The organism is Vagococcus entomophilus, assembly GCF_003987595.1.
In the GTDB taxonomy this organism is placed as follows: Bacteria; Bacillota; Bacilli; order Lactobacillales; family Vagococcaceae; genus Vagococcus_E; species Vagococcus_E entomophilus.
This window is the reverse complement of record NZ_NGJZ01000003.1, coordinates 115,343-230,685: the sequence shown is the minus strand read 5'-3', so window position 1 is coordinate 230,685 and position 115,343 is coordinate 115,343. Positions and strand designations below refer to the sequence as shown.

Sequence of the window (115,343 nt, the reverse complement as noted above, 5' to 3'; positions counted from 1 at the left end):
TATTTTTAAACCACTGCTTAAGTAGTGTAGATACAAAAGAGGCGGGGCTTAAGTCGTTAAGTGACCTGACCTCTTTTCTTTTTCTATCAATTAGAGAGGAGGGAAACGCGTGAAAAACTTCCAGGATTCTGTTGCGGTTTTAAAAGGTGTGGGGGCAAAAAGGGTTGAGAGTCTTCAAGAGTTGGGCATCGTGACGATAGAAGATCTGGTTACCTACTATCCTTTTCGCTACGAGGACATTCAAGAAAAACAATTAAATGAAATTCAGGATCAAGAAAAAGTGGTTTTAAAAGGACTAGTTATTAATGAACCAGTGGTTTCATACTATGGATTTAAGAAAAATCGCTTGAATTTTCGACTTTTAAAAGAACATGCAGTCATCAATGTGACTTTTTTTAATCAAGCATTTTTAAAGAATAAAATTCAAGCATCGGAAGAAGTTGCTGTATTTGGTAAATGGGATGCCAAAAGAAAAGCACTAACGGGCATGAAAATCTTAGGAACTAAAAACAATGAGGATTTTGAACCTATTTATCATGTGAATAAGAAAATCAAGCAAGCGACGTTAGTGGAGTTAATCAAGGTTGCTTTTTCGGAATATTACGAAGAAATCTATGAAGACTTGCCAGCAGAGCTTTTGTCCAAGTATCAATTAATGCATCGACCAGAAGCTGTTTACGCCATGCATTTTCCCAAAGATAACGAGCAAAGTGCTCTAGCACGCAGACGATTAATCTTTGAAGAATTTTTTTTGTTTCAGATGAATATGCAACGGTTGAAGAAGCAGGAACAACGTATAGGGAAAGGAACGCAAATACTGTACGATGTGGAAAGGCTAAAGGGGTTTACTCGTTCGTTGCCTTTTGAGCTGACACAAGCTCAAAAGCGTGTCACAAATGAAATCTGCCGAGATATGCGCAGTAAACAAATGATGCATCGTTTGCTTCAAGGAGATGTTGGAAGTGGAAAAACGGTCGTAGCAGCTATTGCGCTTTATGCGGCGATGTCGGCAGGTTATCAAGGAGCATTAATGGTTCCAACTGAAATTTTGGCGGAACAGCATCTAGAGAGCCTCAATCAGCTATTTAATCCACTTGAAGTTCGCGTAGCGCTCCTAACGGGGTCAACAAAAGCCAAGGAAAGGCGGAGAATTTTAGAAGAGCTAGAATCAGGAATGCTTGATGTTGTGGTAGGAACGCATGCTTTGATTCAAAAGGATGTCAATTTTCACCGCTTAGGTCTTGTGATTACGGATGAGCAGCATCGCTTTGGGGTAAACCAACGGAAAATATTGCGGGAGAAGGGGGCTAACCCAGATGTCCTTTTCATGACAGCAACCCCGATTCCAAGGACGTTGGCCATCACAGCATACGGCGAAATGGATGTTTCAGTAATTGATGAACTTCCAGCAGGTAGGATACCCATTGAAACGAGATGGATTAAAACGCAACAAGTCGATACGGCTCTTTCCTGGATGAAAAAAGAAGTGCAAAATGGCAGTCAGGCCTATGTCATTTGTCCACTAATTGAAGAATCGGAATCAATGGATGTAAAAAATGCAACAGAGATTTATGAACATTTGCACCAATTCTTTGAACCTGAACATCGGGTTGGGCTGTTGCATGGGAAGATGCCTGCCCAAGAAAAAGAAGCAATCATGCAAAAATTTAAAGAAAATTATCTACAAATCTTGGTATCTACTACAGTGATTGAAGTTGGGGTGAACGTACCCAATGCAACGATGATGATGATCATGGATGCGGACCGTTTTGGGCTTGCTCAACTCCACCAACTTAGGGGGCGAGTGGGCAGAGGGAAGAAAGCTTCGTACTGTTTGCTTGTTTCAAACCCTAAAAACGAGCTAGGGAAAGAGCGTATGAAAATCATGACGGAGACTACAGATGGGTTTAAACTAAGCGAAAAAGATTTAGAAATGCGGGGCCCAGGAGAATTTTTTGGAGCGAGGCAGTCTGGTGTGCCACAATTTCAGTTGGGAAATATAGTGGAGGATTATCAGGTACTTGAAGTAGCCAGAGAATGTGCGGAGAAAATTTGGCAGCAACCTACTTGGTGGCAAGAGCCCCAGTATGCTGGATTAAAGCAAAAATTAGCTGTTGGAGAAGCCGCTGAAATCTATTTTGATTAAGAAAATATGCTATAATAGTAAGGCAAAATAAATGAGTAAAAACGAAGGTAGGCGTTAATAAATGAAAATCGCAGTAGATGCAATGGGTGGAGATCATGCGCCACAAGCAATTGTCGAAGGTGTGATGTTAGCCAAAAAGGAACATCCAGAAATTGAATTTCTATTATATGGAAAAGAAGATGAGATTAAAAAATATGTGACAGATGCCACAAATGTTAAAATTATTCATACGGATGAAAAAATTAATGGAGAGGATGAACCAGTCAAAGCAATCCGTCGGAAAAAAACAGCTTCCATGGTTTTGGCAGCTCAAGCAGTAAAAAACGGAGAGGCAGATGCTATTTTTTCAGCAGGAAATACAGGAGCCTTGCTAGCAGCAGGGCTGTTTATCATAGGAAGAATCAAAAACATTGAACGCCCTGGTTTGATGACAACGATGCCTTTTGTTGGATCTAATGAAGGGGGCTTTGACTTTATTGACATGGGGGCCAATGCGGAGAACAAACCAGAACATTTATTACAATACGGAGTTTTGGGTTCTTATTATGCAAGAAATGTACGCAAAGTTGCAAAGCCAAGAGTTGGGCTGCTTAATAACGGAACGGAAGATGGCAAGGGAAATGAACTAACCAAAGCAGCTTACAAATTGTTAGCTGAAGAGCCAAGTATCCATTTTGTGGGAAACGTTGAGGCTAGAGATTTGTTGAGTGGGGTTGCTGACGTTGTCGTGACAGACGGTTTTACTGGAAATGCAGTACTGAAATCTATAGAAGGAACTGCGATGGAATTGATGAAGTTATTAAAATCTTCTATATTAGATGCAGGCATTAAGGGGAAATTTGGAGCCCTTATGCTGAAAGATGCTCTTAAATCAATGAAAACAGAATTGGATTATTCGACTCATGGTGGTGCGGTGCTATTTGGGGTTAAGGCACCTGTGATTAAAACACATGGTTCAACCGGTCCAGAAGCAGTAAACTATACAATTCAACAAATTTACACGATGTTGGAAAGCCATGTTATCGAAGAGCTGGTTGAACACTTTGAAACACAAGCATAAAATGAGAATTGTGTGAAAAATTAGTTTGTCTGAAAATATAGACAAGGTCTTTAGAAATAAGTAAAATATAGAAGGTAGCAATTATAAGAGAATACCGATAGGGGGAAAAAGCTTTGAGTAGAGAGGAAGTATTTACCAAAGTAAAAGCAATTATCGTGAAGCATTTTGATATTGCAGAGGATAAAGTTACGGAAGATGTGAGTATTCAAGAAGACTTAGGTGCAGATTCAATTAGTATCATGGAATTTGTCTTAGAGTTAGAAGAAGAATTTGGAACTGAAATTTCTGACGAAGATGCAGAAAAGATTCAGACTGTTGGTGCAGCAGTCAATTACATTGCTGATCATAAGTAAAAATCTGACAATAGCTTAAGGGACAAGAGTTTGTGTCCTTTTTTAAACAGTTGTTAAAGAGTTTATTAGAAAATAGTGATAAAAGCATTGCAAAAAGTTAAAGTATTGACTATAATTAGTGAATATTAATTGACAAATATCAATTATGTTCAGGTAATCCACGGGGGTAATACTTGAAGAACTTGATAGAAATAGAGAGGGGAATCCTGTTGACGAAGGATAAGTCATTGCTAGAAATAAATAATCTACATACAGGTTTTAAAATCAAAGACCAGTACTTTGATGCTGTTGACGATGTAACATTAACATTGAAAAAAAATGAAATCTTAGCAATTGTTGGGGAGTCAGGTTGTGGAAAAAGTACATTGGCCACAACGATTATGGGGCTTCATGATCCAAATAAGACGAAAATCGAAGGGGAAGTCCTTTACAACGATTTAAATCTACTTGATCTAAACGAGGCGCTGTACAACAAAATTCGTGGAAATGATATTGGAATGATTTTCCAAGATCCTTTATCTGCACTTAACCCACTTATGCGTATTGGTGACCAAATTGCAGAGTCTCTTTCGTACCACACTACATTTACAAAAGAGCAAAAAGCAAAACGCGTTTTAGAGCTATTAGACCAAGTTGGGATACCAAACCCAGTTCGTGTATCGAAACAATATCCTCACGAGCTTTCTGGTGGGATGCGTCAACGTGTCATTATTGCGATTGCGATTGCATGTAAACCGCCAATTATTATTGCAGATGAACCAACCACTGCGTTAGACGTTACCATCCAGGCACAAATTCTTGATTTACTTAAAATGTTGCAAGAAGAAACAGAAACTGGAATTATTCTGATTACCCATGACTTGGGTGTGGTTGCAGAAATGGCTGATCAAGTTGCGGTTATGTATGCGGGACAAATTGTCGAACAAGCGCCAGTAGAAGAATTGTTTGAAAATCCTCAACATCCATATACACGTTCACTACTTAACTCCATTCCTCGCGAAGATGAATTAGATGAAGAGTTACATGTAATTGAAGGAACCGTTCCTTCACTTAAAAACCTACCAAGAACTGGTTGTCGGTTTGCTGCACGTATTCCGTGGATTAAAGCGGAAGAACATGAAGAAAACCCAACATTGCATGAAGTTTCACCTAATCACTTGGTGCGTTGTACGTGTTACAAACATTTTCACTTTAGAGACGAAAAGGGAGAGGTATAATGGAATTAATTCAAATCAAGGATCTTAAAGTCCACTATCCTATCCGCAGCGGTTTTTTGAATCGAGTAACTGATCATGTTTTAGCGGTAGATGGTGTCGATTTTACGATTGAAAAGGGAAAAACTTACGGATTAGTTGGAGAGTCTGGTTCGGGGAAATCTACTATTGGGAAAACCATTTTAGGTCTCGAAAAGGCTACAAGCGGTCAAATTATTTATAATGGAAATGACGTGACAAAACGAGGTGTTCGTAAGCAAACAAAATATAATCGTGATGTACAGATGATTTTCCAAGATGCCATGTCTAGTTTGAATCCTAAAAAACGAGTAATCGATATTATCGCAGAACCAATTCGTAATTTTGAACGTTTATCGGATCAAGAAGAAAAGAAAAAAGTAAAATCCTTACTAGATATTGTTGGTATGCCTGAGGATGCTCTTTACAAGTATCCACATGAGTTTTCTGGTGGACAAAGACAACGTTTAGGTGTTGCACGTGCGGTTGCAAGTAGTCCAAAATTGATTGTAGCAGACGAACCCGTTTCAGCATTAGATTTGTCAGTTCAAGCACAGGTATTAAACTTTATGAAACGAATCCAAGAAGAATTTGGTTTGAGCTATTTATTCATTTCACATGACTTGGGTGTTGTAAAATATATGTGTGATAATATTGCTATTATGACAAAAGGCCGATTCGTCGAAATTGGGACTCGTGAAGAGATTTATACGAATCCACAACATATCTACACAAAACGATTGTTATCAGCGATTCCACGTATTGACGTACCAAACAGAGAAAAACACATGCAACAACGTCGTGAAGTTGAAAAAGAATATAGTTCTTTACAAAAAGAATACTATGACGAAAATGGACGCGTGTATGATTTGAAAACCATTAGTCCCACTCATCAAGTTGCATTAAAACATGTAGAAAGTGAGGGAGTCTAATATGTGGAAAACAATATTACGCAGAATTATTTTAATGATTCCACAAGTGATTATCTTGAGTGTTTTGATTTTTATTTTAGCGAAAATGATGCCAGGAGATCCCTTTACAGGGTTAATCAATCCTAACCAAGATCCAGCTGTTATCGCAAAAATGAAAGAAGCAGCAGGATTAAATGATCCGTGGAATGTTCAGTATGTTCGTTGGATTGGAAATGCATTGAAAGGTGATCTTGGGAATAGCTTTATTTACAAATTGCCCGTTGCAACCATTATTGGGAACCGAGCATTGAATACGATTTGGTTGTCATTACTTACAGTAATTATTACCTATCTAATTGCCTTACCTTTAGGATTGTTAGCAGGTAGATACAAAGATTCTATTTTAGATAAAGTAGTAGTTATCTATAACTTTGTAAGTTTTGCTTTCCCACCATTTATCTTTGCTTTATTGGCATTGTTTATCTTTGGATATCGCTTAGATTGGTTCCCGACAACGGGTTCTGTCTCAAGCAGCGTATCTCCAGGGACCTTTGCTTATTTCTTGGATAAGCTGTATCACTTAATCTTACCAGCACTTGCACAAGCATTACTTGCAACGGCGGTAACCATCCAGTACTTGCGCAGTGAAGTGATTGATTCACAGTCATTAGATTATGTTCGTACTGCGCGCTCAAAAGGTGTGCCAACAAACAAAATTTATACAAGACATATCTTTAGAAATGCTTCACTGCCAGTAGCGTCACAGTTAGGCTATGAAATCACTGGCTTGATAAGTGGTTCGGTTGTTATTGAACAAATCTTTGGCTACCCTGGTGTTGGGAAACTGTTTATTGATTCGATTTTACAACGCGATTATACAATTATCACTTCCTTGGTACTAATATTAGGAATTGCAACTCTTGTGGGAACGTTATTGTCAGATATTATCATGAGTATTGTAGATCCTAGAATTCGTATTCAGTAAAAATTGTAAAAGAAAGGAAGATGCTAAGTGAAAAAAGAGAAAGATAACGCGGTTGTAGCGGAGCAAAGTGTGCCCCCAATGGGGATTCGTATGATTATTAGAGAGTTTAAAAAAGATCGTTTGGCGATGTTTTCTCTCGTTTTACTTGTTGCACTATTACTTATAATTTTTATCGGTGCTGCGGTCACAGACCAATCAAAAGTCATGACAGTAAGTATTTTTGATAAATATGCCCCACCAGGTGGGAATTTCTTACTTGGATCGGATGAAGGTGGACGCGATGTTTTTGGTCAGCTGATTATTGGTGCCAAAAACTCGGTGGCAATTGGCTTTTTGATTACCATTATTACCACAATCATTGGGGTTGGTCTGGGAATTATTTCGGGCTATTACGGTGGAGTGATTGATAATATCCTAATGCGTTTTGTGGATTTTATCATGATTTTACCAATGATTATGATGATTATTGTGTTAGTATCCATTGTGCCTAAATACAATGTTACATCTTTTGTCATCATCATGAGTGCTTTTTATTGGGTAGGAAAAGCACGGTTGTTTAGAAGTAAAACGTTATCTGAAGCACGTAAAGATTATGTGAGTGCTTCCAAAACTTTAGGTACTGGCGATTTTAAAATTATGTTTAGTGAAATCATGCCAAATCTAAGTTCGTTGATTATTACAAATTTGACGATGAACTTTGCTGCAAATATCGGGATTGAAACCACCCTAAGTTTCTTAGGATTTGGCTTACCCTCTTCAACACCAAGTTTAGGAACGTTGATTGGATATGCAAGTAGCGGGGATGTATTGTCAAATAAAACATGGGTATGGGTACCAGCATCAATACTAATCTTAGTTTTGATGTTAAGTATAAATTATGTTGGTCAAGCGTTTAAGCGTTCAGCTGATGCAAGACAACGATTAGGATAAATTAGGAGGAAGACGCAATGAAGAAGAAAAAGCTTTTAGGTTTCGTAACGTTAGCTGCGGTAGCTGTTCTTGGTTTGACAGCATGTGGCGGTAGCAAATCTTCATCTTCAAATAGTAGCACTCAAACAGAAGATGCAAGCAAATTTGTCACAAAAGTAAAAAATAGCAACAAAGCTATCAAAGGTGGTACCTTGGATGTAGCAGTTGTTACAGATACACAGTTTAAAGGGATGTTCTCAGAAGCATACTTTGAGGATGCATATGATGATTATTTCATGAAACCAGCATTTGAGTCATTGTTCAGTATGGATGACAACTTCACTATTACAGATGAGGGTGTGGCGAAGTTAAAACTGGATAAAGAGGCAAAAACTGCAACAGTTACACTTCAAAAAGGTGTAAAATGGTCTGATGGACAAGAGTTAACAGCGGATGATGTTATCTATCCATATGAATTAATTGGGAACAAAGACTACACAGGTGTTCGTTACGATGATAACTTCCAAAATGTTGTTGGAATGGCTGAGTATCATGATGGTAAAGCGTCAACAATTTCAGGTATTGAAAAAGTAGATAACTATACTGTTAAAATTACTTACAAAGAAATGACACCAGATATGCTTCAAGCTGGTGGTGCAGTTAATGCATATGCAATTCCAAAACATGTTTTCCAAAATATTGCCATTAAAGATCAAGACAAGAGCGATGCAGTACGTAAGAACCCAGTTACATTTGGTCCTTATGTAATCAGCAAAGTAACAACTGGTGAATCTGTAGAGTATACACCTAACAAATACTACTACAAAGGTACGCCAAAACTTGATAAAATCGTCTTTACAAGTGTGCCTTCTGCTTCAATTACAGAAGCTTTGAAAGCAAAAAAATATGACATGGTTTACTCAATGCCAACAGATACGTATACAACATACAAAGATACTGATGGCTACCAAATGTTAGGTCGTCAACAATTAGCTTATACTTACCTTGGATTCAAACAAGGGAAATGGGATAGCGTTAAAGGTGAAGTTGTAACAGATAAAAATGCAAAAATGAGCAACAAAAACCTACGTCAAGCAATGGCTTACGCAATTGACAACAATGCAATCGGTGAAAAATTCTATAATGGTTTACGTTCAAACGGAACAACTTTGATTCCAACAATCTTTAAAGAACTACATGATTCTGAAATTAAAGGTTATACATTAGATATCAAAAAAGCGAAAAAATTATTAGATGAAGCTGGCTATAAAGATACAGATAAAGATGGTTACCGTGAAGATGCAAACGGTAAGAAACTAACAATTAACTTTGCTTCAATGTCAGGTGGAGAAACAGCACAACCAATTGCTGATTACTACATCCAACAATGGAAAAAAATTGGCTTAAGAGTAGAACTTACAACTGGACGTTTACTTGATTTCCAATCATTCTATGACAAATTGAAAAACGATGATCCTGGTATTGATGTATACCAAGCTGCATGGGGCTTAAGCTCTGCACCATCACCTGCTGGTTTATACAGTAAGTCTGCATCTTACAACTATGCTCGTTATTCAACAGATGAAAGTGAAAAATTACTAAAAGCAATTGATTCTAAAGAATCATTTAATTCTAAAACAAGAAAAGAAAATTACGATGCATGGCAAAAATATATGTATGAACAAGCAGTAGTTGTTCCTACACTATATCGTAATGAAGTAATGCCTGTAAATAACCGTGTTAAAGGGTTTGACTGGTCTTACGGAGATGTTAAAGGATTCTACGGAATTGAATTAACTTCTAAAACTAGATAATCAATGAAGTAAAAAGATGAGAAGAATTTTTCTTCTCATCTTTTTTTGCAATAATTAATAGCGTTTTCTTATCTGTTTTTTTTATAAAGAATTATTTTTTAAAGTGAAAGATTTAAGCGCTTCTAATTTGGAAATAAGTTCAAAAAAATAAAAAATTTAATAAATTTACAGTAAAAAGATTGAACTATCAAGGTTTATTAGTGGTTTTTACCTTCAATTATCCAGTTAATTTTCTTAACTTGAAATAAAAGTGTTGATTTTTAATGAAAATAGAGTAATATTAACATAAGATTTTAATCTTTTTAATCTTTTTTTAATTTATTCTGATTTTCAGGGGGGAAATAAAATGAAAAAGTACAGAGTCCTTTATGCTAGCATACTCGTATTAGCGAGTTTAAGTTTGGTAGCTTGTGGAAATTCAAAAAATTCGACTTCTAGCAATGGAAGTGGTCAATCAAAATCAACTAATAAGTTGGCAAGTAAGCAAGAAATCACTGTAGTAGCACAGCAAGAAATTACAAGCGCAGATCCGTCTCTTTCAACAGATGTCGTGAGTGGTGAAGCCATCACCAATACGTATGAAGGGATTTATCGCTTGAATGCAAAAAATGAACTTGAACTAGCAGGTGCTACTGATGTTGAGGTGAGTAAGGATGGATTAACTTATACCATTCAACTTAGAAAAGATGCAAAATGGTCTAATGGTGATAGTGTTACGGCTAACGATTATGTTTTTGCATGGCAACGAGCCGTAGATCCCGCAACAGCGTCTGAGTATTCTTATATTTTTGCACCCGTTACCAATGCAAGTGAAATTGTAGAGGGTAAAAAAGCCAAATCTGAGCTAGGAATTCAAGCGATAAATGACTGGGAGTTGAAAGTAACGCTAACCCAACCTACCAGCTATTTCAAATATTTGCTTTCTTTTACCACATTTTATCCACTAAATCAAAAGGTGGTAGAGAAATACGGAAAAGAGTATGCCTCAACGAGTGACAAAGCGGTTTATAATGGTCCATTTACGCTAAAAGATTTTGATGGAGCAGGGACTGATACTAAGTGGACCTATGCAAAAAATACTCAGTATTGGGACAAAAAACAAGTGAAGCTTAACAAAGTAAATGTATCCGTAGTAAAAGAAGCTTCGACTTCGCTGAGTCTTTTTCAGGAGGGGAAAATGGATGACATCATTCTAACAGGGGAACTGGCGCAACAAATGGCGAATGAAAAAGAGTTCAGTTCGGAAAAACAAGCGGGAACTTACTATTTGGAATTAAATCAGAGTAAGGCAGATTCACCATTTAAAAACGAAAACGTAAGAAAAGCCATTGCGTATGCTATTGATCGCAACGCATTAGCCAAAAATATTCTGGGTGATGGTTCAATTGCAGCGAAAAGTCTGGTACCAGAAGACATGTCAAAAAATCCCAAAACAGGTACTGATTTTGTAAAAGAAGCGGATGTTTCGGCAACTTATAGTAAGAAAAAAGCAAAAGATTACTGGGCTAAGGCCAAAAAAGAACTGGGAATTTCTAATTTAACGATTGATTTGCTTTCTTCTGATAATGATTCGAGTAAGAAGAATACAGAGTATATTCAAAGCGTCCTTCAAGAAAATTTGGATGGTGTGAAAGTGACTACCAGTCCAGTGCCACTATCTGTCAGAATAGAACGTAGTAATGCAGGAAATTTTGACATGGTTTTAGGTGGATGGAGTGCTGATTATCCAGATCCAAGTAGTTTCTTAGATTTATTTGTGACAGGAAATTCCTACAATCGTGGACGATACAGTAGTAAGGGATATGACCAGGCAGTAAAAGCTGCAACGACTACAAATGCAAACGATGAAAACAAGCGTTGGTCCGATTATATTACCGCAGCCCAAGTAATTGATCACGATATGGGCGTAGTGCCACTATATCAAAAAGCAGAAGCTCACATGAGAAATAGCAAGCTCAAAGGGGTAGCAGTTCACCCGACAGGAGCACATCATGAATACAAATGGGCGTATTTAACAAAATAAAAGTGCAAGCGTATAAGGTTAAGAGCCTAGGGGAAAGCAAAGAAATCTGTGGCAGGAACGCGATTGGCGAACACGAAAAAATGAAGTTGCACGGGTTCATTCCTCTTAGTTCTTTTAATGAAGGATACGAAAAAAGAGTTTGGGATAAAAGATCCTCAAACTCTTACTTGCTTTTTAATCTAAATAATTGGAAAAATACTCATTCTTTTGTATAATTAACTCTTAAGTGAACAATAATGACAACAATGAAATAAGTAAAAAGAAGGTGGCTACTTCAAACCAGTAAGTTGGGCGGCGAGGGGCTACTTGAGAAAGTGGAATAAAATTTGCCTTTTTCATATTCTTTTTATGGAACAACTGGCGTTTCATATTTTTTTGAAAAAAATCAAAAAAGCCTGATCCTAGTATGGAAAATAATGCCCCAATCATCAGAAAAAACAGAGCAATCATAAAGCAAGTATCACCATACGCTGTAACAGAAATATTTTGGTTAAAAATTATTTTGATGAGAAGTAAGAATAAATGGATTCCTACGATGGTCAAGGCTGCTTTTTTTTCAGTTTGCATATTGTATTCACTCATTTCGATAAACTACTGTTTACTTTAACGGATTTTTTTAAAGAAGTCAAAAACATTAACGCGGGGGTATCTTCATGAAAAGTTTTTCTAAGTATTTTTTGAAACGTGTTTTTTTCATGATTGTGACGTTATGGTTGATTGCAACGGCAACCTTTTTCCTAATGAATCTCTTGCCTGGATCACCCTATGTCAATCAAGAAAAGCTAACACCAGAGCAGATTGAAATATTAAATAAACAAGCAGGTCTGGATAAGCCTAAAGTCGAACAGTATGTCATTTATTTATCCAACTTAGTGAAGGGAGATTTTGGTACTTCTTTTCAATTTAAAAATCAACCAGTCTCCAAATTATTATCAAGCAGAGTAGGGCCGTCCATGCAATTGGGGGCACAAGCTATCATACTAGGAACCTTTTTAGGAATCATTTTAGGTGTGATAGCTGCGATGAAACAAAATACTTGGATTGACACATTGGCAACACTGGCTGCTATTTTGGGACGTTCAATTCCAAATTTTGTTTTTGCTGTGTTATTGCAATACTTTTTTGCCTTTAAAATCCGTTTATTTCCTATTGCTATGTGGGATCAAGGGTTTATTTCAACGGTACTACCTACAATTGCGCTGGCGATGTCGCCACTGGCCGACTCGGCGAGGTTTATTCGAACAGAAATGGTAGAAGTATTGAGTAGTGATTACATCGAACTGGCTCGGGCGAAAGGTCTTAGCAAGTGGCAAGTTGCTTTTCGACATGGGCTAAGAAATAGTTTGATTCCTTTGATTACGTTGATTGGACCACTCACTGTCGGTCTGATGACGGGCTCACTTGTGGTTGAAAATATCTTTGCAATTCCTGGGATTGGTGAACAGTTTGTAAAATCTATTTTGACCAATGACTATCCAACCATTATGGCAGTTACTATTCTTTACTCCACAATGCTTGTTGTAGTGATATTAATTGTGGATCTGCTATACGGAATTGTGGATCCAAGAATTCGAGTTTCTGGAGGTGAACGTAACTGATGGTAGAAAAAGTAGAAATGGAAAACTTGCCAAAAGACAGCTTTGAGCCACTAAAAATTGAAAATCATCAACATGAACGTGAAAAGATTGCCGCTCCCTCACTTAATTTTTTGCAAGATTCTTGGCGTAGGTTGAAAAAAAATAAAAGTGCAGTTGTTTCTTTGTTAGTATTGATCCTAATAGCTCTGATATCAATAGGATCCATCTGGTTTTCCCCACACGATCCTACGAAACAAAATGTAGCTTATACAAACTTGCCTCCAAGAATTCCCGGTGTGACGATTAATGGGTTTAATGGCACCGCAATTGTGGGAAATGAACGAGTAGATAAATACAAACAATTAAACGTACCCAAAAATGTAAACTACTACTTAGGAACGGATGGATTAGGACGTGATGAGCTTTCCAGACTCCTGATGGGGACTAGAATGTCATTAATCATCGCGTTTATCGCGGCAATCCTTGATTTGAGCATTGGAGTTGTCTATGGTTTGATTTCAGGGCTCAAAGGAGGGCGCATAGATAACATTATGCAGCGGATTTTGGAAATTCTCTCAGGAATTCCTAACTTAGTAGTGATGATTTTGATGCTAACCATCTTTAAACCGGGAATGTTGTCGATTATTTTGGCGATGATTGTTACAGGATGGATTACGATGGCAAGAATTGTCCGTGCACAAACCATGAAAATAAAAGATCAAGAGTTTGTCCTTGCTGCAACAACACTGGGTGAATCCAAGACAAAAATTGCACTAAAACATATTTTACCTAATATTTCGAGTGTAATTATTGTTCAGTTGATGTTTAGTATTCCTTCGGCGATTTTCTTTGAGGCCTTCTTAAGTTTTATCGGCTTAGGGTTAAGGGCACCAGCTGCTTCATTGGGAACTTTACTTAGTGATGGTTATAAGACTTTTCGTTATTTGCCACATTTGATGTGGGCACCAGCGATTGTTCTTTCTGTTATTATGATTTGTTTTAACTTACTTGCCGATGGATTACGGGATGCTTTCGATCCAAGAATGAAAGATTAGTGTGGTGAAAAATATGGAAAAAATACTAGAAGTGAAAGATTTAAACATATCCTTTGCAACTTATGCAGGGAAAGTACAGGCAATTCGTGGGGTCAATTTTGACTTATACAAAGGAGAAACGCTTGCGATTGTTGGGGAATCAGGTTCTGGAAAATCGGTGACAACTAGAAGTATCATGCGCCTTCTCTCCAGTAATGCCTCGATTGATGAAGGGGCCATTCGCTTCAAAGGAGCAGACCTTGTTGAAAAAACAGAAAAACAAATGCAAGCCATTCGTGGGAAAGAAATTGCCATGATTTTTCAAGATCCGATGACGTCTCTGGACCCGACAATGAATATCGGAAATCAAGTCGCCGAATCACTACGTAAGCACAAAAAGGTATCGAAAAAAGAAGCACTTGCAAGCGCGTTAGAACTATTAAAGCTTGTAGGAATTCCAAATGCGAAAGAGCGTTTGAAAAATTATCCGCATCAATTTTCAGGTGGGCAAAGACAACGGATTGTGATTGCGATTGCGTTGATTTGCTACCCGGAAGTACTAATTGCCGATGAACCAACGACGGCCCTTGATGTGACGATTCAAGCCCAAATATTAGATTTAATGAAAGAAATTCAGAAAAAAATAGAGACCTCTATTATTTTTATTACACATGATTTGGGGGTTGTGGCAAACGTCGCAGACCGAGTAGCAGTTATGTATGGCGGACGAATTGTGGAGATTGGCACAGCCGAAGAAATCTTTTACAATGCGCAGCATCCTTATACTTGGGGCTTACTCAGCTCCATGCCAACGCTTGATATGAAAGATGAGAAGTTGTATGCCATCCCTGGATCACCCCCTGATTTGTTAGATCCGCCGACAGGAGATGCTTTTTACCCAAGAAATGCCTATGCGATGAAGATTGATGCACGCGTAGCACCACCAATGTTTGAGATATCGCCAACACACCAAGCAGCGACCTGGCTGCTTGCAAAAGGAGCACCAAAGGTAACTCCACCAGAAGAAGTAGTTCGCAGACACCAAATTTTTGCTAAAAAATATGGAATGAAAACTCATTCTTAGAAGGGAGGCAGCTGATTTGAGTGAGAGAAAAAAAGTGTTAGAAGTTCAAAACTTAAAACAATATTTTAATGTTGGGCGTAAAGATGAAGTGAAAGCTGTAGATGATGTGAGCTTTTCAATCTATGAAGGTGAAACATTCGGATTAGTAGGAGAATCTGGTTGTGGAAAATCGACCACTGGAAGAAGTATCAGTCGCTTGTATCAACCAACAGATGGAAAAATTCTTTTTGAGGGAGAAGACATTAGCCAGATAAAAGGGCGAATCAATTTACATAAGTTTCGCCAAGATATCCAAATGATTTATCAAGATCCCTATGCCTCTTTAAATCCTCGAATGAAAGTCAAAGATATTATTGCTGAGGGCATTGATATTCATGGCTTAGCTAAGTCGAAAGAAGAACGCAATCAGCGTGTAAACGAACTTTTGGAAACGGTGGGACTAGAAGCTTCACATGGAACGAGATATCCACATGAATTTTCAGGAGGCCAAAGACAACGGATTGGGATTGCGCGTGCGCTTGCGGTTAAGCCGAAATTTATCATTTGTGATGAACCTATTTCCGCACTGGATGTTTCCATTCAAGCGCAAGTTGTGAATCTACTTCAAGAGTTACAAAAAGAGCAAAATCTGACCTACTTGTTTATTGCACATGACTTGTCTATGGTAAAATATATCAGTGATCGGATTGGTGTGATGTATTACGGAAAACTGGTTGAAGTTGGGTCAAGCGAAGAAGTGTATCGGTACGGGTTACACCCCTATACAGAAAGCTTACTTTCAGCTATTCCGTTACCTGATCCAGATTATGAAAAAACAAGGCGAAGAGTCGTGTACCAACCAGCTCCAGATGATGGGAAAGAACGCACGTTGCGAGAAGTTGCCCCTGAGCATTTTGTTTATTGTACTCAAGATGAAGTAGCAGACTATCAAGAAAAATTAGCCTCAAAAAAATACAATCAAACTGTAAACAGCTAAATTGAGAAAAAAGCAGGATAATAGAAGGGACTAAAAGTCAGAATTTTTCGATTGTCAGTCGAAAATTCTGACTTTTTTATTTTTTTCACCCAGTTAGTTCCTAAAAGGAAAAATCGATCATTAGAGATTTATGGTAAACCATTTCAAAAATGAAAAAAACCAAGTATAATAGAATAGGATAAAAAGAAACTAATAAAGGACTGTAGCAGATGGATAATCAACTAAACAACTTGCTAAAAACAAATTATGATATTGTGTTTAACCAAGTCGAATTATTAGAACAAGCATTTACCCATTCATCTTATGTGAATGAACATCGCAATTTACACTTAGAAGACAACGAACGATTGGAATTTTTAGGAGATGCAGTCTTAGAGCTGATCATCTCACGTTATTTATATACGCGTTTTGAAAAAGAGCCAGAAGGAAAATTAACCAAAATGAGAGCAGCTATTGTGTGTGAGGATAGCTTGTCTAAATTTGCCAAAGAATGCTCTTTTGACCAATTCGTTATGTTAGGTAAGGGAGAAGAGAACTCTAATGGGCGTACCCGGCCAGCATTACTATGTGATTTGTTCGAGGCCTTTCTAGGTGCGTTGTATTTAGACCAAGGACTAGAAAAAGTTGTATGTTTTTTACGTCAAGTTGTCTTTCCTAAAATCAAAGCGGGTGTTTTTTCACATGAGATGGATCACAAAACGGCTTTACAAGAAGTTTTGCAGAAAAATGGGGATGTTCAAATCGAATACCACCTTCTAAAAGAAGATGGACCAGCCCATGATCGCAGATTTTGGATTGAGGTATATGCTGAGGGTAAGCTGATTGGAACAGGAACAGGAAAATCAAAAAAAACAGCAGAACAACAAGCAGCAGCTGTAGCACTTGAAACCTATATGAGAGAAAAAAGATAAGCTCTTTGTGAAAAGACTTTAAAAAGAGAGGAGCACGTAGTTCGTGTATTTGAAAAAAATCGAGATTGCAGGTTTTAAGTCCTTTGCAGATCGCACCGTAATTGAATTTGACCAAGGGCTCACGGCGGTTGTAGGACCAAATGGTAGTGGAAAAAGTAATATTACAGAAGCGATTCGTTGGGTACTAGGTGAACAATCTGCCAAAAATTTGCGTGGGGGGAAAATGCCAGATATTATCTTCTCTGGAACGGATATTCGTAACCCATTAAATGTTGCGGAGGTCACGGTTGTTTTAGATAATCAAGAGCATTTTTTACCACTTGATTTTAGTGAAATCAGTGTGACAAGAAGACTGTATCGCTCTGGAGAAAGTGAGTTTTATCTGAATAAACAAAGCTGTCGTTTAAAAGATATTGTAGATCTTTTTATGGACTCTGGTCTTGGAAAAGAGTCATTCTCCATTATTTCCCAAGGGAAAGTAGAAGCGATATTTAATAGCAAACCTGGGGATCGACGTGGTATTTTTGAAGAAGCTGCAGGAGTTTTAAAGTACAAGCAACGTAAGAAAAAAGCAGAGCATAAACTGTTTGAAACAGAAGACAATTTGGACCGGGTACAAGATATAGTCCATGAATTAGAAGGTCAATTGTTGCCATTAAAAGAGCAAAGTGCCACAGCAGAACACTTTTTGACATTGAAAGAGCAGTTTACCCAATTAGATATAGCAATCACTGTTCAAGAAATTCAAAATTTGCAACAAAATCAAAAACAAGAAGAACAAGCCATTGCTGGGTATAATCAAAAATTAAATAAGCTGAATGTGGAAATGGACTCTTTAGAAAAAACTTTAGTGGATTTGCGTCAGAGCAGAACGTTACTAGATGCTCAAATGGATCAAGAGCAAGCAACGTTGCTGCAACTAACCGAACAATATGAGCAGGCAGAAGGGCAAAAAAACGTTTTGTCTGAACGCTCTAAAAATACGCTGAAGTCAGCAGATGACTATCAAGAACAGTTGGAAAGTACACGGGAAAAATTAGAACTGAGTGAAAGAGAATCCGCTGATTTAGAGAAAAAAGTAGCTGAAAAAACAGCTCAGTTAGCACAATTTAAAGGAGAATGTGCAAATCTAGAAAAAGAAGTATTGCGTTACAGTAAGTCAACAAAAGAGCAATTGGAAGAAATGCGTAGCGAATATGTTGAAATTATGCAAGCTCAAGCAACTACTGGCAACGAGTTAAAATATTTAGAAAAGCAATACCAACAAGAGACCAGTAAAAGTCAAAAAAATCTAGATGGCTATGAAGCGCTACGGAGTCAAAAAGAAGAGTTAACGACTAGAGTAGCGGAGCTTGAACAACGACTAAAAGAAAAGACTACTGAGCTAGAACAACTAAGAGGCGACTATCAACACTATCAAAGTACTATTGCCAAAAGTAAACAATTGATTGAACTAAAAGAAAAACAAATGTATGATGCGATGCGTATTTTGCAACAGGGAAAAGCACGTCAAAAGAGTTTGCAAGATTTACAAGAAAATTATGCTGGTTTTTACCAAGGGGTGAAGGCAGTTCTTAAATCTAAGCATCGTTTGAGTGGGATTGTCGGAGCAGTAGCGGAATTAATCAAAGTACCAAAAGAAATTGCACTAGCAGTTGAAACAGCCTTAGGTGGAAGTGCACAACATGTTGTGGTTGAGGATGAAAAAAGTGCGCGTCAAGCGATTACTTTTTTAAAACAGCAGCGGTTAGGAAGAGCGACATTTCTACCGATTACTACCATCAAACCGCGTAGAATGCCAAGAGAAACTTATGCAAGTTTAGAGAAAACGAGTGGCTTTTTAGGACTTGCTAGTGAAAAAGTTACTTATAACAAAACGGTACAAGGTGTTATTCAAAATTTATTAGGTCATACGATTCTTGCTGAAAATTTAGAGGCTGCCAACTTAATTGCCAAACAGGTTCGTTATCAATATCGTGTCGTTTCTCTTGATGGAGATATTATGAACCCAGGAGGCTCAATGACAGGTGGGGCAAACAAGCGTGGCAATCAAGGAAATTTATTTTCTCAAGCGAGCGAGCTAGAATCATTAAGCGAGCAAGTTGAAAAAATGGAAGTTGATTTAACGGCTCGTGAAAAGCAAGTAGCGACTTTGAAGTCTCAGCTACTTCAAGATGAAACTCGTTTGGAAGAATTACGTTTATCTGGTGAAAATGCCCGTATGGAAGTGAGTGAATTGACAGGTTTATTTGAACGGACAAAGATGGATTTGACCCAATGTATACGAGAAGTCCAAGCTGTAGAATTTGGTTCAAAAGAGTTAGCCTTTTTCTTAAAAGAGTACGAAATCCAAAAGAAAGAGCTAGAGAAGAAACAAAAAGAACTCCAAGAAAAAAGAGAGTTTCTCGATCAGCGTATGAATCAAACAGATGAAGAAGCAAGTCAAAATGCAACTTTGAAAGAGCAAGCCCAAGAAAAAGTAACCAATTGTCAGGCGAAAGTTGCGGTAGCAAAAGAACAGTTGCTTCATTTAGAGTCCTTGCAGAAAAAACAAGAAATTGACATTTCAGAATGGCAAGCGCAAGTGAAAAAAATTGACCAGCAGTTGCAACTTTTGACTAGTAATTCTTCTGCACATAGTGAAACCCATGAGTCACTGCAAAAGAAAATGCAGACTTTGTACGAACAAAAAGCGGACATTCAAACGATACTTCAAACACATAAGCAGGAGCGAGAACAATTACATCAGGAAATAGCTGAACAAGATCAACAACTCGTTGAGAAAAATAAAGCCCAGCAGTTGTTGCTTGAAGAAAAAGCGCAAGCCCAAGTACTCAAGGACCGTGCTGAGGTTGGCTTGGATACGTTGTTGATACATCTACAAGAGGAGTACCAATTCACCTATGAGGCGGCTAAAAACAGTGTGGAGATGCAGGCTGAAACTTTAGTAATTACGAAAGAAAATCGGAAACGTCTCAAACAAGAAATGGATGAGTTGGGGCCAATTAATTTAGCGGCAATTGAACAATTTGAAGAAGTTTCGAAGCGCTATCTCTTTTTGACCACACAAAGAGATGATCTTTTAGAGGCCAAAGATAGTTTGTTTAGTACGATGACTGAAATGGATGAAATTGTCAAAGAAAAATTCAGCCAAGTTTTTGATGCGATTAGTCTAGAATTTCAGAAGGTTTTTCCAAGCATGTTTGGTGGAGGTCATGCTGAATTAAGACTAACTGATCCCTATGATTTATTAAATACAGGCGTGGAAATTGTGGCCCAGCCACCAGGGAAAAAATTGCAAAGCTTGAGTCTGTTATCAGGTGGAGAACGTGCCTTGACGGCTATTGCGTTGTTATTTTCTATTATTCAAGTTCGCCCTGTTCCATTTTGTATTTTAGATGAAGTCGAGGCAGCTTTGGATGAAGCGAATGTCAATCGTTTTGGAAAATATCTTAGTCGTTTTGAAGATGATACGCAGTTTATAGTTATTACGCACCGCAGAGGAACCATGGAAGCGGCGGATGTTTTATATGGTGTGACAATGCAAGAGTCGGGCGTTTCAACAATTGTATCTGTTCGGCTAGAAGATGTCGATAAAATGGAAGAGAAAAAGGAGTCGTAGCTAACAATGATCAAGCTAATCGCCATCGACTTAGATGGAACGTTACTTAATAGCCAAAAAAAAATTACGGACAATAGTTTAGAGGTATTACAAAAAGCCAAAGAAAAAGGTGTGAAAGTCGTCATTTGTACGGGACGTCCGCTTGCCTCAATTTCAAGTTTTATTGAACGCTTAGGTCTAAACGAAGTAGGAGACTACAGTATTACGTTTAATGGAGGACTGATTCAAAAAAATGATACAGGAGAAGTTCTTAGAGAGTATACATTGTCTTTAAAAGATGTCCAAAAAGTCGCCCAAGAATTAGAGCGAGTTCAGTTGCCAGCAGATGTGGTTTCCAATCAAAAGGTATTTCACTTAGTACCACAACCATTGAAGCATGCCTCTTTTTATAGCGAATTAAATCCACTTATGAGCTATTCTAAGCGGATGCTAACGGATTTGAAAGAAGAGGAAACGTTTAATAAAATGGTAGTGGCAGCAGAAGCAAATTATTTAGATGAACAAATTCTTAAGTTGTCAGAAGAAGTGAAGCAAGAGTTTACCTTCGTAAAATCCAGAGATTGCTTGTTAGAGGTATTGAATAAGGAAGTGAGCAAAGGACAAGCCGTTGCGAATCTAGCCCATTATTTAGGGATTAAGCAAGAAGAAACAATGGCAATTGGGGATGAAGCCAATGATTTATCAATGATTGAATATGCAGGTGTTGGTGTCGCAATGGAGAATGCTGTAGAAGTTGTCAAAGCACACGCAAATCTCATCACGACAAGTAACGATGAAGAAGGCGTAGCGAACGTAGTTAAAAAGTATGTATTTTTATAAGCAGAGTGAATGGAGGGAGAAAGATGGGATTCTTTGATAAATTAAAGAAAACATTTAGCGGGAACAAAAAAGAAGAAAAAAACAATTCAGTCCCTCTTGAAGAAGAAAAAAAAGAGCAACTGGAGCCAGAGCTAGATTCAGAGTCGAAAGAAATAGCAACGAAACACGATGAGCCAAACGATTTGGAGCCCCCAAAAGAGCCTGTAGCGAAATCACCGCTAGACACTAATCAAAAAGAAGAGCCTTTGGAAGAAGTGGTAGAGGTTAAACTAGATAAGACAGAAGAACCTTTAGCTTCAAAAACAGTCACTCACGAGGAAGTTTTAGAAAATGCCACCGAAGAAGCAGAAGCAGAAGCTTTCGTCGAAAAAAAATACGATAAAGGGTTGGCTAAGACGCGTAAAACTTTTTCTGAGCGAATGAACGAATTATTCGCCAATTTTCGTTCTGTAGATGAAGATTTTTTTGAAGAATTAGAAGAAACGTTAATTGGTGCAGATGTAGGGTTTGAAACAGCTATTCGAATTTCGGAAGAATTGAAACAGGAAGTAAAACTTAAAAATGCTAAGAAAAAATCTGCAATTCAAAATGCGATTATTGAAAAACTTGTCAATATCTATGAATCAGAGGGAATAGAAGAAAATAATGCGTTAAACTTACAACAAAATGAGTTAACAATTATTTTATTTGTAGGTGTAAATGGTGTTGGGAAAACGACTAGTATTGGCAAGTTAGCTTATCAATATAAAAATGAAGGCAAAAAAGTCTTGCTTGCTGCAGCCGATACCTTTCGTGCGGGAGCTATTGATCAGCTAGTCGTGTGGGGTGAGCGCGCGGGTGTTGAGGTCGTGCATGGCGATGCAGGCGGAGATCCAGCCTCTGTTGTGTTTGATGCTGTTAGAAAAGCGAAAGAGCAGCAAGCAGATATTCTACTTGTAGACACGGCGGGACGTCTGCAAAATAAAGTTCATCTGATGAAAGAGCTAGAAAAAATCAAACGTATTATTCAAAGAGAGGTCCCAGAAGCGCCCCACGAAGTTTTACTTGTATTGGACGCAACTACGGGACAAAACGCGATGGTTCAAGCAAAGCAATTTAAAGAAACAACGGATGTAACAGGGTTAGTCTTGACCAAATTAGATGGAACAGCTAAAGGCGGGATTGTCTTGGCTATTCGTAATGAGCTTCATTTACCAGTGAAGTTAGTTGGTTTGGGCGAAGGGATTGAAGATTTACAAGCCTTTAATCCAACAGAATTTGTCTATGGACTATTCAAAGGATTAATTACTATAGAAGATTAACTCTTATGAAAATTGAGTATATAAAAGGGGGCAGTAAGGCTGAAAAGCTTTGCAGCACCCTTTTTTTAGTTAAAGGAATCGCAACTGGCTTATAATTCGTTTTGTTTTTTTTGTGAGCAGATGTTTGTTATAATAACGTATCCTTTCATGCATGATAAAAAGGGATGGATAACGCTTAAACAAGCGGATTGAAGGTAGGGGGTTGAAAATGAAAAAGGTAGCAGTAATTGGAGCGGGGGTTGCTGGACTTGCTACAGCAGCAAGGTTGCAGTCTAAAGGGTATCACGTAACCATTTTTGAAAAAAATGAAACAATTGGGGGCAGAATGGGAGTTATCAAAAAAGATGGCTTTCAATTTGATTTTGGACCTACAATTGTCATGATGCCAGAGGTTTATCAAGATCTTTTTCGGTATTGTGGCAAAAATCCAGATGATTATATTCCGATGAAACAATTAGAAACCATCTATGATGTTTATTTTTCAGCGGATGATTGCGTTCGAGTACCGAGTGATTTAGCCCAGTTACAACAAATGTTAGAAGCAATTGAACCTGGAACTACAGCAGGATTTTTGGAATTTTTAACTGAAATTTATAAGCGTTATGAAATTGCTCGTAGCTATTTTTTGGAGCGAAGTTTTCGTTCGCCATGGGAATTTTTTAATCCTAAGATGTTATATCAAGCTTTAAAGTTGAAGACTTTCGATAGTGCGGATCATGTAATAAAAAAATATGTATCCAATGAAAAGGTGCAAAAATTATTAGCGTTTCAGACCTTGTATATTGGAATTGCACCAAAGCAAGGCCCATCTTTGTACGCCATTATTCCAATGATTGAATTGATATTTGGCGTTCATTTTATCAAAGGTGGTATGCGTTCGATGGCAACCGGTATGGAGAAACTATGTATGGACTTGGGAGTTAACATCCAAACCAATTCTCCAGTTGAAAAAATAATTATCCAAGAAGGTCAAGCACGCGGTGTTCAGATTGCAGATACGGAGTACGCGTTTGATCACGTTGTTTGTTGTGCAGATTTTCCCTATGCGATGAATCAACTAATCGAAAATAAAACGGCTAAAGGAAAATATACGCCCAAAAAAATTGAATCTATGGACTATTCTTGTTCGGTCTACATATTATATCTTGGCGTCAAGCGAGATTTAAAAGGAAAATTACCGATTCATAATATTGTTTTTTCTGATGATTTTGAAAAAAATGTCTCTGATATTTTCAACGGAGACTTTCCAGAAGATCCATCAAGTTATGTGTATGTTCCTTCGGTTGAGGAGGCAAGTTTGGCACCAGAAGGCATGGAAAGCGTCTACGTATTGACGCCTGTTCCAGAACTAAAAACTGGGAATATTGATTGGAAAAGTGATACGAATTTAAAAGCATTTCGAGAAAAAGTTTTAAATAAAATTCAAAAAATCAAAGGATTAGAGAATATTGAATCAGATATTGTGAGCGAAACAGTGGTGACGCCTGAAACTATTTCTGCTCAATTCAATGGCCTATATGGTGCTGCTTTTGGGCTCAAGCCTACGCTAATGCAAAGCAATTATTTTCGTCCTCAAAATGTTAGTTCAACGTGTAAAAATCTGTACTTTGCTGGTGCAAGTGTCCATCCGGGTGCAGGTGTTCCGATTGTTTTGACAAGTGCGATGATCACAGCAGGTGAGGTGTTGAAAGATGATAGACAATAAAAAGGTAGCGGCATCCTATGTGCATTGCGAGAAAATAATCAAACAACATTCTGCCTCTTTCAGCTTGGTTTTTGGCAAACTTGCCAAACATAAACGGGATGCTATATTTTCGATTTATGCTTTCTGTCGAGTATTGGATGACAGTGTTGACATCCACAAAGACCCTGCACTTTTAGCTCAGTATGAGGAAAAGTTTACGAGAATGTTAGATGGAGAATACCTGGATGAGCCAATCTTTATTGCGTTAGCTCAAACATTTCAGTCCTTTGATATGAGTGCCACTCCTTTTTTTCAATTGATTGCAGGCATTCGTCAAGACAGTCAATTTAGGCAGCCAAACACAGACCAAGATTTACTTGAGTATTGCTATCGTGTGGCTGGGACAGTCGGGGAAATGATTATTCCAATACTTGCAACAAAACACCATCAGATACTAGTGAATGATGCGATAGATCTGGGTAAAGCTATGCAACTTACGAATATTTTAAGAGATGTCGGGGAAGATTGGGAAGAGCGGCGTATATATTTTAGTAAGACCACCATGGAAAGATTCCAAGTGACGAGTAAAGATTTTTCGGAAGTTCCTTCTTCTGAGTACATTCAAATGTGGGAATACTATGCCAAGATGTCCAATGACTTGTACAGCAGTGGATTGAAAAATATTCATCTATTTGATTGCGAGTGTCAAAAAATTGTCTGGGCAGCGGCAGATGTCTATCATGCTATTTTGCCAGTAGTTAGAAAAAACCATTATAATTGCCAAAAAAGAGCGATTGTCTCAAAAACAGAAAAATTGAAAATTTTAGCACGAATTAGTACGAAGCCCAAGACCCGATAATCAAAAAAGATATTAATTTCTATTCGCATACAATAGGCACTGAATAATGAAAAGAATCAACTCTAAAGAGTTAGAAAAGACTAAGCTTGTCTTTTGCTAGCTTTTTTTGTTTTTTTAAATGACTAGTCATTTAATTGTTGAATATCAGTGATAATGTTTGATTAATAAAAATAGATGATGTATCATCTATTTATGCCGTTAAATAGATTTTGGAGGGATTTTTATGAAACAAAGAAAATTAGGTTCACAAGGATTAAGTGTTTCTACTATTGGATTAGGCTGCATGGGGATGAGTAATACCTATGGAAAAGCCACAGACAGTCATTCAATTGCAACATTAAAAGAGGCTGTGGAACAAGGAATAAATTTTTTGGATACGGCAAATGTTTATGGAAACGGACACAATGAACAACTTATTGGAAAAGCACTAAAAGAAATTGAGCAGCCTGTGATGATTGCCAGTAAAAGTGGCATACTCGAAATGCAAATTAGTGAGAAACGTGTGAATGGTAGACCAGAGTATATTAAAGCGGAATGTGAAAAATCTTTACAAAGGTTAGGGTTGGAGACAATCGATTTATATTATTTGCATAGGATAGACCCGGATGTGCCGATAGAGGAGAGTATTGGAGCAATTTCACGTCTAGTTGAAGAAGGAAAAGTGAGGTATGTAGGGATTTCAGAAGCATCTTTAGAGACCATCCAGCGGGCACACAAAACGCATCCTTTGACGGCCGTTCAAAGCGAATACTCATTATGGAGTAGAAGTGTTGAGCAAAAAATAGTGCCATACTTGGTAGAAGAAGGCATCGGATTTGTAGCATATAGCCCACTTGGCAGAGGGTTTTTCGCAGAGGATTTTTCGCTTAAGAAAGAAGAAATGGATGTACGTCAGTATTTACCAAGATTTCAAGGAGAAAACTACGAAGTCAACCGTACACTTTTTGAAAAACTAAATCTGATGGCACAAGAAATGCACGTGAGCACTTCTCAATTGACGCTAGCATGGCTATTAGAAAAAAATCCGACAATAGTGCCGATTCCAGGAAGCAAATCTATCCATCATATTGAAGAAAATATTGCAGCAAGCAACATTCGATTAAACGAGCAAGTAATCCACTCATTAGATGAATTATTTGCTATAGAGAAAATCCAAGGATCCCGCTATCCGGATAGCATGATGAATGAATTAGAGATTTAAACCTAGCAGAAAGGTTAGTTAGACAACGATTTTTCTGCCAATTGTTCTCTTTGTAATATTTTTTTTTCACTAGCTGTTCCAGCAATTTGTTTCGCCAATATTTGATTGAAAGCAGCCGGTTCAATCGCTTCCTGTAACGTCTGAGAAATATGCTCGTTGAATGCCTGTTCTTTTTCTTTGATAGCAGGAAGTAAATCCCGGCCAGCTTTTGTCAGGTGAAGCACTGATCTGCGACTATCAACTAAATCTTTACTTTTATAGATTAATTGATTATTGACGAGTCTTTGAACGAGGCGACTAGGACTTTTTTGTTCGCAAATGAGTAGTTCTCCTAATTCTTTTAAAGAGAGTGGTTCACAGGCTTCTAATACTTGTAAAACTTCACTTTGATTGGGAGTAATACCAAGAGGAGCTAATAATTCAGTGTATTTTTTATTGCCTTCTTTTTGGACACAATTCAGTAAATAACGTAAACGTACAATATCATTCATTTTTTCACATCCAGTAACTTTATTATGGCTTTATCATAACATAATAAAGAGCGGTTATTCTATCTATGAATACTAACTAGGACAAAAAGGAGAGAAAACATGTCAAAATTAAGAAGACTCGGTCAAACGGATTTATATGTGTCAGCACTAGGACTTGGTACGTGGCAATATAGTACAAATGAAGGCAAAAATGGTACGATGTGGGAGAGCGTTGAAGCAGAGACTATTTACGATATCATCAAATTTTCACTGCAAAATGGTATAAATTGGCTTGATACGGCAGAAATCTACGGCAATGGCACTTCTGAAAATTTTATTGGCAATACTTTGCAGCGTTTAAAAAAAGAAGCAGCTCTGTTGCGGGAGCCTCTAATCGCGAGTAAATGGTTCCCACTTGCTCGCGCTGCAAGTTCGATTCCAAAAACTATTGATACCCGACTAAAGTATCTGCAGGTGCCTACGATTGATTTGTATCAGATTCATCAGCCAACCTCCAGATCTTCGTTGGACAAACAAATCGAAGCAATGGTTAAGTTGGCTGAGGCAAATAAAATCAAACAAATCGGAGTGAGTAATTTCACGGCTAAACAGATGATTAAAGCAGATCTGCTACTTAAAGAACGAGGTATGACTTTGGCATCTAATCAGGTGAAGTACAATTTATTGCACAAAAAGCCAGAAAAAAATGGTGTTTTAGAGGCAGCTAAAGAATTGGGAATTACGATTATTGCATATTCTCCCTTACAACAGGGGCTTTTAACAGGTCGTTTCCATGAACAACCAGAAGCCTTAGCCAAAATTAGTCGACTTAGGAAAATCCAATCTCATCTCAATCAAAAGACGATCAAGAGGACACAACCTTTATATGCAGAATTAAAAAAGCTTTCACTTGAATACGGTGTGAGTGTGGCTCAAATTTCGCTTAATTGGTTGATTCATTCACAAGGATCAATGGTTTTGGCGATTCCTGGTGCATCCAAGCTAAAACAAGCGCAAGAAAATATTGGAACATTAGAGTTTACCCTTTCCAATGCACAGTTGAAGAAACTAAGTGCAATTTCGGATTGTCTCTAAAAAATGTGGGCGCTTCGACTTAAAGGTTACTTTGGTCGAAGGGCCCACATTTTTTAGATGATTTTCACTTCAGGAAAAAGAAATCTCAGTACATCCTTGGTTAAGCGCCGAGGGGTACCTTTGTAAGGGTATGTATGCATATGCATAGCAGGATTAAAATTCGCCTCGATGATGCCATAACTTTGACTATTCTTTTGGCAAGGAAGATTCTTATTTGGAATGATGAGATCGATTCCACAAATTTTGGCTCCAAGCGCCGATACTGCTTCAACCGCAATGTTTTTATAAGAGTCATCAAATTTGTCTGTAATATCGATGGAGTCGCCCCCCGTACTGATATTAGAATTTTCCCTTAAATAAACTGTTTCTCCTAGAGCAGGAATACTTGAAAGTTGAAACCCTTGTTCTTTAAGCATCAGTTGTTCCAATTCCCCAAGTCCAATTTTTTCAAGAGGTGCCCGGTGATGAGTTCCTCTTAGGGGGGCATCATTTTTTAAAGTAACCAACTCTTCTACAGTATGAATCCCATCACCTGTCACATTTGCAGGTGTTCGAAGCAGAATTGCGCGCACTTGCCCATCAATTACAAAGAAGCGATATTCAGTTCCAGATAAAAATTCTTCGACTAAAACTTGGTTATCTTCTTTAAAAGCAATTGCCAGCCCAGCTTCATAATCAGCTAAAGCTGCCTCTTCTTTAAAAATAGAAATTCCTAATCCGTAATTAGTTGACTTAGGCTTAATGACAATTGGCGTATGTGCAAAGTACGGAAAAGCTTGTTTTGCTTCGTCAATTGATGAAAATTCTCTTCCAGCTGGCGTCTGAAAACCAGCTTCTGCCAGTAGTTTTTTTGTGACACTTTTATTTTCCATAATAAGTGGTGCAATGTAGGAATCTTTACTCGTCATATTGGCGTTTTTTATGTATTCATGATGCTTTTTATAGCTTAATTTAACAAATTGCTCATGCTCATCTAATATTTCCACAGAAAGCCCAGCTTGGATTGCATCGAAAAGCAAGATTTGGGTGGATAGCTCCATTTTCTCATACCCCGAAAGTTGATAAGGTGTATTTCTTCTTTGTTGCTGATAGTGTTGCCCATATTCTGTAGCAAGTTCAAGTTGAGACTTATTTTCTTTTTTAAGCGTATTAAGCCATCTTCCAGCTAGGGTGTTCTCTGGTTGCTCAAGTGCTCGCTCTGCTGTTTCAATCAAGTCAATATCTGCTTGAGATAAGATAAAAGCATCCGCTAGTTCTTTTAAACAGGAAATGAGCTGTTTTCCAGCCTCGAAAGCTTTTGTCTGAGCAAGTGGCTCCTCAAGTGCAACTTGTTCATTTAAGCGATTGCCCACTTCTAAACTATCTTGAAGCGCCATTTCAGGTTCATCCATCCAAAGCATTGCCATTAAGAAGAGCTGAATGAAGCGTACGGAGGATTCGGTAATGCCCACATTGGAGAATGGATTTAAGTCAAGATTGCGAATTTCTATATAATGGACGCCGTGCGCTTTTAAATCGCTCACTTTTTTTCCGCCACGTAAGCGAACTGGGGCATAAAATTCTTTTTCTTCTGACAGGGTTCCTTGCTCCACGAGTGCTTCAATTTGTGCAACGTAGTGCGCAACAGAGGTATAGTCTCCCTGAACATCAGGATGATTGGTGTAGCCATAATGGCTATTACGCAAACTTCTTACGGGATGAATGGGGACAGATTCGTTTTCACTGAAATAGCCCTCCTCAGCAAGGGGAGAAGCCCCTAATAGATAAGTAATCAACCATCTGTGCCGAAGATAATTACGTGTGGTTTTTAAATAAATATAGCTACGTAGTTCCTCAATTGTCTGAAAGGTAGTTTGAGCTTGGAAAAGTTTTTGAATAAATATAGGAGTAAATTCAAAGTTATAATGGACACCACTGACCATCTGTTTTCGTTTGCCATATTCTTTGGCTAAATAGCGCCGGTATAACACATCTTCAAAGGCCTCTAATTTGGCAATTTTTATTTTTTTTTCATCTTTTGGCAGAACTGGGGGCATGCTTAAAGTCCAAAGCATTTCTTGAGCATCCATCGAGCGAAGCGCAACGTCGTGTAACGCAGTCAATTGTCTCACGACTTCGTGGGCGGAGTTTGCCACTGGTGTAATCAGCTCCATTTGTGTTTCACTGAAATCAGTTTGGATTGTAGGATGATAACTGCGGTTACCCAAAGTTTTAGGGTGGTCTGTATGAGCTAGGGTTCCTTCTAATGTGACCCGTTGACTTTCTTTTTCAATGCCAATGCGCATATCTTGAAATAAAGGACGGACTTCTTCTGTTAGTAGTGCTTTTTTTAGTGTCTTCATTTGAGTTTCCCTCGCTTTAATTTCTCTAAAGATAGAGAAAAAGTTAACAATCATTTGTTTTTTTTATTATAGCATTTTGGACAAAAAAACAATATTATTCTGTATTAAAAAAGTGGTATTACTTTTTAGAAAGGCCAAACTTTGACCAAAAACTTTGCTTTTTAGGTGGGGGAGTTTCTTCTGTCGGAGTGGTTAATTCTTGATAGTCAGCTAGTTGAATGTTTTCTAAATGCATGGCGTAAGATGCAGCATAAACAAGCCCGGTTGTCTCTTCCGTAGTAGATCCTTGTGTTGTAACGAATCGAAAGGGACAATTTAGCTGCTTGGCCACTTTGAGGTACTCAGCTTGTAGAGCGCCGTCTAAATCACCATTTAGATAGAGTTGATGATCAGGGTATTTTTCGATTACATTTTTAACAGTATCTAATGGGTTCTTTTCCATCATTTCTTTCATTGTTATAACAAGAATGACGCGTTCGCGGAAATTTCCTAGAAACTTTTTTTTCTCTTCAGGTTTTAGCTGTGGGGCTCCGTAAAGCCCTTTTTCTAAATAGTCTTGTACATCTTTTTCAGCCATTAAAAAAACCCCTTTCATTTAACTTAAGTATAGCATATCCATGGAATTTCTTGGAGATTTTCGTAATGATGCTTACTTGAAGTGGGAGCAGTAACTAGCGTATAATGGAGAACATATCTTAAGCTGAAAGAAGGGTTTTTTTATGGGAAAAAGAGAACATACAGTAAATCCGTGGTTGGTTTTGGCAGAAAATAATCATTTAGAGACAAAAAGATTACGATTAAGGCCGGTAACATTGGCAGATGCTGCGGCTATGTACCAGTATGCATCGGATGATGAAACAGTACGTTTTGTATTCCCGAAGCATACTTCAATAGAATGTACGAAAAAAGAGATTGCTAGCTACTTTTTGAAAGAACCACTTGGAAAATATGGAATAGAGTTGAAAGAAAATAATGTGTTCATAGGAACGGTTGATTTAAGAATGATTCAGCTTTTTTGCGCAGAAATTGGGTATACGCTTAATAAAGCATACTGGGGACATGGTTATATGCCAGAAGCTTGTGAAGTGCTAAAAAAATTAGCCTTTGAACAATTGAAAATCAGTCGCTTACAAGCGGTCCATGATGCCAGAAATCCTAAATCAGGCCGAGTGATGGAAAAAATCGGCATGAAAAAAGAGGGGCTGTTGAGACAAAGTAGTGAGCGAAAAGGCGAAATAGTGGATGATTGGATGTATAGTATGACGTTAGGGGAATATCAACAATGAGTTCATTAGATAAACATATGTTTACACAAGATGATTTTTCAGTCTTTACTATAGAAGGATTAGAAAATAGAATGCAGGCGATTCGTCAGCAAATTCAGCCTAAATTTCAGTATTTAGACGAAAAATTTATACAGGAACTGGCACCACTGATACACCATGAGCTGCCTATTCATATTGCCCAACATAGACGCAGAACTACCTATGCACCAGAAAGTACATGGTCTGCGATGGGAGGGGACGCGCGTGGCTACAAGAAGTATCCCCATTTTCAATTGGCCATTAATGATGAGTTTATTGCGATGTGGCTTTCGTTTATTGACAATCCAGAGTTTGAAAAAGAAATTGCGGCGGCTTTTTTAGTGGATTTAGATTGCATCAACTCACTGCCAGCTGATTTTGTTCTATCACCAGATCATACGGTTAACAAAGTGTATCCAATAGCTGATATTGAAGTCGAAAAGTACGTCACAAGGTTTAAAGATGTGAAAAAAGGTGAGTTGCAGCTAGGTCGCATCATCAAAAAAGAAGACGAATTATTGGCAAGACCAGAAGCTGCATTTGCGTTCATGTTAGAAACCTATCAATTACTCGTCCCAATTTATCAAAAGGCGAATCAAGTTCGAACAAGAGTGAAATATTAAATACAAAAATGTTTTTTATATTTTGAAAAAGAAAAAACGAACGAATGAAAAAGCACTAACCATAAGGGATAGGGCTTTTTTCTTTTTTTAAAGCAAAAAAAGAAAACGTTTTAGTTTGTTGGAGTGGAAGTTTTTTTTAAAAGGATGATATAATCTCAAAGAATCTTGGAGGTGAAAAAGTGAAACAAATAAAAGACGCAACTTTTTGGGCAGAAAAAATCAAAACAAAAGAACTTTCTCCCGAAGAGTTGCACAGACAAATTGCACAGACCATCCAGACAAAAAACACAAAACTAAATGCGATGGTTGAAATAGAATCCATGTTAAAGCTGCAAAAAGAAAACCAAAAGATACATATTATAGAAAATACACCATTTGGTGGGGTGCCAATTCCCTTGAAAATATTGGGTCAAGAAAAGAAGGGATGGAAGAATACTGCTGGATCAAGACTATTTAAGGATACTATCAGTCTTCAAACAAGCCATTTTGTCAAAAAAATTGAAGCATTAGGCTTTTACCCATTTGGTCAAACCAATGCTCCAGAGTTTGGGTTTAAGAATATTACGGACCCAACTTTATATGGTAAGACAAAAAATCCATGGAACATCGAGCATCATGCAGGTGGTTCGAGTGGTGGTGCAGCCGCTGCTGTTGCAAGCGGGATGTATCCGTTAGCGCTGGCTAGTGATGGGGGCGGCTCCATTAGAATCCCAGCTTCTTTTAACGGACTGATTGGTTTAAAACCAACCAGAGGATCCATGCCAGTTGGACCAAATGGCTGGAGATCTTGGCAAGGCGCTTCGATTAATTTTGCCTTAACAGTCTCAATGAGGGACACGGAAACTTTATTTTGGCATCTTCAGGGCAGTCAAAAAGAAGCAGCTTACCAAGCACCCTTTTATAGTCAAGAAAAAAGAAAAGGTCCCTTGAAAATAGCTTGCTGTGTCGATTCTCCTATCAAAAGCACAGTCTCTTGTGCTGCTCAAGCCGCCTTTAAACAAGCCAAAGATTTCCTAAGCCGACATGAAGAATTTCAGCTAGAAGAAATTGCATATCCAGTAGATGGCTTTGCACTCATTCACAGCTATTACGTGATGAATGGTGCAGAAACAGCTGCGATGTTTCGCAGTATTGAAGCAAGTATGGGGCGTGCTTTGACGATGGCTGATATGGAGGAAATGACGTGGGTACTGTATCAATATGGAAAAAAAATTCAGGCGAGCGAGTACATTCAAGCGCTTAATTTGTGGGACCACGCAACTGTTCAAATGGAACAATTGTTCCAGAAATATGATTTGTTTTTGAGCCCGACCACAGCAGATTATGCCCCCACGATTGCTTGTGATTTGCAAAGTGCGACACTGCGAGAAACATTTAAACAGGCGGAAGAATTGTCTAAAAAGGAGTTAGAGCAGTTAGTGTACGCGATGTTTGATAAGAGCTTGCAGATTACGCCGTATACGCAATTGGCGAACCTGACAGGACAACCTGCAATTAGTTTGCCAACGTCTTTGTCTAAAAGGGGTTTGCCTATTGGAATCCAATTCATGGCATCAAAAGGTCAAGAAGACTTACTTTTTCAAATTGGAAAATCTTTCGAGCAGGAAAATCAATTTTGCTTACCAGCATATTATCAATAAAAAGGAGTAGAAAATGAAAAGTAAAAAAAGCCTAATAAGTGTACTATTTTTTCTGACATTGGTGATAATTTCAGGATGTAAAGCACAAACAAGTGAGCAAGATAACAGTTGGCAAAAAGTGTCAAAAAGTAATCAGTTGACCGTTGCAACTGCGGGAACGTTATTTCCAGCATCTTATCATGATAAAAATAATCAGCTCACAGGGTATGATGTTGAAGTGATTAAAGAGGTAGCAAAACGTTTGGATATAAACGTGACATTTAAGGAAAGTAATATTGACGGGATGCTAGCTGCACTCCAAAACGGCTCAGCTGATTTAGCAGCCAATGACTTTTCGCTTAATAAAACACAATCTAAAAAATTTGTTTTGTCGAGCCCTATCAAATATTCATTTGGGAGTATGGTTGTTCGAAAAAGTGATGATTCGGGGATTCAGTCTTTAAAGGATTTAAAAGGAAAAAAAGCTGCTGGGGAAGCAACAACGAATTATATGAAAATTGCTGAAAAATTCGGGGCAAAACTGGTTAGCTATGATAATGCCACTAACGATCAGTATTTAACCGACGTGGCGAATGGACGAACAGACGTGATCTTAAATGATTACTATCTTCAAAAAATGGCTTTAGGTGCGTTGCCAGATGTACCAGTTAAAATTTTAAAGGATGTTTACTACAATCCGACGCATTCAGGATTTTTATTAAAAAAGGAGAATCAAGCATTGCGAAAAAAAATCAATCAAACGATTAAAACAATGCGAGAAGACGGAACACTCACAAAGATTTCACAAAAATTCTTTTATGCAGATGTAACCAAAGAACCAAATATTGAAATAAAAACAACAGTGGATGTAAATTAGGGGAGTTGAAAAATGTATATTCCAACGATTAACTTTCAGCTATTACTAGAATCTATTCCATTTGTTCTTTCGGGACTGCCCTTTACGCTTGGAATTGCATGTTTTGCTTTTATAATGGGAAATATAGTTGGAATTGGACTAATGGTCTTAGGTTTTTTTGCTCCAAAATGGGGACGTAGCTTGATTCGGTTGTACTTGTCTTTTTTTCGAGGCGTTCCGGGTCTGGTCTTACTGTTTTTATTATACTTTGCCCTACCTTATCGCTTGAGTGCCTTGCAAGCTAGTTGTATCTGTTTTACACTCACCAGTAGTGCCTTTATCGGGGAAATTTATCGTGGCTCGGTTCAAGGAGTCAGTCATGGACAGTGGGATGCAGCCAGTGCGTTGGGACTTTCAAGAAAAACGATTCTACTCAAGATTATCTTGCCACAAGCTTTTCGCATATCTGTTCCAGCCCTTGGCAATGTGGCGATGGATTTATTGAAGAGTACGTCTTTGGCAGCCATGATTACAGTTCCTGAGATTTTTCAAAAAGCGAAAATTGTTGGTGGGCGTGAATTTGACTATTTGACGATGTATATTTTAGTAGCACTGATTTACTGGGGCTTATGTGTCGGGATTGGACAAATTCAAGCTGTTATCGAAAAAAAATTACAACCATTTGCAAGTTAAAGCAAAAAAAAAAGAACAGCCAATTTGGCTGTTCTTTTTTGAATAGGAATTCTTACATAATGTTGTTGTAGAATTCAACGATAAGCGCTTCGTCGATTTCAGCGTAAAGTTCTTCACGCTCTGGAAGACGAGTTAGGCTACCTTCTAGTTTTTCAGCATCAAAGCTAACAAAAGCAGGGCGACCAATTGCTGATTCAGCAGCTACTTTGATTACTTCGATATTTTGAGATTTTTCACGGATAGAAATTACTTGTCCAACTTGAACGCGGTAAGAAGGGATATCTACGCGTTTGCCATCAACAGTAACATGACCATGATTTACAAGCTGACGAGCTTGACGACGTGTAGTTGCAAGACCTAAACGGTAAACAACATTATCTAAACGTTGTTCTAGTAAAATCATAAAGTTAACACCGTGTTTACCTTCTTTGATTTGACCAGCTTGTACGAATAAGTTACGGAATTGACGTTCGTTCATGCCATACATGTTACGTAATTTTTGTTTTTCAGCCATTTGCATACCATATTCTGATAATTTGTTACGGCTGTTTGGTCCGTGTTGACCTGGTGCATAAGGGCGACGTGCTAATTCTTTCCCTGTACCAGATAAAGAGATTCCTAGACGACGTGAAACTTTCCAACTTGGTCCTGTATAACGAGACATTAAAAATTCCTCCAATAAATTTATTTGGAGTAAAATAATCCCATGAAAAGTAAAAATACGTTCAGTTGATTCTTCAATCTTCACCTTTGCAGCCGCGGTTACGCAATTAAACCCAAACGGGGCAACCAACTGTTGACGTGATTTTTCGATTCTTGCTGCATTATTTTACACAATGGTAATTATACCGATAACTTCTGTAAAAGTCAATTTTTATATGAGAAATAATAGCGACTTATGAATGGTTAATGAGAAGGGAATGGTAAAATTCTGTGTTTTCACTTTAGAATAAATGTAAAAATGAAAGCGCATTGAAAACTAGTGAAAAATTTCATTTTTAGGTAGACAAATAGCAAGTAGGTGTTTAAAATAATAGATGATTTAGAAGTAAAAAGATAATTAAAAGGAGCACAAAGATGAAACATATTTCAGGTCTTATGGAAAATATCGATTATTCAATCGATAAAAAGATGGATTTGTTCAGCAAAAGCAAAAGTCGTTACTTCATTCGTGCGATTTTGGCGTGTTTATTTTTGACCCTTGGAACCGCGGTAGCGTTCGCCATTGCGATGAAAGGGGAAGACATTACACATGGTCTAGGCAAAATGCTTTATGCATTTATGTTTAGTTGGTCGCTTGTCATGATTGTGTATATGGATGCCGAACTTGGAACGTCTAATATGATGTATATGACAATTGGGGTTTACACGAAAAAAACGCCATTATCTACAGCACTAAAAATTTTATTTTCTTGTGTATTGTTCAATTTAATTGGTGGGTTAGTATTTGGTTATCTTGTTTCTCTAACCGGTCCTTTCCAAAATTTAACACCAGATAACTATTTGTTTACAGCGATTGCTGGAAAATTAGAGAAATCTACATTGCAAATTTTTATTGAAGGAATATTTGCAAATATTGTAGTAAACACAGCGGTCATTGCGACTTTGCGCATGAAAGATGATGGTGCGAAAGTCGCAAGTACAATCTTCATTATTTTCATTTTCGCTTTTTTAGGCTTCGAACACGTTATCGCCAACTTCCCAGCTTTTACACTTGCTTATTTTGCTTCGCATGGGACACTTGCAGCGATGACTACTGCAAGTATCCTCCACAACTTGTGTTTTGCTTTCTTAGGAAACTTTGTCGGTGGCGGGCTTATTATAGGACTTGGCTATGCTTGGCTGAACAACAAAGAAACTACGTATTTAGATTAATGTTATAAAAATAAAATGCAATATAAGAAAGGCCGTAGCTACTTTTTCGGACCTTTCTTTTTTTTTGGACAACTATTTGTTATAATGAATGAAAGCCCTTACTTTTTGATGAGAAAGGAGAAATTATGAAGAAAAAATTAATTGCATTTGATTTGGATGGTACCTTATTGGATAGTAAAAAAAGGATAACGAACAAGACAAAATTAGCCTTAAAAAGGTTGCGTGAAGCAGGTCATTTGGTTACGATTGCAACTGGTAGAAGCTTACCTTTGTCCATAGAAGTAATCAAAGAAGGAGACTTTGATCATTACGTTTTGTGTAATGGTGCACTAGCTTATGTAAAACATCAAGTGGTCTACCAAAATCCACTTGATAGACAGGCGTTTAAGCGCCTACTGCAAGCAACACAGGAAAAAGGCATCGATTTGGCCTATCAAAATATGGATGCCATCTATCGTCATTCTGATTTTGATAGAAAAAAAATGGAACGTGCTATGTTTAGCTTTGGGGCTTGTGTTCCACCAAAGAAATCTTTTAGTGAAAACAAAAAAACGATTTACCAAGCGCTAGCTTTTTATGGAGAGAATCAAGAGGGAATATTTTCCTCAGAGTTTCCCGAGTTTCGTTTTGTTCGCTGGCACGAGGAGGCGGTGGATGTTTTGCCTCATGATGGCTCAAAAGCGCAAGCCTTGTTGCATATGGCAAACAACCAAGGGATTCACCAAGAAGATATTATTGCTTTTGGCGATGGTGAAAATGATCGTGAGATGCTTCAGCTTGCTGGAACAGGTATTGTCATGGGGAATGCAACGGATGATCTGAAAAAAATTGGCGATTATGTGACGGAAAGCCACGATGAAGAAGGAATTTTTCAAGCACTTGAAGCACTCCATATCTTAGAATGAGTCGGTGAGAACATCTGCTTCCTTTTTGCTGAAAATACAACCATTTTTTGTCAAGAGAAAGTAAAAAGTCTAGGACATAACTTTTGCGTTGTGTCCTAGACTCTTAGTATCCAGATAAATAGTGGGAGCAGCAAAATCCACTCTTGCTTATTCGTTGGAATGAAAACTTTATACCCCAACTTCATACTTAGAAAAGATTATTCAATTACAAGTACGCCTTCTTTTAATGTAAGAGGTGCCTTGGTATTGATGTGGTCGTAAAACATAATCCCATTAGTATGATCAATTTCATGCTGTACCACAATTGCTTCGTAGCCTTTGAAGCGTTTTTTTTGTTTGTTTCCTTGTGCATCCTCATAGGTTACGGTTATTTTATTATGGCGTACAACATACCCTGGAACATCACGATCTACAGATAAACAGCCTTCACCATCTGCTAGACACGCCTCTTGAACAGAGTGGCTGATCACTTTAGGATTGAACATCACAGTATCCAAAGTAGGTTCTGGATTTTTCGGATCCATGCTCGGAACAAGAAGAGCAATGATTCTTTTGGAAACATCCAATTGAGGTGCTGCTAAGCCAACCCCACCACGTAAACCATATTTTTCAGCAAGAACTGGGTCTTGACTATTTGTTAAAAAAGTTTGCATTTCTTCGGCTAATTTTCGGTCTTCATCTGATAGAGGAAAGGGAACGTCTTCGGCCACTTTTCGAAGCGTAGGGTTTCCTTCTCGAATGATGTCTTTCATTGTAATCAAATTATGTCTTCCTTTCAATTGCAGTTCAAACCATTTTTTATAGGAATGGAATGCATCAAATTCTATTAGTAGTATAACATATTTGCATAAATTCTGACTACTGATCGAAGGCAAGAGAATCTGTTCAAGGAACGAAAATTCTATTTATTTTTCTTGATTTTTAGCGTTAAATCCTGTAGAGTAAACGTGTATGGTATAAGACTGTACCGCCTGTTACTTGGTTTTTCGAATCACCAACGATTTACTCAGTTATAGGGTGAAATTTGATGAAAGAGGTGGAATACATGGCTATTTCAAAAGAAAGAAAAAACGAAATTATGACTAAGTTTGCTCGTCATGAAGGGGATACTGGTTCTCCAGAAGTACAAATTGCTGTATTGACAGAAGAAATCAACCACTTAAATGAGCATGCTCGTGTTCACAAAAAAGATCACCATTCTTATCGTGGACTAATGAAAAAAGTTGGTCATCGTCGTAACTTATTAGCTTATTTACGTAAAACTGATGTTCAACGTTACCGTGAATTAATCCAAAGTTTAGGATTACGTCGTTAATATCTGTAATGGGAAGTGAGGTTCGTTAGGATCTCGCTTTCTTTTCATGTTTGTAGACAAAAAGAAGCAAGAAACAAGCCAAAACGTGAGATGTGACACTACTATGCAAATGGGAGTGCCTTTATAAAAAGACGTTCCCATTTGTTTAGTAGCACAGGTTCACGGGTTTGGAAAAGAAGGAGAAAAGAAAATGAGTACAGAAAAAAAAGTATTTAGCACGAACTGGGGCGGACGTTCTCTAAGTGTTGAAGTTGGACAATTAGCAAAACAAGCGAATGGAGCAGTTCTAGTTCGTTATGGTGACACAGCGGTTTTGACAGCAGCTGTTGCATCAAAAGAAGCAAAAGATGTTGATTTTTTTCCGTTAACAGTGAACTACGAAGAAAAAATGTACGCAGTAGGTAAAGTCCCAGGCGGATTTATCAAAAGAGAAGGCAGACCAAGTGAAAAAGCTACCCTGACTGCTCGATTGATTGATCGTCCGATTCGTCCGATGTTTGCAGAAGGCTTTCGTAATGAAGTTCAAGTCACCAATATTGTGATGAGTGTAGAGCAAGACTGTACACCAGAAATGTCAGCTATGTTAGGTTCTTCTCTAGCGTTATGCGTATCTGATATTCCTTTTAATGGCCCAATTGCGGGAGTGGATGTGGGTCGTGTTGATGGAGAATTTGTACTGAATCCAACGGTTGAACAAGCTGAAAAAAGTGACATTCATCTAAGCGTTGCAGGTACAAAAGATGCAATCAATATGGTTGAAAGTGGTGCAGCTGAAGCCTCAGAAGAAGATATGTTAGCGGCTCTTTTATTCGGACATGCTGCTATCAAAGAGCTTGTAGCCTTTCAAGAAGAAATTATGCATGCTGTGGGCAAGGAAAAAATGGAGATTCAATTACTTCAGATTGATGCTGATTTAGAAAAAGAAGTCAATGACGCACATATGCCGGCTATGACTGCAGCTATTCAAACAGAAGAAAAATTAGCTCGTGAAGATGCTATTGAAGCAGTCAAAAACGACGTATACGCTCTTTATGAAGAAAAATTTGCAGAAGATGCAGAAGCAACGAAAAAACTAAAAGAAGTTCGCCAAATCCTAGAAAATATGGAAAAAAACGAAGTTCGTCGTTTAATTACAGTTGAAAAAATCCGACCTGATGGCCGTAAAATTGATGAAATTCGTCCTCTTGCTGGAGAAGTTGGCCTACTTCCTCGTGTCCATGGTTCTGGTTTGTTTACTCGTGGGCAAACGCAAGCTCTATCTGCTTGTACACTAGCACCGCTTGGAGAACATCAAATTATTGATGGATTGGGTGTAGAAGACAGCAAACGTTTTATTCATCATTATAATTTCCCACAATTTTGTGTGGGTTCAACGGGCCGTTCTGGTTCCCCAGGTCGACGTGAGATTGGACACGGAGCATTAGGAGAACGGGCACTTTCTCAAGTGATTCCATCTGAAAGCGAATTTCCTTATACGATTCGTTTAGTTGCTGAGGTTTTAGAATCCAACGGTTCATCTTCTCAAGCAAGTATTTGTGCAGGAACGTTAGCGCTTATGGATGCAGGTGTTCCAATTAAAGCGCCAGTTGCTGGGATTGCTATGGGACTTGTCAAAAATGATGAAGACTATACTGTCTTGACAGATATTCAAGGCTTGGAAGATCATTTAGGAGACATGGACTTTAAAGTAGCAGGAACCAAAGATGGAATTACTGCTCTACAAATGGACATCAAGATTGATGGAATTACCGAACAAATCTTAACTGAAGCACTTATGCAGGCGAAAAAAGCTCGTATGGAAATTTTAGAGGTCTTAACCAACACGCTTTCTGCTCCTCGTGAAGAATTGAGTGAGTATGCGCCTAAGATTGAAATGATGACAATTAAACCTGCAAAAATCAAAGATGTCATTGGTAAAGGTGGAGACACAATCAATGGAATCATTGAAGAGACCGGAGTTAAGATTGACATTGACCAAGATGGTAATGTCAGCATCGCTTCTGCTGATGCGCAAATGATCAAACGTGCAAAACAAATCATCGAAGAATTAACCAAAGAAATTGAAATCGGGCATGTTTACAAGGGGAAAGTTGTCCGCATTGAAAAATTTGGTGCATTCGTGAATATTGCCAAAGGTAAAGATGCACTTGTCCATATTTCTCAACTTGCTCACGAACGCGTGAACAAAGTAGAAGATATTTTGAAAATGGGTCAAATGCTAGATGTGAAAGTAACGGAAATTGACAAACAAGGTCGTGTCAATGCATCAAGGAAGGCTTTGATTAAAGAAGAGCCAAAAGAAGAAAGTACAGCGCAACAAGAAGCTGCTTCAAAGTAGAAAAATAAAAAGAATAGCAAAAGTGTAAATTCAACAGTTTTTTTATGTTGGATTTACACTTTTTTATTTGTTGTAATGCTAAAAAAGCTGAATTGCGTCTGAAAAAGAGAAATTATTGGCAGGTTTCATTTGAAAAATCACAGATTACTTACAAACGTCTATAAAAATAAATATAATTTTTGTTTGATTATATATTTTATTTTTTTAAAAAAAAGCTTTTTTAAAGGCTTTTTTTTATATAAGCAAAAAACAGGTGTTGAAAAGTTATTTTTTTGTTTATTTTTAAAAATAAAGAGTATGATCGAATTGAAGCGAACACGTATTTTAAAATTCGGATGTCTGTGTTAGGACTTTGTAATATAGTACAAAAAAACTTCTTTCAAAAAAAACGAGTGAATAATAGAGGGGAAAGAAAGGGAGGTCAACAGACTATATTGAACCGCTAATTATCTGTTATCTTTTAGGAGTAAGTTCTAAGAGCAATTTATTTGGAGGTGGGATATTGCTCAGCATAAACTAGGGATATTTGGAATTTTGAACGTGAGATAGGGGTGCTGAGATATGGTGTATTTTAGGGATAACAAAGAGGAATTGTACGGTGAAGTCATACGAAATATTCGAATTGCAAAAGGATATAGTTTGGAAGATGTCTCAGAAGGGATTATGTCGTATTCTTTGTTATCTAAATTTGAGAGAGGAAGCACAATTATTACTGTGGATAAGTTTATTAAGATATTAGAAAAGTTGGATATAAGCTTACATGAGTTTGAACTAATCATTAACAACTATAAAGAAGCACCGATGCCGTTATTGTTTAATAATATTAAAAGATTATACAATGAAAAAAATCTATTTCTTTTAAAACGTTTGGAACAAAAAGAAGACTCTTTGTATAAAGTTTATGGGGAAGAAAAATATAAGCTGAATTCAATTGTGATTAATATATTACTAGATATTGTGACACATCAAAAGAAAGTCTCGGAAGTTTTTATTGAAGAATTAACGGAATATTTATTTTCTACGGAACAATGGACTCATTATGATTTATATTTATATTCTTTTTCTTTGCCAAGATTAAATATTCAAACAATTCTGGTGTTTTCTAAAGAATTGTTAAAAAAACCGTTCCTTTATACAGACTCTATTGAGTTTAAAAGAATGATTATAAAAATTATCTTAAGTACTATTTTTGTCTGTCTAAAATCTAGTTGTTTTGAAGAAGCTTTATTTTTTTTAGATGCCATAAGGCACCATGTGGAAACGGGAGAATTTATTTGTGAAAGAGCGATTTTTAAATATTTAAAAGGGTGCTTTTATTTGAAAACAGGAGAATATGTTACAGGGAAAAAAATGATGGAAGAAACAATCTTGATTATTAAATATTTTGATGAAGAGCAGGTTTTAGAATATATTAAAGAGCAATTTGTCATATAAGAAAAAAAATATAGGTTAAAGAGAAAACGATGTAAGATAGACAAGTAGCGGCCACTACGTAAAATGAGGAAGTTTATTAAACATGAAAATTTAGTTGAAATTTATTTATAGACATAAGCGTGTATGATTTTTTACTAAAAGTTTCATAATCAAAAGTAGAAGCAAGTGGGAAGAGAGGAAGCGTTCTCTCAAACTAAATAATAGGGGAAAAATTTAATGAAGACTGGAGTTTTTTTTATGAAGAAATTATTTTTAGGTTTTGCAATGGCAATGGGATTATTAGCTTTTTCGAATAGCACATCAATGAAAGTAGAAGCAAGTGAAGTGCAAGCACCAATGAAATTGGCAACAACGTTCAATTTAAATACTGATAATGAAAAAACTATTTCGAATAATTCAGGTGAATTAACAATCAAAAAACACAATAATCCATTAGTGCAAACTAGAATAGCGGATGATGTCTATGATTTGTATTATCATTCATTTGATGGAAAATTCAATTGTGGCTACCGCGCTGTAATCGCTAATAACATGTTTATTGATGTTGATCAACCATGGAATGAGTTATATGGAATGAATGTCCTTTATCAAACTTTAGGTATGGATTCTTCTACAAAAGCAACTTATTTTATGAATGTAGAAAATTGCTGGGGACAAAATTGGAATCAATATTTAGTTGGGGAGATTGACTACTTTGGAAGGTTAAACGTTCAACTGTTCCATAACTAGGTTGGAATAGAAAGGAGTTTGAAATGAACAAACAAAAACAACTTGCTACGTTACTTATTGCTACTGCTGTTTTAGCAGGTGGTGCTACAACGACTTTAGTCTATAACGAAACGGTACATGCTCAAACTGTCAAAGGCAAGAAAAATGTGTCAACCAAAAAAGTAGAAACACAAGATGACGGAAACTTTGATGTAACTACTGGCTGGGAATTAAAAGATTATACCAGTACATTGGATATCCCGGTAGAGAAAGTTTTTCTACAAAATGCTACAAGACCTAAGACAGAAGTTCACTATGCAAGTACGAATTTCTTTAATATTGGGGATGCTCATTTTTTGGCGGAAAAACATGTCAAATTAAAAGCAAATCGTACCTATAAAATTAAATTACTATATGGAATGAAGTTGACTGGAATGAAACCAGACAATCAGCCAGATGGAAAAGTTAACTTTAATGGTGACGAAAAAGTGGCTACTACTAATCCGTTAACAGACCAAGTATATCAAAAAACAATCACGACAACAAAAGATCAAGAATTTGTTATTTCTATGGAATTTCACTCGAATGATTCCTCAGGTGTTTTCCTAATGGTCGGCTATGATGGTGCAGATCCGGAAGGGGGAATTATCGAAGAAAGTATTCCAGCACCAACTGTCGAATCTCCAGAGGCTGGCACGACGCTAGTCAAAGGAAAAGCAATTGCTGGAAACAGAGTTCAGGTTATTGATCAAGATAATCAGCTTTTAGGTGAAAATATAGCAGATAGCAATGGAAACTTTGAAGTGGGTGCAAATCGGGCATTAGTTTATCATGAAAAAGTCAAAGTATTACAAATTGATACTGAAGGCGCTAAAAGTGATGCGACAACAACAATTGTGGAAGATACTACACCACCAGAGTCTCCTAAAATAACTGACATAGATGAAAAAGATCAAATGGTAAGTGGAACTGCTGAGAAGAATAGTACAGTTTCCATTTATAACCAAGCGAAAAAGCTTCTTGGAAGTGGGAAAGCTTCTGACCAAGGCGTTGTGAATTTCCACCTAGATGATACTTCAGCAAAAGCAGGAGATAGTTTAATTGCAGTAGCAGAAGATCAAGCAGGGAATAAGAGTAAAGAAACAGAGGTAGCGGTTACTTCTTCTGGAAGTAGTGACACCACAAGTAGTAGCTCAACGAGCGATACCACAAGTAGCACCTCAACGAGTGATACCACAAGTAGCACCTCAACGAGTGATACCACAAGTAGCACCTCAACGAGTGATACTACAAGTAGCACCTCAACGAGTGATACTACAAGTAGTACCTCAACGAGTGATACCACAAGTAGCACCTCAACGAGTGACACCACAAGTAGTAGCTCAACGAGTGACACCACAAGTAGCACCTCAACAAATAGTGGAGAGTCTGGCGGGTCTGGCACCGTGCCAACAAGTAGCGCGAACAATCATTCTGATAGCAATCACAATGGTGGAGCATCTCGAAAACTACCAAGAACAAATGAACAATCTAATTATTTACTTGTTACAATAGGCGGTATTTTATTAGCAAGTGTTGCCTGGATAATGAGTAAATTACGAAAGGAACAATAAGATGAATTTGAAAAATAAAGGAACAATCCAAAAACTAGTAACGATGGGGGTTATTGGATTAGCTTGTCCATTTGTGTTGCATACAAAACAAGTTCAAGCAAGTGTGACAAATCCTTTTTCTACACTGGCAAAAACAACGCAAGTAACGCCTATGCATCATTTGCTTTCGGAAAATCCATTAGTAAGTACAAATAAAAGTACAACTAGTGTAGCGGGAAAAATGGAGCCAAACTTTGATGTATCGACTGGTTGGCAAGTAAAAGATTATACAAGTACATTGGATATTCCGGTAGACAATGTCTTCCTTCATGATGCAACAAGACCAAATACAAAAGTTCACTATGCTAGTACAAACTTTTTTAACATCGGAGACTCTCACTTTTTAGCTGAGAAGCATGTTAAGTTAAAAGCAAATAAAAAATATAAAATCAAACTTCTTTATGGAATGAAATTAACAGCAATGAATCCAACTAATATGCCAGATGGGAAAGTTAGCTTTAATGGTGAAGAATTCACTGCAACCGAAAAACCTTTAACGGACCAAGTGTTTGAAAAAGAAGTAATCACAGATAAAGATCAAGATTATGTTATTTCAATAGAATTCCATTCTAATGATTCCTCAGGTGTTTTCTTAATGGTCGGTTATGATGAAAACGATAAAGATGGTGGGATTGTTGAAGAGTCTGCTGTAGATGCTCCAACTGTCACTGCACCTGAAGCAAAAACTTCGATTGTAACAGGTACGGGGGTAGCTGGAGATACAATCAAAGTAAGTGACAATAAAGGAACAGAACTAGGAACGGCAAAAGTAGATAAAGATGGCAATTATTCTGTAACAACAAATCGGGCGCTTAACTACAACGAAGAATTATCAGTTGTACAAATTGATAAGGACCAACATGAAAGTGATCCTGTGAAAACAACTGTAAAAGACACGATTGCACCAGAAAAACCAGTTGCAAATGACGTGGAAGTTTCAGACCAAAAAGTAGTTGGAACAGCAGAAGAAAATAGCACCATTGAAGTGAAAAATGAAGCGGGAGATGTAGTTGGTACGTCTAAAGCGGATGCTAATGGGAAATTTGATTTCAAACTTTCAAAAGCTGTTACTGCGGGAGAAATTTTAACCGTTAATGCCAAAGATGAAGCAGGTAACGTTAGTGAAGCAACTTCAATTAAAGTAGTAGATAATGTAGCACCAGTAGCACCAGAAGTACAAAAAATTATGGATACAGATACAACATTAAAAGGAAATACGAAGAAAGCAAACTGTAAAGTAACAGTAGAAATTGGGGATCAATATTTCTACGGGGATTCAGATGACAAGGGTGATTTTACAATTGACTTGCATCATGCGTATACAGCTGGGACAGAAGTAAAAGTCTTCTCTACGGATGCCTCAGGAAATGTTAGTCCAACAACAAGCGTTAAGGTTATGACAGATAAACAAACAGAAAAGCCTAAAGTGTTTAATTTAGGGGATAGTGATACAAACTTAAAAGGAAAAGCTGAAAAGAATGCAAAAGTTAAAGTAGTGATTGACGGTGAAGAATATGATGATCAAGTAGATGAAAATGGTCAATTCGATATTCAATTGAATCACACTTTTGCCAAAGGGATTCAAGGTACAGTTACTGCAACCGGGATTTCAGGAAAAGAAAGTGACCCAACATCTTTTGAGGTCATTGACAATACAGCACCGGAAGTACCAGTATTAAACAAATTTACGGATGTAGATCAAGAGGTTAAAGGAAAAACAGAAGCAAAAGCTACAGTAGATGTTTATTTGACTGATATCTTAACTGGTAAAAAATCTAGATTCCAAGGCACTGCCGATGACAAGGGTGAGTTTTCAGTGAATGTAGAGCGCACCTATGTGGCAAAATCACAACTAGAAGTAACCGCTACTGATGATGCTGGCAATACAAGTTCGTTAGCGACTGCAAAAGTGTTGAGTAGTAAAACATTAGATATGTCATTGCAAAGTGTGACAAGTCAATCTATGAAAGCAGCAGGAACCACTTCTAGAGCCAATGTTCATTACATGGTGAAAATCAAAGATCAAATTTTTGAGGGAGATTCTGATCAAAATGGTAAATTTGCCTTTGATCTTCCACATATGTATGAAGTTGGGACACCCATCCATATGAGTGCTACTGACGATGAAGATGCAACGCAAAAAGATGCAGTTGTACTACCAAGAACAGTAACAGTATCTAACTTACTTCCAGAAATGACGAATATTACAGGGGTTGGTGATCCAGATGCTGAAGTGACGATTACATTGACATCCTCAGATGGAAATGTGGATGAGACAATCAAAGCAAGCACAGATAAAGACGGCAAGTTTAAAGCTGATTTCAAACGTGCGCTTGTAATGGGAGATTCAGTAACTGTTACACAAGTTAAAAATGGTGTAACAAGTGATCCAGCACAATTCTTTATTGGAACATTTTAAGTAAGATTATGGTAAGGAGTTAAGCCTAAGGCCGGCGAACTCCTTGCTTTTTTCTATAATAAATTTAGAGGAGACGAGAAAGAAAATGAAGAAAATAATCATGGTTGCGTTTAGTTTAGTTTGTTTAGGAATTTTAGCACCAAAGATGACGTTTGCGAGTGAAACCACCGCATATCATATAGGAAGTGGAGGGGTTACCATACCACAGCCTCAGGTAAATGAAATAACTACTAAAGATACGCATTTGACCGGAACAGCAAACTACCCAGCTTTGGTTGTAGTGGTGGCAAATAATCAAGTGTACAAAGCAAATGTAGAGAAGAATGGTTCTTTTTCGGTAGATCTTGAGCAAACGTTTCCAGAAGGTACGGTGCTAACTGTTTACCAAAATCATAATGGTGAAAGTAGTGCGAAACTAATGGTGACAGTTAAAAAGGGTCAAGATATCAAACCAACTGCCCCGGTTGTTGACACGGTATATACAAGTAGCACACGTGTGACAGGGACTGCGCAAGCTAATCATGCGATTCATCTAACTCTTAGAGATAAATTATACTTTGGTAGGACAGATGATAGCGGAGCGTTTTCAATTAATATTGAAGAGAAGTTAAAAGAAGGGGAAGAAATTAGTGTTGTTAGTGAAGATGATGCAGGACAAGATAGTGAGCCGACAGTTGTCTATGTAAAATCGGACGACATCCCAACTCCCACGACGCCAACTGTAGATCCTATTTTTACAAGTAGTCTAAAAATCACAGGAACGGCCCAAGCTGATCATACTATCATTGCAACGATTGACGAAAAGCAGTATAAAGCGCAGTCGGATAGTTCGGGTGCTTATTCGATTACATTGGATCATACACTAAGCGTCAATCAAAAAGTTAGTGTAATCAGTGAAAAAGACGATGCCCAAAGCTCACCAGCGGTTGTGTATGTAAAAGATGATGATTCACATGATCTGAGCAAACCAGAAATTAATAACGTAACAGAAAATGATACAAGTGCGACCGGAATTGCTGATCCAAATGTCCATATTCACTTTCAAATTGGGACAGATAGTTACCAAACAGTTACGGATTTAGACGGGAAGTTCACCGTTCATTTAGATACAACTTATAAAGTGGGAACACCGATTGAGGTTTATGCATTTGATGATAAAGGCAATCAAAGTGAGACGCTAAAAACCGAAGTTGTAGCAGGAGCATTTGATCTGGGCATTGATTATATTACATCGGGTGATACCATTCTAACAGGTAATACAAAACCAAATGCAAAAATTACAGCTGTTGTAGGAGATCGTATTTATAACGGTGTTGCGGATGCAACCGGGCTGTTTGCTATTACGTTATCAAAAGCTTATGCAGCAGGAACCACTGTTACAGTGACTGCTACGGATCCTGATTCTGGTATATCTAATCAAAAATCGGTGATCGTTTATCCCAAGCTAGTTACGATTAATAGCGTCGCAGAACATGATAGTTCTATCACAGGGAAAGCAGATCCAAATGCAGAAGTAGAAGTAACTGTTTCAGGAAAAAGTTATTATGGAAAGGCAGATGCCGCGGGTTCATTTATCGTAAATGTCTCGTCAGAAGAGATCGTTTCAGGAAATGTGGTGTCTGTTTCACAAACGGTTAATGACTTACACAGTATGGTTGCTACAGTAACCGTGAATTAAGAATGGAATAAAAAGAGTGAACAAAAGATTAGGGCTCTTTTGTTCACTCTTTTTTATTCGGATAAGGGCTCGTCTAGTAAAAGACCAAATCCAAGCGCAATAGTTATCGCTTGTTCTTGATTCACTGTTAGACCTCTAAGCAATTCCTTAGAGAGTATGATTTGTTCAAACGTACAAGTAGAAAAATTTAATCCAGCTAATTTTGTCTGAAACCAAGTGCTACCAGTTAACTTATTTTTATAGAAAAATAAATGTTGCCAAGTAACCTCAGAAAACTCGCTATCTTTCAGAGAGTTTTCTTGAAAAGAAACGCTTTTCATGGTGGTGTAATTGAATGAACAATAATCCATCATACAATCAATAAACTGACAATCGCGCAAGGTGCTCTCTGCAAAATTGCAGCCAGTAAGCTTGCAATTTTTAAAAATAATTCGATGAAAAGAACCACCAATCCATTCGACGTTTGAAAGGTCACAATGATTAAAGATCACATCCATGCATTCAAATCGTGTGAAGTGGCTACCAGAAAAAAGACATTTGTTTAATAAGGTTTGTTGAAAATAAACCTGTGAGGTGTCTAATCCAACCCAGTTTTCATCTTTTAGTTCCAGTTGAAATAGATGCTGTTCGTCCTTTAAATAGTCAATCTCACCTAATTGTAAAGAATGTGGGATTTTGGGTAGTAGTGGGTCTTTTGCCATAAAATAATTCTCCTTTTAGCTATGTTACTGAAAAAGTTTTTCGAGAAATAGATTAACTGAATCAAAAAATAGGGGCTGTTGTTCCGTTTCTTTAAGGCCGGCTTTTTCTAAGCTTTTTCTAACCCCTAAGTTCATCGACGCAAAAATTACTTGTCGGTTAGCTGTTGTATGTTCTTCGTAAAATTCTAGTAGCATTTTTGCAGCGGTCACATCGATATTAGGCACGCCTCTTAGAGAAAAAATGATGGACTCTTCTTTTGGCAAATTGCTTAGTGCGCTATGTACTTTTTCGGAATTGACAAAAAATAATGGGCCCGTGAGATAGACAACTGTCCAATTTTCGGCAGAAGGATGTGCTTCCTTGCCCATTCGTGTTGGATCTACAGATTCAGTATTTACTTCAATTGTAGCACTTTTTCCAATGAAAAACACAAGTCCAACGATTACACCTAGTAAAATAGCCATACTTAGGTCAAGTGCAACTGTGGCGACCATTGTGACTAAGAATTTGACGATTCCACTAGTTAAGCGGTGAGAAAAGAGATAGTGAATCGACTCCCATTCATTCATACGCCATGCGGTGACAATTAAAACTCCCGCTAAAGCGCTTAGTGGAATATGCATCATGACAGGTGTCAAAATAAACATGGAAAGCATCAAGGTTACTGCATGAATGATTCCAGCAATTCTCGTTTGAGCCCCTGATTTGATTGCGACGCTTGTTCTGGCGATAGCAGCTGTTGCAGGAATCCCCCCAAAGAATGGCAGGAGCATATTCCCAACACCCTGAGCGACAAGTTCTTGGTTGCTGTCTAAATTTTTCCCAGTCATACGACTTGCTGAGGCACCGCAAAGCAAGCTTTCGATCATGCCAAGCACGGCAATGCTAAGTGCAGGTGCAATCAATTCTTTCATCAAACCTGGCTTGATGTTTTGGACACGCAAATGCTCGCTTGGGATGAGTGATGTCGGAATTTTGCCAACTTCTGGAACATGAATATGAAAAAACATCACTGCAGCAGTCGCTAGGATAATGGCCAGTAGTGATGAAGGGATGATTGCGTTCCATTTTTTGGGAAAGAACACAATAAACAATATGACACAAATTCCAATGATTAATGTTGGAAAATCAGGATGGAAACCTAATTTTGTGTAACTCCATAATTTAGCTAGTGCGGAGTCTCCTTCTGAGTGGACCCCAAATAAATTGTTAACTTGGCCTAAAGCAATAATGATAGCGATTCCAGAAGTGAAACCGGTAATAACAGATGAGGGAATCATATTAGTTAGTGTTCCTAACTTAAATATTCCGGCAATTAGTAAAAAAATACCTGCCATTAATGTCGCTAAGAACACGCCATCCATGTGGTATTTCGCAATTAAGGAAATTAAAATTGCAGACATCGCACCTGTTGGACCAGAAATTTGATAGAAGCCTCCAGATAAGGTTCCGATTATAAGACCAGCGATGATTGCTGTAATCAGTCCAGCTCCTGCAGTGGCCCCGCTAGATACACCAAAAGCAAGTGCCAGTGGGAGAGCAACAGCAGCTACAGTTAGTCCGGCCATTAAGTCTTTGAAGAACTTTTGACGAGAGTATCCTGAAAATTCTTCAGATAATAATTTTGTAAATTTCAAAAACATTTTCATCCTCCTTTTTCATTCATTTTTAGAATAGCATAAAAAAGAAGATCTTTAAATAAGATTTCACAATTAAAAAATTCAAAAATTACAGATGATACGTAGCTTTTGACAGTTTTTTTTGTTTGATCTTGATTATTTTCACAATCTACTGAATTTTAAAAAGGAAGACTTGACAAAGGAATAGTACGTGTTATAATGAGAAAGTTGAGAATTAAGCAGAAGCACCCGCTTCTCGCCTTACGTAGACGAAAGTCACTGGGCTAGATAGAATATAGTTTGTACAGAAGTTCTGTGCATATAGCTGTAATCGGTAGCGGGATCTTGAAAAAGACCTCGTTTTTTTCTGCATTTTTCTCTGAAAAAACTTGGAGGTGAATGACCATAGCAAAGGATATGATGGTGAACGACGGTATTCGTGCACGTGAGTTACGTTTGATTGCAGCGGATGGAGAACAATTAGGCGTTCGCACAAAAGTAGAAGCTTTAAAGATTGCAGAAGAAGCAAACCTAGACTTAGTACTAGTGGCCCCAACTGCAAAACCACCAGTAGCACGAATCATGGACTACGGTAAGTTTCGTTTTGAGCAACAAAAGAAAGAACGCGAAGCTCGTAAAAAACAAAAAGTAATCAATGTAAAAGAAGTTCGATTAAGTCCAACAATCGACGTAAACGACTTCAATACAAAATTGCGTAATGCACGAAAATTCTTGGAAAAAGGCGACAAAGTAAAAGCGTCAATCAGATTCAAGGGCCGTGCCATTACCCATAAAGAGATTGGTCAGAAAGTTCTAGTTCGCTTAGCTGAAGAAACAGCGGATATTGCCACTGTAGAACAAAAAGCGAAAATGGATGGTAGAAGTATGTTTTTAGTACTTGCGCCAAAAAATGAAAAATAAGCACTTAGATTTTGAGGAGGAAATTTGACATGCCAAAACAAAAAACACACCGTGGTTCAGCAAAACGTTTCAAACGTACGGGTAAAGGCGGATTGAAAAGATTCCGTGCTTTTACAAGCCACCGTTTCCACGGAAAAACGAAAAAACAACGTCGTCAATTACGTAAAGCAAGCATGGTTTCAAGTGGCGATTACAAACGTATCCGTCAACAACTTGCTCGCATGAAATAAGTAGATTTAAAAAAAGTAACAGAAAAATAGAGAAATGTAAGTAGAACTCAAGGAGGAATTTTATCATGGCACGTGTTAAAGGTGGAACAGTAACCCGCAAGCGTCGTAAAAAGGTGCTTAAATTAGCGAAAGGTTATTACGGTTCTAAACATACATTATACAGAACAGCAAAAGAACAAGTAATGAAATCATACAGCTATGCATACAGAGATCGTCGTCAAAAGAAACGTGATTTCCGTAAATTATGGATTGCACGTATCAACGCTGCAGCTCGTATGAATGGCTTAAGCTACTCAAAATTAATGCACGGTTTGAAATTGGCTGAAATCGACATGAACCGTAAAATGTTAGCTGATTTAGCAGTTAACGATGCTACTGCATTTACTGCATTAGCTGACCAAGCTAAAACAGCACTAAATAAATAGTCTTAATAATACTGATATAGAAGTATGAATCCCCACTCAAATGAGTGGGGATTTTTTTGTCTCAGATCGTGATTTTGTTCCATCACCAAGTGGAAGTGTGGTGTGATTTTGCTTTTTTTATGAGGAAAATTCTAAAAAGTCAAAATTTATATGTAGAAGCTGCTGAACTAGAAGTAAATCGTTCGAAGTTAAATGCAGTTTTTGAAATGCGTAGCAGTTTTATTTTTCGTCAAGATTTTGTGGAGTAGGTTCTTCCGGTGGATGACCAGGTAATGAAGTTGGTTATAGCAATTCAAAGAAAAAACTGAGGAAAAACTCCTCAGTTTTTTTGATTTTTAAGCCTATTCCTCTGGTTGAATCGTAGAAGGGATTCCGCATTGATAGGTCTTTCCGCCAAGTGTCGCTAGATGCTCTTCTTTGGCTTTTTGTAAATATTCGGGTTGTTCAAAAGCATCTATTGCTGTCAAAGCAAGGGCTTTTCCGGCAGTTAAGATACCCTTGTGGGCGACGGAAGATTTACCATTTGCGACCCATTGCCAACTGTGAGCAGAAGTACCATGAGGCTCGCATGCGATGTGGACTTGGGCAGTTGGAACGACCCAACTAACGTCGCCAACATCTGTTGAACCAATAGCTTCTGGAGTGAATTTTAGCGGGTACAGTTCACTATTGATTGGCATAGAGGCGATGTTTTTAATTTCATCTATTGATTTTTCCGGAAATTCAGCAAGCGCTTGTTGCAAAAGCGTTCGTTTTACGTTTTCAGGAACAGTGTCAAAATAGTTTTGTTCATAGTGGATCTCTTCTGGGGAAAACTCAAGTGGCGTAAGTAACTCCAAGTTTTTGTGCATCAAGGTAGTAAAAGTTTGATTGGGGATATAGTCCAAACAAGCAGAATCTAGCTTGATTTCTAGCTCTGTTTCGGTCATAAGAGCAGCTCCTTGTGCAATTTTGTTGACGCGCTCAAAAATTTCAGTTGCTTGCTCCATTTTAGGCGCACGCACGTAATAGAAAAGTGAAGTGCTGGACTGGACAACGTTTGGGGACGTGCCGCCTGCATCTTTGTAGGCATAATGGATACGCGCTTCTTGCATGATATGTTCACGTAAGTATTGAACTCCAATATTCATCAACTCGGCAGCATCAAGTGCGCTACGTCCGAGCTCTGGAGAACCCGCTGCATGTGCAGCTTTTCCGTGGAAGTTATAGTAAACATGGTAAACAGCTAAGTTTGTGTTGCCCCATGCTTTGGTTTGATCGCCTGGATGCCAACTTAATGCTAGGTCCAAATCATCAAACACGCCTTCTCGAGCCATATAGGATTTCCCGCAGCCTCCTTCTTCAGCAGGGCAACCAAAAAGTTTAATGGTACCACTATGACCGGTTTGCTTCAGGTATTCTTTTACGCCAATAGCCCCTGCAACTGAACCAATTCCTAAAAGATTATGGCCACATCCATGACCGTTTGCGCCTTTCTTTAAAGCTTTTTCCTCGGCTAAATCAGCGATTTGGCTGAGATTTGACAAAGCATCATATTCTCCTAAGATCCCTATGATGGGTTTGCCACTACCAAAAGTTGCGATATAGGCGTGTTTCATACCGGCAACGCCTTTTTGGATGACAAAATCTTCCTCTTCCAATACTTTATAATGTTCTTGAACTGATTTTTTTGTTGCAAAACGTAGTTCAGGAGTTTCCCAAATATTGTCCGCCGCAGTAGCTAATTTTTCTTTTTTACTTTCGATAATGTCCATAATCTCTGTTTTGTTCATAGCTAGGTTCCTCTTTCGTTAGAATTTTCTAATAATATAGCTGAATGATATGTCATAAAACATTACGTGTCAAGAGTGTTTTTTCTAAAAAAATGTTTATTTTTGAATAAATAAAAATTTAATTTTCTCTTTGTTATTAAAAAGAAAGAAGTAACAACGGGGATTACCTATTCGATTCCTTATATAAAGGGAATTGTACAAAACTGAATTGTTATGTAAAAAAATAAATTTTCAGAAAACTCAGAAAATGGATTGACAAATAAGAAGTGTATCCATATAATGTGTCATAAGTTATAACATGAAAAGTAGCTGCTTTTATTCGTATCACAATAGGGAGGAAAAGTATGAGTTATGAGGAATGGGAATATTTTTTAGAAGAAAATTATGCAGAAATGATAGAAAATCGTCGTTATTTGCATCAGTATCCAGAATTATCCTTTCAAGAAACGAAAACCCGAGCTTTTATCTTGGAAAAGTTGAAAGAGTATGGCTATCAAGACATTCAGGAAAATGTTGGGAGTGGAGGAATTATCGCGACACTGGATACCGGGAAATCGGGTAAGACATTAGGATTTAGAGCAGATTTTGATGCACTTCCAATACAAGAAGAGACTGAATTTGATTTTTCATCAAAAATCCCAGGAGTAATGCATGCATGTGGTCATGATGCCCATACTGCAACCTTGCTAGGTGTTGCAAAACTTGCAATCAAAAAAAAATCTGGACTGAAAGGGAAAATTTTATTTATTTTCCAACCTGCTGAAGAGCTTCCTCCTGGAGGCGCAAAAGAAATTGTGGCTTCCGGTGTTCTGGATGAAGTAGATGAAATTTATGGCTTGCATGTTCGTGGCAACCAAAAATATAACGGCAAAATCGGATATTGTCCGGGCTTTGCAATGGCCGCGAGTGATATCTTTGAAATCAAAATTCAAGGAAAGGGTGGACATGGAGCTTCCCCACATACAAGTGTTGATCCAACCGTTATCGCTGCTTTTTTGATTCAGCAATTACAAACCCTTATTTCAAGAGAAAAAGATCCAGCCAAATCTGGTGTTTTAACCATTGCGGTTTTTCAGTCGGGCAGTAAGGTGAAAAACGTGATTGCTGATACTGCAACTTTAAAAGGCACTGTTCGAACTTTCAATCATGAGATTCAAGCAATGATTGAGCAAAGAATGAAAGAGATGACACGCTTAATTTGTGAAGCATATGGTGCTTCGGGAGAAGTTCAGTATCACAGAGGTTATCCAGCAGTCTACAACCATCCTAAAAATACCGAATTAGTAGCGAAGTTGTATGAAGCACAGTACGGAGAAAAAGCGGCAGAGGAGGTAGCGCCAGCGATGGGGGGAGAAGATTTCGCTTATTATTTAAAGGCAAAACCAGGTACATTCTTTTTTGTTCCAGCTGGAATCCCAGAACAAACAGTTAACTACCCGCATCATCATAGTAAATTCTCAGTAGATGAGCGTTCTATGCTTGTTGGGGCGAAAGCATTTTCGCTGATTATTGTGCACCATCTGACCGATGAAAAAATCGAGCTGGAAGCGAGGGGGAAAAAATGAGTTTACAAGAGTGGATTAAAACATTAGAAGAAAATAGAGAAGAAACACTATCTAACAGACGCTATTTACACGAACATCCAGAACTTTCATTTGAAGAAAAGGAAACCTCAGCTTTTATACGCAATCAATTACAATCTTATGGAATTGAGGATATTCGTACTAATGTAGGCAATGGATACGGGCTAGTAGCAACGATTCACGGAGAATATCCAGGGCCAACGATTGCTTTAAGAGCGGACTTTGATGCACTCAAAATTACGGAGGAAGCAGATGTTTCGTTTGCATCAAAGAACACTGGTGTGATGCATGCGTGTGGACATGATGTTCATACCGCAGCCTTGCTTAGTGTGGCAAAGGTACTCCAACAGTTTCGCTCTCAGTTAAAGGGATCTGTTGTATTGCTTCACCAAAATGCAGAAGAGGTCGTTCCAGGAGGCGCAAAAAGCATGGTCGAAGCTGGTGCACTCGATGGTGTAGATTATGTGTTTGGCATCCATGTTTCATCTGGATTGCCAGCAGGTAAGGTCGGGTATTGTGTCAACTATGGATCGGCTGGTTCAGATAGTTTTGTTATTCATATACAAGGAAAAGGCGGACATGCAGCACGCCCTCATCAAACGCATGATGCCATTATTATCGCAAGCCAAATTATCACCAATTTACAAACAATTGTCAGCCGAAAAGTTGATCCTGTTCAACCAGCTGTGCTGACGTTTGCCAGTGTAGATGCTGGGGGAGAAGCAGCGAATGTGATTGCAGATCGAGCAGATATTTACGGAACGATTCGGACATTAAATGATTCTGTCCGAAAATTTATGAAAAAGCAATTGTATCGTTATTCAGAAATAACGGCAGAAGGTCAAGAAGGCGAAGTTGCAATTGACTTTATCGATGGTTACCCTTCTATTATCAATACCCCTGAAGAAGTAGATTTATTGGTTGGAGTTTTACATGACTATTTTGGTAAAGAAAATGTTGTAGAAATTCCCGTTGGCTTAGGTGGAGAAGATTTTGCCTATTACCTAAAAGAAAAACCAGGAGCATTTTTCTACGTAGGCGGTGAGAATGAGGCAATAAAAGCAAATTATCCACACCATCATCCAATGTTTAAGCTGGATGAACAATGTTTGTACCAGTCTGGGGAAGCGTTCTTGGCTTTAGTTGCTAAGTATTTGCTTTAGAAAAACAGAAATAAGTTTGTGGAGGAGTTGCGATGTTAAAGTATATTGTCAAACGAATTTTAATCACGATTCCAGTTTTGTTGATGGTTACCATCTTTTGTTTTGGGATTGTGAATTTAGCGCCAGGTAACCCAACTGATTTGTATTTATCAGAAAATGCTACCGCACAGCAAGTCGCACAAATGAAAGAAAACTTAGGCTTAAATCAATCTGTTCCCGTTCAATACATCAAGTGGCTAGGGAATTTGTTACAAGGAAACCTAGGGATTTCATTTTCATCGCGTGTTCCTGTTTTAAGTATTTTGCCTTCTAAAATTTGGGCGACGGTTCAGTTGATGCTTGCGACGTTAATCGTATCTTATTTAATCGCCATTCCACTAGGGATTCTCTCTGCTAAAAAACAAAATACTTTGGTAGACAATGGGATAACCGGGATTTCATTTCTAGGAATTTCCATCCCCAACTTCTTTTTTGGATTAGGCTTGATTTATATTTTTGCATTAGAGTTAAAATGGTTGCCAACCGGTGGCATGAGTACGCTTGGTGGTGCTGATGGCTTTGGGGATCGCTTGTCTCATCTTGTCATGCCTGTTTTGGTCCTGTCAGCCTTTTATTGTTCGAATATGATCCGCTATGTTCGGGCTAGTATGATTGGTATTTTTGAAGAAAATTATATGCGAACAGCTACTGCTAAAGGTTTGAAACCATCCTTGATTTTAACAAGGCATGGACTTAAAAATGCACTTGTTCCGATGATTACAGTTATCAGCTCAGATATCCCCAAAATGCTTGGTGGAGCAATTGTTACAGAACAAATCTTTCAATGGCCAGGAATTGGTCAATTAACCATTTCAGCCATTAATTCTAGAGATTACCCGGTGTTGATGGCCATTAATTTGTTAGCGGCCATTGCGGTATTGGCATTTAATCTCATCGCTGATGTTCTATATGCGGTAGCTGATCCAAGAATTCGATATTGAGGAGGGTGTATATGGAAGCTGCAACAAAATTTGTCCCAGTTTCACCAAAAAAAATAGAAGAAATGGAACGAATTAGTCAAAATCAAGGGATTGTCCCAAATGAAGATGGTTTTTTAAAGACCATAGTGAAACGATTCTTAAAAGATAAACTTGCATTAATAGCGTTGATTTGTTTGCTCGTTTTGATTTTAGTCGCAATTTTTTCCCCTCTTTTGGCTCCTTATAATCCAAATAAAACGATGGGGTACTTTGAACAAGCACCATCAAGTAAATTTTGGTTAGGAACAGATGAGGTGGGTCGTGATGTGTTGAGTCGCTTGATATATGGTGCGCGAGTTTCGTTGATAGTAGGGATTCTTTCCGTTGTGATTTATGGAATTATAGGCACAACGCTTGGTTTACTCAGTGGCTTTTTAGGTGGATTCTGGGATGCGGTAATTATGCGTTTGACAGAGGTTTTTATGTCTTTTCCATACTTTATGGTCATCTTAGTTATTGTCAGTCTAATTGGCCCAAGTATTTGGACCGTAACACTGGTCATTGGCTTGCTCGGTTGGCCAATGTTGTGTCGCTTGGTTCGTGGAGAAGTGATGAAACTTAAACATGCAGACTATGTCCAAGCAGCTATTGCTTCTGGGTATAGCACGCTTCAAATCGTATTTAAACATATTTTCCCTAATGTCTTGTCTTTGATATTAGTCAATATGACTTTTGGAATTGCGAGCTCAATCATCACGGAAGCCTCTTTGAGTTTTTTAGGTGTCGGAGTGCAACCTCCAACCGCTAGCTGGGGGAACATGATGTCAAATGCGCAATCTTTAACCGTCCTTGCTTCACAATATTGGCGTTGGTTACCAGCTGGAATATGTATTTTAATCGCAGTCTTGTCTGTAAACTTTTTTGGAGATGGTTTAAGAAGAGCCATTGAAGGAGAAAGTAAATAATTGAATGGGGGAAACAAGATGAAGGGACAAAAAAAATGGGGGCTTTTTATAGGAGTTTTAATGGGTATCGTTTTGATATTAACTGGTTGTGGAGGCAATTCAACATCTTCATCTAGTAGCTCGTCTGCTACGTCAAGTAAAAAAGATACATTATACGTGGGGTTGACCAATGCCCCAGGAGGCTTTAATCCAGTCAATGCAACCGATACAGCTGCTCAGTGGTTGTTACGTTTGATGTACCCAACGTTGATGGATCAGCCTGAATCATTGAAATTTGAAGGGAATCTAGCAACGAGCTTTGATACTACCGATAATCAAACATTTACTGTCACATTACGTAAAGGAGCAAAATGGTCAGATGGGCAAGCAATTACTGCTAATGATGTTGCTTATACGCTCAACCTTATTGCCAATCCTAAAGTCGAAACATCTTTTGGCGTAAATATTTCTTCGCTAGACGGGGTCAATGAATCAGGGAAAATTACTTCTGGTAGCTCTATTTCAGGGGTCAATGTGGTGGATGATCAGACCTTGACGCTTAAGACCAAAGTTCCAGTTGATCCTAATTATATTAAAGAAATGATTGGATTTAATGTGTGGATTGTGCCTAAACATGTTGTAGAAAAATATGATGCGGCTACTCTAAGTAGTTCGGCTTTTGCCACTAATCCAACGGTTTCTGGGGGCGCATATAGCTTTGTGAAATATGAAAAGGAATCTTATGTCCAGTTGAAAGCTAACAGTAACTACTACAAAGGAAAAGCGAAAATAGAAAATATGTATGTCAAGATACTAACTGGTACAAATCTTGTAACGGAGCTACAATCTGGTGGTGTCGATATGGCCGCAGGTGGTGGAATTGGAGTGATTCCAGTTTCGGAAGTAGATACGCTTAAAAAGGATAGTAATCTAACCTTTAAAGAATATCCAGGCTTTGCTACACAATTTATGTTTATTAATAACGATAAATTCAATAAAGACGTTCGCTTGGCGATGACGTATGCAATTGACAGAGAAGCGATTGTTAAACAATTGTTTAAAGGCAATGCCGAAGTTTTACCTACAACCTTTACTACTGCTAGTGCTTATTATGATAAAAGTCTAAAAGCAATTCCGCATAATGTGAAGAAAGCAAAAGAATTGCTAAAACAGTCTGGTTTTGACACAAATCAAGAAATTGAAATCACTGTCCCAAGCGGAAACAAAGCGCGAGAGCAATCAGCAAGCTTGATCGAACAAAATCTAGAAGAAGCAGGCTTCAAGGTTAAACAAGTCTCATATGATTTTGTGACAGCACTAGCCAATGTCAAAAAAGGCAGCTATCAACTAGGATTAATTGGTCTGGCCCTCAACTCTGATCCGGATCAAACAGCGTATTGGTCTAAAGCTGGTACAACAAATTTAAGTCGTGTTAATGATGAAACGCTTGAAGCATTAATAGAAAAAGGCAAAAGCTTGACGAGTCAAACAGAAAGAAAAGCTGTTTATGATGAAATCCAAGAATATCAAAAAGATAATGCATTTGCAGTCGGTTTATATGCGGATTATCAATACAAAGTTCAAAATAAAAATCTAAATGGAGGAATCAAAAAATTCTGGGTGGGTAGTTTCTCAGATATCCAAGATTGGACGAAAAAATAGAGAAAAAAGAAGATTCGGGCATCTGTTTGTCCGAATCTGTTTTTAAAAAATTTAGAAAGTGGGGAAAAGGATGTCAGATAAGGCCATTTTAACCGTCAAAGATCTAACCATTTCCTTTCATACCGCTGAGGGCACGGTGCATGCTGTTCGTGGGGTGGATTTTGATTTAAAAGAAGGGGAAACCCTTGCATTAGTTGGAGAATCAGGGTCGGGAAAAAGTGTTTCAACGAAGGCTATCACGCAGTTACTTCCAAAAAAGCATACAGAAATAAAAAAAGGAATAATTGAATTCAATGACCAAGACTTATTACAGTTGACAGAGCATGAAATGAATAAGATTCGTGGGAAAGATATTGCGATGATTTTTCAAGACCCGATGACTTCCCTTAATCCAACGTTGACAGTCGGAAAGCAAATCGCAGAACCACTAGAAGAGCACCAAGGATTGGATAAGCATCAAGCTAAAAAGAAGGCCATTTCACTCATGGAAAAAGTTGGAATTGTCAATTCAGAAGAACGATTTAAACAATATCCGCATCAATTTTCTGGTGGAATGCGTCAACGGGTGATGATTGCAATTGCAGTTGCGTGTAATCCTAAAGTACTTATCGCAGATGAACCGACAACAGCTTTAGATGTAACGATTCAAGCACAAATCATCGAACTGCTAAAAGAACTAAAAAATGACATTCAAACTTCTACTATTTTTATTACACATGATTTAGGGGTAGTAGCGAATATAGCTGACCGTGTAGCGGTTATGTATGCTGGTAAAATTGTCGAGATTGGGACAGCCGATGAAATTTTTTATAATCCTAAGCACCCATATACTTGGGGACTGCTTGCATCAATGCCAACACTTGAAATTGGAAATCAAGATTTATATACCATCCCTGGGGCTCCCCCAAACCTAACCAACCTTCCAAAAGGGGATCCTTTTGCTTCTAGAAATCAGTATGCGCTTGAAATTGATTTTGAACAAGAACCACCAATGTTCAAAATTTCAGATACGCATTACGCTGCGACATGGTTGCTTGATTCACGTGCACCAAAAGTTGCGCCTCCAAAAGAAATTATAGAACGAGGGGTTCGATTTGACCAACTATCTTTGAAAAAGGAAGTGAAAAATCGATGAATAAAAATCCGATTATTCAGGTGAAAAATTTGAGGAAAATCTATAATCAAGGGAAAGCAAACGAAGTCCAGGCCATCGATACGATTAATTTCAATATCTACGAAGGAGAAACGTTTGGACTAGTAGGAGAGTCTGGAAGTGGGAAATCTACCACTGGAAAATTGCTCATGAAGTTAGAAAATAGTACAGATGGTCAAATTATCTTTTTAGGAGAAGACATTCAAACTAAAAAAAGTCGTAAAGACAACTTAGAATTCCGGCGAAATATTCAAATGGTTTTTCAGGACCCATATGCTTCTTTAAATCCACGGATGACGGTTAAAGAAATTATTGGTGGACCACTAGAAGTCCATGGATTGGTAAAAAATCGAAAAGAGCGCGATCAAATTGTCTATCAATTATTAGAGCAAGTTGGACTGAATCGAAGCTTTGCAAACAGGTATCCAAGAGAGTTCTCCGGTGGACAATGTCAGCGGGTGGGAATTGCTCGAGCAATTGCACTCAAACCAAAATTTATCATAGCGGATGAAGCCATTTCAGCTTTGGATGTGTCGATTCAAGCACAAATTGTTAACTTATTGAGAAAATTAAAGAAAGAAGAAAATTTGACTTATTTGTTTATTGCACATGATCTCTCCATGGTGAAATATATTAGCAATCGTATTGGGGTGATGAATCGGGGGAAAATTTTAGAGTTAGCGAAGTCAGATGATATTTATCAGTATCCGTTACATCCTTATACAGAGTCGTTACTTTCCGCTATCCCTGAACCTGATCCTGAAAACGAGCGAGAGCGTACACGGATTCCTTATGATGAAACAGCCTTTACGTACGAAAAAAATGACCCCAATGTTGGGTTGTATGAAATTGTGCCAGAGCATTTTATTTTCTGCCATAAAGAGGAAGTGTTAGGCTATCAAAAAAAATACCAACAATTAAAAGAAAAACAACAAACAAGTACCTTAGTTTGAGGCATAAAAGGAGGCTGAAAAAATGGGGAGTCTGTGGATAAATATTGGTGTCATCTTTTGTACGATGATATTGTTAATTGCGATGATTTTTTTGGAGTTAGCCTACACAACAGAAAAAAATCGAGCGAGTGTTGCGATTCAAAAGTTGCTTGTTTTTTCAATTAGTGGCATAGCTTTTGTATTTGGGGGTTCTTGGTTGGTTAGTAGTCCAGGAAATCCATTTGTGTCCTCTAATCATACTAGTGTTTTGATTGTCCAAACGTGTTTTGTAACGATTAGTTCGGTTATAGCATGTACAGCCATTGCAGAGCGGGCGCGACTTAGAGTGTATGTAGCTATTAGTCTTTGTATTGGTCTGATTGCTTATCCAGTTCTCTTAAACACGCTTAGTAGCACGGGTTGGTTAACAAAATTGGGTTTTCAAGTACAAGGTGGCGGTGTTTTCTTACATTTGTTGCCAGGTGTGGGGGCCCTTGTTTCTAGTTTGATTGTGGGTCCTAGATTAGGAAAGTATAAAAATAATCGCGCACAAGCGTTGCCGAGTGGCATGCTGCATTTTGGAATTATTGGGACAGCCTTTGCTTGGCTTGGATGGAGTGTGCTATCCGTATTTTTCTATCAAAGTAATTCAAATGGCTCAGGCATAAATGCGCTTTTGTTACAACTGCTAGTGATACCATCTGTGACGACGGTGCTTACTTTTTTGCTGACAAAGTGGTGCTACAAAAGACCAGATATATCAATCACATTAAATGGTACGTTGATTGGCGTTGTCGTCGTTTCCATAACGGGTAGCTCAGTAACGCTTTTAGGAGCACTATTGATGGGGCTGATTGCTACAGGGTGTTTGGTAGCCATTTTGTATGGTTTGGATCATCGTTGGCAGATTGATGATCCGCTAGGGGTTTCGGTAGTACATGGAGTTGGAGCAATAGTAGCTTTTTTGTTCATCGGTTTATTTGATACACATAAGGGGTTGTTCTATGGTGGGGGACTTGACTTGTTGCTCAATCAGCTTCTTGGAACATTCTTACTTGCGCTAGCACTTGTGCTCTTTTTTATATTTGTTTTAAAAATAGTGGATAGTGTTTGGGGTTTAAGACTTTCAGCAACAGAAGAAATGGTCGGGAGTGATGGTAGTGCGTATAGTATCGCCTCTAATTATAGTGGGATACCGGCAGTTAATTACGGAAAGTTACCGCGTAAGCAACAAATAAGAGCAGAAATGAAAGAAAATGATAGCAATCTTAGTGAGCATAAGGTGTCAATGAATCAAGACAGACCTTCTTCTTCGCTTTATTCTATTCGTAAGTTTGAAATTTTGACTAATCCAGATAAATTAGAACGTTTGACTCAAGAGCTGAATGACATTGGAGTGACGGGACTAAATGTCACGATGGTAACAGGATTTGGGATACAAAAAGGGAATCCAACCTATTACCGAGGAGTGGAAGTAGAAACCAATTTTTTACCTAAAATTAAACTTGAGACGATTGTGAGTACAATCTCAACGGAAAAGATGTTGCAAGCGATTCGTAAGGCGTTATATACGGGACACATTGGGGATGGAAAAGTATTCGTTTCTGAGGTATCAAGTGTTTTTCGTATAAGTACGGGTCAACAAGACGAACAAGCACTTGAGTATGAAGATTCAATAAGAAAAGGGGAGGAGCCTTATGACGAGTGAAAAACTATTTTATCATGCGCAACTTTATCAGCCTGACTATGACAACTACCAAGAAGATAGTTGGTTTACAGTAGAGAATGGAAAAATAAAAAATAGTGGGGTGGGTAAACCACCAGTAGCGCAGGAAGCGGTTGATTTGTCAGGTAAGTTTGTTCTACCAGGTCTGATTAATTGCCATACACATGTTGTTATGGATCCAACTGATCCTTTGGGGCTGTCAAAAAATTTCACCATTCCCTATTTGACTAAAAAAGCACTGGATAACATACAAGAATTATTAGAGACTGGGGTTACTTTTTTTAGAGATGTAGGTGCCCCATTTGATATTGATCTTGAACTAAAAAAAATGATTGATAGCGGAGAAATTTTTGGCCCAGATTGTATGGTTTCTGGAACCCCCATTGTGATGACGGGAGGTCACGGATACGAAATGGGGTTGGAAAGTGATGGAACTTTTGAAGTTCTTAAACATACCCGCCAGCTGTTGAAAAAGGGTGTCGGGTGTATCAAAGTGATGGCTACAGGTGGTGTCATGACTTTTGGAGAAACCCCACATGATGTTCAGTTATCCGTTGAGGAGTTAAAGGCTGCAATTGGAGAAGCGCACAAAAAAAATCGGAATACTGCAGCGCACGCGCAAGGGCTACAAGGAGTGAAAAACTCAATTTTAGCTGGAGTAGATTCCATTGAACATGGAGTATTTTTAGATGAGGAAGCCATTGAGATGATGGTAGAAAGGGGAACATATTTATCTCCAACATTGGTAGCACCCTATTATATTGTAAAAGAAGGTACAGCAAGAGGAATTCCAAGTTACATGGTAGAAAAGTCTAAGCGGATGGTTGAAGCGCATATGGTAAGTTTAGAAAAAGCAATCAAAGCAGGTGTGAAAATTGTGCTAGGAACGGATGCGGGCACTCCGTATAATCTTTATCGCAACACACCGTTTGAGTTAGAGCTTTTAACGAGATGCGGGATGAGTACCAAACAAGCCGTCCAAGCAGCAACGCTAACTGGCGCACAAATGCTTAAAATTGACTCAGAGTTTGGTACGCTTGAACGTGGGAAATACGCAGACTTTTTAGTCTTAGACAAGGATCCTCTTGTAGATATTTCCGAACTTCAACGAAGGAAAAAAGTGTATAAAAAAGGCCGATTGGTCTAATCATTAAAGCGAAGTCTAGCGCGTAGAACGCAGACTTCGTTTTTTTTGCTGGATTCTTGAAAATATAATTGATAAAGATTCTCATTTATTTCGGAGCATGTTATACTGAAGAAAATAAGAGAAAGAGTGAGTGCATGTCAAAAAAATTAAGTATTCAAGATTTGATCCGTATTGGTGTTTATACAGCCATTTATTTTATAACAATGAGTGTGGGAACATTCGTCTCCTTTATTTTATTACCAGGTTTTTCATCTATTTTTACCCCAGCAATTGTGGCATTATTTTCAGGAGTTGTCTATTTATTACTAGCACAAAGTGTGCAAAAATTTGGCGCTATTACCATTATGAGTGTGTTAATAGGTGGTTTTTTTCTGATTTCAGGTCATTTCTTTTTAGCGTTTTTAGCAAATGTTTTTTTTGGCTTTTTAGCAGATATTATTGCGAAGATGGGAAAGTATCGCAAGCGTTATTACCTAATTGCAAGTTATGTAGTCTATGCTTACGGTTTGATTGGTCCAATTTTGCCTTTATGGTTTATGAAAAATCTATACATCAAAAACTTACTTGCTAGAGGAAAAGATGCCGCATATGTTGAACGAATTTTTTCTCCGATTAATACGGGGAGTTTTTTTCTTTCAATGATTGCCACCTGTATCTGCGGTATTATTGGAGGCGTAATTGGGTATAAATTGTATGAAAAACACTTCTATAAAACTGGAATTTCTGAATGAAAAAGCGAATTTATACGGCAGATCCAAGAACAAAGTTAGTTTGGTTGATTCTGGCAAATGTTAGTTTTTTTCTCCCTACTACACTTTTTAGTAGTAGCCTCATTTTTCTTTATTTTTTTGGTTTACTAATAGTACAAACAAAATGGAAAAAAGCCACTATCTATCTTGGTATTTTCTCAGTCAGTTCTTTTTTACTGGAGTCCGCTTTTTTTAGATTAGAGAAGGGGGGAGGCGTCATTATTTTGATGGGGGTAACGACACTGTTAAAACTGCTTCCTTGTGTGATGGCGGGGTCATTAGTTTTTTCTACCACTAGCGCCAATGAATGGATTTGTGGCTTAAAAAAATTAAATGTTCCGTACCAAATCACGATTCCATTAACTGTCTTGTTTCGATTTTTCCCAACAATTCGAACGGATTATAGGCAAATTAGAAATGCGATGAAATTTAGAGGAATTGCAGTAAATACAAGAGAGCTGCTTTACCATCCACTCCAAACGATGGAATTTATTGTGATTCCGTTGCTTGTCAATGCCAACTATACGACCACCACGTTATCTGCCGCAGCGCTAACCAGGGGCATTAGTACCCCTTCAGAGCATACGTCGTATACACAGCTTAAATTTTCTTATATTGATTTTATCGTGAGTCTATTAGGCGTTTTAGTAGTTGGGTTTGCAGGAGGAATAGGGGCTGGATTATGATAAAATTCGAGAATTTTTCTTATGGATATGGGACGGAAGAAACAAAAACATGTTTGCACAATATTAATTTATCAATAGATAGAGGTCGATGTGTTGTATTTTGCGGCAGAAGTGGCTGTGGAAAAACAACTCTGTTACATTGCTTAAATGGCTTGATTCCAGAGCTGTATCCTGGTCGTAGAGTCGGGTCCGTGAGAGTGTTAGATTTAGAAATGGGAAAAGATGAAATTTATGCTTATTCTCAAAGAGTGGGCTCTGTTTTTCAAAATCCTAAAGCTCAATTTTTTACTAATACAGTTAAAACTGAATTGGTTTTTGGCTGTGAAAACCAAGGGATTTCTAGAGAAATAATGGAGATAAGGCTAAGAGAAACCGTAGAATTGTTCCAAATCAAACATTTACTTGAAAAAAAAATGTTTGATTTATCAGGTGGAGAAAAGCAATTGGTGGCATTTGCTTCTGCTTATATGATGCAACCAGATATCTATGTTTTGGATGAGCCGTCTAGCCATTTAGATCACAAGCATCTTCTACACTTAGAAAAATTAATAATAAAGTTAAAAGAGCAAGGGAAAACTATTGTTTTAGCGGAGCACCGTTTTCATTATTTAAAAGAGAGTGCAGATTATTTTGTATATGTAGAAAAGGGAAAAATAGAAACGATTTTTCCTGTACAATCCTTTGCCAAGCTAACAGGAGAAGAATTAGAAAAGAGAGGATTGAGGCAACTTTCGATTGAAAAGAGCCAGAGAAAAGAAGAAGAGCTATTAGATGAAGAAAAGGAGCCTCAACCAGATAGGCTCGTATTAGAGACAGTGACTTTTTCTTATCCCAAACAAAAAAATCCTGTATTTCAGAACAAAAAGCTAGAATTAACCAACGCTTGTATCTATGCAGTAATGGGAGAAAATGGAAGTGGAAAGTCTACTTTATTTCAGTTAATAGCGGGACTTAGAAAACCAAATGCTGGTTGCATAAAATGGAATGGTAGGAAATTAGCTGCTAAAGAATTGATTCAACAAAGTTTTTTAGTGATGCAAGATACACAGTATCAATTATTTTGCGAAACAGTTCAAAAGGAATTGACGTTACGTTCTACAGAAATAGATTTATTTGATGAGATAGTTGATAGCCTGAGCTTGAAACAGTTGTTAACGAGACATCCTCAATCGCTCTCGGGAGGAGAAAAGCAGCGAGTTGCGATTGCTTCGGCTATTTTGTCAGGAAAAAAAGTTTTACTCCTAGATGAACCGACAAGCGGACTTGATTTAGTGAATATGAGGCGAGTTGTTGAAATTCTTTTGCGCCTAAATAAAAAAGGCTTGTTTGTTATAGTGATTAGTCACGACGAAGAGTTTTTATCAAAAATTGCGCATCAAAAAATTTTTTTGCCTTAATTTCCCATGTATATATATGAAAAAAATTTCATTCGAGCGAATGAGATTTTTTTGTTTTGAAAAATATCATAAGATAGATTACAGTGATTTCTTATTTGAAAACCCTATAAATAAGAATGTAGTAATATTTTTTAAAAAAAAGAAAAGAAAATAGACCAACAAATGTAGTGTATTTTTATACAACGATTTTGTTCATTAAAAGATCTATATTCAATTTTGTCATAAGGATATGCAAAAAAAGAGTTGGTTGTTTGCTTACTTCTTTTGTAGAATCAGTAACTGGGAATATCAATGAGGCATCAAGTGAAAATAAAAAGAAAGGAGTAAATAATGAAAAATAAGAAAATGAAGTTAGCTTTATTTTCAGTGCTTGTGCTAATGATACAAATTATATTACCAGGTACACTTGTATATGCAACTGAGGAACGTAGTGCAGTAGATGAGAATGTACCAGTAATCAAAAAGCTAGATATACAAAATGGACGTGAGGAAACAGTGGACTCAGTAGGTATCTACGAAACTATTCATTTGGGCTTTCAACTAGAACGACAAAGTGGTCAGGCCAATGAAACAGATATTGTAGTGCCTAATACGCTTGCAATCATCGAAAATCAGGATTTTGGAATTTATGATCAAGCAAATGGTGGGAAGAAAGTGGGAACCTATGCGGTGAAAGATAACACCGTACATGTGACGTTCACTGAGGACTCCTCAGATGCTTACCTAAAAATCAAGGTTCAAGCTGGACAGGTTTTAACAAATTCAGTGACGCGATTAGACTTTCAGCAAGGCAGCAATCAGATTACGAAAGAAGTCACGTTTACGAATGATACGAAGCAAAGTACAGCTGAATCACAAGAAGAGACCACTCAATCAAGTATCACACAAAGCACAACGAGTACTCCTAGTACAAATAAAGCACAGAATCAAGAAACCACTTCAACAAAACAAACCATTGAACGAGAAACTGTAAAGGATACAGGGATTGATTCAGATACGCAGTCTGGCTTAAACAATCGATTCAAAACGGCTATTACGGCAACGCCTCGCGCTGCAACTAAATCAGCAGCCATCAGCAATACTTATGATGGTGAGAACAAGTCGGTTGGCTCAATGCCTTTTGTGACAAATGGTGATTATCAAAATCGTACCCCACAACCTGTAGAGTATGATGAAGGGTATGTATCAAAATCTGTCTCCAAAGAAGCGGGGCAACCAGATAATGAATACACGATTACATTGAAGATCCAAGGGAAATCTATTCCGATGTCTGATCGAACAGATGTTGTATTGGTTTTAGACAACTCGAATAGTATGGGACCAAAATATAATGAGCAACAAACCAATCGTGTTGCAAAAGCCAATGAAGCCATCAAGTCGTTTTTAAGCTTAGTAGACCAAGCGAATAAGCAATCTACCGATGGACAGTTAGTAAAAGTATCACTTGTGACATACGGCAGTATATTATTTGATAAATACAGCAATTATGGGCTTACATCTGATACGAGTGCAATTTCTAAAAAATTACCGCCAAATATTCCAGATGACCGTAATGAGGGAAGTAACGGCGGAACATTTACACAATTGGCCTTACAAAAAGCGCAAAGCATCGTAGCACAAAGTACTGCAAGCAGAAAGCAAGTCATTTTGCTGAGTGATGGGGCGCCAACTTTTAGTTATAAAGGAACGGTAGGAACTTCTCCAGAGAACATGACTACTTTTTCAACAAAGTTGGGATATGGAGCTTTCTATACATTGTATTACCCAACTAATACAAATTATTACAATCAAACCTATTGGTTAGGAAATAATCAAATAACCAATCATGGCTCTGCAACTATTTCTCAAGCAAACCTTATGAAGGCTGCGATGTCGAATCTGACACTAAGTAGTATTGGTGTTCAATTAGGTGATGCTCCTAGTCAAGGAGTCACAAAAGCGGAGACTTCCAACTTATTAAGTAAAATTTCAAGTTCATCATCGGACTATTATGATGCTCAGGATGTTGATAAACTAGGAGAAATTTTGAAAAAGATTTTTTATTCGGAAAAAACGATTCAAAATGGTTCGGTTTCAGACCCGATGGGTAAAAATATTCAACTAGTTGGAACGGATAAAGAAGTGAGTTATTCAGACCCATCGATTGCCGGAGGAGTAGAAGTTACACTCAAAGACAATAAAGTCAACATTACAGGACTTGATCTCGGTGATGGGGAATGGGTTCAAGTAAAATACAAAGTGAAACTTGACACTAGTACAACCGATTTTAAAAGTAATACGTGGTACGACACAAATGGGCGCACAACGCTCACGCCGACACCTGGGGCAGAGTTAAAGGATTTTCCAATCCCACAAGTGAAAGCCTATCAAGGAAGTGTCACTCTTAAAAAAGTTGGTATGACGCAAGAACCTCTAGCGGGAGCGACTTTTGTATTGCAACAAAAAGTCAATAATGCGTGGCAAACGGTTAGTGAACAAACAACTTCTAGTAGTGGTATTCTTTCTTGGAATAAGCTAACACGAGGAAGTTATCAACTTCTAGAGACCAAAGCACCAGAGGGCTATTTTTTATCAGATAGTGACAAAGTGAAGACCTTTGAACTAACTGATACACAGACGGATGTAAACTATACCATTCAAAATTTGAAATACGGGACGTTAGCAATCACGAAACAAGATGAAGCTGGAAAAGCATTACAAGGGGCAGAATTTACGCTGCTTGATGGTGCTGGAAACGTTGTGAAAAACAGGCAAGGACAAGCGTTAATCGCAACAACGGATACTAAAGGGGTAATAACATTTACTCATATTCCATACGGCTCATACAAGTTGAAAGAAACGAAGCTTCCAGATGGTTATTTTGCAAAAGAAGCAATTGAGCAAAACGTGACAATCAATCAAGACCAAGTTCAACAAAATTTCACATTTACAAACTACCGGTATGGCGCATTAAACATTCTAAAAGTGAATGAACAAAATGAACCATTGTCCGGAGCAGAATTTACTGTTTATGACGAGTCCGGAGCTGTTGCTAAAGACAAAAATGGCAAAGTTTTAGTAGCAACAACAGATGATTCAGGAAAAATCAGCTTTTCAGGTTTAAATTATGGGAAATATATAGTGAAAGAAACCAAGGCACCTAAAGGCTATTCACTACTGGCTAAAGGAACAGAATTTACGATTGATGAAAAAAATACCACTCAAATATTGACCTTAAAAAATCAGAAAAAGTACACGTTACCCAAATCTGGGGGGATGGGTCCAACCGTATATTTCATTGTCGGTGTGATGATGATGGTTGTGCCTGCTGTAGCATGGAAAAAAACGAAAAAGTGAAAGAGGGATTAAGTTGAAAAATTATTTATTAAAAATTAGCGCGGTACTATTTGTTTTGTTCGGAGCAGTTGTAGGAACAACATCAGCAAGCGCTACAGTAAACTTTGCGCAAAAAGGCTCAGTGAATGTACACAAATTTTCTTATGAAAATGCACAAAATCAAGAAGACAAATCTTTATATAGTGATGGAACAGGGCTAGGAAATCAAACGGTACCCCAAGGGGCCAAACCTTTATCAGGTGTTACATTTAAATTGACACAGACGCATCGCTTAAATGCAACTACAGGTGAGCTTGAAGCTGTTACTAATGGAGCTTCAACGACTGGTGTGACAGATAATGATGGAAATTATTCTTTCACAAATCTAGAACTTGGACGCTATCAATTGGTTGAAGTTTCTGCACCAGGTAACATTATTGATAAGCAAGTCTACACAATTGATGTTCCACTTACAAGTACAGATGGAACAAGTGAAATTTATGACGTTCATGTTTATCCAAAGAACACGCCAGTACGTGGTTCTGTAGAATTGACTAAAAAAGGTGAAGGTAGTGACGCACAAGCATTGAACGGCGCTAAATTCAAACTTTTTAAAGAAGATGGTACAGCAGTAAATGATACAACTTATACGACTGAAAACGGAAAAGTAAAAATTGAAGGACTACCTTACGGAAAGTATTATTTCCAAGAAACAGCAGCACCAGACGGCTACGCATTGAATAATACAAAAGTACCTTTTGAGATTAAAGAAACAACAGACAACACACAACCCGATTTAGTAAGTGTTTCTTTACAAGATTACAAAGTACCAGATGTAGACAAAGCACAAAAAGATGTAAATGAAACGACTTACGGAAAAAGTACAACAACGTTGATTGGGGAAACAGTTGACTTTAAATTAACAACAACAGCACCTACAGATATCGCAGATTACACAAAATTTGGGTTACATGATAACCTTGATTCACGTTTGACTTATACACCAGACACTGCAAAAGTTGCGATTGAAAAAGCAGATGGTTCACAAGGAGCTTCACTTGAAAAAGGAACGGATTATACACTTGAGCCAGCGGATGGACAAGGTGGTTCACAAATCAAAGTAGCGCTAACAGCTTCAGGTATTAAGAAATTAGCTGCAACAGACAAACTTGTATTGACATTTTCAGCAGTCGTAAATACTACTGCGTCACAAGATCAAATAATTCCCAATACTGCCGTAGTGGATTATGACAACAATAAAGGTGAAGATAGCAGCAAAGAATCAAAACCAACTGAGACAAAGGTTAAAGAAGGAAAAGTAGCGATTGTTAAATACAAAGCAGGCGATACTTCTAAGACTTTAGAGGGTGCTACGTTCCATTTAGAAAAGCAAGATAAAGACGGAAACTGGGTAACCATCGAAGGATCAGAAAAAACGACACCAGAAAATGGTCAATTAAATTGGGATAAACTTGTCTCTGGAAATTATCGCTTAGTTGAAACGAAAGCGCCAAAAGGATATAATTTACTTGCAAAACCAATTGAATTTACTGTTAACGATAGTGAGAAAGTTTCACAAACTATTAATGTAGCCAATGTACCAAAAGGACAAATTCCACAAACTGGTGGAATCGGAACGATTCTTTTCACTGTTCTGGGTGTTTCTTTAATGGGCGTGGCACTATGGGTACTAGTTAAAGATAAAAAGAAAAATGCTTAATTTAAGCTAAAAGATAGAAATAAAGAGGTTGGGAAGGTATGAAGTACTTCCCAGCTTTTTTATCAAAATAAGGATGAGAATATGTGGAAAAAGATTTGTATTAGCGGACTGTTTATTTTAGGTTTAGGTATTTTTTTATTTCCAATTGTCACGAACTATCTGAACAATATTGTCCATTATAATGTGGTGGAAAGCTATCAGAAGCAAGTGAAGGATTTGGATAAAAAAGCACTCAGCAAGAAAAAAGAGGAAGCACAAGCATATAATAAAAAACTAACAGAACAAGCGGCTCCAGTTTCAGATCCATTTGGTAAGAAAAAACAAGCTGATAAAATTGCGAGCTATGGAAGTATTTTAAATGCAGGGTCGGCAATGGGATACATTACGATTCCAAAAATTGAGGTTGAATTGCCTATTTTTCATGGTTCTGATGATGTGGTTTTATCAAAGGGAGTAGGGCACTTACCTAATTCCTCACTGCCAGTTGGGGGTGTTGGGACACATGCAGTACTTACCGGACATCGGGGCTTGCCTTCTGCAACGATGTTTCGCTATTTGAATAAACTAAAAATAGGGGATAAATTTTACATTCATACGTTAGATAATACATTAGCTTATGAAGTGGATCAAATACTTGTTGTTTTGCCAGATGAAACAGACGCGCTTGCTATAGATAATCAGAAAGACTATGTCACGCTTGTAACATGTGACCCGTATATGATCAACTCACATCGATTATTGGTAAGAGGTCATAGAGTAGCGTATCATCCTACAAAAGCGGAAAAGAAACAATTGACAAAAACAAAACAAAATCCAATTTGGCAAGGAGTTTATGTATTCCTCGGTGTGATCATAGTGCTGCTAGTTTTATTTTTATTATTAGGGTGGAAACGTCGGAAACGCAAAGTAAAGGAGTAGGACAATGAAGAGAAAAATAGTCTACTTATTGTTTGGCATCGGTTTATTGTGCTTACTTTTTCCTCCACTTGCAAAGTATTATGATCAATATAAAATGAATCAAGTAGTAGCGAACTTTTTACAAAAAAAAGCGCCAAGTGCAAAAAAAGTTCAAGAATATCAGCAATACAATAAACAATTGCAAAGTGCTACTGCTAGAATTGATGATCCTTTTACGACAGTTGATGGGAGTGATAGTAGCGATACGATTTTTGCAAGTATTGAAATTCCTGCAATTAAGATGAATTTGCCAATCTACTTAGGGGCTTCTGAGAAGCATCTGATGAAAGGGGCAGCCCAAATTGAAGGCACCTCTTATCCAATTGGTGGCAAAGGCACACATGCTGTTTTAGCTGGTCATACTGGATATGCTAATAAAGAATTATTTTCACGAATACATGAATTGGAGCCACAAGATTATTTTTATATTCATTCTCCAGTTGGTAAGTTGACCTACAAAGTAGTGGACAAGCGGAAAATTAAGGTGACCGAGGTGGAATATTTAAATATTCAGCCCAATCGTGATTTGGTGACACTGTTGACTTGTCCTTACGTTGATTCTAAACATTACCGTATTATTGTGATTGGAGAACGAGTTGAAAAATAAAGTCTTTTGAAAAGACTTTATTTTTTTTTTGATATTTCATACAGAATATACAAAAAATCACAAAAGAAAAACGTGATAGAATAGGAAAAAGGTTAAAAAATATACACTATATATAGTGATGTATATTCGTTTTGTATGTTATCTAACACAATATATAGTTGAAAAAAATAAGTTTATCTATTAGAATGAATAGGTAGAAACAAAAGGAGAGGACATCTATGTTAAAAACTGAACCAAAAGTTGACTTTATCATACAAGCCAATTCACCTTTACACACATTGAAAGTAATCAAAAGAGATGGACGCAAAGTAAACTTTGATGCACAAAAAATCTATGCAGCTTTGTTTAAAGCGGCCGAAACGATTCAATTATCTTCAGAATTAGCGACGAGTGAGCACATTCAATCGATTGTGAAAAAAATATCGAATGAGATTGAGCACCGCTTTCACGAAGACATCAAAATTTATGAGATTCAAAATGTGGTGGAACATATTTTACTGGAACAAAAAGAACATGCTCTGGCACAAGAATATATAAAGTATCGAACACAACGTGATTTTGCACGTAGTGAAGCAACGGATATCAATGTTACGATTGGAAAGCTGATGGACAAAGATCAAGCAGTAGTAAATGAAAATGCGAACAAAGATAGCGACGTTTTCAATACACAACGAGACCTGACAGCAGGGATTGTCGGAAAATCAATTGGTCTGAAATTACTTCCACCACATGTAGCCAATGCCCATCAAAAAGGCGATATTCATTACCATGATTTGGATTATCACCCCTATACACCGATGACCAATTGCTGTCTGATTGACTTTAAAAGAATGCTAAATAACGGCTTTAATATTGGAAATGCAGAAGTTGAACCACCCAAGTCGATTCAGACTGCTACTGCTCAAATTTCACAAATTATTGCCAATGTAGCGTCAAGTCAATACGGGGGATGTTCGGCTGATCGGGTCGACGAGTTACTGGCGCCTTTTGCTAAATTAAATTATGAAAAACACTTAAAAGATGCCAAAAACTGGATTGAAGATACTAAAAAACATGATGAGTTTGCTAAAGCAAAAACTCAAAAAGATATCTATGATGCAATGCAAAGCTTAGAGTATGAGATTAACACATTGTTTACTTCAAATGGACAAACTCCCTTTACCTCTCTTGGATTTGGTTTAGGAGAAGATTGGTTTGAACGAGAAATTCAAAAAGCAATCCTACAAATTAGAATTCAAGGATTAGGTAGTGAAAAACGAACAGCTATTTTTCCAAAATTGATTTTTACTTTGAAAAAAGGTGTCAATCTTGCACCAGAAGATCCTAATTACGATATCAAAAAACTGGCTTTAGAATGTGCAACAAAAAGAATGTATCCAGATATTTTAAATTACGATAAACTTGTTGAAATTACTGGGAGTTTTAAAGTTCCGATGGGATGTCGCTCTTTCTTGCAAGGTTGGAAAAATGAAGCAGGCGAAGAAGTGAATGTTGGCCGTATGAATCTAGGTGTGGTCACTGTCAACCTACCAAGAATTGCGATGGAATCGCAAGGAGACAAAGAAAAATTCTGGAAAATTTTAGAAGAACGATTACAAATAGCCAAAGATGCCTTAGCTTATCGGGTGAAACGCTGCAAAGAAGCGACGCCTGCCAATGCTCCGATTCTTTATATGAACGGTGCTTTTGGAAAGAGGCTCTCAAAAACAGACTCTGTAGATGAATTATTTAAAAATAAACGCGCAACAGTTTCTTTAGGTTACATCGGTTTATATGAAGTTGCCTCTGTCTTTTATGGTGGTGAATGGGAAACCAACCCTGAGGCAAAACAATTTACTTTAGATATTTTGAAAGATATGAAAGAACATACAGATCTTTGGGGGGAAGAGTCAGGCTACCACTATAGTCTTTATTCAACACCGAGTGAAAGTTTGACTGATCGCTTTTGCCGTTTAGATACTGAAAAATTTGGTTGTGTTGAAAACATCACAGATAAAGAATATTACACAAATAGTTTCCATTATGATGTTAGAAAAAACCCAACCCCTTTTGAAAAACTAGCGTTCGAACAAGAGTATCCAAAGTATTGTTCGGGAGGCTTCATACATTATTGTGAATATCCAGTCTTGCAACAAAATCCTAAAGCTTTGGAAGCTGTTTGGGATTTTGCCTACGATAAAATTGGGTATTTAGGAACCAACACTCCGATTGATCATTGTTATGATTGTGGATATGATGGCGATTTTGAACCAACTGAACGCGGTTTTAAATGCCCAAGTTGTGGCAATGATGATCCTAAAACTTGTGATGTTGTCAAAAGAACCTGTGGATATCTTGGGAATCCACAGGCACGTCCAATGGTCCATGGTCGTCATCAAGAAATCTCTTCTAGAAAAAAACACATGAAATAAGGTTCGTTGGAATCACTGGTGATAAATAGAAAGAAGGCGAAAATGTGCGTAATCCAAAACCTAAAGAATGGGTCGCTAAAGATTACAGTCATGACTATATCGCAGATTACAAACCTTTTAACTTTGTTGATGGGGAAGGTGTTCGTTGTAGCATTTATGTGAGTGGTTGTTTGTTTGCTTGTGAGGGGTGCTTCAATAAAGCAGTTCAAAATTTCAAATACGGGAAACCTTATACTAAAGAATTGGAAGATAGGATTATCAAAGATTTGAGTCAATCATATGTTCAAGGATTGACATTGCTTGGAGGAGAACCCTTTTTAAATACAAAGGTATGTTTGCAACTAGTTCGCCGTATCCGCCAAGAGTTTGGGCACACAAAAGACATTTGGTCTTGGTCGGGATACACGTTTGAGGAATTGCTTTTAGATACGGAAGATAAAAAAAAGTTGCTAGGGGAACTAGACGTACTTGTAGATGGTCGTTTTGAGCTAAGTAAACGAAATTTAAATTTACAATTTAGGGGCAGTTCGAATCAGAGAATCTTGGATGTCCCAGAGTCATTAGCCCAAAATAAAGCTATTTTTTGGACTAGATGTACAGATGCACAGGAAAGTTATGAGCAGATAGCAAAAAATAAACTCATCTAAAAAAAGACTTGAAAAAAACGAATGACTAGTTTTTTTCAAGTCTTTACTGCTTTATTGGAGAATAACGTCTATAATAAGCTTTCTTCATCTGCCTCGGTGTAATAAGTTAAGAAAGGGAAGAGAATGCGAATAGTGGTTCCTGTTCCAACTTCGGAGTCGACATAGATACTATGACCTAGCTTTCCAGCTAAATTTCTTGCTAAATATAAGCCTAAGCCAGTCGCATGTTGATTCAAATTTCGCCCGTTTTGACCAGTAAATCCTTTATCAAAAATTCGCCGTTGGTCCTCTAAGGGGATCCCAATCCCAGTATCTTGAATGGCAAGCCAAACTCCACGTTCATTTTTTGAGATATCAAAAGTAATAGAACCACCGTCTTCAGTATATTTAATAGCATTGCTAATAATTTGTTCTAAGATAAAAGCAAGCCACTTTGGATCTGTTAACACCTCATAATCCTCTCCAGACACGGAATAATGGAGTTGATGTTGAATAAAGTAGTTTGCGGACTGTCTGATGGTCGGGTAAATGATGGATTTTAAAGAGTGTTCCTGAATTAAATAATCTTTAGAAAAACTATCTAGCCTAGAAAAATAAAGGACTTGTTCCACATAACTATTAATTTTTTGCAAATCATTTTCAAGTTGGTATAGATTTTTTTCAGGGATGTCATCTGAAATATTTTCAATTATCAGCTGAATTGCTGCGAGTGGCACTTTAATCTCGTGGACCCAGCTGTCAATAAAATCTTTTTGCTCTTGTTGTGCATGTAAAATAGTTTCTAAGCTGCTATGATGTTTATCTATGAGATCATTGATCGTTTGCTGAGCTAGTTTTTGTTCATTGGTTACGGCAACATTGAGTGGTAAAATAGAAATTTCTTTTTCTACCTGTTCATTTCCAAGAGTTTTCCACCAAGGATAACGTTTTATGTAAGAAAAAGTTAAGAAAGCCACAAGAAAAGCAAATTGTAATAGAAAAATGTAGAGTAAAGAGGTAAATGGTAGGGAAAAATCAGGCGTTAACCAGAAAATTAAGACCGTTAAGAAAATGCAGATTAGCCAAAAAATAATCATAGTAGCTTGGTCTTTTAAATAGTGCAAAAATGACATTTTTTAGCTTCCTTTCTAAGGCACAATATATCCTTGGCCGATTTTTGTTTCGATATAATTATGGATGCCGGCGTTTTCAATTTTTTTCCTTAAACGGTTAATATTTACTGTTAAAGTATTGTCATCTACGAAACGTTCATCATCCCACAAGGCGCGTAAAAGTTTTTCACGACTTAAAATTTTGCCATGGTTTTTCATAAGATGGAAAAGTAGTTTGTATTCATTTTTACTTAAATCAATAATTTCATCATTGATTTGCATACTGCTATTTTCAACATTTAGTAAAATACCATTATGTTCCATTACTTCATTGGAGCGCTCGATATAATTGTAAGTCCTTCTTAGTAGAGCATTGATTTTGGCAATTAGGATATCGATAGAAAATGGTTTGTTGATAAAATCATCTCCACCCATGTTCATAGCCATAATCATATCCATATTGGTATTACGGCTAGAAATAAAGATAATTGGGACCTTAGAACTTTCACGAATTTGCTGACACCAGTAAAAACCATCAAAAACAGGTAGATTAATATCTAGTAATACTAGGTGAGGCTGTTCACTTACGAAAGTTTTTAAAACATTTTGAAAATCAGTAATTTCAACGGTTTCAAACTTCCATTTTTGTAACGATTCGCTGAGTACTTCGCGAATGGTTTGCTCATCTTCCACAATCATAATTTTAAACATTTTTCACTCCTACCCCCAGACATTATATGGATATCGTAACAAAATTCACTCGAAAAAACCAATACAATTGGTAAGTTTTGTCTTTTTTTTTAATAGAAAGTGACAGTTTTGTAAGCTTACCATTTAAATTGTAAGTATTTTGCATGTTATCTAAGAAAAAAAGTTGGTACAATAAATAAGATAGGAGAGGATGAAGCCTAATTGAAAAAAATAATTGAAGTAGAAAATATATCGAAAATATATGGACGGAAAGTGAGCCAATATCGAGCGCTAGAAAATATTTCGTTCACAGTTGATAAGGGTGACTTTCTTGGAATTATGGGACCAAGTGGTGCGGGAAAGACGACGTTACTGAATTTGATGTCAAGTATTGATAAACCGACATCAGGGAGTATCAAGATTAGTGGGATTGATTTATCCAAGATGAAAGACCGCAAGATGAGTGAGTTCAGGAGAAAAGAACTAGGGTTTATTTTTCAAGACTTTAATTTGATGGATGCCTTGAATGTTCAAGATAATATTTTGTTGCCACTTGCCCTAGATAGAAAGAAAAGTAAAGAGATGTTTCAACGTCTAGAGCACGTCACCAAAAATTTGGGTATTCATCATTTGTTGAAAAAATTTCCGGAAGAAATCTCGGTGGGACAAAGACAAAGAGTCGCAGCAGCTAGGGCACTCATTGTTCATCCACAGCTGATTTTTGCAGATGAACCAACAGGATCTCTTGATTCAAAATCTGCGACAGAGCTCCTACAACATTTGGTCAAGATGAATCAAGAAGAGCAAGTGACCATTGCAATGGTGACGCATGATGCTTTTACAGCAAGCTATTGTCAGCGGATTTTGTTTATAAAAGATGGAGAGATTTTCTCTGAAATTGTCAGAAATGGGACACGCAAAGAGTTTTTTGCGAAAATTATTGAAATGCAAGCGGCAATTGGAGGAGGAGTCGAACATGAGATTATTTGATTTAGCAAAGAAAAACATTCGATCTAAATCAAGAGCTTATATTCTTTATCTTGCAAGCATGTCTTTTTCAGTAATGGTTTATTATAGTTTTGCGGCGATGAGTGTGGACAAGCATCTTGTGAACAAGTCCATTGCGGATCAACGAATTGGTTCTGCGCTCAAAAGTTCATTGATTATCATTATTCTGTTTATTATTGTTTTTATGATTACCGCAAACAACTTTTTTATGAAGCAAAGGCGCAAAGAAATGGGGTTGTACCAGATACTTGGAATGCGAAAGCTCCAAATTGGCTTGCTCTTTTTCTTTGAAAATTTTGTGATTGGCTTAGCCAGTTTGGGCATAGGCTTGCTTATGGGAATTTTATTTTCAAAGCTATTTTCAATGGTTCTGATTAAATCGATGAATCTAGAGATAGCCGGGGGAATCTTGTTTTCTCCTATAGCAATTCTGCGTACGTGCCTCATTTTTTTGACTATTTTAGTATTGGTTTCAATGAAAAATGTTCGAACGGTTTATAAAAATAAACTGGTAGGATTGTTTCACGGAGAAAAAAGTAAAAATCGCTATAAAAAGATTGGCTTTTTCACCTGGTTTTTTGGGATTTTAGGTGTTTTGTTGCTTATTTCAGGGTATCTTATTGCAAACAATTTTTTTCAACTTGTATTTATGATTCAAGATGACAATCAAGCAGTTTTCTTTATGATTGGTGTTCCAATCTATATTCTGAGTGCATGTGTGCTAGGAACCTACCTATTTTTTCACAATTTTATTCGGATTATCTTGGAGATCTTTGAAAATATATCGTCAATTTATTACAGTAATTTAGCTATGATTAGCATCAGCAATATGAAAGTTCATCTGCGTAAAAATGCTACAACCTTGGCAACGATTGCCACGCTTTGTGGGACTGCTTTGACGTACATTGGAACCTCCGCAGCGGCTTATAGCTACGGGATTACACAGGTCGAAATGGCTGCACCAACTGCCTATACGGTTTCTTCCAATCTGTATCCCAAAGTGGAAAAAGTCATCACGGGAATGGAAGTTGCTCACGATATTGAAGAGGTAAGTACGCTTAAACTTAAAGTAGCAGGAGTGACTGTGAATTCTAATATATTTGGGGATAGCAATTCATTGGTATCCGTGATATCCGAGTCTAATTACAATCAGGCCAAACGAGGGAAAAAAAAATTAAGAACCATTCATTTGAAGCAATGGAATCACTTTGTGGAGTTGACCAATCTCCCTAGAGCTTTTACCAAAATTAAAAATATCAGTACGGACGAAACAGTACAAATAATGGACCAGCATCCTATAGAGATCAAAAGAAGTGATACACAGCAAAACTTTTTGTTTGACTCAGAATTTTTGGGATTTAGCAATTCTGTGTTTGTCGTGAGTGATGCTCTTTACACACATTTGAATGGAGCAAATGCTTTTAGCTTAACTCAATTTAATATAACAGACGAAAACCATAGTCGAGACTTGGTGAAGAAGATTACAGACACCATTTCTAATCAACAAGTTAGTCTTGTTTCTACATTACAGATAAAAGACAAACAGGTCGTGGGGAACATTCAAAGTGGGACAAAAAATGAATTAAATACGGTTAAGGGAACAGTGTACACGCGTTCTAGCTACCGAATACGTTATCCTACGCTTAGAAGCATGCAGTCTAGTAGTGGAATTTTGGTATATATTTCGTTGTTCTTAGGGATTGTATTCATGATAGCAACAGCAACAATTATTATGCTGAAACAGCTTTCAGAGGCTGAGGAAGAAAGGGAGACCTATCAAGTATTGAGGAAGCTAGGTGTCTCAAATAAAATCATTAAAAGAAGTATTTCACAGCAGATGCTGGTTATATTCTTTGCACCGATGGTTATTGCTGTTTTAGATGCGGTATTTGCTCTAAAATTACTCACGATGCTCTATCCAACTATTAGTTATATGCTTGTATACTTATCCTGTGGGTTGCTGCTTGTCTTATATACCTTGTATTACTTTGTTACAGTTCGGATGTACGTCAGTATTATTGAGAAAAATTAGCGTATTAAATGAAAGTTTATGCGCTAATTTTGTGTGAAAAGGCTTTATGTGACAAAACTGTTAGATGAGAGTGGAAAATTGTAAGTAATTGTTGTAGAGAAGAGCTTTGTAGACGTTTATAATAAGGTTATTCAATGAGAAAGAGAAAAAATACGTCGTAAGTCCTAGTTATAAAGCTAAGACAATAAGGTAGAATTTAGATGAACATTTTAAAGATAGGGGGATCTTGAAAATGAAAAAATTACTAAAAAATGACAAACTAGTATTCTGGGGAGGCTTTGCCGGAAAAACAGTCTTTTATCTAGTTATATTACTAGCCCTAGTTTATCTCTATCATTTTAGCCATGTAGGTGGGTCTAAATTTATTTACAATGAATTTTAAGGAGTAAAAATATGAGAAAATGTATGAAGAATAATTCAATCATTGAACAGATTGATTATTGGGCGATTACGGATCCAAATCGTATCTGTTTTGAAAACAATGAGCGAAGCTATACTTATAGAGAGCTGAAAGATTGTTCTGATGCTGTGGCAAGAAAACTACATGAGCAATGTCCAGATAAAAATCCAGTGATTGTTTTTGGTGGATTAGAGTTTGAAATGTTGATTTGTTTTCTTGGATGTGTCAAATCCGGACATGCGTACATCCCAATTGATGCACACACACCGTCTGATAGAGTGGAGCTGATTGCCAAAGCAGCAGACTATTCTGCCATCCTGTCACTAGAAGAATGGCCGTTAAGAAAAGAACGAAAAAATATTTTCACTCGAACAGCCATTAAAAAAATGACGCAAGGTCCAAATGAATGGGGATCAGAGCATTATGTAAAAAAAGAAGGAAATTTTTATATTATTTTCACTTCAGGGACAACAGGTGTTCCTAAAGGCGTACAAATTAGCCATGATAATCTTGGAAGTTATACCCATTGGATGCTAGCAGATTTTCATTTGCCTAGAGCAGCAAGATTTTTATCCCAAGCACCATATTCGTTTGATTTATCCGTGATGGATGTATATCCAGCGCTTTTATCAGGCGGGTCTTTAGCTCCATTAGAAAAATCAGTAATCAATGATTTTAAGCAATTATTTACAGTGTTACCGGAGTTGAATCTCAATGTGTGGGTTTCAACCCCTTCTTTTGCGGATATTTGTTTGATGGATCCACGCTTTAGTGGTGAAACTATGACTTCAATCACCCACTTTCTATTTTGTGGGGAAGAATTAACTCCAACTACGGCTGAAAAGCTGTTAAATCGTTTCCCGAAAGCTCAAATTTATAATACGTATGGTCCGACAGAAGCCACCGTAGCGGTTACTTCTGTTAAAATTACCCCTTCTGTCTTGGAAGAAAATAGTCGCTTACCTATCGGAAAAGTTAAAAGTGATACAAAGATTTCGATTATGAGTGAAGCAGGAGAGCTACTTCCAGAAGGCGAAATTGGTGAAATTATTATTTCTGGTCCAAGTGTTTCAAAAGGTTATCTTAACAACCCCAAAAAAACAGCGGAAGCATTCTTTAGCTTGGACGGACAACCTGCATACCGGACTGGTGATGCGGGAGTATTAAAAGAAGAGCTGCTTTACTACAAAGGAAGAATGGACTTTCAAGTCAAACTACATGGGTACCGCATTGAGTTGGAAGACGTCGATCATCACTTGGCAGAAGTATCCTATGTAAAAGCAGCGGTGGTCGTACCAAAGTATCAGGAACATAAAGTACAACAACTAGTTGCATTTGTAGTACCACATGCTAATTCTTTTGAAAAAGACTATCAATTGACAAAAGCCATAAAAGCGGAGTTACTTGAAACAGTTATGGACTATATGATTCCTCAAAAATTTGTTTATGTAGAAAGTTTGCCAATGACTCAAAATGGCAAAATTGATCGTAAAGGTTTGATCAATGAGGTGAATTCTGGATGAAATTTTTAACACCTTATGAATCACCTGTTTATTTTATCTATATTGCCATTGCGTTTATTCCAATTATTATTCAGTTATTAAGAGGAAAAAGGATCATTTGGTATCAAAATTTAGTGACACTCTTCTTTCTTTACATTAGTTTTGGCGGAGTGAATCGTTTCCAAGGAATTGCGATTATTTTATATGTTGTTTGGCAAGTGCTACTTGGAGCGGCGTATTTCCGCTATAGGCAAAAGAAAAATAATTCTTGGGTCTTTTATGGTACAGTGCTTGCTGGGATTGCACCATTAGTTATTGTAAAGGTTGCACCTATTTGGCAAATTAATCCAACATTTATTGGGTTTTTGGGCATTTCATATCTGACATTTAAAGCAGTGCAAATGATTATGGAGATTCGTGATGGAATTATCAAGGAATTTCATATTGGACGTTACATTCAATTTTTAATCTTTTTTCCAACAATTTCTTCGGGGCCGATTGATCGGTACCGTCGCTTTGAAAAAGAGTTGACAACTGCTCCCACTCAAAATAAATATTTTGAACTGTTAAGCAAAGGAATCCACAATATTTTCCTAGGATGCCTGTACAAATATATATTAGGCTACATTTTAGGCGCCCAGCTCTTGCCGTATGTCAAAGAGTTTGCCATCAATCAAGGTGGTGTTTCACTAGGTGTTTTAGCTTACATGTATGTTTATAGTTTGTATCTATTTTTTGATTTTGCAGGGTATAGTTTATTTGCAGTAGGAACAAGCTACTTGATGGGTTATGAGACACCTATTAACTTCAATAAGCCGTTTTTAAGCCCAAATATTAAAGAATTTTGGAATAGATGGCACATGTCACTTTCTTTTTGGTTTAGAGATTATGTGTATATGCGCTTGATGTTTACTCTTATGAAGAAAAAAGTATTTAAGAGTCGGATCACGACCTCTAACGTAGGGTACTTTGCCTTATTCTTATTGATGGGTGTTTGGCATGGGCTAACGTGGTATTATATTGTATATGGTTTGTACCATGCGCTACTGATTTGCATCAATGATGCTTGGTTACGATTTAAGAAAAAACACAAAGAACAAATTCCAAGTAATAAGTTTACACAGGCATTTGCTATTTTTATTACGTTCCATGCTGTTTGTTTTAGTTTTTTGATTTTTTCAGGATTTATAGGAACGTTGATTGGATTTCCAATGAGATAATTTATGGATAAAAGAAAGGTTGAGCCAAATGAACACAAAAGAAATCGTATTAGACATATTAGAAGAACTTACTGGAACAGATGAAGTGAAAGATAATTTAGATGTAGACATTTTTGAAGAAGGGTTACTGGATTCCCTTGGAACCGTTCAACTTTTAATTGAACTTGAAAGCAAGTGCGAAGTTAATGTGCCTGTCTCAGAATTTGACCGCGTAGAGTGGGCAACACCACAAAAAATTATCAACCAAGTTGAAGCTTTACAATCATGAGTTTTGCTAAAAAAATCTTTAGTGCATTAGGACCGTTTGTGCTGGCTGTGGTCATTCTAGTGATTATCTTGTTTTCTCCAACAAAAATTGGAAACACAGTTAGTTCTGATACACTAGAAAAAGCTGCTACATCGATGTCTATTAATGTGATTAAAGGAAATATTATAAAAAATGAAGCTATGCAAAGTGAAAAATATGTGCCATTTTTCGGCTCATCAGAATTGAGTCGGATTGACTCGTTTCACCCGTCTGTCTTGGCGCAAAAGTATCACAGAAATTATCGCCCCTTCTTATTAGGGGCTGCGGGTACGCAGTCATTGTCCCAATTTTCGATGCTTAGCTCTATGGGCTCAGAGCTGAAAGGGAAAAAAGCGGTTTTTGTCATTTCACCACAATGGTTTGTAAAAAAAGGCATAAAAAAAGAAATGTTTTCGCTTTACTTTTCGCCATTACAAACCTATCAATGGTTATTAAATCTAAAACAGGTGGATAAAAATGCTTCTTATTACGCAGAAAGACTGCTAACGTTTTCTAGCGTAAATCAAGATACATCGCTAAAGACAATGATGGAGCAAGTGAAAAACGGAGAAGAGCTAACGGAAAGCCAAAAGGATGAATGTGCGCTAAAGCTGAACATCTTCAGTCGTGAAGATGACTTGTTTGGCCGCTTAGGCTTAATTAGCAAGCAAAACGAAATTCGGAAATCTATGAAGGCTTTACCTACTACGTATAATTTTGATAAGTTAGATATGTTAGCGTATGCTCAAGGGAAAAAACTAGCAAACAACAATCCTTACGAGCTAAATAATAGCTTCTATTCGAAACGGATTGAACCAATTGAAAATTCTTTGAAAAATTCTCAAGCGGACTATGACTATCGCTACTCTAAAGAATTTGCAGATTTTCAATTAGTATTAGATGAGTTTGCTAAGTTAAAAATGGATGTGTTATTCGTTATCCCTCCAGTGAATGGGAAGTGGTCTGATTATACGGGACTTTCGCAAGAGATGCTGGATCAATTTGCAACTAAAATTAAAACACAGCTAAATGACCAAGGGTTTAATAACGTCGCTGATTTACACCAGTATAAGGATTCAAAATACTTTATGAATGATACGATTCATTTAGGCTGGCGTGGCTGGTTGACATTAGACAAACAAATCAATCCATTTCTTAGTCAAAAGGCAAAGACTACGCCTCAATACACAATCAAATCGTATTATTTATCTAAAGAGTGGCAAATGAAAAATCCAGAAACGCTAACCTCTAATTCTGATAACTAAACGGTGTGGCTGGAAGTATTAGTTGCGAGTATTTGTCGCAATCTAAGGTGTGAAATGAAAGTAAGCTTTTACTTTTGTTTCATACCTTATTTCTTTTTTTTAGTAAAAAAAAAGTGCTATAATAACTTGGACAAGTAATTGAGGGAGTGAATTTGGTGGAGGAAAAAGAAGAATTACTTTTAAAAAAATTAACAGCTGCAAAAGCAGTACCAGGGAATGAGGAGGAAGTTCGGCAACTTTTTGTCTCATATGCACGACCTTTTGCTGATGAAGTCCTCTACGATGGATTAGGCAGCGTCATGGCTAAAAGTAGTGGCAAGCCTGATGAACCTGCTATTTTAATTGCGGGACATATGGATGAAGTTGGCTTTATGGTAACCAATATCACAGAACAAGGATTTATAAAATTTCAAACACTTGGAGGTTGGTGGGGACAAGTCATGCTTGCTCAACAGGTTGAAATCAAGACCAGTGCAGGTGAAATTATTCATGGAGTCATCGGATCAAAGCCGCCACATGTTCTTTCAGTAGAAGCACGAAAAAAACCGTATGATATTGCGGACATGTTTATTGATATTGGTGCGACCAGCAAAAATGAAGCAGCAAAGTGGGGGATAAAACCAGGTGATATGATCACCCCATCTATTGAATATAGACGTTTGAATGGTTCAAAGTATCTATTAGCTAAAGCTTGGGATAACCGTATTGGTACGGCTATATCACTGAGAGTTTTAGAAAATTTAGCGAAAGAAGGGCATCCGAATACTTTATACGCGGGAAGCAATGTTCAAGAAGAAGTTGGCTTACGTGGTGCTCGAACAAGTACCCATATGGTCAATCCTGATATTGCCTTTGCACTAGATACTGGAACAGCAGGAGATACACCAGTGATGACCCAAAAAGAAGCAGATTCAATTTTAGGAAAAGGACCGCAGATTTTGATTTATGATGCTTCTATGATTCCTCATCGTAAACTGAGAGATTTTGTGATTGGTGTTGCAGAGGAGCTAAATATCCCGTTCCAATATACAGTTATTACAGGTGGTGGGACAGATGCAGGTCAACAACATTTGAGTAGGAACGGGATTCCTTCACTTGCAATTACCGTAGCAACACGTTATTTACACTCCCATACTTCCGTTATTCATGAAGAGGATTATTTGAATACGGTTAGACTTGTGACAGAGGTTGTTAAAAGATTAAATAAAGAGGTTGTAGCAGAATTACGCTCTTTTGACTAAAAACAAAATTGTATGAAAAAAATCTTTAAAAATTAGCGTTCGAGCGGTGTCTGCTAATAGGAAAGCGTTTTTTATTGCTTTTTCTTGTAGTTGTCTCTTAAAGTATATGTAAAAGAAAGGATGACAGAAATGAAAGTTACGGTTTTAGGTTATTTGGGTGGCTTTCCTTACCAAAATAAAGGAACCAGTTCGTATTTATTAGAGTCGGATGGGTATCATCTATTATTAGATGCTGGTAGCGCCTCATTAGTAGCACTGGAAAAAGTAGTAGATCCGCTCACATTGGATGCAGTAATTCTTTCCCATTATCACCATGATCATATTGCAGATTTAGGGGTTTTACAATATTATCGTCAGTTGATGCCTCGTGGGAAGCAACAGGTTCCAATCCTTCCTATTTATGGTCATACAGAAGATGCTTTTCATTTTAATGATTTAACCATGAAAGGAATTTCTCAAGGCTATCCTTATAAAGAGTCCGATTGCATAACCGTTGGTCCGTTTGAAATCACTTTTATGAGAACGATTCATCCTGTACCCTGTTTTGCCATGCGCTTTAAAGAAAAAAAATCAGGTAAAATTTTTGTGTTTACTGGAGATTCTGGCTATTTAGAAGGTTTCAAAGAATTTGCAAGAGAAGCGGATGTCTTTATGGCCGACACGTATTTGTTTGAAGGAAACGAAAAGCATCATGCGCATTTTACCTCCAAAGAGTCAGGTGAAATCGCATATGCAGCAGATGTAAAAAAGTTGGTTTTGACACATCTGCCTCAGACCGGTGATTTACAGCTGTTAAAAATCCAAGCGGAAGAAGCGAGTCAACATCAAATACCGGTGATTCTTGCCGATACGCACTTAGTCTTAGAGATTTGAAGGAGGAAGAAGAATGATTTTTGTGTCCAATGAAGAGGGAACTGATCCGAGAATTAATTTGGCTATTGAAACTTATCTATTAAAAGAAATGCCTCTGGATGAACCCATTTTATTATTTTATATCAATGAACCTTCGATTATTATAGGAAGAAATCAAAATACGATTGAGGAAATTAATAAAGAGTACGTAGAAGAAAAAGGAATTCATGTAGTACGCCGCCTAAGTGGTGGGGGAGCGGTATATCATGACTTTGGCAACTTGAATTTCAGTTTTATTATGCCAGATGATGGCAATTCTTTTAGAGATTTCGCTAAGTTTACACAACCAATTATAGAAGCATTACATGCGGTGGGTGTGAAAGATGCAGAGCTTAAGGGACGAAACGATTTGGTCATTAAAGATAAAAAATTCTCTGGAAATGCAATGTATTCAACGAATGGGAGAATGTTTGCACACGGCACAATTATGTTTGATAGTGATATCAATGAGGTTGTTCATGCGCTAAAGGTTCGCAAGGATAAAATTGAATCAAAAGGAATCAAATCGATTCGTTCTCGGGTAACGAATATCAAACCATTTCTTTCTGATAGACATCAAATGATGACTACGAAAGATTTTCGTGATGATATCTTGCTCAAAATTTTTAAGGTTAACGATAAAAGTGAAGTGAAAATGTATCAATTGACAGAAAAAGATTGGCAAAAAATTCATCAAATTTCCAACGACTATTACAATAATTGGGATTGGAATTACGGAAAGTCTCCAGCTTTTGATCTTTCAAGGCGCAAACGTTTCCCAATCGGTTCTATTGAAGTCAAAATGAATGTTGAGCATGGAATGATTCAAGATATCCGAATTTTTGGTGATTTTTTTGGACTTGGTGAAATCAAAGATGTGGAATCCATCCTTCAAAATACAAAATATGAAAAAGAGGCCATCCGTACGGTGGTAGAAACGATAGATTTAAAAAAATATTTTGGAAATATTGAAGCAGAAGAATTTGTTTCTTTGCTTTACTAGTTTTTTAGTTAATATCAGAGTAGAAATTATTTTCTACTCTTTTTTATTAGAAAAATAGAAAAAATGGAAGAACGCTTAGATAAATATTAACAAACAGTTGGAGATGATTGACGATTAAATTAATCCGAGTGTATAATGAACAAGGATGAGAAAAGTTTACGAATCAACTACTTTTGATTCCAGAAAGGAGACATTAGGGATTAAATCAGTCTTTATTAGTAAAAAGACAAAAAAGTTAAGCGTCAAAATACCAATCGTTGCCATTTATTTTTATTTTTTATGATTATTTTTTAAAATTGGTATGTTTTGAAAAGTGACTACTTCAACAATGTCTGAGTTACAAACAAAAAAAGAATAAATTTATTAGGAGGGATTTCCACATGGTAGGCATTATAATTGCGAGTCATGGTGAATTTGCAAGTGGGATCAAGCAATCTGGTTCAATGATTTTTGGAGAACAAGAAAATGTTGCAGCAGTGACTCTTTTGCCGAGTGAAGGGCCTGAAAATATTCGTAAAAAAATGGAACAGGCGATTGCCTCATTTGAAGGAGAGCAAGTACTATTTTTAGTTGATTTATGGGGAGGAACTCCATTTAATCAAGCGAGTGCTTTAGTCGAAGAACAAAAGGCTTCACGTGCAATTGTAAGCGGTTTAAATTTACCGATGCTAATTGAAACGTATGCCTCACGTCTGTCGATGGACTCAGCGCACGTAATTGCGACGCATATTTTAAAAGAAGCAAAAGTTGGGATAAAGGTTTTGCCGGAGAGTTTAGGGCAACCTGCTACGGGTGAGGACTCAACAAGTGGAGTTGTAAAGCATGGAAGTATACCCGAGGGCACTGTTGTTGGAGAAGGAAAAATCACCTTTGTACTAGCGCGGATTGATTCTCGGCTGCTTCACGGTCAAGTTGCAACTGCGTGGACCAAATCAACTTTACCAACACGAATTATTGTTGTTTCGGACGGTGTATCGAAGGATGAGTTACGGAAAAAGTTAATTGAACAAGCTGCACCTCCCGGCGTGAAGGCGAATGTAATACCAATTGAAAAGCTAATTAAGATTTCGAAGGATCCACGTTTTGGTGGTACAAAAGCATTACTATTGTTTGAAAATCCAGAAGATGTTTTACGCGTGGTTGAAGCTGGAGTGGAGCTTAAAACAATCAATGTTGGATCAATGGCACATTCTGTAGGGAAAGTTGTCGTAAACAAAGTATTATCGATGGGCAAAGAAGATATTGAGACTTTTGAAAAGTTGAAAGACAAAGGGATCGAATTTGATGTACGAAAAGTTCCTAATGATTCTAAAGGAAATATGAATGAATTACTTAAAAAAGCGAAAAATGAGTTTGCACGCAGTTAAACATAAAAAGCTTGAAATAGGAGGGGTATTATGTCAGTTCTATCAATTATTTTCATTATATTTATTGCATTTTTAGCTGGTATGGAAGGAATATTAGATCAATTTCAGTTTCATCAACCCTTGATTGCCTGTACATTAATCGGTCTTGTAACGGGGCATTTAACGGCTGGCGTTATTTTGGGAGGAACACTTCAAATGATTGCACTTGGTTGGGCCAATATTGGCGCAGCAGTTGCACCAGATGCAGCTCTTGCAGCAGTTGCTTCTGCGATTATTTTAGTCAAAGCACTGGGGGCCCAAAATATTACAGTAAAGGATGCCGTGACGTCATCCATTGCTATCGCGGTACCGCTTGCAGTTGCCGGTCTTTTTCTAACGATGATTGTTCGGACATTAGCTGTTCCAATCGTTCATTTGATGGATGCAGCTGCAGAAAAAGGAGACATTAAAAAAATTGAGTTGCTTCACATATTAGCTGTGTGTATGCAAGGAATCCGGATTGCTATTCCAGCAGCAGCACTTTTATTTATTCCAGCACAAACTGTTCAAAATTTTTTAGAGTCAATGCCTACTTGGTTAACCGAAGGAATGGCAATTGGTGGGGGAATGGTTGTAGCTGTGGGGTATGCCTTAGTAATCAATATGATGGCAACAAAAGAAGTATGGCCATTTTTTATTATCGGATTTGTAGTAGCGGCAATTACACAATTAACGTTGATTGCACTTGGCGCACTTGGGGTTGCACTAGCACTTATTTATTTGAACCTCTCTAAAATGGGTGGCTCTTCAAATAATGGTGGAGGCAACACAGGAGATCCACTTGATGATATTTTGAACGACTATTAAGGTTTGAGGAGGAAAAGAAAAATGGCAAATAAAATACATTTAACCAAAAAAGATCGGTTAGCGGTGGCGCTACGTTCCACTTTCTTACAAGGTTCATGGAATTATGAACGGATGCAAAATGGTGGTTGGACCTTTTCCATGATTCCCGCAATTAAAAAATTATATAAAACAAAAGAAGATCGTTCATCGGCTTTAAAACGCCACTTAGAGTTCTTTAATACCCATCCTTACCTCGCGTCACCGGTTTTGGGTGTAACATTAGCACTAGAAGAAGAACGCGCTAATGGAGCACCAGTAGATGATGTGGCGATTCAAGGGGTAAAAGTTGGGATGATGGGGCCACTTGCAGGTGTGGGGGATCCAGTGTTTTGGTTTACTGTTAGACCAATGCTTGGTGCTCTTGGTGCATCCCTTGCCATGGGAGGAAATGTCTTAGGTCCGATTATTTTCTTTGTGGCATGGAATCTTATTCGTTGGGCATTTATGTGGTATACACAAGAATTTGGTTATAAAGCAGGGTCTAAAATTACCGATGATTTATCAGGGGGAGTCTTACAGGACATCACGAAAGGTGCTTCCATTTTAGGGATGTTTGTACTAGCTGCTCTTGTGCAACGGTGGGTGTCAATTAAATTTTTACCAATTGTTTCAGAAGTCAAATTAGATAAGGGTGCTTATATCGAATGGGATAAACTCCCTACCGGAGGAGAAGGTCTTAAAAAAGCTTTTGAACAAGTAAACTCGGGTCTGGCATTATCGAATACAAAAGTAACAACTTTACAAAATAACTTAGATCAGCTTATCCCAGGGCTAGCGGCACTTTTACTTACATTCTTCTGCATGTTCTTACTGAAGAAAAAAGTTAGTCCGATTGTTATCATTTTAGGATTATTTGTAGTTGGGGTTTTAGGTCATGTGGTGGGTCTTTTATAATTGAACCAATTATAGTAGTAAAAAGCAGTCTTTTCTCTCCTTTTGCAAAATAAGGATGAAAGACTGCTTTTATTCGCTAAATAAATGAAAATAAAAGCATAATAAAAAAGAAAGGAGAATTGAAATGGTACAATCGTTAAATACAAAAGTTGACTTGGTCATGGACGCCACAGCATTTACTGGTTTAACAGACTATGGGAAAATCATGATTGGAAACAATGGCTTTGAGTTTTATAATAATCGTGATGTACATAAATTTATTCAAATTCCATGGGAAGAGGTCGACTATGTGGTTGCTTCTGTGATGTTTAAAGGGAGATGGATTCCACGTTATGCGCTTCAAACTAAAAAGCAAGGGACGTTTACTTTTTCTTCAAAGCAACCAAAAAAAGTACTGAAGGGGATACGCAATTATGTAGAGCCTAGCCATATGGTTCAATCTCTTGGCTTTTTTGATAGCATTAAGCGAGCCTTTAAATCAAGGAACAGAAACTAAAAACCCTCCCATACAAAGGGATTTCCACTTTGTATGGGAGGGTTTTTGCAAATGAATCGGCTTATTTGCCTACTTCGTCTGTAGTTCGAATAATTTTATCCACGATGCCATAGTCTTTGGCTTCATTTACACCTAACCAAAAGTTACGATCGGTATCTTTTGAGACTTTTTCATACGTTTGTCCAGTAGCTTCAGCAATAATACGATTTACACGCTCACGCATACGAACAATTTCTTTGGCTTCAATCTGAATTTCAGTACTTTGCCCTTGAACACCACCTGCTGGCTGATGAATCATGTAGCGCGTGTTTGGTAAGCTGTAGCGATGTTCTTTTTGTGCGGCTAAATAAATCGTAATCCCTGCACTAGCTACCCAACCTGTACCAATCACGTATACATCAGGTTTTACAAATTGAATCATGTCATGGATGGTGTCGCCAGATTCCACATGACCACCAGGACTGTTAATAAAAATCTTAATCGGTTCGTCATTAATCGATTCAAGTAATAACAACTGACTGGAAACTTCTTTTGCTAGTTCTTGCGTAATTTCTCCGTAGATTAAAATTGTACGGTTATCAATTAGTTTTTGTGTCAACAAAGCATTTGTGTCGTTTGATTTTGTTGGTTGTTCACTCATTTATGTCGCCTCCAATTACGAGTATTTCTCGATTAAGTTTATTTTAGCACAAAGGGGTTGAGAATGCCAAATGAAGACTCAGCGCTTTATTTTTCTAGGTTTACGTCCTAGACCTACAGCATTTTTCATTTTTCTTAACGTTTTAGCTGCGACAAAATTAGCTTTTTCAGCACCAATGTCTAAGATGTCTTGCAACTCATCAGAGCTTAGTAATTCATGATATTTTTCTTGTAGTGGTTCCATGACGGATACAATCGCCTCGCCAAGGTCTGCTTTGAATGCTCCATAGCCGCTATTTTGATAACGCGTTTCTAATTCGGAGATTGTTTGACCAGAAAAAGAAGAGAAAATCGTTAAAAGGTTGGAAATCCCCGGCTTATTTTCTACATCATATTCGATTTTTCCGCTTGAGTCGGTCACGGCTGAACGAATTTTTTTACGAATGACGGCTGGCTCATCTAGCATGGAGATATACCCTTTAGGATTTGTATCTGATTTGCTCATTTTTTTGGTAGGATCTTGTAAACTCATAATACGGGCCCCTTGCTTGGGGATTTTTACTTCTGGAACGGTCAAAATTGGCTGACTTTCAGAAGCGTACTTACGGTTAAAACGCATTACAAAGTCGCGTGTGAGTTCCAAGTGTTGCTTTTGATCTTCGCCTACTGGGACGAGATTTGTTTGGTATAAGACGATGTCAGCTACCATAAGTGGAGGGTAGGTCAGTAGCGCAGCACTGACGCCTGTGCGCCCAGTTTTTTGCGACTTGTCTTTGAATTGGGTCATGCGCTCCAACTCACCTAGGGTCGTGTTGCATTGAACAATCCAAGCAGCCTCTGCATGAGCCGAGACTTCTGATTGAATAAAGATTGTTGCTTTTTTGGGGTCTAAACCGATTGCTAGGTATAGTGCAGCTAAACTGAGGGTTTGTTGACGCAATTTTAAGCGATCTTGAGGAACGGTGATGGCATGCTCATCTACTACGCAAAAATAACAATCATAATCTTCTTGTAGTGCAACAAATTGCTGCATTGCTCCTATGTAATTTCCGATGGTAGGTGTACCGCTTGGTTGAATTCCAGAGAAAATAGTTTCCATTATCACAAAACTTCCTAACTATATGCATTTTCTTTCATTATAGCAAAAATCAAGAGAAAATGTAGGGGATATTTCAAGAAACAACGACACGTTTTAAGTACTGTATCACTTTAATGTGAATCTTAGTTAAACGAAATATGAAGATTTTATACAGAAATTAAATTTGTTTAAAGTTACTGATAAAAGTGATAGTACCAATGCTTTTCTGTGGAATAAATAAAAAAGATTTATGAAAAACTATGGAAATTTAAATGAGAGTGCGCTATAATATAAATATAGAGATTACAGATTAAGTTGCTGTACCAAATTTCTAGATGCAGATTACATAAAGAAGGAGTGATACCTATGTTAACACTTTATACTTCTCCAAGTTGTACATCTTGTCGTAAAGCGCGTGCATGGTTGCAAGAACATGATATTCGTTTCACAGAAAGAAATATCTTTTCAGAGCCACTAAATATTAGTGAGTTGAAAGCAATTTTGCAAATGACAGAGGATGGAACGGAAGAAATCATTTCTACACGTTCAAAGGTATTCCAAAAACTAGACATGGATTTAGATGATTTACCACTACAAGATCTTTTAGAGCTTGTCCAAAAAAATCCAGGATTATTACGTCGTCCAATCATGATTGACGAAAAACGTCTTCAAGTTGGGTTTAATGAAGATGAAATTCGTCGTTTCTTACCTAGAGATGTTCGAGCATTAGAACTACGCCAGGCACAATTAATGGCTGGATTCTAGAAACATAAAAACAAAAAGGCCTCGCTTATTTTTGAGCGAGGTATTTCTATGGGTTTTTCTCTTTACTTTTTTTCGTTTTCAGCTACAATGGTGCTATAGAGTTAATAAATAATAGAGAGATTGTTTAAAAAAGTGAGGTGTAGCAGTATGGAAATGGAGCATATTAATGAGAACACTATCCGTGTTTTGATTGAGAATGAAGATTTAGCGGAGCGTGGCATTACTTTTTTGGATTTGTTAGGTAATCATAAACAAATTGAGAGCTTTTTCTACAGTATCTTAGAAGAGGTGGATGTAGAGGAACAATTTCAAGAAACAGATGCGATTACGTTCCAAGTGCTACCCAACCGAGATGGATTAGAGTTATTTATTAGTAAGAATAACAGCACAAGTGAAGGTATGAATCTCACAGAGCTTTCTGAGGGGATGAATTCAGATGAGCTAACGGAATTTGTGAAAAGTCAAATGATGAAAGAAGCAACCGAAGATTCCACTGAAGAGCATGAAGATACCATCGAAAAAAAATATACGGAAGAAGTTTTTCGTTTAGCTAGTTTTGAAGAAATGGTCCAATTAGCCAAAGAAGTCTATCTTGAAAATGTTCAAACGAATTTGTACGAAATGAACAACGAATACTTCTTACAGGTAACATTCTTTACTGATGAGCTTTCAGAAGAAGCAATTCAAGATGCGAAGGCGCAACTACTGGAGTTTTCAAGAAAAACAAAGACCACACCAGAGATTTTATCTGAGTATGGACAGTTGCTTATGAGACAAACGGCACTTGAACTAACAAGACATTATTTCAAATAGCGCAATATTCAGTTAGAAACCACATCAGAAGTCACATTCCTAGTGTGGTTTTTAGCGTTGCGCTTAAAAAAGGATGTAGAGCACAGAAACATTCTGTGCTCTACATCCTTTTTATGGAGATTCTAGTGCGTGTCTTTAGGTACACCGATGAGGTAATCGTCCTCTTTCATAGCTTCTACACTGCCTAGTAAATAACCATTTCCCACTTGAGAGAAGAAGTCATGATTACTGGTCCCCGTTGAAATACCGTTCATCACGATGGGATTGACATCATTTGCAGTATCAGGAAAGAGGGGATTCAACCCTAAATTCATTAAAGCCTTGTTAGCGTTATATCTTAAGAAGGTTTTGACTTCCTCAGTCCAACCAAGGTCATCATATAAAAGTTCGGTGTATTTCTCTTCATTTTCATAGAGTTCATATAAAAGGGTATACATCCAGTCTTCCATTTTTTCTTGTTCTTCTTGAGATAATTCATTAAAACCTAGCTGGAATTTATAGCCGATATAGGTTCCGTGTACGGATTCATCGCGAATAATTAGCTTGATGATCTCAGCCACATTGGGTAACTTATTATTGCCCAAGTAGTAAAGTGGGGTATAAAAACCAGAATAAAATAAGAATGTTTCCAAGAATACACTGGCCACTTTTTTCTCTAAAGCAGTACCGGTTTTATAAATTTCATTGACAATTTTGGCTTTTTTTTGTAAATATTCATTGGTATTTGTCCATGCGAATATTTCATCAATCTCAGCTTTAGTATTCAGAGTACTGAAAATGGAAGAATAACTTTTAGCATGAACTGATTCCATAAATTGAATGTTGTTTAAAACAGCCTCTTCATGCGGCGTACGAGCATCATAACGAATGGCTTCTACCCCATTTTCAGATTGGATAGTATCTAAAAGAGTTAACCCTCCAAAGACTAGCCCAACCGTTTTCTTTTCTAAATCAGACAATTTTCTCCAGTCGTCTAAGTCGTTAGACAAAGGGATACGTGTATCTAACCAAAACTGTTCGGTTAGCTTTTCCCAGGTTGATTTATCAATGACATCTTCTAAGGCATTCCAGTTGATTGCCTCATAATACGTATTATTCACTTTTTCTCCTCCTATTCCTTCTTAAATAACACAGCTTTCACAGGCATTACTACCAATTTCTTCTGCATCGTCTGTAAACGTACGTACATAATAGATTGATTTTATTCCTTGATGGAACGCATAATGACGCAAGATATTTAAATCGCGTGTCGTTTGCTTGGTGGTTGAGTCTTTCCACTCATACAAGCCCTCAGGAATCTCTGAACGTAAGAACAAAGTTAAACTCATTCCTTGATCCACATGCTTTTGTGCAGTTGCGTAAACATCAATTACTTTACGCATATCCATGTCATAAGCAGACGTATAATATTTGAGTGTATCGTTTGACAAACTTGGCGCAGGATAATAAATTTTTCCAATTTTCTTTTCTTGACGTTCTTCAATGAGACGTGTAATTGGATGAATGCTTGCACTTGTATCGTTAATATAGGAAATAGAGCCATTTGGCGCCACAGCTAAACGATTTTGATGGTAAAGTCCATCTTTTTTTACGGCATCTTTTAGAGCTTGCCAATCGCTTGCAGAAGGTAAGAAGATATCTTTAAAAATGTCTTTTACTTTTTCAGTTTTTGGTAATACCACTTGATTGATATAACGATCAAAGTAATTTCCAGATGCATAATCCGATTTTTCAAAATTATGAAAGACTTCTTTTCTTTCTTTTGCAATCGCATGACTTTCCACTAAAGTCCAGTAATTTAATAGCATGAAGTAGATATCTGTAAAGTCCAAGGATTCTTCTGAACCATATTCCATTTGATTTTTAGCAAAGAATGTATGTAAGCCCATCGCTCCAAGACCGATTGTATGGTTGAGACGATTGCCGTTTTGAATTGAAGGAACGACTTCAATTTCAGAAGCATCGGTGACGAAAGTTAATGCACGAGTCATTGTGCGGACTGATTTACCAAAGTCAGGGCTGCTCATTAAATTGACAATATTCGTTGAACCAAGGTTGCAACTAATATCGGTACCTAGGACTTCATATTCTTGCCGATTGTTGATTAACGAGGGCTCTTGTATTTGCAAAATTTCGGAGCAAAGATTGCTCATAATGATTTTTCCGTCCACAGGATTTTGTCGATTGGCGCTATCAATATTGATAATATACGGGTACCCAGACTCTTGTTGTAATTTACTAATCTCATTTTCAAGTTCACGTGCATTGATTTTGACTTTACGAATGTTAGGGTTTTGAACCAGACGATCGTACTCTTTTGTAATATCAAGATATGAAAACGGAATACCGTATTCTCGTTCCACACTGTAAGGGCTAAAGAGATACATTTCTTCATTTTTACGAGTTAATTCATAAAACTTATCTGGAATAACAACGCCTAATGAGAGTGTTTTTACGCGAATTTTCTCATCTGCATTTTCTTTTTTAGCAGATAAGAAGGCTAAAATATCTGGATGGAAAACATTCAGATAAACCACACCAGCTCCTTGGCGCTGCCCTAGTTGATTACTGTAGCTAAAGCTATCTTCAAAAAGCTTCATGACTGGAACGACACCACTTGCTGCACCATCAAAGCCTTTGATAGGAGCTCCAGCTTCTCTTAGGTTAGCAAGAGAAATTCCAACACCGCCGCCAATACGCGATAATTGAAGGGCGCTATTGATTGAGCGGCCGATACTATTCATGTCATCTGTTACTTGTAGTAAGAAACAAGAAACTAACTCACCACGACGTTTTCTACCAGCATTTAAAAAGGAAGGAGTCGCAGGTTGATAACGTTGATGAATCATTTCGTCTGCTAGTGCTAGGGCTAATTCCTCATTTCCATCTGCAAAGTAAAGCGCATTGAACGCCACACGGTCTTCATAGCTTTCCAAATACTTCGTGCCTTCATTGTTTTTTAAGGCATATTGGTTATAAAATTTATATGCAGCCATAAAAGACTTAAACTCAAAATGTTGTTCATCTAAAAATTGATACAAAGAAGCAATGAATGTCATAGAATATTTGCTTAAAAATTCTTCTTCTAAGAAATCATGCTGGATTAAATAATTTATTTTTTCTTCAATAGAAGGAAATGTTTTAGTGTTTGGAACCACATTCTCTTTGAAAAAAGCTGCTAAGGCTTCTTTATCTTTTTGAAGTGGAATTTGGTCATCGATGGGACGATTGATCTCGTTATTTAGCTTAAAATAGCTAACATCTGTCAGGTCTTTTAACGTCAATTTCACTCACTACTTTCTTAAATTTTTTTACATCTTCTATTGTACCACTAAACTCGAAAGAATAGAGTAACGGCACGCCATATTTTTTTGCTAGATTTTTAGCCGTATAGACAAAAAGAGGACCAAAGTTCAAGTTTCCTGATCCAGCAATTCCGATTAAAAATTTTTGATTTTGCTTATAATCAACAAAATCGTCCACTACTTCTGTGACATCTTCATCATAAGTAGGGACGACTAAAATAAACGGTTCAGTTATTTCGTGAAAAGGATTGTCAGGAAGAATTTCCATGCTGGAAAATTCTGTTTTACTGACAAAGCGTCTAGTTTGTCCGGTGAGAGAAAAAAAGACAAGCTTCATATTAAACTGCCAAAGTACGTAATTGATCGGGTCTAAATCCAACAATTGTCATCTGTGTTTCTTTTGCTGTAACAATCGGAACACTTCTAAATCCTTGTTCTTTTAACCAATCAATATATTGTGGTTCATTATCGATATTTTTTTCTTCGAATGCGACATTTTTGTCTGCTAAAAAGCGTTTGGTCATTTTGCATTGTGGGCAATTGTTTTTTGTATATAAAGTAATAGTTTGCATGATTTTGTCCTCCTAAACTTTCATCTCTTGTAGTTAATAGTATATACGTTGTACTGGAAAAGTCAATATCAAAACACTATATATTGTGATATATATACTTGGTAGGTACTACGAATTGTAGGTGAGGCCTTTGGATAAGAGACAAGGCAAGCTTTCATTTCGTATTTTCAAAATCAAAAATAACAGTTGCAGTTTTTTGTGTGCAGCATGTATTTTTAAATCTTGTAGTGCATCAAGAGGAAGAGACAGACAAAAAAATACCACAATAAGTAGCACAACATATAGTAGAAGAAAGACAGCTAAACAATGAGCATATTTTGAAAACTTCATTGACTTCTTATAAAAGTAGGCGTAAATTATATAGTGAGAACGATTATCATTTATGGATTGTGCTAATTGACAAATGAGGTGATGGATTGATTCCACTAAATCAAACGGAAACTGGGAAAGCATATTTTTTTGCAGGGGTAAGAGATAAAAGTATTTCTGAAAAACATTTGGCTAATTTGGGGCTTGTGAAAGGTGCCAAAGTTCAAATATCTTCGGGGAATAGTCGTGATAGTTACATTATTCAGGTACATCAAGCACGTTTAGCCATTACGAAAGAGCTGAGTGAGCAATTATTTTTTGAAGAAAATTATGAAAACAAGCAGGAAAATTATTTATCATTAGATCAATTGAAAATTGGTTCGCATGCAGAGGTTACGAAAGTACTTGGAAGAGGCGCAGTAAAAAGACGTTTGATGGACATGGGGGTAACCAGAGGGGTTTCCTTATTTATTAGAAATGTAGCACCTCTAGGGGATCCAATCGATATTAAGCTTCGGGGTTACGAACTTAGCCTAAGAAAAGATGAAGCCAAGTGTATCTTGGTAAGAGAATTGGAAGGGTAAGCAGAATGGAAAATGTAACAATTGCCTTAACTGGAAATCCAAATAGCGGAAAAACAAGCGTCTTTAATGAGTTGACAGGAGCCAATCAGTATGTGGGAAATTGGCCGGGGGTTACGGTAGAAAAAAAAGAAGGACGATTAAAAAAAGAAAAAGCTGTTTTTATCCAAGATTTACCAGGAATCTATTCTTTATCACCGTATTCACCAGAAGAAGTAGTGACGCGAGAATACTTGTTAAATGATTCACCAGATGCCATTTTAAATGTGGTGGATGCTACCAATTTGGAGCGAAATTTATATTTGACCACGCAACTTTTAGAATTAGGGGTTCCCGTTGTGATTGCCCTAAACATGATTGATTTGGTAAAAAAACAAGGGGATGTATTAAATACAGAGAAACTAGCGTACGGATTAGGCGTTCCTGTTGTGGCAACGAGTGCACTAAAGCACCGTGGCATAGATCAGGTGATAAACTTGACGGTTGAAAAGGCTCAAAAAAGAGAGACACCTGTGTTTCCTAGATATGATGATCGCTTAGAAGCAGCGCTTGTGCAAATTGAAGAAATAATTGCTGGGAAAGTACCCGATACACAAATTCGGTGGTTTTCTATCAAACTATTTGAGCGAGAAACTAGCGTCCAACAGTTGGTTTCCTTAACCGAGCAAGAGGATGATACAATAGAAGAAATTATTTTGATTACGGAAAAAATTTTTGGAGATGACAGTGAGAGTATTGTTGTCAATGAGCGGTATGATTGGCTTGAAAAGATGATTGCCCTTGCACAAATTGAACATCAAGAATCACACCGGATAGTGAGTGATCGGATTGATAAAGTTGTCACAAATAGGTGGCTAGCACTCCCGATTTTTGCCTTTGTAATGTGGCTTGTTTACTATCTATCAATTCAGACAATTGGGACAATGGGAACCGATTATTTAAATGATGTTGTATTTGGTGATTATGTTCCGAATATGGCCCAAGCTTTTTTAAGTTCACTACACGTTGCAGAGTGGCTCCAATCACTGATTTTAAATGGAATCATTGCAGGGGTGGGAGCAGTCCTAGGTTTTGTGCCACAATTGGCTGTGCTTTTCTTGTGTTTAGCTTTTTTAGAGGATTGTGGCTATATGTCGCGGATTGCGTTTGTGATGGATCGCTTCTTTAGAAAATTTGGACTTTCAGGTAAGTCGTTTATTCCCATGCTTGTCGCGACAGGTTGTGGTGTCCCAGGTGTGATGGCGAGTCGTACAATTGAAAATGAGAAAGATCGACGAATGACGGTCATGGTGACTACTTTTATGCCATGCTCAGCTAAGTTGCCAATTATTGCGCTAATTTCAGGCGCATTTTTCCCAAAAAATAGTTGGGTGGCGCCTTCTGCTTATTTTGTAGGGATTGGTGCAATTGTGATCTCTGGAATTATGTTAAAGAAAACAAAATTATTTTCAGGGGATCCAGCTCCATTTATCATGGAATTACCTTCGTATCATCTACCGAATCTTAAAGGAATCTTGATCCAGACTTGGGATCGGACCAAATCTTTTGTAAAAAAAGCTGGCAGCATCATCTTTGTGTGCAGTATCCTAATTTGGTTTACTTCTAGTTATAATTTTCAGTTGCAAAGTGTTTCTGAGAATCATAGTATTTTAGCAAGTTTCGGAAATTTATTTGCCTTTTTGTTTGCACCATTAGGCTGGGGAAACTGGCGAGCAACAGTTGCGACAATTACAGGTTTAGTAGCGAAAGAAAATGTTGTGAATACATTTGGAATTTTATATGGTGGGATGAAAGAAGTTTCTGAAAATGGAAACGAAATCTGGCCATTATTACAAAAATCCTTTACTCCGTTATCAGGCTATTCATTCCTGTTGTTTAATTTATTATGCGCACCCTGCTTTGCTGCAATTGGTGCGATTCATAGAGAGCTAGTAATGTGGAAGTGGACATTGATTGCGGTTGGCTACCAATGCGGGTTAGCCTATGTTGTCAGCTTTGTGGCCTATCAACTAGGTCATTGGCTTGTTGAAAATGGTATTTTTGGAGTAGGTCAGGTAAGCGCATGTTTATGTATTGCTTTTATTATCTATGCACTTGTAAGAAAACCAAAAAGAGTTAAGTCTTTGTCCATACAGAATTTATCGACAACGTCAGAATAGGAGGGAAAGTATGGCTACTTGGGTGGTTGCAGGGATTATTTTTGGAACGGCAGGCTATATTATCTATAATACCTATATCAAAAAAGGTAGCAAGGGAAGCTGTGGCTGTTCTGATTGTAAGTGTGAGATCAGAGAAAAGAGAACCAAAGTAAAAAAATAACCCTTTTTTATTCAAAATTTTTATGAATTTTATAATTTTTGAATCTAACATTTGCTATTTCGTTCAAACTTAGTGATAATAAACTTGAAATTAGGGGAGTAGCGACAGACCTTTCGATGGAAAGAGCTGATTTTGAATCAACAACGTCAAGTGGTCGAAAGTCCACTGGTTCAAAAATGAAATTGCAAGACCTAAGTAACTCGTCTATTTTGACGATCTTACTTAGGTCGTTTTTTTCTACTACCTGATTTAAGAATAAAATGTGGATTGTGTAAAGGGGGAATAAAGTGTGGCTGAAAAGACCGGACAGATGGATAAGAAAAAGTTGAGCATGGCAGGACTTTTAGTTGCTATGGGAGTCGTTTATGGAGATATTGGAACAAGTCCTTTGTATGTAATGAAGGCGATTTTAATCGGGAATGGTGGACTTGCAGGCATCTCCAAAGAATTTATTTTAGGAGTTGTTTCTTTAATATTTTGGACGTTAACGCTCTTGACCACTGTTAAGTATGTAATGATTGCTTTAAATGCGGATAACAAAGGGGAAGGAGGTATCTTTTCTTTATATACACTTGTAAAAAGACAAGGAAAATATCTACTGATTCCTGCAATGATAGGTGGTGCAGCCTTACTTGCTGATGGGGTTTTGACCCCTGCTGTTACCGTTACAACAGCGATTGAGGGCTTAAAAGATATTCCTCTTTACACTGATTTTTTTGGCAACAAGCAGAGTGTTACAGTAGCGATTACACTCATAATTATTTTAGTGCTCTTTTTAGTCCAACGTTTAGGAACTGATGTTGTAGGGAAAGCCTTTGGACCTGTGATGCTTCTATGGTTTACTTTTTTAGGTTTGACGGGTTTGATGAATTTTAGTCAAGATTGGTCTATGATTCGAGCGCTTAATCCGTATTACGCCATTCATTTGTTAGTAAGCCCACAAAATAAAATGGGACTGTTTATCTTGGGCAGTATCTTCTTGGCCACTACAGGGGCAGAAGCACTGTACTCAGATTTAGGACATGTAGGCAAACAAAATATTCGTTTTAGCTGGCCGTATGTAAAAATCTGTCTAGTATTGAACTACTTAGGACAAGCGGCTTGGCTAATGTCTGTCAAAGATAATCCTATTTATCAAAAAATGACGAACTTTAATCCTTTTTTCCAAATGTTACCAAATGCTTGGATGTTTGTCGGGGTATTATTTGCCACAATTGCCGCAATTATTGCTTCGCAGGCTTTAATATCAGGCTCGTTTACATTGATTTCAGAAGCTATTCAATTGAAGTTGTTGCCTAAGTTGCGCATCATTTACCCAGGGTCTAGCCGAGGACAAATGTATATTCCAGCTGCTAATTTTTGGTTATGGTTATTATGCTCTGTGATAGTTCTTGGCTTTCGTTCTTCTGAAAAAATGGAAGCTGCCTATGGCCTATCGATTACGGTTACCATGCTCATGACGACAGCACTCTTATTCTTTTACCTCAAGCAAAGAAAAACACCGTTACTTTTGGCTGGGGGGATAACAGCATTTTTCGCCGCAATTGAAAGTATTTTCTTTATCTCAAGTGCAGCCAAATTTTTCCACGGAGGCTATGTCGCAGCAAGTATTGCGGTGATAATCATTGCCGTGATGTTTGTTTGGCAAAAAGGGAATGATATTCAAAAAAGGGAGCAGCTCTCCGTACGTTTGAAAGATTATAAACCGCAATTGATTGAATTAAAAGAAGACCAAGAAATCCCTAAGTTCCAAACCAATGTGGTGTATTTAATTTCTCATGAACAAGAGGATTATGTCGAACAACAAGTGATGTACTCAATACTTGATAAGCAACCAAAACGTGCGGACTTGTATTGGTTTGTGCATGTAGAGGTAACGGATGAACCTTACACGCGAGAATATGAAATTGATATGCTTGATAGCGATTGTATCGTGAAAGTGACTCTTTATTTAGGGTTTAGAGTCCGCCAAAGTATTAATCTGTATTTACGTCAAATTGTTAAAGAACTAATGAATTCTGGCAGGATTAAGCCCCAGCCACAAAAATATTCGATTACGCCTGGAAGAGACGTTGGGGATTTTAAATTTGTCTTGATTGAAGAAGAACTATCCAATGTAACAGCACTCCATAAATTTGATAAATATATCATGCAGACAAAGCTTGCGATAAAAAAATATGCCACTTCTCCAATCGAATGGTTTGGCTTAGAATACAGTGAAACCACTATGGAGAAGGTCCCTCTGATCATTGGGGCAACTCGATATAGTAAATTAAGCGAGCGAAAATAATTTCTGAGAAAAATAGAAACAGAAAAAGTCGAAATCATAGACTTTTTCTGTTTTTTCCTTAAAAATCAATTGATAAAAGTAAAATTTGATGTTAAAATACTCTTTGTGATACTTTTAATGTTTGGGCCGTTAGCTCAGTTGGTAGAGCAGCTGACTCTTAATCAGCGGGTCGCGGGTTCGAACCCCTCACGGCCCATTGGGTGCCAAACCCACGAGAATGGTATTCTGTCGGCGTCTTTGGACGTTTAGAAGATGGAATACGCATTCTCTTTTTTATTTTTAAAGCAAGAATGGCGGAAAAATGGTAAAAAAAGAAAAAATAGCTGGGATTTTTTGAGAAGGATTATTTTTTATTGGTTGGATGTAACGTAAGAGTGGATTCTTTATAAAAAGTTTCAATTTCTAAGCTAGGTTGTTTCCAAGTTTCTTTTACTACAGGATTGTTGAGCGCTAAATCTAAAAAAAGCGCATCTTTGTCTTTGGGAGACAATTTTTTTTACTTTTGAAGTCATCAATATAGACGATAGTAGCTAAGATATATCCTGCAATTAATTCGCTTTTTTCCTCGTTAAGACAAATCAAGTATTGCTGTTTTAGTTTGTTAAGCGTGAGGCGTTGGATCGTTTCTAGTAACTCAAGATCAAACTTTTGAGAACTAATGAGTTTTTTGGCTTGTGAAAAAGAAAAAAACCATCTGCGGTTTGAAAAGGTGTAGAAAGCTTTTCAAAAGTCAAACAATTGAAATAATCTTCCCATAATTGTGCAATCCCAAACTCTAACAAATCAAATTTATCTAAGAAAAGACGGTAAAAAGTTGAACGATGAATCTTTGAGGCGGCACATATTTGATTGATTGTTACTGTTTTAAATGGATGATTAGCAAGTAGTAAAGTTTGTGTGTCAAGCCAGACAGACTGTTTTGTGTGATTCATCAATTTTTCCCTCCAAAGTCAAGAGACAAATTCAATCTTTGTCTCTTTTATTCAGTTTAGAGCTTGATATAATAATTGTCAAAGAGGTGGGAGGCGTTTTATGGACGAGAGAAAAGTAATAGTATACATAGCAGTGAGTTTGGATGGTTATATTGCGAAAGAAGATGGATCAATTGATTGGTTGGATCCAGAAATAGTAGAAGAGGATACGACTTATGAAGACTTCTATCGAGATATTGACACTGTGATATTGGGGAGAACTACTTATGATCAAATTGTAACAGAGCTCTCTCCAGGGCAATATCCGTATGAAAAGTGTGAGTCTTTTGTCCTAACTTCAAGAGACAATATTTCACAAGAGGAACACATTCATTTTGTGCATCAACCTGTAACCAAATTAGTGAAACAGTTAAAAGCTAAGAAAGGGAAAAATATTTGGATAGTTGGTGGAAATTCTCTGATTGATCCGCTAGTCAGTGAAAATCTAATTGATGAGTATATCCTTGCAGTTGTACCGATTATTATAGGCAAAGGGATTCCTTTGTTTCATCAAATTAAACGCGAAGCGCATCTAAAACCTGTTTGTTCTTATACTAAAAATGACTTAACGTATTTGTTTTTTAAGAAACAAGAAGATTGAATGTATCGGCAGGGTCAAAGCTAACAATAAGAAAAAAAGACAGGCAATAAAACAAGTGTACCGTTTTATTGCCTGTCTTTTGGTTTTAGATAAAAATTTTAAGGATAAAATTTACTCTACTACAAATTGTTTATTGGTAACGAGCGCTTTTGCATTTTGGCGTAGTCGAATAGAATGGGTCCCGGATTTTTCTACCCGGATAGATAGTTGCTTGGTACAAGAACCAGTACTATCTGTGCGCAGACTGAATTTTTGTGAGTAGCCCGCGCTTGTGGGCCAAGTTCCATTTTCTGATTGGACAAAACCGACTTGTACTCCTGTTTGATCATATACGCCTATATCAAAGTTGGGAAGAGTGGTATTTGGCTTAAAACCGTTTAATTGGATAGTTACCGTGGTTGCTTCTTGTGATGGAATCTTTTCGGGCCAATTTAATTGATAACTTTTTTCTGTGTTGGTAGGAGCAGTTGTACTACTTGTATCAGAAGAGGGAGTGCTAGAATCTGAAGAAGATGAATTGCTACTTGAACTGGAATCACCGGTAGTTGCTGTTGTACCATATCCGTATGATCCATAAGCGAAAGTAGCTGGATTCCACCATTTATAGCTAGCTTTTGAAGTGGACCAAGGCTCGCTTTGAGGTTCAGTTGATTTTTCAGGGGCTTCGTTAGCCGCTAAAATAGTTTTACTAGATAAAGAAATGTTTTTTTCAGTAAAAGTTTTATAGGATTCATTTTGAGAAAGCCAGTTTGCTAAATTGAGTAATAATGTTTTGTCACTGACTTCTGAAAAACCATTGTAGGTATTTTTTTTTGCACCGGTTTCTTCATTTTTATATTTAGGTGATGCATCTTCAACTGCAGAGGAATCTCCGATAAACGCAGCTTTTCCTAGCCCTTTCTTTGCAATTGCAACATAGGCTCCCTCAGCAATCCCACCCCCATTATAAACACCTTGATCTACGGCATGCGACCATTTATTGGCACTAGTTAGACCAGAAGGTAAGTAGACTAGTCCTTTAGCAACGGAGGGATTGGTAATGGCAAGGGTACTTCCTGCGTGTAAAGCAACGCTTGATACGCCATCTAATAGACCAAACGTATTATCTAATAGTTGATTGCCAGCATGTTCGACATTATCTAAGGCGTTATAGCGAAAACGAACGCCAAAAGTATTCGCTAGCCAATCACTACTGACAACTCCTTGCATAGCAGAAGAATTTTTTTCTTCAGCAGTCATTCCTTTTGCTGGATCGTTATATGCACCGCGTCTGTAACCGTTGAATACCTCGGAGGCATCCCAGCGATTTTTATTGCGGTCTGCGTTATAGTGATCAGCAATATAGAAAACAGCGCCTCCTTGCTCAACATAATCAGAGATGGCCTTTTGTTCACTTTCTTTATAAGGAATATTTGCTTCTGGAATCACAAAAACACTGTAACTTTTTAAGTCTTCGAGAGTGATGGGAGTTGCTTTTCTTAGCTCTTTAACATAAAATCCGTCTTGTGCCAAAGCATTGGCAAAGTCAGAAAAACCACCATCAATTACCCAATCAGCGGCACCAGCAGTTTGAGCATGTGTGTTGTCAAACAAAATCTTCTTGTTCTTATTGGTTGTGTTGGCTGGTTGGATGCTAGGGGCAGGTGTAGTGTTGTTTTCCGCATGAACGAGTGTGGGGTAGTTACTGACTCCGATACCTAAAAGCAGAGTGGAAAGCAAAACAAATTGACTCATTTTTTTCATTTTCAAGACTCCTTTTTTCTTTTTTACCACGCAAAGTTAACCGTAAACATCAATTTGATATTTATAGCGTTATTGTAACGCTTAATTGTAAACTTTAAAACAATTTTATTTTATTTCGTTGTTAATTTTTTAAGTTATATAAAAAAGATGTGACACAAAAGAAGGCTTTTCTTTTGCGTCACATCTGAAATCGGGGTATAGCTTCGCTGTAAAACTCTTTTTTATGCTTTAAGAGATTTCATGACTTTTTAGACTATTCACTTAGCTGTCTAGAAAGTTCATCTTTGATTTGAACTTTTTCTTTTTCTAAGCGTTCAATACTTTCCTTAAATTGAGGCAAGTATTTTTTGTGGGCTAAAAGGAGTTCATCCAGTATTTTTCTAGCGGTGTCGCCTGAACGAACCATTGGATTGATGGTGAATGCTTGTAGTGCAGTACCGTAATTGCCTGTGACTGCCGCTTCAATCGTAACAAGCTCCATATTTTTCATGACTTGTAGCCATCCGCGCTCAGCAGCAGGTAGCTTTCCAAAAGCAATCGCTCGTGCACCTTGTGCACCTAAATAGGCAGAAACCTCTACGACACAATCACTAGGCAGGTCTGGAACGGCGCCATTATTTTTAGTTGAAACCACAATATGAGTATTTTTATTAGCATGGATCGAGGCAATGGTTTCACAAGCCGCGTCAGAATAATGCGCACCGCCGCGTTTTGCTAATTGTTCTGGCTTGTGGTCTAAGTGTGGATCGCGATATAAATCAAAAAGTTCGGTCTCGGTTTGCTTAACTTGTTGTGCTCGTGTTCCAATCGTTTTGTATTCTTCTAGCGCATAGGCCAACATTTCTTCTTCTCTATAGTAGTAGCGGTGATATCCACACGGAATCATGTTCATTTGTTTTAGTTGTTCTTTGTAAAAGGGAATATCATGAATATTTGTTGGCAGTCCCGCATCCCCTTCGTACATCTTGTTGATAATTTCTAAGGTAACATCTTTGCCGTGTTTATCTGCTACCTTATGCCAATGAAAATGATTGAGCCCAGCAAATTTGTAAATCAAATCCTCAGTTTTAACGCCTAGTAACTCTGGTTCTACCATCATGGCCATGACTGGGACATTACATAGTCCGACTACTTTGTCCCATTTTCCGTAGCGAATCACTGCCTCGGTAACCATACCACTTGGGTTGGTAAAGTTGACTAGCCAAGCATCCGGACACAGACGCTTCATATCTTCAACAATATCTAAGATAACAGGGATAGTCCGGAAAGCTTTGAACATCCCACCGGCCCCGTTTGTTTCTTGCCCAAGCATTCCGTAGTAAGCAGGGATGCGTTCGTCTTTGATCCTAGCTTCTAAGAGGCCAACCCGAAATTGAGTCGTGACAAAATCGGCATCTTTAAGTGCTTTTTGACGGTCGAGTGTCAGATGAATTTTGACATCATATGGTGAAGCATCCCACATTCGTTGGGCCATTTTCCCGACTATCTCTAATTTTTCTTTGCCATCTTCAATATCCACCAGCCAAATTTCACGAATGGGTAATTCCTCATAACGTTTAATGAATCCTTCCATTAGTTCTGGGGTATAACTACTTCCCCCACCGATGGTCACAATCTTAACGCCTTTATTCATAGTATTTCCTCCTTATTGTGAATTGGTTACAAGTTCATTATCAGCTCGTTTTTAGCTAAAAACAATCTGTTGCTTTGAAGAAGATTAAATGTTTACAAGAAAGTGGGTGTTTCACCATTCAATTTGTAAAAATGATTTACAAATAACTTTAGATAGCGTTTTCATTGCTGCTTAAAATAGGTTATACTAAAAATAAAGAGGAGGGGATGAGATGTTAATTGCAGAAAAATTGCAAAAAATGTCTTTATCACATGCAGAAAAAATGATTTCTGAGTATATGTTGCAGCACCCAGAGCTACTAGAAAAATCAACGATGAAGCAGATTGCCCGTGTAACGTATACGCATCCATCTAGTATGATTCGTCTAGCTAAAAAAATTGGCTTTTCTGGTTGGGTGGGCTTAAGAGATGCTTATTTGGATGAGAATAAGTATCTTCACGCCCAGTTCAAAGAAGTAAATGCCAACCTTCCATTTCATCAAAATGATAGCATCCAAGCAATTGCTCAAAAAATCGCTGTCCTAGAACAAACAACGATTGCCGATACACTCTCTTTGTTGCACCATGATCAACTGCAACAAGCAAAAGAAATGTTGCTAAGTGCCGAGACAATCAAGATTTTTACCAGCAGTGCAAATGCCTTAATGGTTCAAGATTTTGTTTTGAAGATGAACCGAATTAAGCAAAGAGTTACGATTTGTACCATCCATACTGAACATATCTACGAAGCGTTTAATAGTGATTCAACAACATGCGCAGTGGTTCTTTCCTATACTGGGGATACAAAAATTGTTCGTGGAACGCTTGAGGTCCTTAAGAAAAAAAACGTTCCGATTATTGGAGTGACAAGCATTGGCTCGAATCTTTTATCTGAAAATGCGGATTGTGTTTTAAATTTAACAACAAGAGAGCGACTCTATTCCAAAATCGGTACCTTCTCGATTAACACCTCAATTGCGTATCTTTTCGATGTACTTTATTCTTGTGTATTTGCGGCGTTTTATACACAAAACTTACGTCATTTGATTGAGATAGGGAGACATGCTGATAATCGCACCAGTAGTTTGGAAATTATGCGAGAAAATTTTGATAAGCCGTAAATCAACTTTTTGATAAAAAATAGCGCTGACGCACAAGAAGATAAAAAATTCTTGTGCGTCAGCGAATATTTTATTAGGAATCATTTGTTTGGTGAAAACGATAAAATTAGTTGGGATGTTTGTTAAGCAGTTGTTCCTTTAATTAGTTGGATAGGTAGTGTATAAAGGTCGTCAAGCTGTTGCTCTTTATTTTTGATTCGTTTGCACAAAAGCTCAATTAGTAGAGTAGCACAGTCATCAATTGGTTGGGCAACAGTTGTTAGAGCAGGAAAAGATTCTCTAACAAATTGTGTGCCGTCATATCCAATTACTTTTAGCTGTTCAGGAACTTTGATGCCTAATTTTTGTGCTTCTTGCAATGTTAAAATGGCTGTGAAATCATCTGTACAAAAAATTCCATCTAACTCTTCTGTTTGGAGCGCTTTTTGAATATCTAACCCCTTTAATCTAGCGGAGTAACGACTGCTAATTCGAAAGGTAAAAGGAGTGAGAGCAGCTTCTTTCATTCGGTGCAAATAGCCATTTAACCGCTGATTAGTGGGAGAGTTTGAGTTATTAGCACCTGTAAAAATCGCGATTTTTTTACAGCCATCTTCTAGGAGCGTTTGAGCAGCGAGGTAGCCACCTTGGAAATTATCGCCGCTGACAATTGGGATTCCCACTGCTAAAAAACGATCAAAGGAAACAATGGGGAGTTCAAAATTTTCGTATTCATCAATGCCTAAATTATGAGATCCAGCAATAATACCATCTACTTTATTGGCACCCAGCATGCGCAAATACTCGCGTTCTTTTTCTTTGTTATTGGCGCTATTGCACAAAATTACCTTATAACCTTTTTCAAACAGCTTTGTTTCTAGTGATTCAACTAGTTCTGCAAAAAATGGAACCCGCATAGTAGGAAAGACAAGCCCGACTAATTGCGTGTTTTTTCCTTGTAAAGAACGTGCCAAGGAATTCGGCTGATAATTTAACTCTTTAATCGCTTGTTGTACTTTATCGATTGTTTTTTGACTAAGATAACCGTAATTATTGATTACACGAGAAACAGTTGTCGCAGAGACCCCTGCTTTTTTTGCAACATCCGTTAGTTTTACTAC

100 protein-coding genes and 1 tRNA gene (1 of these 101 cut by a window edge) are annotated in these 115,343 nt (G+C 37.5%); 80 read left to right on the top strand and 21 right to left on the bottom strand.

The annotated features are described in order from the left end of the window. Window positions 1–109: 109 nt before the first annotated feature. The 9 genes from recG (at window position 110) to CBF30_RS09985 (ending at window position 11,433) form a co-directional block, all read left to right on the top strand. On the top strand, window positions 110–2,146 hold the full coding sequence (gene recG / locus CBF30_RS10025; RefSeq protein WP_126826172.1) for an ATP-dependent DNA helicase RecG: 2,037 nt from the start codon (window positions 110–112) through the stop codon (window positions 2,144–2,146). Between the two features lie 61 nt (window positions 2,147–2,207). Next, complete coding sequence (plsX, locus tag CBF30_RS10020; protein ID WP_126826168.1) at window positions 2,208–3,206, top strand: phosphate acyltransferase PlsX; 999 nt, start codon at window positions 2,208–2,210, stop codon at window positions 3,204–3,206. Window positions 3,207–3,319: 113 nt separating this feature from the next. Then, window positions 3,320–3,559 (top strand): acyl carrier protein, encoded by a 240-nt coding sequence (acpP, locus tag CBF30_RS10015; RefSeq protein WP_126826165.1) that lies wholly within the window; start codon window positions 3,320–3,322, stop codon window positions 3,557–3,559. Window positions 3,560–3,768: 209 nt separating this feature from the next. Then, entirely contained in the window at window positions 3,769–4,776 is a 1,008-nt protein-coding gene (locus CBF30_RS10010) for an ABC transporter ATP-binding protein (protein ID WP_126826162.1), read from the top strand. After that, window positions 4,773–5,723, top strand: coding sequence for an ABC transporter ATP-binding protein (locus CBF30_RS10005; RefSeq protein ID WP_126826159.1), 951 nt, complete (start codon window positions 4,773–4,775; stop codon window positions 5,721–5,723). The genes CBF30_RS10010 and CBF30_RS10005 overlap by 4 nt, the downstream gene beginning before the upstream one ends. Before the next feature lies 1 nt (window position 5,724). After that, window positions 5,725–6,687 (top strand): oligopeptide ABC transporter permease, encoded by a 963-nt coding sequence (gene opp4B / locus CBF30_RS10000; protein WP_126826156.1) that lies wholly within the window; start codon window positions 5,725–5,727, stop codon window positions 6,685–6,687. A gap of 78 nt (window positions 6,688–6,765) precedes the next feature. Then, entirely contained in the window at window positions 6,766–7,617 is an 852-nt protein-coding gene (locus CBF30_RS09995; protein WP_126826396.1) for an ABC transporter permease, read from the top strand. Between the two features lie 17 nt (window positions 7,618–7,634). Continuing rightward, a complete protein-coding gene (locus CBF30_RS09990; protein ID WP_126826153.1) occupies window positions 7,635–9,410 on the top strand; it encodes an oligopeptide ABC transporter substrate-binding protein in 1,776 nt (591 codons plus the stop codon). Between the two features lie 346 nt (window positions 9,411–9,756). After that, entirely contained in the window at window positions 9,757–11,433 is a 1,677-nt protein-coding gene (locus CBF30_RS09985) for a peptide ABC transporter substrate-binding protein (RefSeq protein ID WP_126826150.1), read from the top strand. 222 nt (window positions 11,434–11,655) lie between these two features. On the opposite strand, the gene CBF30_RS09980 is transcribed toward CBF30_RS09985, so the two are convergent. Next, window positions 11,656–12,015 (bottom strand): DUF3899 domain-containing protein, encoded by a 360-nt coding sequence (locus tag CBF30_RS09980; RefSeq protein ID WP_126826147.1) that lies wholly within the window; start codon window positions 12,013–12,015, stop codon window positions 11,656–11,658. Between the two features lie 71 nt (window positions 12,016–12,086). Between CBF30_RS09980 and opp3b the strand changes: the two genes are divergently transcribed. The 11 genes from opp3b (at window position 12,087) to CBF30_RS09925 (ending at window position 26,501) form a co-directional block, all read left to right on the top strand. After that, window positions 12,087–13,031, top strand: a complete 945-nt coding sequence (opp3b, locus tag CBF30_RS09975) for an oligopeptide ABC transporter permease (RefSeq protein WP_126826144.1) — start codon at window positions 12,087–12,089, stop codon at window positions 13,029–13,031. Then, window positions 13,031–14,065, top strand: a complete 1,035-nt coding sequence (gene opp3C / locus CBF30_RS09970; protein WP_126826141.1) for an oligopeptide ABC transporter permease — start codon at window positions 13,031–13,033, stop codon at window positions 14,063–14,065. Before opp3b ends, opp3C begins: the two co-directional genes overlap by 1 nt. A gap of 13 nt (window positions 14,066–14,078) precedes the next feature. Then, window positions 14,079–15,128 carry an ABC transporter ATP-binding protein gene (locus tag CBF30_RS09965; protein ID WP_126826138.1) on the top strand — a complete coding sequence of 350 codons (1,050 nt, stop codon included), beginning with the start codon at window positions 14,079–14,081 and terminating at the stop codon, window positions 15,126–15,128. Window positions 15,129–15,144: 16 nt separating this feature from the next. Continuing rightward, window positions 15,145–16,104 carry an ABC transporter ATP-binding protein gene (locus tag CBF30_RS09960; RefSeq protein WP_126826135.1) on the top strand — a complete coding sequence of 320 codons (960 nt, stop codon included), beginning with the start codon at window positions 15,145–15,147 and terminating at the stop codon, window positions 16,102–16,104. A 209-nt stretch (window positions 16,105–16,313) separates the two neighbouring features. Further along, window positions 16,314–17,015, top strand: a complete 702-nt coding sequence (rnc, locus tag CBF30_RS09955; RefSeq protein ID WP_126826132.1) for a ribonuclease III — start codon at window positions 16,314–16,316, stop codon at window positions 17,013–17,015. A gap of 43 nt (window positions 17,016–17,058) precedes the next feature. Beyond that, a complete protein-coding gene (smc, locus tag CBF30_RS09950) occupies window positions 17,059–20,637 on the top strand; it encodes a chromosome segregation protein SMC (protein WP_126826127.1) in 3,579 nt (1,192 codons plus the stop codon). A 6-nt stretch (window positions 20,638–20,643) separates the two neighbouring features. After that, a complete protein-coding gene (locus tag CBF30_RS09945; protein WP_126826124.1) occupies window positions 20,644–21,456 on the top strand; it encodes a Cof-type HAD-IIB family hydrolase in 813 nt (270 codons plus the stop codon). 23 nt (window positions 21,457–21,479) lie between these two features. Next, window positions 21,480–22,757, top strand: coding sequence for a signal recognition particle-docking protein FtsY (gene ftsY / locus CBF30_RS09940; RefSeq protein ID WP_126826122.1), 1,278 nt, complete (start codon window positions 21,480–21,482; stop codon window positions 22,755–22,757). Window positions 22,758–22,965: 208 nt separating this feature from the next. Continuing rightward, a complete protein-coding gene (locus tag CBF30_RS09935; protein ID WP_126826118.1) occupies window positions 22,966–24,462 on the top strand; it encodes a phytoene desaturase family protein in 1,497 nt (498 codons plus the stop codon). Then, complete coding sequence (locus CBF30_RS09930) at window positions 24,449–25,300, top strand: phytoene/squalene synthase family protein (RefSeq protein ID WP_126826114.1); 852 nt, start codon at window positions 24,449–24,451, stop codon at window positions 25,298–25,300. Before CBF30_RS09935 ends, CBF30_RS09930 begins: the two co-directional genes overlap by 14 nt. A 223-nt stretch (window positions 25,301–25,523) precedes the next feature. After that, on the top strand, window positions 25,524–26,501 hold the full coding sequence (locus CBF30_RS09925) for an aldo/keto reductase (protein ID WP_126826110.1): 978 nt from the start codon (window positions 25,524–25,526) through the stop codon (window positions 26,499–26,501). 14 nt (window positions 26,502–26,515) lie between these two features. Here CBF30_RS09925 and CBF30_RS09920 read toward each other — a convergent pair whose 3' ends face one another. Beyond that, on the bottom strand, window positions 26,516–26,992 hold the full coding sequence (locus tag CBF30_RS09920) for a MarR family winged helix-turn-helix transcriptional regulator (RefSeq protein WP_126826105.1): 477 nt from the start codon (window positions 26,990–26,992) through the stop codon (window positions 26,516–26,518). A 99-nt stretch (window positions 26,993–27,091) separates the two neighbouring features. Here CBF30_RS09920 and CBF30_RS09915 point away from each other — a divergent pair, with 99 nt between their 5' ends. After that, on the top strand, window positions 27,092–28,066 hold the full coding sequence (locus CBF30_RS09915) for an aldo/keto reductase (RefSeq protein ID WP_126826087.1): 975 nt from the start codon (window positions 27,092–27,094) through the stop codon (window positions 28,064–28,066). Between the two features lie 53 nt (window positions 28,067–28,119). On the opposite strand, the gene gshAB is transcribed toward CBF30_RS09915, so the two are convergent. Continuing rightward, a complete protein-coding gene (gene gshAB / locus CBF30_RS09910) occupies window positions 28,120–30,408 on the bottom strand; it encodes a bifunctional glutamate--cysteine ligase GshA/glutathione synthetase GshB (RefSeq protein WP_126826084.1) in 2,289 nt (762 codons plus the stop codon). A 118-nt stretch (window positions 30,409–30,526) separates the two neighbouring features. Next, window positions 30,527–30,985 carry a YueI family protein gene (locus CBF30_RS09905; RefSeq protein WP_170169005.1) on the bottom strand — a complete coding sequence of 153 codons (459 nt, stop codon included), beginning with the start codon at window positions 30,983–30,985 and terminating at the stop codon, window positions 30,527–30,529. Window positions 30,986–31,127: 142 nt separating this feature from the next. Between CBF30_RS09905 and CBF30_RS09900 the strand changes: the two genes are divergently transcribed. From CBF30_RS09900 to CBF30_RS09880, 5 genes are all read left to right on the top strand, one after another. Continuing rightward, on the top strand, window positions 31,128–31,694 hold the full coding sequence (locus CBF30_RS09900; protein ID WP_126826078.1) for a GNAT family N-acetyltransferase: 567 nt from the start codon (window positions 31,128–31,130) through the stop codon (window positions 31,692–31,694). A 17-nt stretch (window positions 31,695–31,711) separates the two neighbouring features. Then, window positions 31,712–32,335 (top strand): DUF1054 family protein, encoded by a 624-nt coding sequence (locus tag CBF30_RS09895; protein WP_126826393.1) that lies wholly within the window; start codon window positions 31,712–31,714, stop codon window positions 32,333–32,335. Between the two features lie 188 nt (window positions 32,336–32,523). After that, entirely contained in the window at window positions 32,524–33,975 is a 1,452-nt protein-coding gene (locus CBF30_RS09890; RefSeq protein ID WP_126826391.1) for an amidase, read from the top strand. 13 nt (window positions 33,976–33,988) lie between these two features. Then, complete coding sequence (locus tag CBF30_RS09885; protein ID WP_126826074.1) at window positions 33,989–34,831, top strand: transporter substrate-binding domain-containing protein; 843 nt, start codon at window positions 33,989–33,991, stop codon at window positions 34,829–34,831. 12 nt (window positions 34,832–34,843) lie between these two features. Then, on the top strand, window positions 34,844–35,503 hold the full coding sequence (locus tag CBF30_RS09880) for an amino acid ABC transporter permease (RefSeq protein WP_126826071.1): 660 nt from the start codon (window positions 34,844–34,846) through the stop codon (window positions 35,501–35,503). A 52-nt stretch (window positions 35,504–35,555) separates the two neighbouring features. Here the strand turns inward: CBF30_RS09880 and rpsD are convergent, their stop codons facing one another. After that, window positions 35,556–36,167, bottom strand: a complete 612-nt coding sequence (rpsD, locus tag CBF30_RS09875; RefSeq protein WP_126826068.1) for a 30S ribosomal protein S4 — start codon at window positions 36,165–36,167, stop codon at window positions 35,556–35,558. Between the two features lie 413 nt (window positions 36,168–36,580). Between rpsD and CBF30_RS09870 the strand changes: the two genes are divergently transcribed. Both CBF30_RS09870 and CBF30_RS09865 read left to right on the top strand, forming a co-directional pair. Next, the gene (locus CBF30_RS09870; protein WP_126826065.1) at window positions 36,581–37,378 is read left to right on the top strand and encodes a formate/nitrite transporter family protein; all 798 of its coding nucleotides are present in this window, start codon (window positions 36,581–36,583) and stop codon (window positions 37,376–37,378) included. 125 nt (window positions 37,379–37,503) lie between these two features. Next, on the top strand, window positions 37,504–38,283 hold the full coding sequence (locus CBF30_RS09865; protein ID WP_126826059.1) for an HAD family hydrolase: 780 nt from the start codon (window positions 37,504–37,506) through the stop codon (window positions 38,281–38,283). Window positions 38,284–38,480: 197 nt separating this feature from the next. On the opposite strand, the gene def is transcribed toward CBF30_RS09865, so the two are convergent. Continuing rightward, window positions 38,481–39,044: a peptide deformylase gene (gene def / locus CBF30_RS09860; RefSeq protein WP_126826056.1), complete on the bottom strand. Its 564-nt coding sequence runs from the start codon at window positions 39,042–39,044 to the stop codon at window positions 38,481–38,483. A 284-nt stretch (window positions 39,045–39,328) separates the two neighbouring features. On the opposite strand from def, the gene rpsO reads away from it, so the two are divergent. The 7 genes from rpsO (at window position 39,329) to CBF30_RS09825 (ending at window position 49,827) form a co-directional block, all read left to right on the top strand. Continuing rightward, window positions 39,329–39,598: a 30S ribosomal protein S15 gene (gene rpsO / locus CBF30_RS09855; protein ID WP_126826388.1), complete on the top strand. Its 270-nt coding sequence runs from the start codon at window positions 39,329–39,331 to the stop codon at window positions 39,596–39,598. Window positions 39,599–39,788: 190 nt separating this feature from the next. Further along, complete coding sequence (gene pnp, locus CBF30_RS09850) at window positions 39,789–41,936, top strand: polyribonucleotide nucleotidyltransferase (RefSeq protein WP_126826053.1); 2,148 nt, start codon at window positions 39,789–39,791, stop codon at window positions 41,934–41,936. A 561-nt stretch (window positions 41,937–42,497) separates the two neighbouring features. Then, the gene (locus CBF30_RS09845; protein WP_126826049.1) at window positions 42,498–43,370 is read left to right on the top strand and encodes a helix-turn-helix domain-containing protein; all 873 of its coding nucleotides are present in this window, start codon (window positions 42,498–42,500) and stop codon (window positions 43,368–43,370) included. 237 nt (window positions 43,371–43,607) lie between these two features. Beyond that, entirely contained in the window at window positions 43,608–44,099 is a 492-nt protein-coding gene (locus CBF30_RS09840) for a DUF5626 family protein (RefSeq protein ID WP_126826046.1), read from the top strand. A gap of 23 nt (window positions 44,100–44,122) precedes the next feature. Beyond that, window positions 44,123–45,691: an Ig-like domain-containing protein gene (locus tag CBF30_RS09835; protein WP_126826043.1), complete on the top strand. Its 1,569-nt coding sequence runs from the start codon at window positions 44,123–44,125 to the stop codon at window positions 45,689–45,691. A 1-nt stretch (window position 45,692) separates the two neighbouring features. Further along, window positions 45,693–48,149: an Ig-like domain-containing protein gene (locus tag CBF30_RS09830; RefSeq protein WP_126826040.1), complete on the top strand. Its 2,457-nt coding sequence runs from the start codon at window positions 45,693–45,695 to the stop codon at window positions 48,147–48,149. 85 nt (window positions 48,150–48,234) lie between these two features. Next, the gene (locus tag CBF30_RS09825; RefSeq protein WP_126826036.1) at window positions 48,235–49,827 is read left to right on the top strand and encodes an Ig-like domain-containing protein; all 1,593 of its coding nucleotides are present in this window, start codon (window positions 48,235–48,237) and stop codon (window positions 49,825–49,827) included. Between the two features lie 53 nt (window positions 49,828–49,880). Here the strand turns inward: CBF30_RS09825 and CBF30_RS09820 are convergent, their stop codons facing one another. Together CBF30_RS09820 and CBF30_RS09815 are read right to left on the bottom strand one after the other, a co-directional pair. After that, on the bottom strand, window positions 49,881–50,528 hold the full coding sequence (locus CBF30_RS09820; RefSeq protein ID WP_126826033.1) for a pentapeptide repeat-containing protein: 648 nt from the start codon (window positions 50,526–50,528) through the stop codon (window positions 49,881–49,883). A gap of 24 nt (window positions 50,529–50,552) precedes the next feature. Next, a complete protein-coding gene (locus CBF30_RS09815) occupies window positions 50,553–52,172 on the bottom strand; it encodes a SulP family inorganic anion transporter (protein WP_126826030.1) in 1,620 nt (539 codons plus the stop codon). A 375-nt stretch (window positions 52,173–52,547) separates the two neighbouring features. Here CBF30_RS09815 and infC point away from each other — a divergent pair, with 375 nt between their 5' ends. The 4 genes from infC (at window position 52,548) to CBF30_RS09795 (ending at window position 53,972) form a co-directional block, all read left to right on the top strand. After that, window positions 52,548–53,069: a translation initiation factor IF-3 gene (gene infC, locus CBF30_RS09810; protein ID WP_126826027.1), complete on the top strand. Its 522-nt coding sequence runs from the start codon at window positions 52,548–52,550 to the stop codon at window positions 53,067–53,069. 29 nt (window positions 53,070–53,098) lie between these two features. After that, window positions 53,099–53,299, top strand: coding sequence for a 50S ribosomal protein L35 (gene rpmI / locus CBF30_RS09805; RefSeq protein WP_126826025.1), 201 nt, complete (start codon window positions 53,099–53,101; stop codon window positions 53,297–53,299). A gap of 65 nt (window positions 53,300–53,364) precedes the next feature. Further along, window positions 53,365–53,724 (top strand): 50S ribosomal protein L20, encoded by a 360-nt coding sequence (gene rplT / locus CBF30_RS09800; protein WP_126826022.1) that lies wholly within the window; start codon window positions 53,365–53,367, stop codon window positions 53,722–53,724. Between the two features lie 56 nt (window positions 53,725–53,780). Then, entirely contained in the window at window positions 53,781–53,972 is a 192-nt protein-coding gene (locus tag CBF30_RS09795; RefSeq protein ID WP_126826020.1) for a hypothetical protein, read from the top strand. A gap of 93 nt (window positions 53,973–54,065) precedes the next feature. Here the strand turns inward: CBF30_RS09795 and CBF30_RS09790 are convergent, their stop codons facing one another. After that, window positions 54,066–55,496 carry a M20 family metallopeptidase gene (locus tag CBF30_RS09790; RefSeq protein WP_126826017.1) on the bottom strand — a complete coding sequence of 477 codons (1,431 nt, stop codon included), beginning with the start codon at window positions 55,494–55,496 and terminating at the stop codon, window positions 54,066–54,068. Between the two features lie 344 nt (window positions 55,497–55,840). On the opposite strand from CBF30_RS09790, the gene CBF30_RS09785 reads away from it, so the two are divergent. The 18 genes from CBF30_RS09785 (at window position 55,841) to nrdG (ending at window position 79,254) form a co-directional block, all read left to right on the top strand. Next, the gene (locus CBF30_RS09785) at window positions 55,841–57,061 is read left to right on the top strand and encodes a M20 metallopeptidase family protein (RefSeq protein WP_126826014.1); all 1,221 of its coding nucleotides are present in this window, start codon (window positions 55,841–55,843) and stop codon (window positions 57,059–57,061) included. Next, on the top strand, window positions 57,058–58,242 hold the full coding sequence (locus CBF30_RS09780; protein WP_126826011.1) for a M20 metallopeptidase family protein: 1,185 nt from the start codon (window positions 57,058–57,060) through the stop codon (window positions 58,240–58,242). Before CBF30_RS09785 ends, CBF30_RS09780 begins: the two co-directional genes overlap by 4 nt. Window positions 58,243–58,274: 32 nt before the next feature. Continuing rightward, complete coding sequence (locus CBF30_RS09775; RefSeq protein ID WP_126826008.1) at window positions 58,275–59,222, top strand: ABC transporter permease; 948 nt, start codon at window positions 58,275–58,277, stop codon at window positions 59,220–59,222. A gap of 11 nt (window positions 59,223–59,233) precedes the next feature. Beyond that, the gene (locus CBF30_RS09770; protein ID WP_126826005.1) at window positions 59,234–60,166 is read left to right on the top strand and encodes an ABC transporter permease; all 933 of its coding nucleotides are present in this window, start codon (window positions 59,234–59,236) and stop codon (window positions 60,164–60,166) included. 18 nt (window positions 60,167–60,184) lie between these two features. Further along, the gene (locus CBF30_RS09765; protein ID WP_126826002.1) at window positions 60,185–61,807 is read left to right on the top strand and encodes an ABC transporter substrate-binding protein; all 1,623 of its coding nucleotides are present in this window, start codon (window positions 60,185–60,187) and stop codon (window positions 61,805–61,807) included. A 70-nt stretch (window positions 61,808–61,877) separates the two neighbouring features. After that, window positions 61,878–62,942 (top strand): ABC transporter ATP-binding protein, encoded by a 1,065-nt coding sequence (locus tag CBF30_RS09760; protein ID WP_126825998.1) that lies wholly within the window; start codon window positions 61,878–61,880, stop codon window positions 62,940–62,942. Further along, entirely contained in the window at window positions 62,939–63,913 is a 975-nt protein-coding gene (locus CBF30_RS09755) for an ABC transporter ATP-binding protein (protein ID WP_126825993.1), read from the top strand. The genes CBF30_RS09760 and CBF30_RS09755 overlap by 4 nt, the downstream gene beginning before the upstream one ends. Before the next feature lie 22 nt (window positions 63,914–63,935). After that, window positions 63,936–65,600, top strand: coding sequence for an ammonium transporter (locus CBF30_RS09750; protein WP_126825990.1), 1,665 nt, complete (start codon window positions 63,936–63,938; stop codon window positions 65,598–65,600). Next, complete coding sequence (locus CBF30_RS09745; RefSeq protein WP_126825986.1) at window positions 65,590–66,765, top strand: metal-dependent hydrolase family protein; 1,176 nt, start codon at window positions 65,590–65,592, stop codon at window positions 66,763–66,765. Before CBF30_RS09750 ends, CBF30_RS09745 begins: the two co-directional genes overlap by 11 nt. A gap of 134 nt (window positions 66,766–66,899) precedes the next feature. Next, a complete protein-coding gene (locus CBF30_RS09740; RefSeq protein ID WP_126825983.1) occupies window positions 66,900–67,496 on the top strand; it encodes an MptD family putative ECF transporter S component in 597 nt (198 codons plus the stop codon). Next, window positions 67,493–68,200, top strand: a complete 708-nt coding sequence (locus CBF30_RS09735; protein ID WP_126825980.1) for an energy-coupling factor transporter transmembrane component T family protein — start codon at window positions 67,493–67,495, stop codon at window positions 68,198–68,200. Before CBF30_RS09740 ends, CBF30_RS09735 begins: the two co-directional genes overlap by 4 nt. After that, complete coding sequence (locus CBF30_RS09730; RefSeq protein WP_126825976.1) at window positions 68,197–69,597, top strand: ABC transporter ATP-binding protein; 1,401 nt, start codon at window positions 68,197–68,199, stop codon at window positions 69,595–69,597. Before CBF30_RS09735 ends, CBF30_RS09730 begins: the two co-directional genes overlap by 4 nt. Before the next feature lie 330 nt (window positions 69,598–69,927). Beyond that, complete coding sequence (locus CBF30_RS09725; RefSeq protein ID WP_126825973.1) at window positions 69,928–72,933, top strand: vWA domain-containing protein; 3,006 nt, start codon at window positions 69,928–69,930, stop codon at window positions 72,931–72,933. A gap of 13 nt (window positions 72,934–72,946) precedes the next feature. Further along, window positions 72,947–74,632 carry a SpaH/EbpB family LPXTG-anchored major pilin gene (locus CBF30_RS09720; RefSeq protein ID WP_126825970.1) on the top strand — a complete coding sequence of 562 codons (1,686 nt, stop codon included), beginning with the start codon at window positions 72,947–72,949 and terminating at the stop codon, window positions 74,630–74,632. Window positions 74,633–74,713: 81 nt separating this feature from the next. Next, complete coding sequence (locus CBF30_RS09715; RefSeq protein WP_126825967.1) at window positions 74,714–75,550, top strand: class C sortase; 837 nt, start codon at window positions 74,714–74,716, stop codon at window positions 75,548–75,550. 4 nt (window positions 75,551–75,554) lie between these two features. Beyond that, entirely contained in the window at window positions 75,555–76,196 is a 642-nt protein-coding gene (locus tag CBF30_RS09710) for a class C sortase (protein WP_126825964.1), read from the top strand. A gap of 218 nt (window positions 76,197–76,414) precedes the next feature. Beyond that, window positions 76,415–78,607, top strand: a complete 2,193-nt coding sequence (gene nrdD, locus CBF30_RS09705; RefSeq protein WP_126825959.1) for an anaerobic ribonucleoside-triphosphate reductase — start codon at window positions 76,415–76,417, stop codon at window positions 78,605–78,607. Between the two features lie 44 nt (window positions 78,608–78,651). Beyond that, window positions 78,652–79,254, top strand: coding sequence for an anaerobic ribonucleoside-triphosphate reductase activating protein (nrdG, locus tag CBF30_RS09700; RefSeq protein ID WP_126825956.1), 603 nt, complete (start codon window positions 78,652–78,654; stop codon window positions 79,252–79,254). A 68-nt stretch (window positions 79,255–79,322) separates the two neighbouring features. Here nrdG and CBF30_RS09695 read toward each other — a convergent pair whose 3' ends face one another. Together CBF30_RS09695 and sapR are read right to left on the bottom strand one after the other, a co-directional pair. Further along, window positions 79,323–80,366 carry a sensor histidine kinase gene (locus CBF30_RS09695; RefSeq protein WP_126825953.1) on the bottom strand — a complete coding sequence of 348 codons (1,044 nt, stop codon included), beginning with the start codon at window positions 80,364–80,366 and terminating at the stop codon, window positions 79,323–79,325. Between the two features lie 15 nt (window positions 80,367–80,381). Further along, window positions 80,382–81,056 carry a two-component system response regulator SapR gene (sapR, locus tag CBF30_RS09690; RefSeq protein WP_126825950.1) on the bottom strand — a complete coding sequence of 225 codons (675 nt, stop codon included), beginning with the start codon at window positions 81,054–81,056 and terminating at the stop codon, window positions 80,382–80,384. A 201-nt stretch (window positions 81,057–81,257) separates the two neighbouring features. Here sapR and CBF30_RS09685 point away from each other — a divergent pair, with 201 nt between their 5' ends. The 14 genes from CBF30_RS09685 to CBF30_RS09620 all read left to right on the top strand — a co-directional run bounded on the left by CBF30_RS09685 (window position 81,258) and on the right by CBF30_RS09620 (window position 95,525). Beyond that, window positions 81,258–82,025, top strand: coding sequence for an ABC transporter ATP-binding protein (locus CBF30_RS09685; RefSeq protein ID WP_126825947.1), 768 nt, complete (start codon window positions 81,258–81,260; stop codon window positions 82,023–82,025). Further along, window positions 82,012–84,075 (top strand): FtsX-like permease family protein, encoded by a 2,064-nt coding sequence (locus tag CBF30_RS09680; protein WP_170169004.1) that lies wholly within the window; start codon window positions 82,012–82,014, stop codon window positions 84,073–84,075. The genes CBF30_RS09685 and CBF30_RS09680 overlap by 14 nt, the downstream gene beginning before the upstream one ends. A gap of 232 nt (window positions 84,076–84,307) precedes the next feature. Further along, window positions 84,308–84,457: a teichoic acid D-Ala incorporation-associated protein DltX gene (locus CBF30_RS09675; RefSeq protein ID WP_126825941.1), complete on the top strand. Its 150-nt coding sequence runs from the start codon at window positions 84,308–84,310 to the stop codon at window positions 84,455–84,457. Between the two features lie 23 nt (window positions 84,458–84,480). Next, the gene (dltA, locus tag CBF30_RS09670; RefSeq protein WP_126826385.1) at window positions 84,481–85,998 is read left to right on the top strand and encodes a D-alanine--poly(phosphoribitol) ligase subunit DltA; all 1,518 of its coding nucleotides are present in this window, start codon (window positions 84,481–84,483) and stop codon (window positions 85,996–85,998) included. Then, complete coding sequence (gene dltB / locus CBF30_RS09665; protein WP_126825938.1) at window positions 85,995–87,197, top strand: D-alanyl-lipoteichoic acid biosynthesis protein DltB; 1,203 nt, start codon at window positions 85,995–85,997, stop codon at window positions 87,195–87,197. The genes dltA and dltB overlap by 4 nt, the downstream gene beginning before the upstream one ends. A 28-nt stretch (window positions 87,198–87,225) precedes the next feature. After that, on the top strand, window positions 87,226–87,465 hold the full coding sequence (gene dltC, locus CBF30_RS09660; RefSeq protein ID WP_126825935.1) for a D-alanine--poly(phosphoribitol) ligase subunit DltC: 240 nt from the start codon (window positions 87,226–87,228) through the stop codon (window positions 87,463–87,465). After that, window positions 87,462–88,748 carry a D-alanyl-lipoteichoic acid biosynthesis protein DltD gene (dltD, locus tag CBF30_RS09655; RefSeq protein WP_126825932.1) on the top strand — a complete coding sequence of 429 codons (1,287 nt, stop codon included), beginning with the start codon at window positions 87,462–87,464 and terminating at the stop codon, window positions 88,746–88,748. Before dltC ends, dltD begins: the two co-directional genes overlap by 4 nt. 155 nt (window positions 88,749–88,903) lie before the next feature. Continuing rightward, window positions 88,904–89,989 carry a M42 family metallopeptidase gene (locus CBF30_RS09650; RefSeq protein ID WP_126825929.1) on the top strand — a complete coding sequence of 362 codons (1,086 nt, stop codon included), beginning with the start codon at window positions 88,904–88,906 and terminating at the stop codon, window positions 89,987–89,989. Between the two features lie 129 nt (window positions 89,990–90,118). After that, window positions 90,119–90,862: an MBL fold metallo-hydrolase gene (locus CBF30_RS09645; RefSeq protein ID WP_126825926.1), complete on the top strand. Its 744-nt coding sequence runs from the start codon at window positions 90,119–90,121 to the stop codon at window positions 90,860–90,862. Window positions 90,863–90,875: 13 nt separating this feature from the next. Then, complete coding sequence (lplA, locus tag CBF30_RS09640) at window positions 90,876–91,883, top strand: lipoate--protein ligase (protein ID WP_126825922.1); 1,008 nt, start codon at window positions 90,876–90,878, stop codon at window positions 91,881–91,883. Window positions 91,884–92,263: 380 nt separating this feature from the next. Then, on the top strand, window positions 92,264–93,250 hold the full coding sequence (locus CBF30_RS09635) for a mannose/fructose/sorbose PTS transporter subunit IIA (protein WP_126825918.1): 987 nt from the start codon (window positions 92,264–92,266) through the stop codon (window positions 93,248–93,250). Between the two features lie 30 nt (window positions 93,251–93,280). Next, complete coding sequence (locus CBF30_RS09630; protein WP_126825915.1) at window positions 93,281–94,096, top strand: PTS mannose/fructose/sorbose transporter subunit IIC; 816 nt, start codon at window positions 93,281–93,283, stop codon at window positions 94,094–94,096. A 21-nt stretch (window positions 94,097–94,117) separates the two neighbouring features. After that, on the top strand, window positions 94,118–95,029 hold the full coding sequence (locus tag CBF30_RS09625; protein WP_126825912.1) for a PTS system mannose/fructose/sorbose family transporter subunit IID: 912 nt from the start codon (window positions 94,118–94,120) through the stop codon (window positions 95,027–95,029). Window positions 95,030–95,153: 124 nt separating this feature from the next. Next, the gene (locus CBF30_RS09620) at window positions 95,154–95,525 is read left to right on the top strand and encodes a DUF956 family protein (RefSeq protein ID WP_126825909.1); all 372 of its coding nucleotides are present in this window, start codon (window positions 95,154–95,156) and stop codon (window positions 95,523–95,525) included. A gap of 61 nt (window positions 95,526–95,586) precedes the next feature. On the opposite strand, the gene CBF30_RS09615 is transcribed toward CBF30_RS09620, so the two are convergent. Together CBF30_RS09615 and trpS are read right to left on the bottom strand one after the other, a co-directional pair. Then, a complete protein-coding gene (locus CBF30_RS09615; RefSeq protein ID WP_126825906.1) occupies window positions 95,587–96,165 on the bottom strand; it encodes an ATP-dependent Clp protease proteolytic subunit in 579 nt (192 codons plus the stop codon). Window positions 96,166–96,243: 78 nt separating this feature from the next. Beyond that, complete coding sequence (gene trpS, locus CBF30_RS09610; protein ID WP_126825902.1) at window positions 96,244–97,263, bottom strand: tryptophan--tRNA ligase; 1,020 nt, start codon at window positions 97,261–97,263, stop codon at window positions 96,244–96,246. A 345-nt stretch (window positions 97,264–97,608) separates the two neighbouring features. Here trpS and spxA point away from each other — a divergent pair, with 345 nt between their 5' ends. Further along, window positions 97,609–98,007: a transcriptional regulator SpxA gene (spxA, locus tag CBF30_RS09605; protein WP_126825899.1), complete on the top strand. Its 399-nt coding sequence runs from the start codon at window positions 97,609–97,611 to the stop codon at window positions 98,005–98,007. 147 nt (window positions 98,008–98,154) lie between these two features. Further along, window positions 98,155–98,820, top strand: a complete 666-nt coding sequence (locus tag CBF30_RS09600) for an adaptor protein MecA (RefSeq protein ID WP_126825896.1) — start codon at window positions 98,155–98,157, stop codon at window positions 98,818–98,820. A gap of 122 nt (window positions 98,821–98,942) precedes the next feature. Here the strand turns inward: CBF30_RS09600 and nrdF are convergent, their stop codons facing one another. The 4 genes from nrdF to nrdH are packed head-to-tail and all read right to left on the bottom strand — an operon-like array spanning window position 98,943 to window position 102,697. Next, entirely contained in the window at window positions 98,943–99,920 is a 978-nt protein-coding gene (nrdF, locus tag CBF30_RS09595; RefSeq protein ID WP_126825893.1) for a class 1b ribonucleoside-diphosphate reductase subunit beta, read from the bottom strand. A 21-nt stretch (window positions 99,921–99,941) separates the two neighbouring features. Further along, complete coding sequence (gene nrdE, locus CBF30_RS09590) at window positions 99,942–102,104, bottom strand: class 1b ribonucleoside-diphosphate reductase subunit alpha (RefSeq protein ID WP_126826382.1); 2,163 nt, start codon at window positions 102,102–102,104, stop codon at window positions 99,942–99,944. Next, on the bottom strand, window positions 102,076–102,462 hold the full coding sequence (nrdI, locus tag CBF30_RS09585; RefSeq protein WP_126825890.1) for a class Ib ribonucleoside-diphosphate reductase assembly flavoprotein NrdI: 387 nt from the start codon (window positions 102,460–102,462) through the stop codon (window positions 102,076–102,078). The genes nrdE and nrdI overlap by 29 nt, the downstream gene beginning before the upstream one ends. A gap of 1 nt (window position 102,463) precedes the next feature. Next, window positions 102,464–102,697: a glutaredoxin-like protein NrdH gene (nrdH, locus tag CBF30_RS09580; protein WP_126825887.1), complete on the bottom strand. Its 234-nt coding sequence runs from the start codon at window positions 102,695–102,697 to the stop codon at window positions 102,464–102,466. Window positions 102,698–103,113: 416 nt separating this feature from the next. On the opposite strand from nrdH, the gene CBF30_RS09575 reads away from it, so the two are divergent. The 5 genes from CBF30_RS09575 (at window position 103,114) to CBF30_RS09555 (ending at window position 108,392) form a co-directional block, all read left to right on the top strand. Beyond that, on the top strand, window positions 103,114–103,590 hold the full coding sequence (locus CBF30_RS09575; RefSeq protein WP_126825884.1) for a FeoA family protein: 477 nt from the start codon (window positions 103,114–103,116) through the stop codon (window positions 103,588–103,590). 5 nt (window positions 103,591–103,595) lie between these two features. Continuing rightward, window positions 103,596–105,746 (top strand): ferrous iron transport protein B, encoded by a 2,151-nt coding sequence (gene feoB, locus CBF30_RS09570; protein ID WP_126825880.1) that lies wholly within the window; start codon window positions 103,596–103,598, stop codon window positions 105,744–105,746. Between the two features lie 10 nt (window positions 105,747–105,756). After that, window positions 105,757–105,906, top strand: coding sequence for a FeoB-associated Cys-rich membrane protein (locus tag CBF30_RS09565; protein ID WP_126825877.1), 150 nt, complete (start codon window positions 105,757–105,759; stop codon window positions 105,904–105,906). A gap of 310 nt (window positions 105,907–106,216) precedes the next feature. Then, window positions 106,217–108,196 carry a KUP/HAK/KT family potassium transporter gene (locus CBF30_RS09560; protein WP_245975065.1) on the top strand — a complete coding sequence of 660 codons (1,980 nt, stop codon included), beginning with the start codon at window positions 106,217–106,219 and terminating at the stop codon, window positions 108,194–108,196. Between the two features lie 123 nt (window positions 108,197–108,319). Continuing rightward, window positions 108,320–108,392 (top strand) — tRNA-Lys (locus tag CBF30_RS09555). A 430-nt stretch (window positions 108,393–108,822) separates the two neighbouring features. On the opposite strand, the gene CBF30_RS09550 is transcribed toward CBF30_RS09555, so the two are convergent. Continuing rightward, window positions 108,823–109,128, bottom strand: a complete 306-nt coding sequence (locus tag CBF30_RS09550; protein ID WP_126825874.1) for a TetR/AcrR family transcriptional regulator — start codon at window positions 109,126–109,128, stop codon at window positions 108,823–108,825. Window positions 109,129–109,228: 100 nt separating this feature from the next. Between CBF30_RS09550 and CBF30_RS09545 the strand changes: the two genes are divergently transcribed. Continuing rightward, window positions 109,229–109,768 carry a dihydrofolate reductase family protein gene (locus CBF30_RS09545; protein ID WP_126825871.1) on the top strand — a complete coding sequence of 180 codons (540 nt, stop codon included), beginning with the start codon at window positions 109,229–109,231 and terminating at the stop codon, window positions 109,766–109,768. 111 nt (window positions 109,769–109,879) lie between these two features. Here CBF30_RS09545 and CBF30_RS09540 read toward each other — a convergent pair whose 3' ends face one another. Both CBF30_RS09540 and CBF30_RS09535 read right to left on the bottom strand, forming a co-directional pair. After that, entirely contained in the window at window positions 109,880–111,511 is a 1,632-nt protein-coding gene (locus CBF30_RS09540; RefSeq protein WP_211340500.1) for a DNA-binding protein, read from the bottom strand. Between the two features lie 253 nt (window positions 111,512–111,764). After that, the gene (locus CBF30_RS09535; RefSeq protein ID WP_126825864.1) at window positions 111,765–113,144 is read right to left on the bottom strand and encodes a 6-phospho-beta-glucosidase; all 1,380 of its coding nucleotides are present in this window, start codon (window positions 113,142–113,144) and stop codon (window positions 111,765–111,767) included. A gap of 211 nt (window positions 113,145–113,355) precedes the next feature. Here CBF30_RS09535 and CBF30_RS09530 point away from each other — a divergent pair, with 211 nt between their 5' ends. Then, on the top strand, window positions 113,356–114,243 hold the full coding sequence (locus tag CBF30_RS09530) for a MurR/RpiR family transcriptional regulator (protein ID WP_126825861.1): 888 nt from the start codon (window positions 113,356–113,358) through the stop codon (window positions 114,241–114,243). Between the two features lie 122 nt (window positions 114,244–114,365). Here CBF30_RS09530 and CBF30_RS09525 read toward each other — a convergent pair whose 3' ends face one another. Beyond that, window positions 114,366–115,343 carry the 3' portion of a LacI family DNA-binding transcriptional regulator gene (locus CBF30_RS09525; protein WP_126825858.1) on the bottom strand. 3 nt of this gene lie beyond the right edge of the window, so only the last 978 of its 981 coding nucleotides appear in the window; its start codon lies off the right edge, out of view — the gene reads right to left on this strand; it ends in the stop codon at window positions 114,366–114,368.

What these genes read in the sequence shown, in the direction of transcription:
- plsX (WP_126826168.1), top strand. Translation starts at nt 2,208, where the DNA reads ATGAAAATCGCAGTAGATGCAATGGGTGGAGATCATGCGCCACAAGCA.
- opp4B (WP_126826156.1), top strand. Translation starts at nt 5,725, where the DNA reads ATGTGGAAAACAATATTACGCAGAATTATTTTAATGATTCCACAAGTG.
- CBF30_RS09995 (WP_126826396.1), top strand. Translation starts at nt 6,766, where the DNA reads ATGGGGATTCGTATGATTATTAGAGAGTTTAAAAAAGATCGTTTGGCG.
- CBF30_RS09990 (WP_126826153.1), top strand. Translation starts at nt 7,635, where the DNA reads ATGAAGAAGAAAAAGCTTTTAGGTTTCGTAACGTTAGCTGCGGTAGCT.
- CBF30_RS09985 (WP_126826150.1), top strand. Translation starts at nt 9,757, where the DNA reads ATGAAAAAGTACAGAGTCCTTTATGCTAGCATACTCGTATTAGCGAGT.
- CBF30_RS09980 (WP_126826147.1), bottom strand. Translation starts at nt 12,015, where the DNA reads ATGAGTGAATACAATATGCAAACTGAAAAAAAAGCAGCCTTGACCATC.
- opp3b (WP_126826144.1), top strand. Translation starts at nt 12,087, where the DNA reads ATGAAAAGTTTTTCTAAGTATTTTTTGAAACGTGTTTTTTTCATGATT.
- opp3C (WP_126826141.1), top strand. Translation starts at nt 13,031, where the DNA reads ATGGTAGAAAAAGTAGAAATGGAAAACTTGCCAAAAGACAGCTTTGAG.
- CBF30_RS09965 (WP_126826138.1), top strand. Translation starts at nt 14,079, where the DNA reads ATGGAAAAAATACTAGAAGTGAAAGATTTAAACATATCCTTTGCAACT.
- rnc (WP_126826132.1), top strand. Translation starts at nt 16,314, where the DNA reads ATGGATAATCAACTAAACAACTTGCTAAAAACAAATTATGATATTGTG.
- CBF30_RS09945 (WP_126826124.1), top strand. Translation starts at nt 20,644, where the DNA reads ATGATCAAGCTAATCGCCATCGACTTAGATGGAACGTTACTTAATAGC.
- ftsY (WP_126826122.1), top strand. Translation starts at nt 21,480, where the DNA reads ATGGGATTCTTTGATAAATTAAAGAAAACATTTAGCGGGAACAAAAAA.
- CBF30_RS09935 (WP_126826118.1), top strand. Translation starts at nt 22,966, where the DNA reads ATGAAAAAGGTAGCAGTAATTGGAGCGGGGGTTGCTGGACTTGCTACA.
- CBF30_RS09930 (WP_126826114.1), top strand. Translation starts at nt 24,449, where the DNA reads ATGATAGACAATAAAAAGGTAGCGGCATCCTATGTGCATTGCGAGAAA.
- CBF30_RS09925 (WP_126826110.1), top strand. Translation starts at nt 25,524, where the DNA reads ATGAAACAAAGAAAATTAGGTTCACAAGGATTAAGTGTTTCTACTATT.
- CBF30_RS09920 (WP_126826105.1), bottom strand. Translation starts at nt 26,992, where the DNA reads ATGAATGATATTGTACGTTTACGTTATTTACTGAATTGTGTCCAAAAA.
- CBF30_RS09915 (WP_126826087.1), top strand. Translation starts at nt 27,092, where the DNA reads ATGTCAAAATTAAGAAGACTCGGTCAAACGGATTTATATGTGTCAGCA.
- gshAB (WP_126826084.1), bottom strand. Translation starts at nt 30,408, where the DNA reads ATGAAGACACTAAAAAAAGCACTACTAACAGAAGAAGTCCGTCCTTTA.
- CBF30_RS09905 (WP_170169005.1), bottom strand. Translation starts at nt 30,985, where the DNA reads ATGGCTGAAAAAGATGTACAAGACTATTTAGAAAAAGGGCTTTACGGA.
- CBF30_RS09900 (WP_126826078.1), top strand. Translation starts at nt 31,128, where the DNA reads ATGGGAAAAAGAGAACATACAGTAAATCCGTGGTTGGTTTTGGCAGAA.
- CBF30_RS09895 (WP_126826393.1), top strand. Translation starts at nt 31,712, where the DNA reads ATGTTTACACAAGATGATTTTTCAGTCTTTACTATAGAAGGATTAGAA.
- CBF30_RS09885 (WP_126826074.1), top strand. Translation starts at nt 33,989, where the DNA reads ATGAAAAGTAAAAAAAGCCTAATAAGTGTACTATTTTTTCTGACATTG.
- CBF30_RS09880 (WP_126826071.1), top strand. Translation starts at nt 34,844, where the DNA reads ATGTATATTCCAACGATTAACTTTCAGCTATTACTAGAATCTATTCCA.
- rpsD (WP_126826068.1), bottom strand. Translation starts at nt 36,167, where the DNA reads ATGTCTCGTTATACAGGACCAAGTTGGAAAGTTTCACGTCGTCTAGGA.
- CBF30_RS09870 (WP_126826065.1), top strand. Translation starts at nt 36,581, where the DNA reads ATGAAACATATTTCAGGTCTTATGGAAAATATCGATTATTCAATCGAT.
- CBF30_RS09865 (WP_126826059.1), top strand. Translation starts at nt 37,504, where the DNA reads ATGAAGAAAAAATTAATTGCATTTGATTTGGATGGTACCTTATTGGAT.
- rpsO (WP_126826388.1), top strand. Translation starts at nt 39,329, where the DNA reads ATGGCTATTTCAAAAGAAAGAAAAAACGAAATTATGACTAAGTTTGCT.
- pnp (WP_126826053.1), top strand. Translation starts at nt 39,789, where the DNA reads ATGAGTACAGAAAAAAAAGTATTTAGCACGAACTGGGGCGGACGTTCT.
- CBF30_RS09845 (WP_126826049.1), top strand. Translation starts at nt 42,498, where the DNA reads ATGGTGTATTTTAGGGATAACAAAGAGGAATTGTACGGTGAAGTCATA.
- CBF30_RS09840 (WP_126826046.1), top strand. Translation starts at nt 43,608, where the DNA reads ATGAAGAAATTATTTTTAGGTTTTGCAATGGCAATGGGATTATTAGCT.
- CBF30_RS09835 (WP_126826043.1), top strand. Translation starts at nt 44,123, where the DNA reads ATGAACAAACAAAAACAACTTGCTACGTTACTTATTGCTACTGCTGTT.
- CBF30_RS09830 (WP_126826040.1), top strand. Translation starts at nt 45,693, where the DNA reads ATGAATTTGAAAAATAAAGGAACAATCCAAAAACTAGTAACGATGGGG.
- CBF30_RS09825 (WP_126826036.1), top strand. Translation starts at nt 48,235, where the DNA reads ATGAAGAAAATAATCATGGTTGCGTTTAGTTTAGTTTGTTTAGGAATT.
- CBF30_RS09820 (WP_126826033.1), bottom strand. Translation starts at nt 50,528, where the DNA reads ATGGCAAAAGACCCACTACTACCCAAAATCCCACATTCTTTACAATTA.
- CBF30_RS09815 (WP_126826030.1), bottom strand. Translation starts at nt 52,172, where the DNA reads ATGTTTTTGAAATTTACAAAATTATTATCTGAAGAATTTTCAGGATAC.
- infC (WP_126826027.1), top strand. Translation starts at nt 52,548, where the DNA reads ATGACCATAGCAAAGGATATGATGGTGAACGACGGTATTCGTGCACGT.
- rpmI (WP_126826025.1), top strand. Translation starts at nt 53,099, where the DNA reads ATGCCAAAACAAAAAACACACCGTGGTTCAGCAAAACGTTTCAAACGT.
- rplT (WP_126826022.1), top strand. Translation starts at nt 53,365, where the DNA reads ATGGCACGTGTTAAAGGTGGAACAGTAACCCGCAAGCGTCGTAAAAAG.
- CBF30_RS09790 (WP_126826017.1), bottom strand. Translation starts at nt 55,496, where the DNA reads ATGAACAAAACAGAGATTATGGACATTATCGAAAGTAAAAAAGAAAAA.
- CBF30_RS09785 (WP_126826014.1), top strand. Translation starts at nt 55,841, where the DNA reads ATGAGTTATGAGGAATGGGAATATTTTTTAGAAGAAAATTATGCAGAA.
- CBF30_RS09780 (WP_126826011.1), top strand. Translation starts at nt 57,058, where the DNA reads ATGAGTTTACAAGAGTGGATTAAAACATTAGAAGAAAATAGAGAAGAA.
- CBF30_RS09775 (WP_126826008.1), top strand. Translation starts at nt 58,275, where the DNA reads ATGTTAAAGTATATTGTCAAACGAATTTTAATCACGATTCCAGTTTTG.
- CBF30_RS09770 (WP_126826005.1), top strand. Translation starts at nt 59,234, where the DNA reads ATGGAAGCTGCAACAAAATTTGTCCCAGTTTCACCAAAAAAAATAGAA.
- CBF30_RS09765 (WP_126826002.1), top strand. Translation starts at nt 60,185, where the DNA reads ATGAAGGGACAAAAAAAATGGGGGCTTTTTATAGGAGTTTTAATGGGT.
- CBF30_RS09760 (WP_126825998.1), top strand. Translation starts at nt 61,878, where the DNA reads ATGTCAGATAAGGCCATTTTAACCGTCAAAGATCTAACCATTTCCTTT.
- CBF30_RS09755 (WP_126825993.1), top strand. Translation starts at nt 62,939, where the DNA reads ATGAATAAAAATCCGATTATTCAGGTGAAAAATTTGAGGAAAATCTAT.
- CBF30_RS09750 (WP_126825990.1), top strand. Translation starts at nt 63,936, where the DNA reads ATGGGGAGTCTGTGGATAAATATTGGTGTCATCTTTTGTACGATGATA.
- CBF30_RS09745 (WP_126825986.1), top strand. Translation starts at nt 65,590, where the DNA reads ATGACGAGTGAAAAACTATTTTATCATGCGCAACTTTATCAGCCTGAC.
- CBF30_RS09740 (WP_126825983.1), top strand. Translation starts at nt 66,900, where the DNA reads ATGTCAAAAAAATTAAGTATTCAAGATTTGATCCGTATTGGTGTTTAT.
- CBF30_RS09735 (WP_126825980.1), top strand. Translation starts at nt 67,493, where the DNA reads ATGAAAAAGCGAATTTATACGGCAGATCCAAGAACAAAGTTAGTTTGG.
- CBF30_RS09730 (WP_126825976.1), top strand. Translation starts at nt 68,197, where the DNA reads ATGATAAAATTCGAGAATTTTTCTTATGGATATGGGACGGAAGAAACA.
- CBF30_RS09725 (WP_126825973.1), top strand. Translation starts at nt 69,928, where the DNA reads ATGAAAAATAAGAAAATGAAGTTAGCTTTATTTTCAGTGCTTGTGCTA.
- CBF30_RS09715 (WP_126825967.1), top strand. Translation starts at nt 74,714, where the DNA reads ATGTGGAAAAAGATTTGTATTAGCGGACTGTTTATTTTAGGTTTAGGT.
- CBF30_RS09710 (WP_126825964.1), top strand. Translation starts at nt 75,555, where the DNA reads ATGAAGAGAAAAATAGTCTACTTATTGTTTGGCATCGGTTTATTGTGC.
- nrdD (WP_126825959.1), top strand. Translation starts at nt 76,415, where the DNA reads ATGTTAAAAACTGAACCAAAAGTTGACTTTATCATACAAGCCAATTCA.
- CBF30_RS09695 (WP_126825953.1), bottom strand. Translation starts at nt 80,366, where the DNA reads ATGTCATTTTTGCACTATTTAAAAGACCAAGCTACTATGATTATTTTT.
- sapR (WP_126825950.1), bottom strand. Translation starts at nt 81,056, where the DNA reads ATGTTTAAAATTATGATTGTGGAAGATGAGCAAACCATTCGCGAAGTA.
- CBF30_RS09680 (WP_170169004.1), top strand. Translation starts at nt 82,012, where the DNA reads ATGAGATTATTTGATTTAGCAAAGAAAAACATTCGATCTAAATCAAGA.
- CBF30_RS09675 (WP_126825941.1), top strand. Translation starts at nt 84,308, where the DNA reads ATGAAAAAATTACTAAAAAATGACAAACTAGTATTCTGGGGAGGCTTT.
- dltA (WP_126826385.1), top strand. Translation starts at nt 84,481, where the DNA reads ATGAAGAATAATTCAATCATTGAACAGATTGATTATTGGGCGATTACG.
- dltB (WP_126825938.1), top strand. Translation starts at nt 85,995, where the DNA reads ATGAAATTTTTAACACCTTATGAATCACCTGTTTATTTTATCTATATT.
- dltC (WP_126825935.1), top strand. Translation starts at nt 87,226, where the DNA reads ATGAACACAAAAGAAATCGTATTAGACATATTAGAAGAACTTACTGGA.
- dltD (WP_126825932.1), top strand. Translation starts at nt 87,462, where the DNA reads ATGAGTTTTGCTAAAAAAATCTTTAGTGCATTAGGACCGTTTGTGCTG.
- CBF30_RS09645 (WP_126825926.1), top strand. Translation starts at nt 90,119, where the DNA reads ATGAAAGTTACGGTTTTAGGTTATTTGGGTGGCTTTCCTTACCAAAAT.
- lplA (WP_126825922.1), top strand. Translation starts at nt 90,876, where the DNA reads ATGATTTTTGTGTCCAATGAAGAGGGAACTGATCCGAGAATTAATTTG.
- CBF30_RS09635 (WP_126825918.1), top strand. Translation starts at nt 92,264, where the DNA reads ATGGTAGGCATTATAATTGCGAGTCATGGTGAATTTGCAAGTGGGATC.
- CBF30_RS09630 (WP_126825915.1), top strand. Translation starts at nt 93,281, where the DNA reads ATGTCAGTTCTATCAATTATTTTCATTATATTTATTGCATTTTTAGCT.
- CBF30_RS09625 (WP_126825912.1), top strand. Translation starts at nt 94,118, where the DNA reads ATGGCAAATAAAATACATTTAACCAAAAAAGATCGGTTAGCGGTGGCG.
- CBF30_RS09620 (WP_126825909.1), top strand. Translation starts at nt 95,154, where the DNA reads ATGGTACAATCGTTAAATACAAAAGTTGACTTGGTCATGGACGCCACA.
- CBF30_RS09615 (WP_126825906.1), bottom strand. Translation starts at nt 96,165, where the DNA reads ATGAGTGAACAACCAACAAAATCAAACGACACAAATGCTTTGTTGACA.
- trpS (WP_126825902.1), bottom strand. Translation starts at nt 97,263, where the DNA reads ATGGAAACTATTTTCTCTGGAATTCAACCAAGCGGTACACCTACCATC.
- spxA (WP_126825899.1), top strand. Translation starts at nt 97,609, where the DNA reads ATGTTAACACTTTATACTTCTCCAAGTTGTACATCTTGTCGTAAAGCG.
- CBF30_RS09600 (WP_126825896.1), top strand. Translation starts at nt 98,155, where the DNA reads ATGGAAATGGAGCATATTAATGAGAACACTATCCGTGTTTTGATTGAG.
- nrdI (WP_126825890.1), bottom strand. Translation starts at nt 102,462, where the DNA reads ATGAAGCTTGTCTTTTTTTCTCTCACCGGACAAACTAGACGCTTTGTC.
- nrdH (WP_126825887.1), bottom strand. Translation starts at nt 102,697, where the DNA reads ATGCAAACTATTACTTTATATACAAAAAACAATTGCCCACAATGCAAA.
- feoB (WP_126825880.1), top strand. Translation starts at nt 103,596, where the DNA reads ATGGAAAATGTAACAATTGCCTTAACTGGAAATCCAAATAGCGGAAAA.
- CBF30_RS09565 (WP_126825877.1), top strand. Translation starts at nt 105,757, where the DNA reads ATGGCTACTTGGGTGGTTGCAGGGATTATTTTTGGAACGGCAGGCTAT.
- CBF30_RS09560 (WP_245975065.1), top strand. Translation starts at nt 106,217, where the DNA reads ATGGATAAGAAAAAGTTGAGCATGGCAGGACTTTTAGTTGCTATGGGA.
- CBF30_RS09550 (WP_126825874.1), bottom strand. Translation starts at nt 109,128, where the DNA reads ATGAATCACACAAAACAGTCTGTCTGGCTTGACACACAAACTTTACTA.
- CBF30_RS09545 (WP_126825871.1), top strand. Translation starts at nt 109,229, where the DNA reads ATGGACGAGAGAAAAGTAATAGTATACATAGCAGTGAGTTTGGATGGT.
- CBF30_RS09540 (WP_211340500.1), bottom strand. Translation starts at nt 111,511, where the DNA reads ATGAAAAAAATGAGTCAATTTGTTTTGCTTTCCACTCTGCTTTTAGGT.
- CBF30_RS09535 (WP_126825864.1), bottom strand. Translation starts at nt 113,144, where the DNA reads ATGAATAAAGGCGTTAAGATTGTGACCATCGGTGGGGGAAGTAGTTAT.
- CBF30_RS09530 (WP_126825861.1), top strand. Translation starts at nt 113,356, where the DNA reads ATGTTAATTGCAGAAAAATTGCAAAAAATGTCTTTATCACATGCAGAA.